At 37.6% G+C, this 85,314-nt stretch carries 18 protein-coding genes, 1 tRNA gene, 1 rRNA gene and 1 pseudogene (1 of these 21 running past the window's edge); 11 read left to right on the forward strand and 10 right to left on the reverse strand.

The annotated features are described in order from the left end of the window. The 8 genes and pseudogenes from ACHRV3_RS17735 to ACHRV3_RS17770 form a co-directional block, all read left to right on the forward strand. Positions 1–2,732: the 3' portion of a non-ribosomal peptide synthase/polyketide synthase gene (locus ACHRV3_RS17735; RefSeq protein WP_395442785.1), read on the forward strand. The gene continues 16,693 nt to the left of window position 1, outside the view; 2,732 of the gene's 19,425 nt are visible here — the last part of the coding sequence; its start codon lies beyond the left edge, outside the window; it ends in the stop codon at positions 2,730–2,732. A 272-nt stretch (positions 2,733–3,004) separates the two neighbouring features. After that, positions 3,005–3,224, forward strand: a pseudogene (locus tag ACHRV3_RS17740) (transposase); the annotation flags it as partial. 828 nt (positions 3,225–4,052) lie between these two features. Then, complete coding sequence (locus tag ACHRV3_RS17745; RefSeq protein ID WP_395436034.1) at positions 4,053–32,927, forward strand: non-ribosomal peptide synthase/polyketide synthase; 28,875 nt, start codon at positions 4,053–4,055, stop codon at positions 32,925–32,927. Between the two features lie 28 nt (positions 32,928–32,955). Beyond that, entirely contained in the window at positions 32,956–52,989 is a 20,034-nt protein-coding gene (locus tag ACHRV3_RS17750) for a non-ribosomal peptide synthase/polyketide synthase (protein ID WP_395436036.1), read from the forward strand. 275 nt (positions 52,990–53,264) lie between these two features. Further along, positions 53,265–54,878 (forward strand): MBL fold metallo-hydrolase, encoded by a 1,614-nt coding sequence (locus ACHRV3_RS17755; protein WP_395436037.1) that lies wholly within the window; start codon positions 53,265–53,267, stop codon positions 54,876–54,878. Between the two features lie 926 nt (positions 54,879–55,804). After that, positions 55,805–58,414 (forward strand): carboxypeptidase-like regulatory domain-containing protein, encoded by a 2,610-nt coding sequence (locus ACHRV3_RS17760; RefSeq protein ID WP_047778822.1) that lies wholly within the window; start codon positions 55,805–55,807, stop codon positions 58,412–58,414. 4 nt (positions 58,415–58,418) lie between these two features. Continuing rightward, positions 58,419–59,258, forward strand: coding sequence for a DUF4249 domain-containing protein (locus ACHRV3_RS17765; protein WP_395442786.1), 840 nt, complete (start codon positions 58,419–58,421; stop codon positions 59,256–59,258). A gap of 444 nt (positions 59,259–59,702) precedes the next feature. After that, positions 59,703–59,783, forward strand: a tRNA-Tyr gene (locus ACHRV3_RS17770). A gap of 759 nt (positions 59,784–60,542) precedes the next feature. On the opposite strand, the gene ACHRV3_RS17775 is transcribed toward ACHRV3_RS17770, so the two are convergent. The 9 genes from ACHRV3_RS17775 to ACHRV3_RS17815 form a co-directional block, all read right to left on the reverse strand. Beyond that, on the reverse strand, positions 60,543–61,433 hold the full coding sequence (locus ACHRV3_RS17775) for a Fic family protein (RefSeq protein WP_395436039.1): 891 nt from the start codon (positions 61,431–61,433) through the stop codon (positions 60,543–60,545). Between the two features lie 190 nt (positions 61,434–61,623). Further along, positions 61,624–62,172, reverse strand: a complete 549-nt coding sequence (locus ACHRV3_RS17780) for a hypothetical protein (RefSeq protein ID WP_395436040.1) — start codon at positions 62,170–62,172, stop codon at positions 61,624–61,626. Between the two features lie 8 nt (positions 62,173–62,180). Next, on the reverse strand, positions 62,181–63,434 hold the full coding sequence (locus ACHRV3_RS17785) for a condensation domain-containing protein (RefSeq protein ID WP_395436041.1): 1,254 nt from the start codon (positions 63,432–63,434) through the stop codon (positions 62,181–62,183). Further along, complete coding sequence (locus ACHRV3_RS17790; RefSeq protein WP_395436042.1) at positions 63,431–64,702, reverse strand: condensation domain-containing protein; 1,272 nt, start codon at positions 64,700–64,702, stop codon at positions 63,431–63,433. The genes ACHRV3_RS17785 and ACHRV3_RS17790 overlap by 4 nt, the downstream gene beginning before the upstream one ends. A 3-nt stretch (positions 64,703–64,705) precedes the next feature. Then, the gene (locus ACHRV3_RS17795; protein WP_395436043.1) at positions 64,706–67,111 is read right to left on the reverse strand and encodes a glycosyltransferase; all 2,406 of its coding nucleotides are present in this window, start codon (positions 67,109–67,111) and stop codon (positions 64,706–64,708) included. A 10-nt stretch (positions 67,112–67,121) separates the two neighbouring features. Beyond that, positions 67,122–67,886, reverse strand: coding sequence for an alpha/beta fold hydrolase (locus tag ACHRV3_RS17800; RefSeq protein ID WP_395436044.1), 765 nt, complete (start codon positions 67,884–67,886; stop codon positions 67,122–67,124). Continuing rightward, the gene (locus tag ACHRV3_RS17805) at positions 67,877–68,176 is read right to left on the reverse strand and encodes an acyl carrier protein (RefSeq protein ID WP_047779296.1); all 300 of its coding nucleotides are present in this window, start codon (positions 68,174–68,176) and stop codon (positions 67,877–67,879) included. Before ACHRV3_RS17805 ends, ACHRV3_RS17800 begins: the two co-directional genes overlap by 10 nt. Beyond that, positions 68,164–72,402, reverse strand: a complete 4,239-nt coding sequence (locus ACHRV3_RS17810) for a beta-ketoacyl synthase N-terminal-like domain-containing protein (protein WP_395436045.1) — start codon at positions 72,400–72,402, stop codon at positions 68,164–68,166. The genes ACHRV3_RS17805 and ACHRV3_RS17810 overlap by 13 nt, the downstream gene beginning before the upstream one ends. Positions 72,403–72,423: 21 nt before the next feature. After that, on the reverse strand, positions 72,424–79,389 hold the full coding sequence (locus ACHRV3_RS17815; RefSeq protein ID WP_395436046.1) for an SDR family NAD(P)-dependent oxidoreductase: 6,966 nt from the start codon (positions 79,387–79,389) through the stop codon (positions 72,424–72,426). A gap of 799 nt (positions 79,390–80,188) precedes the next feature. Between ACHRV3_RS17815 and ACHRV3_RS17820 the strand changes: the two genes are divergently transcribed. Both ACHRV3_RS17820 and ACHRV3_RS17825 read left to right on the forward strand, forming a co-directional pair. Beyond that, complete coding sequence (locus ACHRV3_RS17820; RefSeq protein ID WP_395436047.1) at positions 80,189–81,910, forward strand: flavin monoamine oxidase family protein; 1,722 nt, start codon at positions 80,189–80,191, stop codon at positions 81,908–81,910. A 1-nt stretch (position 81,911) separates the two neighbouring features. Then, a complete protein-coding gene (locus ACHRV3_RS17825; RefSeq protein ID WP_395436048.1) occupies positions 81,912–83,672 on the forward strand; it encodes an alpha-keto acid decarboxylase family protein in 1,761 nt (586 codons plus the stop codon). Positions 83,673–83,932: 260 nt separating this feature from the next. Here the strand turns inward: ACHRV3_RS17825 and ACHRV3_RS17830 are convergent, their stop codons facing one another. Then, positions 83,933–84,604, reverse strand: a complete 672-nt coding sequence (locus tag ACHRV3_RS17830; RefSeq protein WP_395436049.1) for a hypothetical protein — start codon at positions 84,602–84,604, stop codon at positions 83,933–83,935. A 606-nt stretch (positions 84,605–85,210) separates the two neighbouring features. Between ACHRV3_RS17830 and ACHRV3_RS17835 the strand changes: the two genes are divergently transcribed. Continuing rightward, positions 85,211–85,314, forward strand: a 16S ribosomal RNA gene (locus ACHRV3_RS17835); the annotation flags it as partial.

Consider the following 85,314-nt stretch of genomic DNA (forward strand, 5'->3'; position numbering starts at 1 on the left):
AATCAGGAAGTGCTACAGCAATAGCAACAGTTTTACCCGAACTTACTCTGCAATATTCCGATTATACAATTTGGCAAAGAAAATATCTCGAAGGAGCTGTTTTAGAATCCCAATTAACGTATTGGGAAGCGAAGTTACAGGGAGTGGCTACACTGGCATTGCCAACAGATTATGCTCGTCCTTCTGTGCAGAGTACAGCAGGATCAAATGTTTCTTTCGCTTTAAATAAAGAAATTAGTGAGTCGATAAATGCTTTAGCTCAGAGAGAAGGGGTTACCTTGTTTATGATGTTACTGTCTGCCTTTAAGGTTTTATTATCTCGCTATAGTGGACAGGATGATATTTGTGTGGGAACACCAATTGCAAACCGTACCCAGTCAGAATTAGAAGGTATGATTGGCTTTTTTGTCAATACTTTGGCCCTTCGCACGGATCTTGGAGATAATCCAAGTTTCAGTGAACTCCTGGAAAGAGTAAAAGAAACTACATTGGAGAGTTATGATCATCAGTTGGCTCCATTTGAGAAGGTGGTAGACCGTGTGGTTACGACCCGTGATAGGAGTATGAGTCCTGTGTTTCAGACGATGTTTGTGTTGCAAAATGCCCAGTCAGGTTTAGAGCAAACAACAAGAGGTTTGCAAAACGTTAGCCTTTCAGCTTATGATTTTGATGTTGTTACAGCCCAATTTGATTTAACATTGAATGTAGCTGAAAGCAATAATGGTATTGTTTTGAATCTGAATTATTGTACCGCTTTGTTTGATAAAGTGACAATTGAGCGTATGTTGCTGCATTACCAAGAATTGTTGACAGGTATTGTAAGTGATAGCAACCAGCCAATAAACACCCTGTCAATCTTGACTACAGGAGAACAGCACCAATTATTGGATGTTTTCAATAATACGGCTGTTGACTATCCAAAGGATAAGACATTAGTAACTTTATTTGAAGAACAGGTTAAAAATACTCCTGATGCCATTGCGGTGGTTTATGAAGGAGCCAAATTAAGTTATAAAGAATTAAATGAAAAGTCCAATCAATTAGGATCTTATTTAAGAGAACAAGGCGTTGAGCCGGATACTCTTGTGGGGATCTGTGTAGAGCGTGGTTTGGAGATGTTGGTTGGTATTTTAGGAATCTTAAAATCAGGAGGTGCTTATGTGCCGATTGATCCCGATTATCCACAGGATCGTATTGCCTATATGGTGGATGATGCAGGTATGAAAGTGGTACTAAGTAGCGCAGCTAGTCATAAAGTGTTGGAGGAATATACCGATCTTAATGTTGTACTCTTAGATACAGATTGGAATAAGATTTCAAACTATTCAATAGAAAACTTAAGTGTTGTAGTGGCACCGGATCATCTGGCTTATGTGATTTATACATCAGGAAGTACAGGTAATCCAAAAGGAGTTTTAATTACCCATAGTAATGTAGTTCGTTTGTTTAAAAACGAATCCTGTTTGTTTGATTTCGGAACTCATGATGTCTGGACGCTGTTTCATTCGTTTTGTTTTGATTTCTCGGTATGGGAAATGTATGGAGCCTTGCTTCATGGAGGCCGTTTGGTAGTGGTTCCAAAAGCAGTAACCAAAGACGCTATTTCGTTTAAAGAATTATTGATCAGTGAAGGAGTAACGGTTTTAAACCAGACTCCTGGATCTTTTTATGCACTTCAGGAAGCATTCTTATCAGAGAATTTTGATCATGCGATCAGATATGTGATTTTTGGAGGAGAGGCATTAAACCCTGTTTATTTACAAAATTGGAAAGCATTATATCCGTCTTGTAAAATGATAAACATGTATGGTATTACCGAGACTACGGTTCACGTTACCTATAAAGAACTTACAAGTTCAGACCTGTTAAGCTCGGTTAGTGCTATTGGTTCAGCAATTCCTACTTTAGGATGTTATATTTTAGATGCCAATCTAAATTTAGTACCGGTAGGGGTTATTGGAGAGTTATGTGTTGGAGGAGCAGGAGTTGCAAGAGGTTATTTAAACAGAGAAGAATTAACGCAAGAGAAGTTTATAGCAAATCCTTTTGTAGCAGGAGACCGCTTGTATAGATCAGGTGACTTAGGACGCTGGCTAGCTGACGGTAGTATAGAATATATTGGAAGAAGGGATAATCAGGTAAAGATCCGTGGTTATCGTATTGAATTGGGTGAGATCGAAAATGCTTTGTCCTTATTGGAATCAGTTACTCAATGTTGTGTATTGGCCAAAGAAGATGCATCAGGTAACAAACGCCTGGTTGCTTATGTAGTTTCAGAGAACAAACTAGATAAAACAGCTTTACAGAATCAATTAAAATTAAGTTTACCGGAATATATGGTTCCGATGATTTGGGTTGAACTGGATCAGATGCCTTTAACTTCTAATGGTAAACTGGACAAGAAAGCCTTACCGGATCCTGATAATTCACAGTTATCGAGTAAGGAGTATGTTGCGCCGCGTACCGATACAGAAAGACAGTTGGTGGAAATCTGGCAGAATTTACTAGGAGTAGAAAAAGTTGGAGTTTATGACAATTTCTTCGAATTGGGGGGGCATAGTTTATTGGTTACCCGTTTAGTATCTATCATACGTGACGAGTTGTCTATTGAAGTACCGATCCAAGAGATATTTAAATTTAGTACGGTAGATGAGTTATCTTCTTACTTACATTATAAGATAATTAACTTTAATGATTCTATAGATGAATTTAGTATGCATATTGAGCTATAATTTTAATACAGTTGGCTGCCGATCCGGATGTGCCAACTAAGAATCGATACTAAGGTTTGGATTTGATTGTAAAGCATGTATTTAAATTCAAAAATAGAAATAGCCTTCAAATTAGATTTTCAACAAAAAGCCAGCTCTCGAGCTGGCTTTTTCATTTTAAAATTGCACTATTATTTGGATTGTAGCCCAAAAGTTAAGTGGTTTTGAAAAACAATTATTAGGTAAGGATAAAAAATAAATTTATCTGTTGAATGAAATTATTTCAGAGTATAAAAAAACGAGCTTCTATTTTCGGAAAATCAAGAAAAAAAATTGAGACACTTTTTTCGCAATTGTAAGGGGCAATTTAAAATCGGAAATAACTATATCAGATTATTTAATGGTTTTAAAACAAGAATTTTAACAAAAAAAACCGCTTTAATTTTAGTTCAAAATATCAATAAACTCATATTTGAAAGATTAATTAATAATATCATAATTCTAATTAATTAATTTCATTTAATGAGGAATTTTTATCTTAATATATAGGATAATTTTGATAATATACTATCTTTAGGGCTGATTGCAAAATTATGTATTGGAGTAATTCTGGTTGCTCACGGCTATTTATATAAGGAAGAATTAACTTAAAAAGAAGTCTATAGTGAAACTTTTTTTTGAATGAAAAAACTTATAGGTCGGTTGATTAATATGCTGATTACTTGATGGTAAAGTAGGGTTTAAGGAGTGGGGTTTTTTGGTTTTCGTATGGTATTTTATGAGATCAAAAGCGCTTTATTCTTATTGAATTTTTGTGATTTAATACTGCCTTTTGGCTAGGGAGACGTAGCAGATATCAAGCGCTCGGTTGATTGTGATAGTTACAGAAAGTAAGTTAAAATAAAAGCTGATTTTCAGCAGGTTTAGAATGAAGTTTATTCGAGTATAGGGTTTCTATGATCTGGGTGGAACAAAGTAATATCCGATTAGCGTCTAATGTAAAAATTACGTAGGAAAGACTCGCCTGATTCTGATCGGTGAGCGCTATCTAATGAATATGTTGCTGCGTAAGAACAGCGTCAGTAATACAATTGATTGCCATTTGGCAGAGTATACTAAAAGGAGGGATTTAGGATAACTTCTTTGTGTTGGATGGTAATGATTTGCAAATGAATTGTTTGATGACTGATAATGTGTGCCGAATTAGAGAACTGTTTAAATTTAATTCGGTGGCTGAGTTATTGTCTTATTGACATTATAAGGCAATTAACGTCAATAGTTTTAAGGAAAGATATAGTATAAATAATAGTAAGGAATATTAGGTTATAATTTTAATAATATATGGAATTTTTAAGTTTTTTTCAAAGAATAAACAAAGAAGGCATAAAGTTGGTATTAAAAAATGGATCTTTAAGTATTAAGTCAAATACTGAAATCGGTCCGGAATTACTCCAGGAAATAAGAGCTAATAAAGAACAGATTATTGAGTACCTGGAAAAATATCAGAGTGAAAATATAACCAAAGAATTATTAGATAAATATCAAGATAACAAGATTGCAAAAAAAATACTGGAGAAAGTCACTCCCTATACAGGAGAGCGATTGGAGCGTATTCCAATGTCTTTCAGTCAGGAACGTTTGTGGTTTTTAGATCAGTTGCAAGGTAGTACAGAATATCATATCCCTACTGTTCTTCATTTGGAAGGAGCAGTAGATGGGGTGATTTTAGAACAAACATTACAAAGTATCGTTTCTCGTCATGAGGTACTTCGCACCATTCTTTTATCAGAGGAGGGTTTAGGATATCAGGAAATTATTAGTCCTGAGGATTGGAAACTGGATCAGGTAAAAATAACAGATGAATCTTTGTTGGCGAGCAGTTTGCAAGATTATCTGATGACTCCTTTTGATTTAGCAAAGGATTATAAATTAAGAAGCTGTCTGTATGATTTAGGAAATCAAAAGTACGTACTGGCTTGTGTGTTTCATCACATTGCCAGCGATGGTTGGTCGGAAGGTATTTTGATGAATGAGTTTCTGGAGTTTTACGATGCACTGAAGTCAGGTAGAACAGCCGTTTTACCGGAACTTGTTTTACAATATTCAGATTATGCAATCTGGCAAAGGAAATACCTCGAAGGAGCTGTTTTGGAATCTCAATTATCGTATTGGGAAGAGAAGCTTCAGGGAGTGGCTACGCTGGCATTACCAACAGATTATGCACGTCCTTCTGTGCAGAGTACAGCGGGATCAAATGTTTCTTTCACTTTAAATAAAGAAATTAGTGAGTCTTTAAATATTTTATGCCAAAAAGAAGGCGTTACCTTGTTTATGGTGATGCTGTCTGTTTTTAAGGTATTGTTGTCGCGTTATAGCGGGCAAGATGATATCTGTGTAGGAACGCCAATAGCAAACCGTACCCAATCTGAGTTAGAAGGAATGATTGGCTTTTTTGTCAATACGTTGGCCCTTCGCAGTGATTTGGGAGGCAATCCAAGTTTCAAAGAACTTTTAGCAGAAGTTAAAGCGACTACTTTGGACAGTTATGATCATCAGCTGGTTCCATTTGAGAAGATAGTAGAGCGTGTGGTTACGACCCGCGACAGGAGTATGAGTCCTTTATTTCAGGTGATGTTTGTGTTGCAAAATACACAGCTAAGTTCAGGAGAAACAGGAAAAGGTTTAGAAGACATTACTCTTTCAGGTTATAAGTTTGATACCGTTACTTCGAAGTCAGATTTAACACTGGATGTATCAGAAGGAAATAAGGGTATTGTATTGAGTATCAATTATTGTACAGCCTTATTTGATAAAGCGACGATGGATCGTATGTTGTTGCATTATCAACAGTTATTGGCAGGTATTGTGAATGATATCAACCAGTCAATAGATAGTCTTTTAATGCTTACTGCGAAGGAAGAAGATCAATTATTGAATGTTTTCAATAACACAGCTGTTGAGTATCCAAAGGATAAAACCATAGTTGCTTTATTTGAAGAACAGGTTAAAAATACTCCTGATGCCATTGCGGTGGTTTATGAAGGAGCCAAATTAAGTTATAAAGAATTAAATGAGAAGTCCAATCAATTAGGATCTTATTTAAGAGAACAAGGCGTTGAGCCAGACACTCTTGTGGGGATCTGCGTAGAGCGTGGTTTGGAGATGTTGGTTGGAATCTTGGGAATTTTAAAATCAGGAGGGGCTTATGTGCCAATCGATCCGGATTATCCAGAGGATCGTATTGCTTATATGGTGGGTGATGCCGGAATTAATTTAGTACTGAGCAGTGCAGCAAGCCATAAAGTACTGGAGGAATACGCAGCTATTAATGTTGTACTCTTAGATACAGATTGGAATAAAATTTCAAACTATTCAACAGAAAATTTAAGTGTTGTTGTAGCACCGAATCATCTGGCTTATGTGATTTATACTTCAGGAAGTACAGGTAATCCAAAAGGAGTTTTAATTACCCATAGTAATGTTGTTCGTTTGTTTAAAAACGAATCCTGTTTATTTGATTTCGGAACTCATGATGTCTGGACGCTGTTTCATTCGTTTTGTTTTGATTTCTCGGTATGGGAAATGTACGGAGCTTTGCTTCATGGAGGCCGTTTGGTAGTGGTTCCAAAAGCAGTAACCAAAGACGCTATTTCCTTTAAGGAATTATTGATCAGTGAAGGGGTAACGGTTTTAAACCAGACTCCGGGATCTTTTTATGCACTTCAGGAAGCATTCTTGTCAGAGAATTTTGATCATGCGATCAGATATGTGATTTTTGGAGGAGAGGCATTAAATCCTGTTTATTTACAAAATTGGAAAGCATTATATCCGTCTTGTAAAATGATAAACATGTATGGTATTACCGAGACTACGGTTCACGTTACCTATAAAGAGCTAACAAGTTCAGATATGTTAAGTTCGGTTAGTGCTATTGGTTCAGCGATTCCTACTTTAGGATGTTATATTTTAGATGTCAATCTAAATTTAGTACCGGTAGGCGTTATTGGAGAGTTATGTGTAGGAGGAGCAGGAGTTGCAAGAGGTTATTTAAACAGAGAAGAATTAACGCAAGAGAAGTTTATCACAAATCCTTTTGTAGCAGGAGACCGCTTGTATAGATCAGGAGATTTAGGACGCTGGCTAGCTGATGGTAGTATCGAATATATTGGAAGAAAGGATAATCAGGTAAAGATCCGTGGTTATCGTATTGAATTGGGAGAGATCGAAAATGCTTTGTCATTGTTAGAAACGGTTACCCAATGTTGTGTGTTGGCCAAAGAAGATGCATCAGGTAACAAACGTCTGGTTGCTTATGTAGTGGCAGAAGGCAAACTAGATAAAACAGCTTTACAGGATCAATTAAAGTTAAGTTTACCGGAATATATGGTTCCGATGATTTGGGTTGGACTGGATGAGCTGCCTTTAACTTCTAATGGTAAATTGGACAAGAAAGCGTTACCGAATCCGGATAGTTCAGATCTGTCTACCCAAGAGTATGTTGCGCCTCGCACAGAGATGGAACAACAATTGGCAGCTATTTGGCAAAACTTATTGGGAATAGAAAAAGTCGGAGTTTATGATAATTTCTTCGAATTGGGTGGCCATAGTTTACTGGCTGTTCAATTAATTTCTCGTTTACAGAAATTAGATTTTCATATTAGAGTAAAAGATATTTTTGCAGGACCAACGATAGCTTTAATGAGTGAGAAGTTATCTTCTTTATCATTAGTGTATCGTGTTCCGGCCAATGGTATAACAGTTGATAGCGATGTTATTACCCCAGCAATGGTTCCTTTGGCTGATTTGAGTCAAAGTGATCTGGATTTTATAATAGACACAGTAGCGGGAGGTGTTTCTAACATCGAGGATATCTATCCTTTATCGCCGTTACAGGAAGGAATTCATTTTCATCATCTGATGAGTGATTCTAAACAGGGAGACCCTTATGTTTTGCCTAATTTGCTTTCTTTTACAGATCAGAGTAAACGAGATTCTTTCATTGAGGCCTTACAATTTGTAGTGAACCGTCATGATGTTTTGCGTACGAGTATTTTAAGTTCAGGTTTACCAAAAGCCGTTCAGGTTGTTTTACGTGAAGCACCTTTATGGATTGAAAACTTAGAGTTGGATCGTTCTGAAGCAGTTTTACCCCAATTAGAGCTTCTGATAGCTTCAGGAGGTTATTGGATGGATGTTACAAAAGCACCATTATTGCAGTTGAAATCAGTTGAAGATGCTGAGAATGGTTGTTATTATTTGATTGTATACCAACACCACTTAATAATTGACCATATTGGTTTAGAGAAAATCATATCAGAGGTGATATCGTATTTATCGGGAAGAGGTGCCAGTTTAGGAGTTCCTGTTTTGTACCGTGATTTTATAGGTCATACTTTGCATGCCCAATCGGTAAATGATGGAGCATCTTATTTTAAGTCTTTATTTGGCGCAATCGAAGAACCAACCTATCCTTTTGAATTATCGAATGTTTTAGGAGATGGTAAGGGGATTGAAGAATCTCATATAGTGCTCTCCAATGATTTAAGTACTGAGTTGCGTAAATTATGTGTGTTGCACGCCATAAGTCCGGCAGTTTTGTTTCATGCCGCGTACGGATTGGTAGTGGCTAGGTGTAGTAATAAGGACTATGCTATTTTTGGTTCTTTGTTCTCGGGAAGGCTTCAAGGTTCTCTAGGAGCCGCAGATTCCTTAGGGTTGTTTATCAATACCTTACCGGTGATTCTGGAATTAAAAGGTAATGTAGTAGAATATGTGAATCAGGTGAAAGTTTTGTTACAGGATTTATTGTCCTATGAGCAAACGCCTTTATCACATATCCAGGATTGGAGTGGGATAGGAAATGATAAAGCCTTTTTTAGTGCTTTATTAAATTACCGTCATACAGGGCAGTCTCTATCAGAGGATGATGCAAATGAGTTTGATTCGGGGATAACGGTTCTTGGAAGTCAGGAACGCACCAATTATCCATTTACATTAAGTGTTGATGATTTTGGAGATGATTTTGGATTAACGTTTCAGATTGATGGAAATGTAGAAGCTAAGCGTATCCTTGTTTATATGGAAAATGCTTTGACGGAACTTTTAGGAGGTTTAAGTAACAAAGGATTAAATGTAACTACCTTAAATGTTTTATCGCAAGAGGAACAACATCAATTATTAGATGTTTTCAATAACACAACGGTTGAATATCCAAAAGATAAAACAATACTTGATTTGTTTGAAAAGCAGGTGCAAAAGTCTCCTGATGCTATAGCTGTACTTTTTGGCTCAGAAGAGTTAAGTTATAGACAGTTAGACGAGCGTTCAAACCAGATGGGACATTATCTTCGTGACCAGGGTGTGGTGGCAGACAGTCTTGTAGGGATCTGTGTAGATCGTAGTTTGGATATGTTTGTGGCTATCTTGGGTATTTTAAAATCAGGAGGGGCTTATGTGCCAATCGATCCTGAATATCCGCAAGACCGTATTGATTATATTATAGAGGACAGTGGCATATCCTTTTTTGTTACCCAAAAGGAGTATGAATTTCTAATTGCTGATAAAGTTGAGATTACAGGAGTTGCAATAGATTTATGTAAAGAGCATATACATCAGCAACCGATTACAGCTTTAAATATAACTTTAGATTCAGAACAAAAGGTATATTGTATTTACACCTCAGGTTCTACAGGTAGACCCAAAGGAGTTGCCATTAGCCACACCAGTTTATTAAACATAGCCTTAAGCTGGGAAGCATCGTATAAACTCGATCATACAACTTGTTTATTACAAATGGCCAGTTTTTCTTTTGATGTATTTTCAGGAGATTTATGCAGAAGTTTGTTATTTGGAGGTAAAATGATACTTTGCTCTTCAGATATTCGACTTGATCCGGCTCGATTGTATAGCTTGATTTCAGAAACCGGTGTTAATATATTGGAGGGTACTCCGGGATTAGTAATTCCATTAATGGATTATATCCATGATCAGAATTTAGATTATAGCTGGATGAAGCTTTTGATTTTAGGTTCTGATATCTGCAGCATGAATGATTTCAAAAGAGTGTATGTTAGATTTGGACATTCCATGAGAATCATTAATAGTTATGGTACTACAGAAACTACCATTGACAGTTCTTATTTTGAAGTTGATACCATTAATAATCTGGATGGTTTAGTTCATGTACCAATTGGTAAACCTTTGTGGAATAATAAGTTTTACGTATTAAATCAATCGAATACACTTTTACCTGTTGGTATAATTGGAGAGTTATGTATCGGAGGAACAGGCGTTGCTCTTGGCTATCTGAACCAAGAAGAGTTAAATAGAGAGAAATTTATCATAAATCCTTTCATAGAAGGAGAAAGAATATATAAAACGGGTGATTTGGCACGTTGGTTGCCTGATGGTAACCTTGAACTTATCGGTAGAAAAGACGACCAGGTTAAGATTCGTGGGTATCGTATTGAGCTTGGTGAGATTGAGAATGTATTATCATTATTAGAATCGGTTACCCAATGTTGTGTTTTGGCCAAGGAAGATGTTAGTGGTATCAAACGTTTGGTTGGTTATGTAGTGGTAGAAGGAAAACTCAATAAAGCTGATTTACAAGAACAATTAAAATCAAGTTTACCCGAGTATATGGTTCCGATGATCTGGGTTGAGCTGGATCACATGCCGCTGACTCCTAATGGCAAACTGGACAGGAAAGCCTTACCGGATCCGGATAATTCTGATTTGTCCAGTCAGGCCTATGTTGCGCCACGTACAGAAACGGAGGAGCAATTAGCAGTAATCTGGCAGAACTTATTGGGTATCGAAAAAATAGGTATTTATGATAATTTCTTTGAATTGGGAGGCCATAGTTTATTGGCTGTTCAGTTAATATCTCGTTTACAGAAGTTAGATTTTCATATTGGAGTAAAAGATGTTTTTTCGGGACCAACGATAGCTTTAATGAGTGAGAAGTTGTCTTCTTTCTCTTTAGCATATCGTGTTCCTGCTAATAACATTAAAGTTGGTAGTGAGACTATCACTCCGTCAATGGTTCCTTTGGTGGATTTGAGCCAGAGTGATCTGGATAAGATAATTGATACGGTAATGGGAGGTGTTTCCAATATTGAGGATATTTATCCTTTATCGCCATTACAGGAAGGGATTCATTTTCATCATTTGATGAGTGATTCTAAAGAGGGAGATCCATATGTTCTCCCAAGTTTACTTTCCTTTTCAGATCAAAGCAAACGGGATTCTTTCATTGAGGCGCTACAATTTGTAGTGAACCGTCATGATGTTTTACGTACCTGTGTTTTAAGTTCGGGGTTACCAAGAGCTGTTCAGGTTGTTTTACGCGAAGCTCCTTTATGGATTGAAGATTTAGAATTGGATCGCTCTGAAGCAGTTTTACCACAATTAGAGATTATGATAGCTCCGGGAGGTTGTTGGATGGATATTTCAAAAGCACCATTATTGCATTTGAAATCGGCAGTAGATGTTGAGAATGGCTGTTATTATTTGATTATATACGAACATCACTTAATAATGGACCATGTTAGTATGGAGAAAATTATATCAGAGGTGATATCGTATTTATCCGGAAAAGGTGCCAGTTTAGGAGTTCCTGCTTTGTATCGCGATTTTATAGGTCATACTTTGAATGCGCAAGCGGTTAATAATGGAGCATCTTACTTTAAGACTTTATTTGGAGCGATCGAAGAACCTACCTATCCTTTTGAATTATCTAATGTTTTAGGAGGTGGTAAGGGCATTGAAGAGTCTCATGTAGTACTCTCAAAAGATTTAAGTACAGAGTTGCGTAAATTGAGTGTGTTGCATGCGATAAGCCCGGCAGTCTTGTTCCATGCCGCTTATGGATTGGTAGTAGCCAAGTGTAGTAATAAGGACTATGCTGTCTTTGGATCCTTGTTTTCGGGAAGACTTCAGGGTTCTGTAGGAGCAGCAGATTCTCTAGGGTTGTTTATCAATACATTGCCGGTACTTTTAGAGTTAAAAGGGAATGTAGCAGAATATGTGAATCAGGTAAAAGTTTTGCTACAGGATTTACTATCATACGAGCAAACTCCTTTATCCCATATTCAGGATTGGAGTGGTATAAGCAATGATAAAGCCTTTTTCAGTGCTTTATTGAATTACCGTCACTCGGCACCTGCTTTAACAGAAGAGGAAGATGCAAGTGAATTTGATTTCGGTATAACGGTTCTGGGAGGTCAGGAACGCACCAATTATCCATTCACTTTAAGTGTAGACGATTTTGGAGATGATTTTGGATTAACAGCTCAGATTGATGGAAGTATAGAGGCTAAGCGTATTCTGGTTTATATGGAAAATGCTTTGACGGAACTTCTGGAAGGTCTAAAAAACGAAGAAGTAAATACAACGGCTTTACCTATTTTATCAGAAGAAGAGTCGCACCAGTTATTGGATATTTTCAATGATACAACGGTAGAATATCCAAAGGATAAAACGCTGATTGATTTATTTAAGGAGCAGGTTAAAAAGACTCCTGATGCTATTGCAGTGGTTTATGAGGGAGAAGAGTTGAGCTATAAGGGATTGGATAAGCGTTCTAATGCGTTGGCAAATTATCTGTTAGCTCATAATACGATCCATTCGGAGCATTTAGTTGGCGTTATTTTAGAACGCAGTGATTGGTTAATTGTTTCATTTCTGGCAATATTAAAAACGGGTGCTGCTTATGTCCCTATTGATGCTAATTATCCGGAAGAAAGAAAAGAATATATAAAAAACGATAGTGGTTGTAGTGTAATTATAGACAATTCATTTCTGAATTTATTTAAAGAAACGATTTCTGATTATTCAGATGTTCAGCCTGAGATTGCTATAAAGTCAAATGACTTGGCCTATGTTATTTACACTTCGGGAAGTACAGGGCAACCTAAAGGAGTCATGATTGAACATAGAAATTTAATTCATTTATGTTTTTGGCACCAAAGAGCGTATGCTGTTACAGCTCAAAGCAGGGGTACTTTATTTTCCGGAATTGGTTTTGATGCCAGTATTTGGGAAATATGTCCTTATTTAGTTTTTGGAGCGAGCTTGTATCCTATCCCGGATAAAATGCGCTATGATTTGGATCAACTTTCAATGTTTCTGATTGATCATTCGATTACACATAGTTATATACCAACTTCCCTGTGTGAAAGTTTTATAGAAGAAGAGATTTCGTTGCCAAACCTTGTTGTTTTAACAGGAGGAGATGTGCTGCATTTAAATAAATCGACTGATATTACTATTTATAATAATTATGGACCAACAGAGATTACTGTAGTTGCGACTAGTTATAAAGTAAAAAAGGATAGACCAATTAAAATTCCTATTGGTAAACCTGTAGACAATACCAAGGTATATATTATGGATGAAAGGCATCAGTCTTTACCCATTGGAGTAGTTGGAGAATTATGTATCGGAGGTTCAGGAGTTGCTAGAGGATATTTAAACCAAGTACAGTTAACTAAGGAAAAGTTTATAACAAATCCTTTTGTAGCAGGAGAAAGAATTTACAAAACTGGCGATTTAGCACGTTGGCTTGCCGATGGTAATATTGAATTTATCGGAAGAAAAGACGATCAGGTAAAGATTCGCGGTTATCGCATCGAGTTAGGTGAGATCGAAAATGCTTTATCGTCATTAGAAGCTGTCAGTCAGTGTTGTGTTTTAGCCAAAGAAGATGCAGGAGGTACCAAACGTTTGGTTGGTTATGTAGTGGTAGAAGGTGAGCTGAATAAGATTGATTTACAGGAGCAATTGAAATTAAGTTTACCGGAATATATGGTTCCGATGATCTGGATTGAACTGGATCATATGCCTTTGACTCCCAATGGCAAATTGGACAGGAAAGCCTTACCGGATCCCGACAGTTCAGATTTGTCCAGTCAGAGCTATGTTGCTCCACGTACAGAGATTGAGGAACAATTGGCAATCATCTGGCAGAATTTATTAGGTATAGAAAAAGTTGGAATTTATGATAATTTCTTTGAGTTGGGTGGTCATAGTTTATTGGCTGTTCAGTTAATCTCCCGTTTACAGAAGTTAGATTTTCATATTGGAGTTAAAGATATTTTTGCAGGTCCTACGATAGCATCGATGAGTGAGAAATTATCTTCTTTATCTTTAGCATATCGTGTTCCGGCCAATGGTATAGCTGTAGATAGTAGTTCTATTACTCCGTCAATGGTTCCTTTGGTAGATTTGAGCCAAAGTGATTTAGATAAGATAAGTGATACGGTAATGGGAGGTGTTGCTAACATAGAAGATATCTATCCTTTATCACCATTACAAGAAGGGATTCATTTCCATCATCTAATGGGTGATCCTAAACAAGGAGATCCTTATATCCTTCCTAATTTACTTTCTTTTTCAGATCAGGATAAACGAGATTCTTTTATTGAGGCATTACAATTTGTAGTGAACCGTCATGATGTTTTGCGTACCGGTATTTTGAGTTCAGGTTTACCGGTTGCAGTTCAAGTTGTTTTACGTGAAGCGCCTTTATGGATTGAACATTTAGAATTGGATCATTCAAAAGCAGTTTTACCACAATTAAAACTTCTGATAGCTCCGGGAGGGTATTGGATGGATGTTTCAAAAGCACCATTATTGCAGTTAAAATCAGCAGATGATGCTGAGAATGGCAGTTATTATTTGATTGTATACCAACACCACTTAATAATTGACCATGTTGGTATGGAGAAAATCATATCAGAAATTACGCTGTATTTATCGGGTAAAGGAGATAGTTTAGGAGTTCCTGTTTTGTACCGAGATTTTATAGGGCATACTTTGCATGCGCAATTGGTTAATAATGGAGCATCTTACTTTAAGTCTTTATTTGGAGTGATCGAAGAGCCTACTTATCCTTTTGAATTATCCAATGTCTTAGGAAATGGCAGGAGTATTGAAGAATCTCATGTAGTACTTTCCAAAGATTTAAATACAGAGTTGCGTAAATTATGTGTATTGCACGGCATAACCCCGGCCGTCTTGTTCCATGCCGCTTACGGATTGGTAGTGGCCAGGTGTAGTAATAAAGATTATGCAGTTTTCGGCTCGTTGTTCTCTGGAAGACTTCAAGGCTCTTTAGGAGCTGCAGATTCCTTAGGATTGTTTATCAATACGTTGCCGTTATTGTTGGATTTGAAAGGTGATGTAGTAGAATACGTGAATCAGGTCAAAGGACTGTTGCAGGATTTATTGTCCTATGAACAAACACCTTTATCGCATATTCAGGATTGGAGTGGTATTGGTAATGATAAAGCCTTTTTTAGTGCTTTATTAAATTATCGTCACTCGGCTCTGGCAGTAGCAGAGCAGGATGAGACTGTTGAATTTGATTCGGGCATCACTATTCTTGGTGGTCAGGAACGAACCAATTACCCATTTACCTTAAATGTAGATGATCTTGGAGATGGTTTTGAATTAACGGCTCAGATTGATGGAAGTATAGGGGCAACCCGTATTTTGGGATATATGGAAAATGCTTTGACGAAACTTTTAGAAGGTCTAAGCAAGGAAGGGGTAAGTATAAGTACCTTAAATGTTTTATCAAAAGAAGAAAGCTGCCAATTATTGGATGTTTTCAATAACACATTGGCTATTTATCCAAAAGATAAAACGTTGGTCGATTTATTTGAAGAGCAGGTTAAAAATACTCCTGATGCCATTGCGGTGGTTTATGAGGGAGCCAAATTAAGTTATAAAGAATTAAATGAGAAGTCCAATCAACTAGGATCTTATTTGAGAGCACAAGGCGTTGAGCCGGATACGCTTGTGGGTATCTGCATAGAGCGTAGTTTGGAGATGTTAATTGGAATCTTGGGAATCTTGAAATCAGGAGGGGCTTATGTGCCAATCGATTCAGATTATCCACAGGATCGAATTGCCTATATGTTAGATGATGCAGGTATGAAAGTGGTGCTAAGTAGCACAGCAAGTCATAAAGTGTTAGAGGAATATAGCGCTATTAATGTTGTATTGTTAGATACAGATTGGGATAAGATTTCGGGATATTCAACAGAAAATCTAAGTGTTGTAGTAGCACCGAATCATCTGGCTTATGTGATTTATACTTCAGGAAGTACAGGTAATCCAAAAGGGGTGATGAACGAGCATGGTGGTATTGTAAATCGATTGTTATGGACGCAATCCCATTATCAGTTAACGGCTGAAGACACCATTCTTCAAAAAACTTCCTTTAGTTTTGATGTTTCTGTTTGGGAATTATTATGGTCTGTTATCTGCGGTGCTAAATTGGTTTTTGCGAAACCGGAAGGCCATAAAGACGCTGTTTATTTAAAAGAACTCATTGAGCAAAATAATATCACTACGATCCATTTTGTTCCTTCAATGTTAAGCGTTTTCCTTAGTTCAATTGAATTAGGAGACTGTAGTTCATTACAGCGTGTTTTATGTAGCGGGGAAGCTTTACAACTGGATCATGTTAGTCTGTTTAGAGAGAAATTCCGTAATGTACGTTTAGATAATTTATACGGTCCTACCGAGGCAGCAATTGACGTTAGTTCTTGGGAAGTTCCTCTGGAAGGGGACTTGTCAGCCGTTTTAATTGGTAAACCGGTTGCCAATACCAGCTTGTATGTTTTAGATGAAGTACACGAACTTTTACCACTTGGTGTAACAGGTGAATTATGTATTGGAGGAATTCAGGTAGCCCGAGGTTATTGGAATAAAGAAGAATTAACACAAGAGAAATTTATAGCGAATCCTTTTATTGAAGGAGAAAGAATTTATAAAACGGGCGATTTAGCACGTTGGCTTGCTGACGGTAGTATAGAATATATTGGAAGAAAGGATAATCAGGTTAAGATCCGTGGTTTCCGTATCGAATTGGGTGAGATCGAGAATGCTTTGTCATTGTTGGAATCAGTTACACAATGTTGTGTATTAGCCAAAGAAGATGTATCAGGAAACAAACGTCTGGTTGGTTATGTAGTTTCAGAGAACAAACTTGATAAGGCTGATTTACAGGATCAATTGAAATTAAGTTTACCGGAATATATGGTTCCGATGATCTGGGTTGAACTGGATCAAATGCCATTGACTTCAAATGGTAAATTGGACAGAAAAGCATTACCGGATCCGGATAGTTCAGAATTATCTACACAGGAATATGTTGCTCCGCGAACAGAGATTGAGGAGCAATTAGCCGTTATTTGGCAGAATTTGTTAGGTATAGAAAAAGTCGGAGTTTATGATAACTTCTTCGAATTAGGAGGTCATAGTTTATTGGCTACCCGATTGGTATCGATGATTCGTAAAGAGCTGTCTATTGAAGTATCTATCAGAGAAGTCTTTGAACACACGACTATAGCAACTTTAAGTACTCATGTATCGGGGCAATCGGCAGGAATATTGCTGCCGGCTATTGTTGTTGAAGAACGTCCGGAACGTATTCCAATGTCTTTCAGTCAGGAACGTTTGTGGTTTATGGATCAGCTGCAGGGCAGTATAGAATATCATATTCCTATTGTACTGCGTCTGGAAGGAGCACTGGACGTCTCAATTTTAGAACAAACATTACAAAGTATAGTTTCTCGTCATGAGGTACTTCGCACAGTTCTTTTATCAGAGGATGGAGTAGGTTATCAAGAAATAATAGGCGCAGAAAACTGGATATTAGATCAGGTAAAAATAACAGAGCAAGGATTATTGGAAAGTAATCTGCAGCATTATTTAGTAAGTCCTTTTGATTTAGCAAAGGATTATAAGTTAAGAAGTTGTCTGTATGATTTAGGAAACCAACAGTATGTATTGGCTTGTGTGTTTCATCACATTGCCAGTGACGGTTGGTCAGAAGGTATTTTGGTGCGTGAGTTTACGGAGCTTTACAGTGCCTTGCAGTCAGGAAGAGCAACGGTTTTACCGGAACTTACTCTGCAATATTCAGATTATGCGATCTGGCAAAGAAAGTATCTCGAAGGAGCTGTTTTAGAATCCCAATTAGCGTATTGGGAAACGAAACTTCAGGGAGTGGCTACTTTATCTTTACCAACAGATTATGCTCGTCCAGCTGTGCAAAGTACAGCAGGATCGAATGTTTCTTTGGTCTTAAATAAAGAAATTAGCGAATCGTTAAATGTTTTATGTCAAAGAGAAGGTGTTACCTTGTTTATGTTGATGTTATCGGCATTTAAAGTAGTGTTGTCTCGCTATAGTAGTCAGGACGATATTTGTGTAGGAACACCAATAGCAAACCGTACCCAGTCAGAATTAGAAGGTATGATTGGCTTTTTTGTCAATACGCTAGCACTTCGCACGGATCTTGGAGGCAATCCAAGTTTCAGGGAATTCTTAGGAAGAGTAAAAGAGACAACTTTAGGTAGTTACGATCATCAGTTGGTTCCATTTGAGAAGATAGTGGATCGAGTGGTTACTACCCGTGATAGAAGTATGAGTCCTCTATTTCAGGTGATGTTTGAATTAGAAAACGCACAGGCAAGTTCAGGAGATTCAGAAAAAGGGTTGCAAGATATTACCCTTTCAGGTTACGCGTTTGACATTGTTACGGCTCAATTTGATTTAACATTAAATGTATCCGAAAGCAATAATGGTATTGTTTTGAATATGAATTATTGTACCGCTTTATTCGATAAAGCTACGATTGATCGTATGTTGTGGCATTATCAGGAGCTATTGGCAGGTATTGTGAATGATATCAATGAACCAATAGGTACTCTGTCAATGTTGACTACAGAGGAAGAGTACCAGTTATTAGATGTTTTTAATAATACGGCAGTAGACTATCCAAAGGACAAAACGATAGTTGCTTTATTTGAAGAACAGGTTAAAAATACTCCTGATGCCATTGCGGTGGTTTATGAGGGAGAAGAATTGACTTATAGAGAATTAAATGAGAAGTCGAATCAATTAGGTCATTATTTGCTAAAACAAGGTGTCCAAGCCGGGGATTTAGTCGGCATTTGTTTGGATCGTAGTTTGGAGATGCTGATAAGTGTTTTAGGGGTTATAAAATCAGGAGGCGCTTATGTGCCAATCGATCCTGAATATCCGCAAGACCGTATTGATTATATTATAGATGACAGTGGCATATCCTTTTTTGTTACCCAAAAGGAGTATGAATTTCTAATTGCTGATAAAGTTGAGATTACAGGAGTTGCAATAGATTTATGTAAAGAGCATATACATCAGCAACCGATCACAGCTTTAAATATAACTTTAGATTCAGAACAAAAGGTATATTGTATTTACACCTCAGGCTCTACAGGTAGACCCAAAGGAGTTGCCATTAGTCACACCAGTTTATTAAACATAGCCTTAAGCTGGGAAGCATCGTATAAACTCGATCATACAACTTGTTTATTACAAATGGCCAGTTTTTCTTTTGATGTATTTTCAGGAGATTTATGCAGAAGTTTGTTATTTGGAGGTAAAATGATACTTTGCTCTTCAGATATTCGACTTGATCCGGCTCGATTGTATAGCTTGATTTCAGAAACCGGTGTTACTATATTGGAGGGTACTCCGGGATTAGTAATTCCATTAATGGATTATATCCATGATCAGAATTTAGATTATAGCTGGATGAAGCTTTTGATTTTAGGTTCTGATATCTGCAGCATGAATGATTTCAAAAGAGTGTATGTTAGATTTGGACATTCCATGAGAATCATTAATAGTTATGGTACTACAGAAACTACCATTGACAGTTCTTATTTTGAAGTTGATACCATTAATAATCTGGATGGTTTAGTTCATGTACCAATTGGTAAACCTTTGTGGAATAATAAGTTTTACGTATTAAATCAATCGAATGTACTTTTACCTGTTGGTATAATTGGAGAGTTATGTATCGGAGGAACAGGCGTTGCCCTTGGCTATCTGAATAAAGAAGAGTTAAATAGAGAGAAATTTATCATAAATCCTTTCATAGAAGGAGAAAGAATATATAAAACGGGCGATTTGGCACGTTGGTTGCCTGATGGTAACCTTGAACTTATCGGTAGAAAAGACGACCAGGTTAAGATCCGTGGGTATCGTATCGAGCTGGGTGAGATTGAGAATGTATTATCATTATTAGAATCGGTTACCCAATGTTGTGTTTTGGCCAAGGAAGATGTTAGTGGTATCAAACGTTTGGTTGGTTATGTAGTGGTAGAAGGAAAACTCAATAAAGCTGATTTACAAGAACAATTAAAATCAAGTTTACCCGAGTATATGGTTCCGATGATCTGGGTTGAACTGGATCAGATGCCGCTGACTCCTAATGGCAAACTGGACAGGAAAGCCTTACCGGATCCGGATAATTCCGATTTGTCCAGTCAGGCCTATGTTGCGCCGCGTACAGAAACGGAGGAGCAATTAGCAGTAATCTGGCAGATCTTATTGGGTATAGAAAAAATAGGTATTTATGATAACTTCTTTGAGGTGGGAGGGCATAGTTTATTGGCTACCCGATTAGTGTCGATGATTCGTAAAGAATTGTCTATCGAAGTATCAATCAGAGAAGTATTTGAATACACTACTATAGCAGCTTTAGGGGCTCATGTATCGGTTCAGTCAGAGGGAGTATTGTTGCCTGCTATTGTTGTTGAAGAACGTCCGGAGCGAATTCCATTGTCTTTCAGTCAGGAACGTTTGTGGTTTTTGGATCAATTGCAAGGCAGTACAGAATATCATATGCCTACTGTACTTCGTCTGGAAGGAGCACTGGATATATCCATCTTAGAACAAACATTACAAACTATAGTTTCCCGTCATGAGGTACTTCGTACGATATTATTATCAGAAGATGGTGTAGGGTATCAGGAAGTTATAAGTACAGAAAACTGGACTTTGGACCAGGTAAAAATAGCAGACGAAGGATTATTGGAAAGTAATCTGCAGCATTATTTAGTAAGTCCTTTTGATTTAGCAAAAGATTATAAATTAAAAAGCTGTTTGTATGATTTAGGAAACCAACAGTATGTATTGGCTTGTGTGTTTCATCACATTGCCAGTGATGGTTGGTCGGAAGGTATTTTGGTCAATGAGTTCATGGAGCTTTACAGTGCGCTGAAATATGGCAGAACAGCTGTTTTACCGGAATTAACTTTACAATATTCAGATTATGCGATCTGGCAAAGAAAGTATCTCGAAGGAGCTGTCTTAGAATCCCAGTTATCCTATTGGGAAGAAAAACTGCAAGATGTAGTTACCTTAACCTTACCAACAGATTATCCGCGTCCTTCGATACAAAGCACAGCGGGATCAAATGTTTCGGCTGTCTTAAATAAAGAATGTAGTGAGTCATTAAATACGTTATGTCAGAGAGAGGGTGTTACCTTGTTTATGTTGCTGTTATCGGCATTTAAAGTATTGTTATCTCGTTACAGCGGGCAGGAGGATATTTGTGTGGGAACTCCAATTGCAAACCGTACCCAATCGGAATTAGAGGGAATGATTGGCTTTTTTGTCAATACGCTGGCGCTTCGCAGTGATCTTGGAGGTAATCCAAGTTTTAAGGAACTTTTAAAGCAAATAAAAGAGACTACATTGGACAGCTATGACCATCAGTTAGTTCCATTTGAGAAGGTTGTAGATCGCGTGGTTACTACCCGTGACAGAAGTATGAGTCCTTTATTTCAGGTGATGTTTGTATTACAAAATACACCGGAAGGTTCAGACGAACTGACTTTAGAGAATATCATGCTTTCGGGATATGAGTCTGATGCATTTAACTCAAAATTTGATTTAACGCTAAATATATCTGAAACTAGAAATAATATTATTTTAGATATAGAATATTGTAGTGCTTTGTTTGATAAGGCTACAATTGATCGTATGCTGTTGCATTATCAGGAGTTGTTGACAAGTATTGTGAAGGATGTCAATCAACCAATAGATGGGCTTTCTATGCTTACCGGAGGAGAAGAACATCAATTGTTGAATATTTTTAATGATACGGAATTAGCTTACCCTCAAGATAAAACGATAAGTGATTTGTTTAAAGATCAGGTTCTTAAAACACCGGATGCGACAGCATTGGTTTTTGGAGATCAGGTAATGACTTACAAAGAACTGGATGAGCGTTCCAACCAATTGGTTCATTATTTTGAATCGGTTGGAGTGATAAGAAACTCCCGAATAGGAGTCTTGTTTAACAGAAGTTTTGATATGATCATTAGCATATTAGGTATCCTGAAATCAGGAAGTACTTATGTTCCTTTAGATCCTACATTACCGGCTGAACGATTATCCTATATCTTGAAGGACTCGAGTGTCAATTTTCTGATTTACAGAGAAGAATCTTTATTATCAGGTCTGTCTTCAGAGTTTATTGTCTTCCTGGATATAGATAAATCGGTTAATTATAAAGCTTCTGAAATTTTACATAAAACAGAGCCTGCTTCAGTTGCTTATATTATGTATACTTCAGGAACAACGGGTAATCCGAAAGGAGTGATGGTAACACATCGTAATATTGTCAGTTTATGTACAAGTTGTGATTATATCTCATTAAATTCAGATACGGTATGGTTGTCAACAGGATCTATTTCTTTTGATGCTACTACTTTAGAATTTTTTGGAACCTTACTAAATGGAGGTCAATTAATATTAGCAGATACAAATGCATTGCTAAATGTCAGCAATCTAAAAGAACTTATTGTAAAAAATAAAGTTACCACTATGTGGATGACGGCCTCTTGGTTTCATCAAGTAGTAGAAGATGATGTAACTGTTTTTGAAAATTTGAGTGATTTAGCAGTTGGTGGTGATGTGGTTTTGTTTAATTATACCAATAAATTAAAAGAGCTTTATAGCGATTTAAATATAGTCAATGGGTATGGTCCTACAGAAAATACTACGTTTTCGACGACCTATGCGATTGATAAAGTTACTTATACCAATCTTCCTATTGGTAAGCCTATTAAAAATAGTCAGGCCTATATCGTAGATTCCAAATTGAATTTATTGCCAATCGGTGTTATTGGAGAATTATGTGTTGGAGGTTCAGGAATTGCACTTGGTTATTTAAATCAAGAAGAATTAACGCAAGAGAAGTTTATAGCAAATCCATTTATAGAAGGAGAAAGAATTTATAAAACGGGCGATTTAGCACGCTGGCTACCGGATGGAAATATTGAATATATTGGCAGAAAGGACAATCAAGTTAAGATTCGAGGCTATCGCATCGAGTTAGGTGAGATCGAGAATACATTGTCATCGTTAGCATCGGTTATTCAATGTTGTGTATTGGCTAAAGAAGATGCAGTAGGTACCAAACGCCTGGTGGGTTATGTAGTTTCAGAGAACAAACTCGATAAGACTGATTTACAGAATCAATTGAAATTAAGCTTACCGGAATATATGGTTCCGATGATCTGGGTTGAATTGGATCAAATGCCTTTAACTTCAAACGGTAAACTGGACAAAAAAGCATTACCGGATCCGGATAATTCGGATTTGTCTACAAAAGAATATGTTGCGCCTCGTACAGAGATTGAGGAACAATTAGCAGCCATCTGGAAGAACTTATTAGGTATAGAAAAAGTCGGAGTTTATGATAACTTCTTTGAGTTGGGAGGTCATAGTTTATTGGCTACCCGATTGGTATCGATGATTCGTAAAGAGCTGTCTATTGAATTATCTATCAGGGAAGTATTCGAATATACTACTATAGCAACTTTAGGAACTCATGTATCGGGACAATCGGCAGGAATATTACTGCCGGCTATTGTTGTGGAGGAGCGTCCGGAGCGCATTCCAATGTCTTTCAGTCAGGAACGTTTGTGGTTTTTGGATCAGTTAGAAGGAAGTATTGCGTATCATATCCCAATAGTGTTGCGTTTAGAAGGAGCAGTAGATGTATCAATTTTAGAAAAAACATTACAAAATATAGTATCACGTCATGAGGTATTGCGTACGATACTTTTATCAGAGGAGGGTGTAGGATACCAGCAAGTAATAGATGCAGAAGATTGGAAACTGGATCAGATAAAAGTAACAGAGCAAGGATTATTGGAAAGTAATCTGCAACATTATTTAGCAAGTCCTTTTGATTTAGCAAAGGATTATAAGTTAAAAAGTGGTCTCTATGATTTAGGAAACCAACAGTATGTATTGGCTTGTGTGTTTCATCACATTGCCAGCGATGGTTGGTCAAGTGGTATTTTGGTGAATGAGTTTATGGAGTTTTACAGCGCTTTTCAGTCAGGAAGGTCAGCTGTTTTACCGGAACTTGCTTTACAATATTCAGATTATGCGATCTGGCAAAGAAAGTATCTCGAAGGCGACGTATTAGAATCCCAATTATTGTATTGGGAAACGAAGCTTCAGGGAGTGGCTACTTTATCATTGCCAACAGATTATGCACGTCCTTCAATTCAAAGTACAGCAGGATCGGATGTTTTCTTAGTTTTGGATAAAGAAATCAGTGAGTCTTTAAAAGCATTATGCCAAAAAGAAGGCGTTACCTTGTTTATGGTAATGTTGTCAGCTTTTAAAGTGTTACTGGCGCGTTATAGCGGTCAAGACGATATTTGTGTAGGAACGCCAATAGCAAACCGTACCCAATCGGAATTAGAGGGCATGATTGGCTTTTTTGTCAATACCCTGGCGCTTCGCACTGATCTGGGAAGCAATCCAAGTTTCAGTGAGCTCTTAGGAAGAGTGAAGGAAACGACTTTGGAGAGTTATGACCATCAGTTAGTTCCATTTGAAAAGGTAGTAGACCGAGTGGTTACTACCCGTGACAGAAGCATGACACCTTTGTTTCAGGTAATGTTCGTATTACAGAACACACCCGAAGAAGCTACAGAAACAGTATTAGAGGATATTGAGATTTCAAACTATGAATTTGAGACTTTCGGTTCAAAATTTGATTTGACCTTTAATGTATCTGAAAATAGTAATGGTATCGCCTTGAATATGGGATACTGTATGGATTTATTTGATAAAGGTACAATTGACCGTATGTTGTTGCATTATCAGGAGCTGTTGGCAGATATTGTGAATGATATCAATCAGCCAATCGGTAGTCTGACGATGTTGACTGCAGATGAAAAGCACCAATTGTTAACTGTTTTCAATGACACAGCTCTTGCGTATCCAAAGGATAAGTCATTAGTTGATTTATTTGAAGAGCAGGTTAAAAAGACTCCGGATGCCATTGCTGTGGTTTATGAGGGAGCAGAATTAACTTATAAGGAATTAAATGAGAAGTCGAATCAATTAGGATCCTATTTAAGAGAACAAGGAGTTCAAGCTGATACCCTTGTGGGGATCTGTGTAGAGCGCAGACTGGAAATGCTTGTAGGTATCTTGGGAATTTTGAAATCTGGTGGGGCTTATGTTCCAATAGATCCTGATTATCCATCAGATCGTATTACTTATATGTTGCAAGATGCGGGTATGAATTTGGTGTTAAGCAGTATCGCAAGCCATAAAGTATTAGCAGAACATACCCATCTTAAGGTGGTACTGTTAGACAAGGATTGGGATGTGATCTCAGGATATTCTACAGAAGATTATAGTGGTCTAGTAGCGCCGAATCATTTGGCTTATGTAATTTACACTTCAGGAAGTACAGGAAGACCTAAAGGGGTAATGATTGAACATACAAATAGTATAAATCTGGTTACTTCTCAGGTTAACACATTTGCTATTGATTCAAGTGATGTTGTTTTGCAGTTTTCAAACTTTGCGTTTGATGCTTCTGTTGAACAAATTTTTATAACCTTATGTAGTGGTAGTAAATTGATCCTTGTAAATAAAGAAACGATTCTTGATACTGAAAATTTACTGAATTTTATTGATGTTCAAAAGATAACGCATTTTCATACTACTCCAAGTATGTTAAGTACTTTACCTGTGAGGACCGATTTAAAATCCTTGAGAAGAATAGTTGTTGGAGGGGAGATTTGTAATAAAGATTTAATGGAAGCCTGGAATGAAGGATATTCATTTTATAATAAATATGGCCCGACAGAAACGACCGTAACTTCTACCATCTCTTTTTATGATAAAGGTACTTGTAACGATAGAGAAATAAACATAGGAAGACCTATAGGTAATACTCAAATTTACATTTTAGATTCGCAGCTGAGTTTAGTACCGGTAGGCGTAGTTGGGGAGTTATGTATTGGCGGTTCAGGAGTATCCCGAGGTTATTTAAACCAGGAGGAACTAACCCAAGAGAAGTTTATAACAAATCCATTTATAGAAGGAGAAAGAATTTACAAGACAGGCGATTTAGCACGCTGGCTTGCGGATGGTAGTATTGAGTTTATCGGCAGGAAAGACAATCAGGTTAAGATTCGAGGTTATCGTATTGAGTTGGGTGAGGTTGAGACTACTTTGTCATTGTTAGAATCGGTGATTCAGTGTTGTGTTTTGGCCAAAGAAGATGCAAATGGTAACAAACGTCTGGTTGGTTATGTGGTTGTAGAAGGGGAGCTAAATAAAACAGATTTACAGGATCAATTAAAGGTAAGCTTACCCGAATATATGGTTCCGATGATCTGGGTCGAATTGGATCAGATGCCATTGACTTCAAATGGTAAACTGGACAGGAAAGCGTTACCGGATCCGGATAATTCAGATCTCTCTACACAGGAGTATGTTGCACCACGCACAGAGACAGAGGAACAATTAGCTGTTATCTGGCAGAATTTATTGGGAATAGAAAAAATAGGTGTTTACGATAACTTCTTTGAATTAGGAGGTCATAGTTTACTGGCGACCCGATTGGTGTCGATGATCCGTAAAGAATTGTCTATTGAGTTAGCTATCAGAGAAATATTTGAATATACTACTATAGCCGCATTAGGGGCTCATGTATCGGTTCAATCAGAAGGAGTCTTATTGCCGACTATTGTTGCGGAGGAGCGTCCGGCGAGAATTCCATTGTCTTTCAGTCAGGAACGTTTATGGTTTTTGGATCAATTGCAAGGAAGTACAGAATATCATATTCCTACTGTTCTTCGTTTGGAAGGCACAGTAGATGTTTCGATCCTGTCGCAAACCTTACAAAGTATAGTTTCGCGTCATGAGGTATTGCGCACAGTTCTTTTATCAGAGGACGGAGTAGGGTATCAGGCAATAATACCTGCAGAAAACTGGAAGCTGGAGCAGGTAAAAATAACAGATGTATCCTTATTTGAAAACAGTCTGCAGGACTATCTGATGTTGCCTTTTGATTTAGCAAAAGAATATAAGTTAAGAAGTTGTTTGTATGATTTAGGAAACCAGCAGTACGTACTGGCTTGTGTACTTCATCATATTGCCAGTGATGGTTGGTCAGGTGGTATTTTGGTGAATGAGTTTATGGAGCTTTACAGCGCTCTTCAATCCGGCAGAACTGCTGTTTTACCGGAACTTACTCTGCAATATTCAGATTATGCGATCTGGCAAAGAAAGTATCTCGAAGGAGCTGTTTTAGAAGCACAGTTATCGTATTGGCAAGAGAAGTTGCAAGGAGTGACTACCTTATCATTACCAACAGATTACGCTCGTCCTTCTGTACAGAGTATGGCAGGTTCAAGTATTTTCTTAGTCTTGGATAAAGAATTTAGCAATTCCTTAAATGCATTGTGTCAAAGAGAAGGTGTTACGTTGTTTATGGTAATGCTGTCTGCCTTTAAGGTATTGTTGTCGCGTTATAGCGGGCAAGATGATATCTGTGTAGGAACACCAATAGCAAACCGTACCCAAGCAGAGTTGGAAGGTATGATTGGCTTTTTTATAAATGTGTTGGCACTTCGCAGTGATCTTGGAGGTAATCCAAGTTTCAAGGAACTTTTAGAAAAAGTAAAAGAAACCACATTAGACGGTTATGACCATCAGTTGGTTCCATTTGAAAAAGTAGTGGATCAAATGATTACGAATCGTGATATGAGTACGAGCCCTTTATTTCAGGTGATGTTTATATTGCAAAATACACCTGAACTATATAAAGAGGAAAGTTTAGAATTACAAGATATTGTCCTCTCAGATTACGGGTTTGAAACTTCTAATTCGAAATTTGATTTAACATTACATATAACTGAAAGTAATAACGGTATTACTTTAGATATGGGGTATTGTACCGCTTTGTTTGATAAAGCTATAATTGATCGAATGCTGTTGCATTATAAAGAATTGCTGGTAAGTGTTGTCAAAGATATGAACCAACCAATAGAGAGTCTTTCTATGCTTGACCCAGAGGATAAGCAGCAGTTATTGACTGTTTTTAATGATACTGCATTTGCATACCCTCAGGATAAAACGATAGTGGATTTATTTAATGATCAGGTTCTTAAAACACCACAAGCGATAGCCTTGGTTTTTGAAGATCAGGTGATGACTTATAAAGAACTGGACGAGCGATCCAACCAATTGGTTCATTATTTTGAATCGATGGGAGTGATTAGTGATTCGCGAATAGGAATCTTGTTTAACAGAAGTTTTGATATGATCGTTAGTATATTAGGGATTCTAAAATCAGGATGTACTTATGTTCCTTTAGATCCTACCTTGCCTTCTAAACGATTATCGTATATAGTAGAGGATTCGAGCGTGAATTTTCTTCTTTACAGAGAAGACTCTTTATTATCAAGTTTATCAGTTTCAGATTTTATTTTCTTCTTAGATATAGCAGAATCTTCTGCTTATGAATCTTCAAAAGTGGTAAATGAAAGACATTCTGCTTCCGTAGCCTACGTGATGTATACGTCAGGAACAACAGGAGTACCAAAAGGAATTTCGATCAGTGACGAGAATGTAATTACTTTGATTAATGATCCATCGAGTGCGATCGCAGTTAATTGTTCAGATCGAGTACTTCAATGGTCTAATTATGCTTTTGACGGATCGACCTATGAGATTTTTGGCAGTCTTTTAAATGGAGCGAGTCTTTATTTAATAGATAAATCTGTGGCTTCAGATGCCGGGGCTTTATCTAAGGCTATAAACAGGAATGAATTAAGTGTTATTTTTATTACTACTGCCTTGTTTAATTCTTTGGCGGAATATGATTTATCCTTATTATCGAGTTTAAGATTGTTGTTATTTGGAGGTGAAAAAGTTTCAATAACTCCAGTGCGAAAAATGTTATCAGGATTAGGATTCGGAAAAATTCACCATGTCTATGGACCTACAGAGACAACCGTGTATGCTACTTGTTATGCTGTTTTTGAGATCTCAGATTCAGCAACAACGATTCCAATAGGTAAGCCTTTGACCAATACCAATTTGTATGTTTTAAATCCTTCATTAGATCTAGTACCAATTGGTGTTATTGGAGAGTTATGCATTGGGGGATCAGGTGTAGCCAGCGGTTATCTGAATCAGGAAGAATTAACGAAAGAGAACTTTATAGCGAATCCTTTTGTTGAAGGAGACAGAATGTATAAGACCGGTGATTTAGTACGTTGGTTAGCTGACGGAAATATAGAATATATCGGTAGAAAGGACAATCAGGTAAAGATTCGTGGATACCGCATCGAGTTGGGTGAGATTGAGAATGTATTGTCTTCATTTTCAGAAATTATCCAGTGTTGTGTTTTAGCCAGAGAGGATGAAGTTGGGAACAAACGTTTGATCGGTTATGTAGTTTCAGGCGATAAATTAAATACAACAGATTTACAGGAACGTTTAAGAGTAAGTCTTCCGGAGTATATGGTTCCGATGTTCTGGGTTGAGATGGATCAGTTGCCATTAACCTCTAATGGTAAATTGGACAAGAAAGCTTTACCGGATCCGGATAGTTCCGAGTTATCCAGTAAAGAGTTTGTGGCTCCGGGTACAGATACAGAAAAACAGTTGGCAGTTATCTGGCAGCAGTTGTTGGGAATAGAAAAAATAGGGATTCATGATAACTTCTTTGAGTTGGGTGGACATAGTTTATTGGCGACCCGATTAGTATCGATGATTCGTAAAGAGTTGACGATAGAAATTGAAATTGTGGACGTATTTGAACACACTACTATAGCAGCCTTAGGAGCTCATGTATCGGTTCAGTCAAAAGGAGTATTACTTCCTACTATTGTTTCAGAGCATCGTCCCGAACGAATTCCATTGTCTTTTAGTCAGGAACGTTTGTGGTTTTTGGATCAGTTGCAAGGTAGTACAGAGTATCATATTCCTACAGTGCTTCGTTTGGAAGGAGTGGTAGATGTATCAATTTTAGAGAAAACATTACACAGTATAGTGTCACGTCATGAGGTATTGCGTACGATTCTTTTATCCGAAGATGGTGTAGGGTATCAGCAAATAATATCCGCAGAAGACTGGACACTGGATCAGGTAAAAATAACAGAGGAGTCCTTATTAGCAAGCAGTATGCAAGATTATCTGATGAGTCCTTTTGATTTAGCAAAGGATTACAAGTTAAGAAGCTGTCTGTACGATTTAGGAAATCAGCAGTATGTACTGGCTTGTGTACTTCATCACATTGTTAGCGATGGCTGGTCAGGTGGTATCTTGATAAATGAGTTTATGGAGTTTTACAGCGCTCTTCAATCTGGAAGAACAGATGTTCTACCGGAGTTAACGTTACAATATTCCGATTATGCGATCTGGCAAAGAAAGTATCTCGAAGGAGCTGTTTTAGATGCACAGTTAGCGTATTGGGAAGCGAAGCTTCAAGGAGTGGCTACCTTATCTTTACCAACAGATTATCCTCGCCCTTCTGTGCAGAGTACGGCTGGTTCAACTATTTTCTTGGTCTTGGACAAAGAAATTAGAGAGTCTTTAAGAGCGTTATGTCAAAGAGAAGGGGTTACCATGTTTATGGTAATGTTAGCTGCCTTTAAAGTATTGTTGTCACGTTATAGTGGTCAGGACGATATTTGTGTGGGAACTCCAATTGCTAACCGTACTCAATCGGAGTTAGAAGGTATGATTGGCTTTTTTGTCAATACCCTGGCACTACGTAGTGATTTGGGTGGTAATCCGGATTTTAAAGAACTTTTATCCCGAGTAAAAGAAACGACATTGGGTAGTTATAATCATCAGCTGGCTCCATTTGAGAAAGTGGTAGACCGGGTAGTAACTACTCGTGACAGAAGTATGACACCTTTGTTTCAGGTAATGTTTGATTTTCATAATGATATTGAAAATACCAGTGAAGAAAGCCCAATAGTAGAAGATGTTATAATTTCCAGGTACGAGTATTCACAAATGACAGCTCAATTTGATTTGATGTTAAGTATCTCAGAAAGTGATTTTGATATTTCGGTAGGAATAAATTACTGCACCGCTTTATTTGACCAGACTACGATTGATCGTATGTTGTTGCATTATAAAGAGTTGTTGGTGAATATGTTGAATGATATCAGTCAGCCAATACATAGTTTGCCTATGTTGACTGCGGCGGAATCCCATCAGATAGCAGCTGTTTTCAACGATACGTTTGTAGAATATCCATTGGATCGGACGGTAGTTGATTTGTTTGAGCAGCAGGTGCAAAAAACGCCTGATGCTATCGCTGTAGTTTTTGGCTCAGAAGAGTTAAGTTACAAAGAGTTAGATAAGCGTTCTAATCAGCTGGGCCATTATCTTCGTGATCAGGGTGTGGTGGCAGATAGCCTGGTAGGTATCTGTGTAGATCGTAGTTTGAATATGCTTGTGGGGATCTTGGGTATTTTAAAATCAGGAGGAGCTTATGTGCCTGTTAAACCGGATTATCCTGCATCCCGTATTTCCTATATTGCTCAGGATACCGGTTGTTCTTTGGTTCTTACCGATGCATCAAGTAAAGAGGCTTTGTCTGCGATCTTAAGTGATAGTAAGATTATCGTTTTGGATGATTCCTCTTCGGTATATGCCAATTGCTCTGTAGAACCATTAGATATTTCGTATTCACCTGCTTCGTTGAGTTATGTTATTTATACCTCGGGAAGTACGGGAGCTCCCAAAGGAGCTATGATAGAGCATAGCGGGTTATTGAACCATCTTTTGATTATGATTGATGATTTGAATATGGACAGTACCAGCGTTGTTGCCTTTACAGCACCTTTTACTTTTGATATTTCGGTATGGCAATTATTAAGTGGTTTATTATGTGGAGGCCGTATTGCGATTTACAGTGAGTCCATGATCTTGGACACCAATGATTTTCAGAATGCTTTATGTTCTTATGGAGTTACGCATCTTCAGTTAGTTCCTTCGTATATATTGAATTTATTGGAAACAGGTTCAAGAAAAGGTTTGGAAGATTTACGTTATTTTCTGGTTACCGGAGAAGCGGCTACGATTTCATTATTGGAATCCTGGTTTGCGTCGTTTCCTTCTATTGCTGTAGTGAATGCTTATGGTCCTGCAGAAGCATCAGATGATGTCAGTCTTCATATTATGTACGAGGCTCCTTCGGGAGTTGTAGTTCCTATAGGTAAACCTGTAGCCAATATGCAGTTGTATGTTGTAGATGCTTATGATAATTTATGTCCGATTGGAGTTATTGGAGAGTTATGGGTTAGTGGTGTAGGAGTAGGACGAGGTTATCTGAACAGAGAAGAATTAACCCAAGAGAAGTTTATAGCGAATCCTTTTGCAGGAGGAGACAGAATTTATAAGACAGGTGATTTAGTACGTTGGCTTGCTGATGGAAGTCTTGAGTTTATCGGCAGGAAAGACAATCAGGTTAAGATTCGAGGCTATCGTATTGAGCTTGGTGAGATCGAGAATGCTTTGTCTTCTTTATCTGGAATTATCCAGTGTGGAGTATTGGCCAAAGAGGATGCAAGTGGTAACAAACGTTTGGTTGGTTATGTAGTGGTAGAAGGCAAACTGGATAAAGCAGATCTACAAGAGCAATTGAAATCAAGTTTACCCGAGTATATGGTTCCGATGATCTGGGTTGAGCTGGATCAGTTGCCGTTAACTCCTAATGGTAAATTGGACAGAAAAGCGTTACCGGATCCGGATAATTCAGATCTCTCTACACAGGAGTATGTTGCACCACGTACAGAGACAGAAGAACAGTTGGCTGTTATCTGGCAGAATTTATTGGGAATAGAAAAGGTAGGGATTTATGATAACTTCTTTGAATTAGGAGGTCATAGTTTACTGGCGACCCGATTGGTATCGATGATTCGTAAAGAATTGTACATTGAAGTATCGATTCGAGAAGTGTTTGAGTACACGACAATAGAAGGACAAGCATCACTTGTTGACCTTTTTGAATTGGATTTTGATGAAGATGAAGAGGATGAAGAAAGCTATAATGAAAGTATTACACTATAACAAAACTATTAAAATATAATTTTTAACCATGCAGGCAGAAATTTTAAGTATTCTAAAAGAGGCTCATAATAAGAAAATTAAAATTGGGATTGATAAAGGATCTTTGACAATAAAATCAGTTAATCCGATTGATCCTGATTTATTGCAAAAAATAAAAGAAAATAAGGAAGCAATAATTAAATATTTTGAGAAGCGTCAAAGTAAAAAACAAAGAAATGTTTTAGAAAAAATTGTTGCTTACGATCGAAACACTATAACACAAATTCCATTATCATTTGGCCAGGAACGTTTGTGGTTTTTGGACAAATTACAAGGCAGTGTAGAGTATCATATGCCTGTAATTTTGAGATTAAACGGGGATTTGGATTTTTCTTCTTTAGAGAATTCTTTTTATAAAATTATAAATCGTCACGAAGTATTACGCACGAATATTCGTTCTGAAAATGGAGTAGGATATCAAGAAGTAATGTCGCCTGAAAATTGGAAATTGGAACATAAGGTTGTAAATGAAAATTACAACCTGGAAGAAATTATTTCTTCTTTTATAAAACTTCCTTTTGATTTATCCAACGATTATAAGTTAAGAAGTTGTCTGTATGATTTAGGAAACCAGCAATATGTACTGGCTTGTGTGTTTCATCACATTGCCAGTGATGGTTGGTCAGAAGGTATTTTGATAAATGAATTTACGCAGCTTTACAGCGCATTGAAGTCAGGAAGAACTGCTGTTTTACCGGAGCTTCCTTTGCAATATTCAGATTATGCGGTCTGGCAAAGAAAATACCTGGCAGGAGCTGTTTTGGAGTCCCAGTTAGCGTATTGGGAAGCGAAGTTAAAAGGAGCAGCTACCTTATCCTTACCAATTGATTATGCACGTCCTTCTGTGCAAAGTACAGCAGGATCAAGCGTTTCCTTGGTTTTGAATAAAGAGCTTAGTGAGTCTTTAAAATTGCTGTGCCAAACAGAAGGTGTTACGCTTTTTATGTTGATGTTGTCTGTCTTTAAGGTATTGTTGTCGCGTTATAGTGGACAGGAAGATATTTGTATAGGAACGCCAATAGCAAACCGTACCCAATCAGAGTTAGAAGGGATGATTGGTTTTTTTGTCAATACTCTGGTACTTCGCAATGATTTGGGAGGTAATCCAAGTTTTAAAGATCTCTTAGAAAGAGTAAGGGAGACTACATTGGATAGTTACGACCACCAATTGGTTCCATTTGAAAAGGTCGTGGATCGAGTAGTTACTACCCGAGACAGGAGTATGACTCCTTTGTTTCAGGTGATGTTTATATTGCAGAATACTGCGGAAGAGTCGGCAGAAGAAGGAAATGGAAATGGACTGGAAGGGATAACATTCTCAGGTTATGATCTTGAGACTACTAATGCAAAAGTTGATTTAACATTGAGTGTATCTGAAAACAATAATGATATTGATCTGGATATCAATTATTGTACAGCCTTATTTGATAAAGTAACGATTGATCGCATGTTGCTGCATTACCAAGAATTGTTGACAGGTATTGTAAGTGATATCAATCAACCAATAAACACGCTGTCAATTTTGACTAAAGGGGAGGAACACCAATTATTGGATGTTTTCAATAATGCGGCAGTTGAGTATCCAAAAGATAAGACATTAGTTACCTTGTTTGAAGAACAGGTTAAAAATACTCCTGATGCCATTGCGGTGGTTTATGAAGGAGCCAAATTAAGCTATAAAGAATTAAATGAAAGGTCGAACCAATTAGGATCTTATTTAAGAGAACAAGGCGTTGCACCAGATACTCTTGTGGGGATCTGTGTAGAGCGTGGTTTGGAGATGTTGGTTGGAATCTTGGGAATCTTGAAATCAGGAGGGGCTTATGTGCCAATCGATCCGGATTATCCAGAGGATCGTATTGCTTATATGATAGGTGATGCCGGAATTAATTTAGTATTGAGTAGTGCAGCAAGTCATAAAGTACTGGAGGAATATACCGATCTTAATGTTGTACTCTTAGATACAGATTGGAATAAGATTTCAAATTATTCAACAGAAAACTTAAGTGCTGTTGTAGCACCGGATCATTTGGCTTATGTGATTTATACATCAGGAAGTACAGGTAATCCAAAAGGAGTTTTAATTACCCATAGTAATGTAGTTCGTTTGTTTAAAAATGAATCCTGTTTGTTTGATTTCGGAACTCATGATGTCTGGACGCTGTTTCATTCGTTTTGTTTTGATTTCTCGGTATGGGAAATGTACGGAGCCTTGCTTCATGGAGGCCGTTTGGTAGTGGTTCCAAAAGCAGTAACCAAAGACGCTATTTCCTTTAAGGAATTATTGATCACTGAAGGAGTCACGGTTTTAAACCAGACTCCGGGATCTTTTTATGCACTTCAGGAAGCATTCTTATCAGAGAGTTTTGATCATGCGATTAGATATGTGATTTTTGGAGGAGAGGCATTAAACCCTGTTTATTTACAAAATTGGAAAGCATTATATCCGTCTTGTAAAATGATTAACATGTATGGTATTACCGAGACTACGGTTCACGTTACCTATAAAGAACTTACAAGTTCAGATATGTTAAGTTCGGTTAGTGCTATTGGTTCAGCGATTCCTACTTTAGGATGTTATATTTTAGATGCCAATCTAAATTTAGTACCGGTAGGGGTTATTGGAGAGTTATGTGTAGGAGGAGCAGGAGTTGCAAGAGGATATTTAAACAGAGAAGAATTAACGCAAGAGAAATTTATAGTAAATCCTTTTGTAGCAGAAGACCGCTTGTATAGATCAGGAGACTTAGGACGCTGGCTAGCTGACGGTAGTATCGAATATATTGGAAGAAAGGATAATCAGGTTAAGATCCGTGGTTATCGTATTGAATTGGGTGAGATCGAGAATGCTTTGTCATTGTTAGAATCGGTTACCCAATGTTGTGTATTAGCCAAAGAAGATACAGCAGGTAATAAACGTTTGGTTGGTTATGTAGTTTTGGAAGGTTCATTGAACAAAGAGGTACTACAAGAACAATTAAAGTTAAGTTTACCCGAATATATGGTTCCGATGATTTGGGTTGAACTGGATCAGATGCCTTTAACTTCAAATGGAAAGCTGGACAAGAAAGCCTTACCGGATCCGGATAGTTCTGAGTTATCCAGTAAGGAATATGTTGCGCCGCGTACCGATACAGAAAGACAGTTGGTGGAAATCTGGCAGAATTTGTTGGGTATCGAAAAAGTGGGGATTTATGATAATTTCTTTGAAATAGGAGGAGATTCTATTATATCGATCCGATTGATATCAAAAATAAATGAAACATTTAAGCAACGTATTCAACTACGTGATCTCTTTAAATATAGTACTATTGAGCGTTTTTCAATTTCAGTATTAAATGATGATAGTTATGATGATAAGACAGAACAACTTTACCAAAGAATTGATGCTGAGTTAGTAACACTAGGTCAGTCTGTCAGAAGTTCTGTTGCGAATTCAGATCTGATAGAAGATATCTATCCTATGAGCGATGTTCAGCAAGGGATGATTATGGAATCATTAGTAGATCCAAGTTTAGGGGTTTTTCATGATCAGATGGTATTCCCTTTTATAGATGGCTCTTTCGATCCTATTAATTTTCATAAAGCAGTTGTATTATTAATTGAAAAGCACTCTATATTTCGTACCAGTTTTAATTTTTCAGATTATGAACAACCAGTTCAAATCGTATATAAGGATATTTCATTTGATATAGAAGAAATAGATTTAACGCTATTTAATAAACAAGAACAAGAAAGGAAAATTGAAGAATTTCTGGTTTCAGAAAGAACAGTTCCTTTTACTATTCAAGAAGGATCATTATATCGTTTTACTATTTTTACTATTGACGCCCAAACTAAGTTATTTGTATACCAGTTTCACCATGCTATCATGGATGGATGGAGTGTTGCTTCGTTCGTTACGGAACTGTATAAAACTTATTTTGAATTAAAAAAAGGAAATGATTCTATTGCTACTACAGCAATGGCTTGTAGTCAGCGTGATTTTATAATCAAAGAATTGATGGCTAAGCAAGATGTTGATGCTATTTCTTTTTGGAAGGAAGAATTGTCAGGATATAAATATTTAGATATTTTCTCAGAGGAAACAGAAATAACCGAATATTATACAGCACAATATGATCTTTCTTTTTTAAATGATCTAAAGCAACAATGTAAAGAGCATAATTTGACGCTTAAGAGTGTATTGTTTGGAGCCTACATCTATGCATTACAGCTCTTCACTCATGAAACAGAGTTGACCGTTGGTTTGGTTGCAAATAATCGTCCATCAATTAAAGATGGGGATAAAGTTTTAGGATGTTTTTTAAATACCGTACCAGTTCGCTATATTTTTGAATCAGGAGGAAGTTGGTTGTCCTATTTTAAAAATGTCGAAAAAAAGATGAATGAAATAAATCTCTATGGGCATCTGACCTTTTTTGAGATCAAACGTCTTACCGGATTAAACAGAGAGGATTCTTTTTTTGATGTATTGTTCAACTATATTGATTTTCATGTATATAATGATGTCATTTTAGAAAATTCTTCAACAGCTGTTTTACCTCATAATGATGATGCAGATAGTATGGAAGAGTTAAAAACGTCTTCTTTTGAGCGAACAAGCTCGAGCTTAAATTTAACAGTCAATTTAACCGGAGGTACAGAAATTGAGTTTCAGTATGTCTTGCATAAGAACTTAAAGTCAGGAGTATCATTAGAACGTTTTCATATTTACCTGGACAGTATTTTGAATTGTTTTAAGGACCAGCTGCAGACTAATGTAAACAAACACTTAATTCTGCCAAAAGAGGAATCTTACCAATTATTAGATGTTTTTAATACTACGACAGTAGAATATCCAAAGGACAAAACAATAGTTGCTTTATTTGAAGAGCAGGTTAAAAATACTCCTGCTGCTATTGCGGTGATTTATAAGGGAGAAGAGTTAAGTTATAAAGAATTAAATAAACGTTCTAATGCACTTGCTAATTATTTATTATCCACTAATAGTATCAATTCGCAGAGTTTAATTGGCGTTGTTTTAGAGCGCAGTGATTGGTTAATAGTATCATTTTTAGCGATATTAAAAACAGGAGCTGCCTATGTTCCTATTGACGTTAATTATCCGGAAGAAAGAAAAGAATATATAAAAAACGATAGTGGTTGTAGTATAATTATAGACAATTCATTCCTGAGTTTGTTTAAAGAAACTATTTCTGATTATTCAGATGTTCAGCCTGAGGTTGCTATAAAATCAGATGACTTGGCCTATGTTATTTACACTTCAGGAAGTACAGGGCAACCTAAAGGGGTAATGATTGAACATAAGAGTATTACCAATACCATTTTATCTCAAATTAAGGCTTTTTCTATTGGCAATAGTGATAGTTGTTTGCAATTTGCGAGCCCTTCATTTGATGCTTCCATTTGGGAAATTTGTATTTCGCTTTTGAGTGGTTCTCGTTTGTGTATTATAGAAGAAGAAGTAAAGTCAAATATTGAATTTTTTAGAAGTTTTATAGACAACAATAGTATCACCTTTACAACTTTGCCACCGGCATTTTTGCAATTGTTGTCCGTTGAAGACTTGAAAGGTATTAGAACTTTAGTTACTGCAGGGGAGTCGATACCTTTGGAATTAGCGAAGACATTTTCTAAGCACTATAATTACATCAATGCTTATGGTCCTACAGAAGCAAGTATCTGTTCTACAACTTTTAGAGGAGATATAAATAACCTTGTTTCTATTGGTAAGCCCATTGATAATACTACTGCTTACATTGTGGACGAAAGCAACCGACTTTTACCAATCGGTGTTATTGGAGAGTTATGTGTGGGTGGAGCTGGTGTAGCCCGTGGTTATTTGAATCAGGAAGAATTAACGAAAGAGAAGTTTATAGTAAGTCCTTTTATAGAAGGAGACCGAATGTATAAGACAGGCGATTTAGCACGCTGGCTACCGGATGGAAATATAGAATATGTTGGAAGGAAAGACGATCAGGTAAAGATTCGTGGTTATCGTATCGAGTTGGGTGAGATTGAAAATGCATTACTATCATTAGAAGCAGTAAGCCAATGTTGCGTTTTGGCTAAAGAAAATGCAGGAGGTACCAAACGTCTGGTTGGTTACGTAGTGCTGGAAGGTGAACTGGATAAAGTTGATTTACAAGAACAATTAAAATTAAGTCTGCCGGAGTATATGGTTCCAATGATCTGGGTTGAACTGGATTATATGCCGTTAACTTCAAATGGTAAACAGGATAAAAAGGCGTTACCGGATCCGGATAATTTGGATCTTTCTACGCAAGAGTATGTTGCACCACGTACAGATACAGAAAAACAGTTGGCTATAATCTGGCAACAGTTGTTGGGTATAGAAAAAGTAGGGATTTATGATAACTTCTTTGAGTTGGGTGGGCATAGTTTATTGGCGACCCGATTGGTATCGATGATTCGTAAAGAGCTGTCTATTGAGGTTTCTATCAGAGAAGTGTTTGAGTACACAAGTATAGCAGCTTTAGGAGCTCATGTATCGGTTCAGTCGAAAGGAGTATTACTGCCTACTATTGTTTCAGAGCATCGTCCCGAGCGAATTCCAATGTCCTTTAGTCAGGAACGTTTGTGGTTTTTGGATCAGTTGCAAGGTAGTACAGAATATCATATTCCTACAGTGCTTCGTTTGGAAGGAGTGGTAGATGTATCAATTTTAGAGAAAACATTGCACAGTATAGTGTCACGTCATGAGGTATTGCGTACGATTCTTTTATCCGAAGATGGTGTAGGGTATCAGCAAATAATACCTGCAGAAGACTGGACACTGGATCAGATAAAAGTAGCAGACGAATCACTCTTAGAGAGTAGTCTGCAGGATTATCTGATGAGTCCTTTTGATTTAGCAAAGGACTATAAGTTAAGAAGCTGTCTGTACGATTTAGGAAATCAGCAGTATGTATTGGCTTGTGTGTTTCATCACATTGCCAGTGATGGCTGGTCGGGTGGTATTTTGGTGAATGAGTTTATGGAGTTTTACAGTGCTCTTCAATCTGGAAGAACAGCTGTTTTACCGGAATTAACGTTACAATATTCCGATTATGCGATCTGGCAAAGAAAATATCTCGAAGGAGCTGTTCTAGAAGCACAGTTATCGTATTGGGAAGCGAAGCTTCAAGGAGTGGCTACCTTATCTTTACCAACAGATTATCCTCGCCCTTCTGTGCAGAGTATGGCAGGTTCAAGTGCTTTCTTGTTTTTGGACAAAGAAATCAGTGAGTCTTTAAAAGCGTTATGCCAAAGAGAAGGGGTTACCATGTTTATGGTAATGTTAGCTGCCTTTAAAGTATTGTTGTCACGTTATAGTGGTCAGGACGATATTTGCGTGGGTACTCCAATAGAGAATCGTACCCAATCGGAATTAGAAGGTATGATTGGCTTTTTTGTCAATACCCTGGCACTTCGCAGTGATTTGGGTGGTAATCCGGATTTTAAAGAACTTTTATCCCGAGTAAAAGAAACGACATTGGGTAGTTATGATCATCAGCTGGCTCCATTTGAGAAAGTGGTAGACCGGGTAGTAACTACTCGTGACAGAAGTATGACACCTTTGTTTCAGGTAATGTTTGATTTTCACAACAGTGTTGAAAACGCTAAAGAAGGAACCTCAAGAATAGAAGATCTTGTAATTTCCGGACATGAATATTCAGATACTACAGCTCAATTTGATTTGATGTTGAGTATCACAGAAAGTGATTTTGATATTTCGGTAGGAATAAATTATTGCACCGCTTTATTTGACCAGACTACGATTGATCGTATGTTGTTGCATTATAAAGAGTTGTTGGTAAATATGTTGAGTGATATCAGTCAGCCAATACATAGTTTGCCTATGTTGACTGCGGCGGAATCCCATCAGATAGCAGCTGTTTTCAACGATACGTTTGTAGAATATCCATTGGATCAGACGGTAGTTGATTTGTTTGAGCAGCAGGTGCAAAAAACGCCTGATGCTATCGCTGTAGTTTTTGGCTCGGAAGAGTTAAGTTACAAAGAGTTAGATAAGCGTTCTAATCAGCTGGGCCATTATCTTCGTGATCAGGGTGTGGTGGCAGATAGCCTGGTAGGTATCTGTGTAGATCGTAGTTTGAATATGCTTGTTGGGATCTTGGGTATTTTAAAATCAGGAGGTGCTTATGTGCCTGTTAAACCGGATTATCCGGCATCCCGTATTTCCTATATTGCTCAGGATACCGGTTGTTCTTTGGTTCTTACCGATGCATCAAGTAGAGAGGCTTTGTCTGCGATTTTAAGTGATAGTAAGATTATCGTTTTGGATGATTCCTCTTCGGTATATGCCAATTGCTCTGTAGAACCATTAGGTATTTCGTATTCACCTGCTTCGTTGAGTTATGTTATTTATACCTCGGGAAGTACGGGAGCTCCCAAAGGAGCTATGATAGAGCATAGTGGGCTATTGAACCATCTTTTGATTATGATTGATGATTTGAATATGGACAGTACCAGCGTTGTTGCCTTTACAGCGCCTTTTACTTTTGATATTTCGGTATGGCAATTATTAAGTGGTTTATTATGTGGAGGTCGTATTGCGATTTACAGTGAGTCCATGATCTTGGACACCAATGATTTTCAGAATGCTTTATGTTCTTATGGGGTTACCCATCTTCAGTTAGTTCCTTCTTACATATTGAATTTATTGGAAACAGGTTCAAGAAAAGGTTTGGAAGATTTACGTTATTTTCTGGTTACAGGAGAAGCGGCTACGATTTCATTATTGGAATCCTGGTTTGCGTCGTTTCCTTCTATTGCTGTAGTGAATGCTTATGGTCCTGCAGAAGCATCAGATGATGTCAGTCTTCATATTATGTACGAGGCTCCTTCTGGAGTTGTAGTTCCTATAGGTAAGCCTGTAGCCAATATGCAGTTGTATGTTGTAGATGCGTATGATAATTTATGTCCGATTGGAGTTGTTGGAGAGTTATGGGTTAGTGGTGTAGGAGTAGGACGAGGTTATTTAAACAGAGAAGAATTAACTCAAGAGAAGTTTATAGCGAATCCTTTTGCAGGAGGAGACAGAATTTATAAGACAGGCGATTTAGTACGTTGGCTTGCTGATGGAAGCCTTGAGTTTATCGGCAGGAAAGACAATCAGGTTAAGATTCGAGGCTATCGTATTGAGCTTGGTGAGATCGAGAATGCTTTGTCTTCTTTATCTGGAATTATTCAGTGTGGAGTATTGGCCAAAGAGGATGCAAGTGGTAACAAACGTTTGGTTGGTTATGTGGTGGTAGAAGGCAAACTGGATAAAGCAGATCTACAAGAACAATTGAAATCAAGTTTACCCGAGTATATGGTTCCGATGATCTGGGTTGAGTTGGATCAGTTGCCGTTAACTCCTAACGGTAAATTGGACAGAAAAGCGTTACCGGATCCGGATAATTCAGATCTTTCTACACAGGAGTATGTTGCACCACGCACAGAGACAGAGGAACAGTTGGCTGTTATCTGGCAGAATTTATTGGGAATAGAAAAGGTAGGGATTTATGATAACTTCTTTGAATTAGGAGGTCATAGTTTACTGGCGACCCGATTGGTATCGATGATTCGTAAAGAATTGTCTATTGAAGTATCGATTCGAGAAGTTTTTGAGTACACTAGCATAGCCGCATTAGGAGCGCATGTATCGGTTCAATCTACAGGAGTCTTATTGCCGACTATTGTTGTGGAGGAGCGTCCGGCGCGAATTCCATTGTCTTTCAGTCAGGAACGTTTGTGGTTTTTGGATCAGTTAGAAGGAAGTGTTGCCTATCATATTCCTATAGTTCTTCGTTTGGAAGGAGCAGTGGATGCGTCGATTTTAGGACAAACCTTGCAAAGTATAGTTTCGCGTCATGAGGTATTGCGTACGATTCTTTTATCCGAAGATGGGGTAGGCTATCAGGAAATAATAGGTGCAGAAAATTGGAAGCTTGATCAGATAAAAATAGAAGATCCAGCACTGTTAGAGAGTAGTCTGCAGGATTATCTGATGTTACCTTTTGATTTAGCAAAAGAATATAAGTTAAGAAGTTGTCTGTACGATTTAGGAAACCAGCAGTATGTATTGGCTTGTGTGTTTCATCATATTGCCAGTGATGATTGGTCAGAAGGGATTTTAGTAAATGAGTTTATGGAGCTTTACAGTGCTCTTCAATCTGGAAGAACTGCTGTTTTACCGGAACTTACTCTGCAATATTCAGATTATGCGATCTGGCAAAGAAAGTATCTCGAAGGAGCTGTTTTAGAAGCACAGTTATCGTATTGGGAAGAGAAGTTGCAAGGACTGCCTACTTTATCATTGCCAACAGATTATGCTCGTCCTTCTGTGCAAAGTACAGCAGGTTCGAGGGCTTCTTTAGTTTTAGATAAAGAACTAAGTGAGTCTTTAAATGCATTGTGTCAAAGAGAAGGTGTTACCTTGTTTATGGTAATGCTGTCTGCCTTTAAGGTATTGTTGTCGCGTTATAGCGGGCAAGATGATATCTGTGTTGGTACTTCTATTGCTAACCGTACCCAAGCAGAGTTGGAAGGCATGATTGGCTTTTTTGTAAATGTGTTGGCACTTCGCAGTGATCTTGGAGGTAATCCAAGTTTCAAGGAACTTTTAGAAAGAGTAAAAGAAACTACATTAGGAGGATATGACCATCAGTTGGTTCCATTTGAGAAGATCGTAGATCGAATGATTATTAATCGTGACAGGAGTATGAGTCCATTATTCCAGGTGTTATTTGTATTGCATAATGCACCGGAAGAGTTGGGAGAAACAGGAAAAGGTTTAGAAAATGTTACCCTTTCAGGTTATGAATTTGATGCGGTTACTTCGAAGTCAGATTTAACATTGAACGCGTCGGAAGAGGATTCAATGATTCTGTTAACTATAGAATATTGTACTGCTTTGTTTGATAAAGCTACAATTGATCGTATGCTGTTGCATTATAAAGAATTGTTGGGAAGTATTGTCAATGATATGAACCAACCAATAGAGAGTCTTTCTATGCTTGACCAGGAGGATAAGCAGCAATTATTGACTGTTTTTAATGATACTGCATTTGCATACCCTCAGGATAAAACGATAGTGGATTTATTTAATGATCAGGTTCTTAAAACACCACAAGCAATAGCCTTGGTTTTTGAAGATCAGGTGATGACTTATAAAGAACTGGACGAGCGATCCAACCAATTGGTTCATTATTTTGAATCGATGGGAGTGATTAGTGATTCGCGAATAGGAATTTTGTTTAACAGAAGTTTTGATATGATCGTTAGTATATTAGGGATTCTAAAATCAGGATGTACTTATATTCCTTTAGATCCTACCTTACCTTCTAAACGATTATCGCATATAGTAGAAGATTCAAGCGTGAATTTTCTTCTTTACAGAGAAGACTCTTTATTATCAAGTTTATCCGTTTCAGATTTTATTTTCTTCTTAGATATAGCAGAATCTTCTGCTTATGAATCTTCAAAAGTGGTAAATGAAAGACATCCTGCTTCCGTAGCCTATGTCATGTATACGTCAGGAACTACAGGTAACCCAAAAGGAGTGATGATAACAGATGATAATATTGTTAGTTTATGTAAAAGCTGTGATTATATCTCATTGAATTCAGATACGGTATGGTTGTCAACAGGATCTATTTCTTTTGATGCTACGACCATAGAATTTTTCGGTACTTTATTAAATGGAGGACAATTAATATTAGCAGATACAAATACATTATTGAGTGTCGTAAATTTAAAAGAACTTATTATAAAACATAAAGTTACTACTATGTGGATGACAGCCTCTTGGTTTCATCAAGTAGTAGAAGATGATGTAGCTGTTTTTGAAAATTTAATTGATTTAGTAGTTGGAGGTGATGTAGTTTTGTTTAATTATACCAATAAATTAAAAGAACTTTATCCACAGCTGCATATTGTCAATGGTTATGGTCCTACAGAAAATACTACTTTTTCTACTACCTATAGTATTGATGAAGTTACTCATAGAAACATTCCGATCGGTAAACCTATTAGAAATAGTCAGGCTTATATCTTAGGTTCCAAATTGAATCTATTGCCAATTGGTGTTATCGGAGAGTTATGTGTGGGTGGATCAGGTCTGGCCAAGGGGTATTTGAATCAGGAAGAATTAACCCAAGAGAAGTTTATAGCGAATCCTTTTATAGAAGGAGACCGAATTTATAAGACAGGCGATTTAGCGCGCTGGCTAGCTGATGGAAATATAGAATATATTGGAAGAAAAGACGATCAGATAAAGATTCGTGGTTATCGAATTGAGCTTGGAGAGATCGAGACTGCGCTTTCTTCGGTATCAGGAATTATCCAGTGTTGTGTTTTAGCCAGAGAGGATGAAGGAGGCAATAAACGTTTGATCGGTTATGTAGTTTCAGAAGGTAAATTAAATACAACAGATTTACAGGAACGCTTAAGAGTAAGCCTTCCGGAGTATATGGTTCCGATGTTTTGGGTTGAGATGGATCAGTTGCCATTAACCTCTAATGGTAAATTGGACAAGAAAGCTTTACCGGATCCGGATAGTTCTGAGTTATCCAGTAAAGAGTTTGTGGCTCCGGGTACAGATACAGAAAAACAGTTGGCAGTTATCTGGCAGCAGTTGTTGGGAATAGAAAAAATAGGGATTCATGATAACTTCTTTGAGTTGGGTGGACATAGTTTATTGGCGACCCGATTAGTATCGATGATTCGTAAAGAGTTGACGATAGAAATTGAAATTGTAGACGTATTTGAACACACTACTATAGCAGCTTTAGGAGCTCATGTATCGGTTCAGTCAAAAGGAGTATTACTGCCTACTATTGTTTCAGAGCATCGTCCCGAGCGAATTCCATTGTCTTTTAGTCAGGAACGTTTGTGGTTTTTGGATCAGTTGCAAGGTAGTACAGAGTATCATATTCCTACAGTGCTTCGTTTGGAAGGAGTGGTAGATGTATCGATTTTAGAGAAAACATTACACAGTATAGTGTCACGCCATGAGGTATTGCGTACGATTCTTTTATCCGAAGATGGTGTAGGATATCAGCAAGTAATAGCTGCAGAAGACTGGACATTGGATCAGGTAAAAATAGAAGATAAAACACTCTTAGAGAGTAGTCTGCAGGATTATTTGATGAGTCCTTTTGATTTAGCAAAGGATTATAAGTTAAGAAGCTGTCTGTATGATTTAGGAAATCAGCAGTATGTACTGGCTTGTGTACTTCATCACATTGTTAGTGATGGCTGGTCGGGTGGTATCTTGATAAATGAGTTTATGGAGTTTTACAGTGCTCTTCAATCTGGCAGAACAGCTGTTTTACCGGAGTTAACGTTACAATATTCCGATTATGCGATCTGGCAAAGAAAGTATCTCGAAGGAGCTGTTTTAGATGCGCAGTTAGCGTATTGGGAAGCGAAGCTTCAAGGAGTGGCTACTTTATCTTTACCAACAGATTATCCTCGCCCTGCTGTGCAGAGTATGGCAGGTTCAAGTGCTTTCTTGTTTTTGGACAAAGAAATCAGTGAGTCTTTAAGAGCGTTATGCCAAAGAGAAGGGGTTACCATGTTTATGGTAATGTTAGCTGCCTTTAAAGTATTGTTGTCACGTTATAGTGGTCAGGACGATATTTGTGTGGGAACTCCAATTGCTAACCGAACCCAATCGGAGTTAGAAGGTATGATTGGCTTTTTTGTCAATACTTTGGTTCTTCGTAGTGATTTGGGTGGTAATCCGGATTTTAAAGAACTTTTATCCCGAGTAAAAGAGACGACATTGGGTAGTTATGATCATCAGCTGGCTCCATTTGAGAAAGTGGTAGACCGGGTAGTAACTACTCGTGACAGAAGTATGACACCTTTGTTTCAGGTAATGTTTGACTTTCATAATGAGATTGAAAATTCGAAAGAAGAAAGTCCAAGTTTGGAAAATCTTATAATTTCCGAACATGAATATTCTGATGCTACATCTCTATTTGATTTGATGTTGAGTATCACAGAAAATGATTTTGATATTTCGGTAGGAATAAATTACTGCACTGCTTTATTTGACCAGACTACGATTGATCGTATGTTGTTGCATTATAAAGAGTTGTTGGTAAATATGTTGAGTGATATCAGTCAACCAATACATAGTTTGCCTATGTTGACTGCGGCGGAATCCCATCAGATAGCAGCTGTTTTCAACGATACGTTTGTAGAATATCCATTGGATCAGACGGTAGTTGATTTGTTTGAGCAGCAGGTGCAAAAAACGCCTGATGCTATCGCTGTAGTTTTTGGCTCGGAAGAGTTAAGTTACAAAGAGTTGGATAAGCGTTCTAATCAGCTGGGCCATTATCTTCGTGATCAGGGTGTGGTGGCAGATAGTCTGGTAGGTATCTGTGTAGATCGTAGTTTGAATATGCTTGTGGGGATCTTGGGTATTTTAAAATCAGGAGGTGCTTATGTGCCTGTTAAACCGGATTATCCGGCATCCCGTATTTCTTATATTGCTCAGGATACCGGTTGTTCTTTGGTTCTTACCGATGCATCAAGTAGAGAGGCTTTGTCTGCGATTTTAAGTGATAGTAAGATTATCGTTTTGGATGATTCCTCTTCGGTATATGCCAATTGCTCTGTAGAACCATTAGGTATTTCGTATTCACCTGCTTCGTTGAGTTATGTTATTTATACCTCGGGAAGTACGGGAGCTCCCAAAGGAGCTATGATAGAGCATAGCGGGTTATTGAACCATCTTTTGATTATGATTGATGATTTGAATATGGACAGTACCAGCGTTGTTGCCTTTACAGCGCCTTTTACTTTTGATATTTCGGTATGGCAATTATTAAGTGGTTTATTATGTGGAGGTCGTATTGCGATTTACAGTGAGTCCATGATCTTGGACACCAATGATTTTCAGAATGCTTTATGTTCTTATGGAGTTACGCATCTTCAGTTAGTTCCTTCTTACATATTGAACTTATTGGAAACAGGCTCAAGAAAAGGTTTGGAAGATTTACGTTATTTTCTGGTTACCGGAGAAGCGGCTACGATTTCATTATTAGAATCCTGGTTTGCGTCGTTTCCTTCTATTGCTGTAGTGAATGCTTATGGTCCTGCAGAAGCATCAGATGATGTCAGTCTTCATATTATGTACGAGGCTCCTTCTGGAGTTGTAGTTCCTATAGGTAAGCCTGTAGCCAATATGCAGTTGTATGTTGTAGATGCGTATGATAATTTATGTCCGATTGGAGTTGTTGGAGAGTTATGGGTTAGTGGTGTAGGAGTAGGACGAGGTTATTTAAACAGAGAAGAATTAACCCAAGAGAAGTTTATAGCGAATCCTTTTGCAGGAGGAGACAGAATTTATAAGACAGGCGATTTAGTGCGTTGGCTTGCTGACGGAAGCCTTGAGTTTATCGGCAGGAAAGACAATCAGGTTAAGATTCGAGGGTATCGTATTGAGCTTGGTGAGATCGAGAATGCTTTGTCTTCTTTATCTGGAATTATCCAGTGTGGAGTATTGGCCAAAGAGGATGCAAGTGGTAACAAACGTTTGGTTGGTTATGTGGTGGTAGAAGGCAAACTGGATAAAGCAGATTTACAGGAACAATTGAAATCAAGTTTACCCGAGTATATGGTTCCGATGATCTGGGTTGAGTTGGATCAGTTGCCGTTAACTCCTAATGGTAAATTGGATAGAAAAGCGTTACCGGATCCGGATAATTCAGATCTCTCTACACAGGAGTATGTTGCACCACGCACAGAGACAGAGGAACAGTTGGCTGTTATCTGGCAGAATTTATTGGGAATAGAAAAAGTAGGGATTTATGATAACTTCTTTGAATTAGGAGGTCATAGTTTACTGGCGACCCGATTGGTATCGATGATTCGTAAAGAATTGTCTATTGAGGTTTCTATCAGAGAAGTTTTTGAGTACACTAGTATAGCCGCATTAGGGGCACATGTATCGGTTCAATCTACAGGAATATTATTACCGACTATTGTTGTGGAGGAGCGTCCGGCGCGAATTCCATTGTCTTTCAGTCAGGAACGTTTGTGGTTTTTGGACCAATTGCAAGGCAGTACAGAATACCATATCCCGATCGTCTTCCGTTTGGAAGGAGCAGTGGATGTGTCGATTTTAGGACAAACCTTGCAAAGTATAGTTTCGCGTCATGAGGTATTGCGTACGATTCTTTTATCCGAAGATGGGGTAGGCTATCAGGCAATAATAGGTGCAGAAAACTGGAAGCTTGATCAGAAAAAAATAGAAGATCCAGTATTGTTAGAGAGTAGTCTACAGGATTACCTGATAGTACCTTTTGATTTAGCAAAAGAATATAAGTTAAGAAGTTGTTTGTATGATTTAGGAAATCAGCAGTATGTATTGGCTTGTGTGTTTCATCATATTGCCAGTGATGCTTGGTCAGAAGGGATTTTAGTAAATGAGTTTATGGAGTTTTACAGTGCTCTCCAATCCGGCAGAACAGCTGTTTTACCGGAACTTACTCTGCAATATTCAGATTATGCGATCTGGCAAAGAAAGTATCTCGAAGGAGCTGTTTTAGAAGCACAGTTATCGTATTGGGAAGAGAAGTTGCAAGGACTGCCTACTTTATCATTGCCAACAGATTATACTCGTCCTTCTGTGCAGAGTACAGCAGGTTTGAGGGCTTCTTTAGTTTTGGATAATGAACTTAATGAGGCGTTAAATGCATTGTGTCAAAGAGAAGGTGTTACGTTGTTTATGGTAATGTTGTCTGCCTTTAAGGTATTGTTGTCGCGTTATAGCGGGCAAGATGATATCTGTGTTGGTACTTCTATTGCTAATCGAACCCAAGCGGAGTTAGAAGGCATGATTGGCTTTTTTGTAAATGTGTTGGCACTTCGCAGTGATCTTGGAGGTAATCCAAGTTTCAAGGAACTTTTAGAAAGAGTAAAAGAAACTACATTAGGAGCATATGACCATCAGTCGGTTCCATTTGAGAAGGTTGTAGATCGAGTGGTTACTACCCGAGACAGAAGTATGACACCATTGTTTCAGGTGGCGTTCGTATTGCAAAATACTCCACAAGGGTCGGAAGAATCAGAAGAAGGGAATGGCCTGGAAGGTATTACTCTTTCAGATTATGAATTTGATACCGTTACATCACAGTTTGATTTAACACTGAATGTATCGGAAGAGAGTAATGGTACTGCATTGGATGTAATGTATTGTACCGCCTTATTTGATAAGACCACGATTGATCGAATGCTGTTGCATTATAGAGAATTGCTGGTAAGTATTGTCAATGATGTGAACCAACCAATAGAGAGTCTTTCTATGCTTGACCCAGAGGATAAGCAGCAATTATTGACTGTTTTTAATGATACTGCATTTGCATACCCTCAGGATAAAACGATAGTGGATTTATTTAATGATCAGGTTCTTAAAACACCACAAGCAATAGCCTTGGTTTTTGAAGATCAGGTGATGACTTATAAAGAACTGGACGAGCGATCCAACCAATTGGTTCATTATTTTGAATCGATGGGAGTGATTAGTGATTCGCGAATAGGAATCTTGTTTAACAGAAGTTTTGATATGATCGTTAGTATATTAGGGATTCTAAAATCAGGATGTACTTATGTTCCTTTAGATCCTACCTTACCTTCTAAACGATTATCGCATATAGTAGAGGATTCGAGCGTGAATTTTCTTCTTTACAGAGAAGACTCTTTATTATCAAGTTTATCAGTTTCAGATTTTATTTTCTTCTTAGATATAGCAGAATCTTCTGCTTACGAATCTTCAAAAGTGGTAAATGAAAGACATCCTGCTTCCGTAGCCTACGTCATGTATACGTCAGGAACTACAGGTAACCCAAAAGGAGTGATGATAACAGATGATAATATTGTTAGTTTATGTAAAAGCTGTGATTATATCTCATTGAATTCAGATACGGTATGGTTGTCAACAGGATCTATTTCTTTTGATGCTACGACCATAGAATTTTTCGGTACTTTATTAAATGGAGGACAATTAATATTAGCAGATACAAATACATTATTGAGTGTCGTAAATTTAAAAGAACTTATTATAAAACATAAAGTTACTACTATGTGGATGACAGCCTCTTGGTTTCATCAAGTAGTAGAAGATGATGTAGCTGTTTTTGAAAATTTAATTGATTTAATAGTTGGAGGTGATGTAGTTTTGTTTAATTATACCAATAAATTAAAAGAACTTTATCCACAGCTGCATATTGTCAATGGTTATGGTCCTACAGAAAATACTACCTTTTCTACCACCTACAGTATTGATGAAGTTACTCATAGAAACATTCCGATCGGTAAACCTATTAGAAATAGCCAGGCCTATATTTTAGATTCCAAATTGAATCTATTGCCAATTGGTGTTATCGGAGAGTTATGTGTGGGTGGATCAGGTCTGGCCAAGGGGTATTTGAATCAGGAAGAATTAACCCAAGAGAAGTTTATAGCGAATCCTTTTATAGAAGGAGACCGAATTTATAAGACAGGCGATTTAGCGCGCTGGCTCCCGGATGGAAATATAGAATACATCGGTAGAAAGGACAATCAGGTAAAGATTCGTGGTTATCGAATTGAGCTTGGTGAGATTGAAAATGTATTGTCTTCATTTTCAGAAATTATCCAGTGTTGTGTTTTAGTCAGAGAGGATGAAGTTGGGAACAAACGTTTGATCGGTTATGTAGTTTCAGAAGGTAAATTAAATACAACAGATTTACAGGAACGCTTAAGAGTAAGTCTTCCGGAATATATGGTTCCGATGTTCTGGGTTGAGATGGATCAGTTGCCATTAACCTCTAATGGTAAATTGGACAAGAAAGCTTTACCGGATCCGGATAGTTCCGAGTTATCCAGTAAAGAGTTTGTAGCTCCGGGTACAGACCTGGAAAAACAGTTGGCAGTTATCTGGCAGCAGTTGTTGGGAATAGAAAAAATAGGGATTCATGATAACTTCTTTGAGTTGGGTGGACATAGTTTATTAGCAATAAAACTAGTTGCAAAAATTAATGAAGTATTGGATTCGAATACAAATATTATGACCATATTTGAATATCCAACGATATCTAATTTTGTAGAGAATATAGATTCAATGCAGTCTGCTAAGGAAAATATCTTAATACCTTTACAAAAGAAAGGTAGTAATAAAGCGATATATTTGGCTCCACCGGGAGGTGGAACAGTTAACTGTTATATTGAACTAGTCAAATTACTGGGAGATGAGCAACCGGTATATGCATTTCAATCCCCGGGATTAAATGGAAAATCTCCAGTTTCAGAATCTATTGAAGAAATGGCTTCTAAGTTTATAGAAGAAATGCAAAAAATAGATCAATATGGACCATATCGACTTGGTGGATATTCCCTTGGCGGAATATTGGCTTATGAAATGGCGGTACAACTGCAAGATAAGGGATTTGATGTTGAAGAATTATTGATTTTGGATAGTTCTTTTATGGGATTTGACGTTGATAGAAGTGAAAATAAGGAACGAGATGATTCGTATCGCAGTTCATTAAAAATACTTATTCAAGCCATGTTCGGAGATGAATTTAATTGGTCTGATTTAGTGCTTGAAAACAAAACAGCAGAAGAACAAATCGAGGCTGTGAGTAAAGTGTTAAGTGACTCCAAACTAAAAATTAATGAGGATGAAGTAAGAGGCCATTTAGAAGTTATTTTCCGAAACGAAAATTACATTTATATAGCCAAAAACAAGCCAAAATTAAAGGTGCCAATTATTCTGTTCAGAGCAATGTATACTGAAATAGAAAGTGAAATTGAGAATAAAATAATAACGGTTGAAAATGATCTCGAAGAATTTGATTACGGATGGCAAGAGTATACTACTGAACAGGTAATAGTACATAATATTCCTTCTACCCACATCACGTTATTAGACAACACTTATATCAAAGAAATTTCAGATATTTTAATAAGTTTAAATGAGCTCACGTCAGAAATACAACAAATAAATAATTAAGTAAAATGCAAAAACAAAAAAATAAAACATAAATAAAGAGATACTAATTTTTTTAGGGATGATGAACAAACTTTCTCTGACACATGAAGGAGAGAGTGTATACGAAATGTAGAAAAGTTGAATTTTAGGGGTCAAATAAAGTTTTTGACCCAATAAAAGATTTCCCGAGTTATCCATACTTCATTCCTAAAAAGCATTAGTGTCAACAGTTATCGTAAGTAATAAAAAAGAAAAAAGCTTTCTATTTAAGCTTAATATTAAACTATTTGAAAAAAATGAATAATCAGAAATTGTTTCTAAAGCCAAATGTAGTAATTGAACCATTGTTTGATAATTGGTATGCATGGAGTCACTTGATTTCTCCTGCCACCAGTGCAATGAATATAACAGGTCGAAATTTAAAAATTATGAACTCCTATATTCAGGCACCTTCAGCTCATGCTGCGGCAGTTAAAAACCCTAAAATGTTAGGAGGTCCTTTTATTGATTATGGTGGAAAAAGGGTTGACGAAATCCAGAAATTAAAAGAAGAAACTTTAGAGAAACAAAAAGATATGATTGCTTTTAGTGAAGCGATCAAGACTCTTGACACTCTTTTGAAAAACAAAGCAAAAGGGTATTCTTTAGATCCATTGTATGATGAAATTCCTGAAATACTTAAAGGATATGTAGAACTTTATTATGATCTGAACAATCAAGCTTCTTTTCGATTTTTTGAACCACTTTTGTATCATAGCAAATTTTACAATCCAGCTTCACAAAGTATATTATTGTGGTTAACAGAAAATGATGAGCGTCCTTTTGTTTTAAGTACACCGCGTTTAGCAGATAACGAAAAAATTCATTTGAATATTCCATTTAGCCACAAAGGTCTGGATGCGTTGAGCAAAATGAAGAAAAATCCGGGCGATTTTGATTCTATAAAAGAATTATTAGGAATTAGTGAAGAGCAAGCGCCTCTCTTTGAGTCCTTTTTTACTACTGAGGCTCCAAAAGAGTACAATAACTATGAAGGAGACAAAGTTAGAATGAGATATTTCGGTCATGCTTGTATTCTCGTGGAAACAAAAGAGGTCAGTATAATGTTAGACCCCGTAATCAGTTATTATGGATACCCTCAGGAAGTAGAGCGATACTCCGATATGGATTTGCCGGATAGTATTGATTACGTTTTGATTACACACAATCACCAGGACCATATTTTATTCGAAACTTTAATTCCTTTACGTCACAAGATTAAGAATATTGTAGTGCCCAGAGCATCTAATGGTGCTTTACAAGATCCAAGTATAAAATTGATGTTAAATGCTATTGGTTTTGACAATGTGATCGAAATCGATGAGATGGAAGCAATCAAATTTAGTGATTGTGTAATAACCGGTGTGCCTTTTGTTGGAGAACATTCGGATTTAAACATACAGGCAAAAATTTGCCATCATGTAAGTGTTGGAGATTTTAAAATGCTTTTTGTTGCAGATTCCTGTAATATTGAGTCCAGATTATATCAGCACGTTCAAGCAGTTTTAGGAGATATTGATGTTCTTTTTCTGGGAATGGAGTGTGATGGTGCCCCTTTATCATGGCTTTATGGTCCGTTGTTAACAGAGAGTTTACCTAGAGATAAAGATATATCACGCAGATTGGCCGGTTCTAATTTTGAAAAAGGTAAAGGACTTATTAATGCTTTTAATGCAAAAGAAGTATATGTTTATGCCATGGGACAAGAACCTTGGTTGGAATTCATTAGTAGTATAAAATATACCGATGAATCCAATCCGATTGTACAGTCTAATATCCTTATTGAATACTGTAGAGAAAGAAACATTATTTCTGAAAGACTTTTTGGAGAAAAAGAAATTTTTTATAATTACTCAGATGTACTGGTATAATTAAAAGTAGAGATCTTGCATGTCATATTTTACAGCATTAAAATAGTAGCACGAAAGATATTCGCTTGTCTTCTGATATAGTATAGATTGAAATCTATTTAAGGGATTAATACCGATGTTTTTAGTTTAAGAATCTAAAAATTGACTAAATAAAAAAGCTGCTTCTGATGCATTTCAGAATGCAGCTTTTTATTGTTATAGTTCTTCGATGCAGTACCTTTTTTTTACTGTATTCTCAGATCAAGGATTCGGTGGTGTAATTGTATAATGCCATCATACAATCGGAAATATTTGATGCGTTTTTGTTTTTTAAAAGGCATTTCCCAATATTATTTTCAATAAAAAAAAGCATTCAAGTTGATTTTTCCCAGGCCGAATGACATCTTTAGAGGCATAAATGGGAATCTTTGAGAAAAGAAAATAAGATTTTTACATTTTTATAAATCGGTCATCAGTTTCATATTAAAAACGTCACAATCTGTAAGGTGTTGCTTGTTAGTTAGTTATTTATTCTTAAGGCTTTTCTTAAAATAAAATTACGACTTGTATTTTGGTTTGTAAGTAAAATTATAAAAAAAACAATGTTTTTGATTAGGAACTTTCCTATTTCCGTTTGTTATACTTAAAACAAAAGCATGTCGAAGAAAAGAGTTGCCGCATTTTTAACAAGAAAGAATTTGATAGACAAAAACTTCGATTTTGCATTTGGTTAAAACTTATTTCAATACCGTATTGCAACAAATAAAGTACAGTGTGAATAAGTAAAAAGAAGGTTAAAACGATAATAATAGTAGAAATGTCTAACTTAAAACTTGTAATAAATGGATCATTAAAATAGATTGCTTTTCAATAGAAGAGAAAGAATGTACTTATGTCAAGGGTAGTATAAAACTATCTAATTTAATAATATTTTAAATATAAAATTCATGAAGCATATCATTTTAGCATGCTTTTCTTTATTCAGTTTACGTATGTTTTCCCAAAATGTAACTGTAGCCGTAGATAGTAAGATAACCCTCAAAGAATTATTTAAACAAATTGAAAATCAGACAGATTTAAATTTTTCAGTTGCAGATCAAATTGATACAAATCAAAAATATTTTACAAAAGAAGATATTTATAAAGATACACCAATAAATGAGCTTGTTGTTGCGCTAAACAAGAGCTCTTCTATTGAATTTTCAATTGCAGGGAATTCTATTTTAGTAAAACAAAAAACTTTAAATACAACTAAAAAAAGTAAGTTAAGTGGACAGGTTCTCGACGAGAGTAATCAACCTGTAATAGGTGCTAATGTTTTTATAAAAGAGCTAGCAAGAGGTGTTGTGACTGATGCAAATGGAATGTTTTCTATAGAATTGGAAAAGGGGAGTTATACGGTTCGGATTCGTTCTATGGGTTTTAAAAATATAGAAGAACTGGTTACAATTTCGGATGATATGACAATGAATTTTGTTATGAAAGATGATAGCCAACAATTGGAACAGGTAATCATAATCGGTACGAAAGCAGTTGATATCAAGAACCCTCAAATGAGTGTCAATAAGCTTAATATGGAAGAGATAAAGAGGATTCCGGTTGTTATGGGCGAGGCAGATCCTTTAAAGGCGATCTTGACATTACCGGGAGTTACTAACGGAGGAGAAGCTTCATCAGGATTTAATGTTCGCGGTGGTGCTGCCGATCAGAATTTAATTCTTTTGGATGGTGCTCCGGTATACAATGATTCTCATTTGTTTGGTTTTTTCTCTGTTTTTAATGCAGATATTGTTAGTGGATTGGATTTATATAAGGGAGGTATTCCTTCTAAATTTGGTGGTCGTGTTTCTTCTGTTCTTGATGTGAGCCAACAAACTGGAAATTTTGAAGAATACAAGATAAATGGAGGTATTGGTACGGCATCCAGTAGGTTATTAGTGCAAGGCCCTGTAAAAAAAGACAAAGGTTCCTTTATTATAGCAGGACGTGCTTCGTATGCTCATTTATTTTTGAAAGTGACAGATATTAAGAGTACTGCTATGTTCTATGATCTTAATGCAAAGTTTAACTATCGATTGAGCGCCAATAACACGCTTGCTTTCTCGGGATATTTAGGGAACGATACATTTGAAATAAGCAAACGATTTACCAATTCATATGGGAATACAATGGGTATCTTAAATTGGACCCATAAATTTTCTGATAAATTAGATACAAAGCTAGGCGTCTTTTATAGTGACTATAAATTTAGTCTAGGAATTGAAATGGAAGATTTTGAATGGAAAAGTGCTATTAAGAGTTATGGACTTAAATACAATTGGAATCATTCTCTATCAGAAAAGTTTAAACTCAACTATGGAATTGATGGTTTGTATTATAATTTTAATCCGGGTGTTTTAGAACCTACAACTTCGGATTCTCAGGTTAATTACAGACAACTTGACAAAAAGTTTGCGTTGGAAACTTCTGCATATATTGATTTTGAACATCAGATTACTAAGAAACTTAACCTTCGCTACGGATTGCGTTATAGTATGTTTTATCGTTTAGGTGCAGAAGAGATCAGCACCTATGAAAATGATATGGCCGTAGTATATAATCCAATTTATGATATTTATGAACAAGGTACTCCAACAGGAACAGTTTCATACGGAAGTGGAGAAGTGATAAGTAGTTTTAATAATTTTGAACCACGTTTTGCATTATCCTACGCTTTTAACGAAAACACTTCAGTAAAAGCAAGTTACAACAGGATGGCACAATATGTTCATATATTATCCAATTATCAGTCCCTATCACCAATGAATGTTTGGACACCTAGCGGACCATTTACCAAACCTCAACTATTAGATCAATATGCGGTAGGGTATTTTAAAAATTTTAAGGATAATGATTATTCTTTTGAAGGAGAGTTATTCTATAAGAATGTTCAAAATCGTATGGATTATATTGATGACGCAAGTATATTAGGAAATAATAATATCGAAAGAGTTATTCTGAATGGTAAAGCCAGATCTTATGGTGCTGAATTATTATTTAGAAAAAACACCGGTAGATTTACGGGATGGGTTTCTTATACGTTGTCCAAAACAGAACAAAAAACTCCGGGTAGAACTGCCGATGAGCCTGGTATCGCAAACGGGAATTGGTATTTATCAGGATATGACAAACTGCATAATTTAAATATTGTGACAAGTTATGCACTAAGTCCGAAGTGGTCTTTTAATACCAACTTTGCATTACAGTCCGGCCAGCCTGTGACGTATTCGAATGGTTACTATGAATTTGGAGGTCGTAATATACCAAATTATGGAGTGAGAAATGCAAACAGACTACCGGTTTATCATCACTTGGATATAGCGGCAACTTATACGCCAAAGCCGGATAAAAAGAAGGGATGGCAAAGTTATTGGGTATTTAGCATTTATAATGTTTACGGTAGAAAAAATGCTGCTTCAATGACGTTTACAACAAACGATGATACAGGAGATAATGAAACAAGAAAGTTATCCATTTATGGGTTTGTACCTGGTATTTCTTATAATTTTAAATTTTAATAGCATGCAGAGATTAAAAAAATATATGTTAAAAAGTAAAGGATTGACTTTGTTTAGTCTTCTTTTTGTTTTGTTCTTTACATCTTGTGAAGAGGTCGTACACCTGGATTTGGATACTGGAGAACCTAAAATAGTTATAGATGCCGAGATACAATGGAAGAAAGGAACAAGTGGCAATAATCAGGTAATAAAGATCAGTAAAATGGCTCCTTATTACAGTACAACTACACCAAAAGTTTCCGGAGCGCAAGTAAGGGTTGAAAACACTAATGGAGATGTTTTTACTTTTACGGAGTCTGCACCGGGTTCCTATGTATGTACTAATTTTGTTCCCGTTATTAATATGGAGTATACTTTGTATGTAACAGTAGAGGGACAAAGTTTTACGGCAGTTGAAAAGTTAACTTCTGTAACTCCAATTAATAGGGTTGAACAGACGCTAATGCCGGATATAACAGGACCGGATTTAATTGTGCTGACCTATTATTTTAATGATCCGGTCGATCAGGAGAATTATTATCTGGTAGATTACACAGGAGACTTTCTGCGTTATCCTGAATACACTTTAATTGATGATGAATCAACAAATGGAAATGTTATGAATACCAGTTTCGCAGATGCGGATATGAAGCCCGGGAAAACAGTTGCGATTGTACATCGTGGTATTTCTAAAAAGTTTTACAATTATATGAATCTAATATTGAGAGCGTCAGGCGGAAATGCCTCTTCTACGCCACCAAGTAACATTAGAGGAAATATTGTGAATAGTAATGATGCTAAAAATTTCGCATTAGGATATTTCAGACTTTGTGAATCCGATACGATTTCTTATTTAGTAGAATAAAAGGTTTTAATTATTGAGGTTGGTTTTTAATTACATCTGGTATATAAAATAATTTATACCAGATGTTTTTTTATAGTTTAAGTAGCGTTTTTTTCAGAAACAAGAAGTTACGGGTGTGTCTTTCGCCTGAACTGTCTTCTTGTAATGTCGAAAATAGGTTAACCAATATTTATCCATACTTTTGCTTTCACAGAGCTTTTGGACTTGATATCTTGATTTTTTTTAAAAAAAACTGCCTTTCTTAGAATAAAGTTTCTCACCAGTAAGAGTTCAGTCCTTAGTGTTAAAACAGTTATTTTCAGAATGTTCAACATCTTAGAAAATCATTTTTCAAAAAACGCACAAAAGATTCCTGTAAGAGCAGAGGATTTTTATTTGCAAACATGAAAAACATTGCTATATTTGCAACCGCTTATCACAACAAAGCGTAACAAAACAAGCTTCGGGGAGATACTCAAGCGGCCAACGAGGGCAGACTGTAAATCTGCTGTGTGAACTTCGCAGGTTCGAATCCTGCTCTCCCCACAAAAAAGTCCTAATTTTCATTAGGGCTTTTTTTTGTTCTTTCTTTTTATAGTAATTCCAATATTTCTACTACTGCTTTTCAAAGTTTTGACAGAACCTGGATCAAGTCCGAAAGTTGTGGGGAAGTAAAAATCTCGCAGAGTCGCAAAATCGCAAAGTTTTAATGAAAAAACAGAAAAAAGTTTGAGACTCTATACTATTTTTAGAAATCCAAAGCGAGAAAGTAGAAAACAGAAAGGTGGAGCTTAAAAACAGGAAAAAACTTAGCGGCTTGGCGTCTTTGCGAGATCGTCAAAGCGAGAAGTTAGAAAATTAGGTACTTAAAAAGCTCTGGCCAAAAAGTATATGATCTGCTACTTCTAACAAAAGAAATTTCTAAAAATTATTTCACAACTTTTTAACTTGATTAGAAATTACAGAAGTACAAGATATTTGTTCCTCCACAACAATATGTCTTGATCCCAGAATCTGCCATGCAAATGCTCGTGATAAGAAATCTGAAAGTGATGTCTTTTTTGATCACACATAGGATACTAGAAAATTTAAAGTACATAACTGAATTAATGCAATCCTGCTAAAATTTAATGTTCAGTGATCCAAAATATTTTATAAAAGGATCATTAAATTTAAAACAGAGCTAAATACCCTAAATACCAAAGCTGACAGGTTTTTGAAACCTGTCAGCTTTAATTCACAAAAGCAAAGAAAATAATCTTTTTACTTCTCGACAACTTTAGGGTTTAACTCATTTTTTAGTCTTTACTTGAATTCTATCTCGAAATAATTGAGAATTGCTTTATAACTATCCTGTGCAGTAAGACAGGTATCGAGCAGATATTCTTTCACATTATTCCATTCCTGAAGCCCTCTGTAATAAAAAAGTTTAAGCTGTTCATCTATTATAAATGGAACTATATTGTTTGCGAGACATTCTTTAAAAATAATTAACCGTCCTACACGACCATTGCCATCTTGAAAGGGATGTATGATTTCAAATTTATGATGAAAATCGATGATGTCTTCGATGGTTTTACTTTTAATGTTATGGTAAGTTATGAGAAGTTTTTTCATTTCTTCAGAAACTTGACGGGGATGGCAAGTCTGATTCCCCCCAACTTCGTTAGGTAGTTTTTTGTATTCACCAACGTTAAACCAATCTTTGCCGCTATCGGAGGTACCGGACTTTAATAAAAAATGTAGTTCTTTAATGATTGATTCAGTAAGTTTTGCATTCGCTTTTTCGATAATAAAGTCGATGCAGCGAAAGTGATTGGAAGTTTCGATAATGTCATCTACGTTTACGCTTTCTTTGGAAATACCAATGGTATTAGTTTCAAAAATGTATCTCGTTTGGTCGTGAGTAAGTCTGCTACCTTCAATTTTATTTGAATTATAGGTTAAATCAATCTGCGTACGGTGATAGATACCACCTTTCAGTTTCATTTCCTTTTGTTCTTTCAGGCTGTTCAGTAAAATATTCTTGCTTATTTTTTTATTTCCTTTTTGCGGAATTACAGCATCTTCAGGAATACTCCAGGTTTTACCTGTTAAGAAAGCTCCTTTCAATTTCCCTGAAGCACAATAGTTGCGAATAGTCCTTTCGGATAGCTCCAGCTTTTTTGCAAATTCTACTACTGAAAGATATTTCATGTTTTTTTAAATTCCGTTATCGGCAAAGATATGACAAAATTTTATGTAAAAATATTCAATTTTTTGCCGATATCGGAAATGTGAAATAAAAAATACGTATCGCCAACACTCCAAGATGGTGTGTTTTAGAGTTTTTTGAAAGAATAAAAGGCAACTCCACATCTTTCAACACAGAATACCTACACCGATATTAAACTCCCCGATAAGAATCATCAACTTCTATCTGCACCTTTGGCAGAGGTTCGTGTAAGTGCTTTTTTAACCTATATATCGGCAGATAAGTAAACAATATCGAAAGTAGACCTGCAAGGACCGCATCCAGAAGGGCCATAAGAGTAGGATCCAATTTATGGTTGACAGTTAGGCTCTGCTGCGCAAGGAGTAATACAGCTAATACCAGTAAACCGGTTACGATGCCGTGTAACAGACATAATTTTGTTATAAATCTGTTTTTATTCAGGGTATGGTCTATCGCCACTTCAATTGATTCTTTTTCGGCAGCAACAATAACGCGGTTAATGATATCCATCGTCAGGATTACGGGTAAAAATATAGCCATTGGCAATGTTAAACGGGCTAAGCTTTGGGGACCGGCAAAAAAATGAGTATACCCCAATTCTTGAAAACTGGCATAAGCAACAATAAAATTGAAACATACGTTGGGAATGATATAGTAAATCGCGCGCTTTCTTAGAAAACGTTTGAGGGATGTTTTTTTGGGCTTGGCTGCTGTTGTCATAAGTAATTTTATAAAGAGGAAGTCAGTAAAGCTATGGCCTTGTCTCTAATTTTTAAGGCTTCTTCTTTAGGTAAGAAATCCTGATTGGACATCAATGTAAAGTCCATTTGATCCCGATAGGTAGAGGTAACTAAAGTATTTGAATTTAACCAAGGAAATGCTACCGTTGGGCTAATGATATCTTCCAGAGTGAAATTTTTATAAGTATTCGGGATCTGAAGACTCCCCATATTGGAAAGCGTCAGATCGTGTCCACCTCGGCTTGATTTTAACAGTCCAATCATTCGATTGACCAGAGGATGCATTTGTTCCCCCATCCACAGCAGTTCCCGGGCGTCCATTTTTTCTATTTTTTGAGTAAGATCCTGTTTGATATGTTTGGCTTGGTCCAGTATCTTAGAGGTATTCTTTTTTAATGATAATTCTACTGTTGGGGCAAAGGCAAACAAGTGGTCTTTTTTAATTTCAGGAATAAAATGGCGGATATCAATTGGACTAATTACTTTTTTTTTCGCCGCTTTACCTTGTGCGTCTTGAAAAGCTTGCATAAACGCGGTACAAAGAAGGGCATGTACGGAAATACCACTGTCTTTACATTTCTGTTTTATAAAAGCAGAGTTGGTTGGATCTACTTTCCAATGAATGGCATAATTTTTCCCGAGATTTCTTTTTTTATTTTTGCGTTGCAGCAAAAAGAAGGATTTTGCCAAAAGTAGATAAAGTTTTGCTTTGCGTGTTTTTTTTTGAATATCAAACTGTGGCGACAAAAAATGGTTTACCGATTGGAAGAGTTGATAAGGTTCCAAATCAAGAGTCGGATCATCTATTAAAGCAAGTAATTCCTGCATCAAAGTGACCATACCGGTTCCATCGCAGATGCAATGCGGCAATACCCATAACAATTCAGATAATTCCTGTCCTTTGACCCATACCAATTGGCCCAGAGGAGAGCTTTCATCATTAAACTGCCGATACCATTCCTGTTCGGATTCCGCTAACCAATCGGTATCTGTTTGACGTTGCACTATACGAAGCGGAATTGGTTTCATATTTTTCTTGATGACAAAAACAGGATGTTGCTTATCCTGTAAATCAATTGCTGCACGGAGCAACGGATGTTTGTTTTGGATTTTTGCCAAAGCAATTTGGAGGTGTTCTTTTTGAATCTCACCTTTGATTTTTGCCGTAAACACACAATTTAAAGGGGTGTTGGCATCAATAAACATGATTCGTTCTACTAATAAGAGTTTTCGTTTGATCATGAGGCTGCTTGATAATTTAATCGGCGTTTAATGGAATCAATTAGTTCATCACGAATGGCTAAGGCTTCGTGATAAGGCAAATAACCTTCACTTCCCACAAACGAGAAGTCCATAACACCTTGATAAGTGGAGGTGACCATCGTCGTTGTATTGCCTAGTGGCCCAAGGACGGATGGACTAAAAATAGTTTCTAACGTAAAGGATTGGTATTGATGTGGTATCTGAATACGCCCCAAATTGGAAAACATACAATCATTAGACGACTTGCCTCGTTTGAGAAGCTTTGTAAAGCTGTTTAACGCATTATGAGCAGATTCCATAACCATCATGGTGATATAGGGATTAAGTTTGGCTGTTTTGCGATCTACATAATCCTGCATTAACCGTAAATTGTCTAAGAAATCGAGTTTGGGATTAGAGGATAGGACAATCATCAAACCGAAGGCGAAAATATGATCTTCTTTTACCTGAGGAGCAAAGCGCCTGATATCTACCGGACAAGAAACTTTATTAAAAGCTTTGTCTCCGCGTACGTTTTTAAAGATGTCCAGTACGGTCGCACTTAAAAAAGTATTGACCGTGATTTCTAGTGATTTGCAGTGGGAAATAAGCTGTTGACTCGTAGTTTGGTCTAATTTCCAATGAATCAGATAGTCTGTTTGTCGATCAATTGCTTTTTTGCTCACGGGAATACATTTGATCGTTAAGGTTGCTAGTCGACCAATCATTTTTGCCTTAAACCTTTGTCTGTTATTTTTTAAAATAGGTGCAGGAACAACGTCCTGAATACCTAAAATAGGATTTTCCATGCCTATATCTGCTGTCGGATCATCCAATACTTTTAAAAATTCATAAATTAAAGTGATCGCTGAGCCACCATCACACAAGCAATGATGGAATACAAGCAACATATCTGAGCTATCGTTTCCTTTGATCCACACCAAGCGGATCAAAGGTTTGTTTTTGTAATCAAAGAGTGTATGCCATTCTTGCATAGATTCTTGTTGCCAGTCCTCTTCGCTTTTTCGATCCACAATACGGATCGGAATTGGACTCGTTTGTTCAGGCACTTCAAACCAAGGGACATTCTTCTCGTCAATATGGATGTTTGCCCGTAACCAAGGATGTTTTTTTTGAAGTCTGCCTAATGCATACTGAATATCTTTTTCCTCAAATACACCGCGCAGGCGAAAAGGAATCACGGCATGGAACGGTTCTTTTCCTTCACCCAATAACATGCGCTCTCCAAATAATAATCTTCTTTTCATTTTTTATATTGAAGTTAATACCGAACGTTCTTGTTTTACAAAATCTTCCAATAAGGCAACTGCCTGTTCATTACCGCCTGCTGTTAGGAAAGCTGCCTGAACTTCTTTGGCTGCATTTCTGTATTTAGGGTTTTCCAAGAGCTCAAAGACGGTCTCCCTCAAGGCTTCTATTCGAAGTCGTTTGTATCGGATACTGATTCCACAGCCAGCCTGTTCAATTAACTTGGCTGTATGGAAGTGATCGTAAGCGATTGGTGTAATCAACATGGGAAGGCCATTGGTAAAGGTGTCGTTTACGGTATTGAAACCACCGTGACAAATCACCATATCCATATGCGGCATCAATGTGGCTTGTGGGACAAAACCATTTACAATAAAATTAGCGGGCCATTCGTCAAATATGTCGGGGGGTGTTGCTGCAATAATAGTGACAGGTTGGTCTGCAAATGCTTCAATGAGTTTACCGAAAAAAGCTTTGCGAATATCCACTAATAAAGTACCCAAAGACACAAATATTTTTGGCGTCGTGCTGGCTGCCAGTCGTTCCCAGTCAAAAGGACTATTATTGGGACGGCCTTTTACCGGACCTACAAATTTCATGTGTGAAGGTACGGTTTCAAAACCTGCAAAGGCTTGTGAGGTGAACACCAGGTTTAATTGATGCGAATGTATAAAAATACCTTCTTCAACAATACCAACCTCTTTTTGTAGGTCTTTGATGAGGTTTTGCTGCCATTCAAATATTTTGGGAGCACTTTTCTCTGTGTCGCCCATGACATCTGGTGGCACGGGGGTTGTCGTCACAGAGGGGATGCGATGTTTGTGTGCGAATAAAGCTCCGCCAAAGGTGATGCAATCATTGATAATCACATCAGGTTGCCAGTGGCTGACTAGTGTTTCTAATCCCGGCATCATCATTTTAGCAAAGGGAACATAGGTTTCTTCCAGTGCTAATTTCATGACTTCCGGTCCCGAACAAGAAGGCCCATCATCTTGGCGTTTTAAGATCTGCTGAAGCTCCTGCTGAAAGGGTATAAGGTCTTTTTCGGGATAGATATAGGTTCCTCCTGTGGGAATATGTTCATCTGCCAGTGGTGTAATGCCAAACCATTTGACTTCATGACCACGAGCAAGTAAACTGGCACCCAAACTTAATGTCGGACTGATATGTCCAAAAAAGGGTGGAACAACAATGAGAAATTTAGCCGCAGATTCGACAGAGGATTGCGCAGGAGCTATGGCACGTTCAAGTAGATTTGCTGCGGTCTTCGTTCCGCCTGCCTCTATAAAAGATTGACGTACTTTGAGGGCGGCTTCACGATATTGCGGCTGATTCAAGATAGTATCAACAGCGTTTCTTAGGTGATTTGCTTTAAATCGGTTAAAATTGAGACGTTCACCTGCACCGGTACGTACGACACGTCCTGCAACATGTGATTGATCGTATGCAATTGGAATAACAACGAGTGGCAGACCATGTGAAAGGGTTTCAGAGACCGTATTGTGTCCACCATGGCACACGACAGCATCTAAATGGGGTAGCAAATCCAATTGTGGGACTTGAGAATAGACCATAAAATTTTCAGGCCACTGATCAAATAGATTGGAATCTGAAACAACTACAACCGTTAAATCTTCGTCCTGAAAGGCATCGATTACCTTTTGAAAAAAGGCTTTCTTATGTTCGTGGTCAAATGTAGTACCTATGCTGACTAAAATTTTTTTCCTTGGACTACTTTTCAGCTGCTCCCAATCGAAAGCACACGATAGACGGCGTTCTGTTAGTACCGGACCTGTAAATTGATAGTTGGAGGTGAGCTCCATTTCTCCAAAGAAATACGGAGAAGTTAATACTAAAGTAAGCAAATCAGAACAAGCCAACGATTGGTTTTCTTGGACACCGAGTTCTTTTTGTAAAGCCATGATCTGCTTGACTTCCCATTCATGCACTTTCGGTAGCTCACTGATAATCTTGATGGCTGCCGGGGCTGTTACGGAGGTCGCATAAGGTCGATTCATTTTTTTTGCCGCAATTGCCGCGGCAAATAATTGATGATCCCCGATTACTAAATCCGGTTCATAGGCTTCCAACAGCTTAACGATTCCTTTATAACAATGTCTGTTTAAAGGGATCAAAACTTCTTCATATAAAAACTTGATACTATCAATGCCGTAAACGACTTTCTTTGAGATGATATCCAGATAGTGTTCGCTCTCTCTTTTTTCTTCGTCAGTCTGATCGTATTGGATAAGCAATAGTTGCCCGCCTGAAGGAAGTTTGGAGTTTAAGTTTTGGTCCAAACTGATCCAGGCTACTTGATGTCCTCTTTCCAAGAGTTCGGCACCAATGCTCAATGTTGGATTTACGTGACCTGTTAATGGGGGAACAACAAATACAAATTTAGCCATGGTTGTGTAATTAATGGTTAGTTAAAAATTGAACAATAGTTTCTGCGATCTGAATGGGCTCCTGAATGGGAATATTGTGATCTCCATCGATGAGTTTTAGCTCGGTTGTACCGATTTGAGATTGCAACCATTCTCCTGTCGGTTTGCAATTGGAAGCCGATCCATAGAGTAACAGAGTTGGTATGTGTAATTCGGAAATAGGATCGTGATGTAGAAAATGTTTTTCTTTAACCATATCTGCTTTGATGCTCGTCTGGTTAAATAAAAACTCGTATAACCGATGGTTTTTTTCCAACTGTCTTTTTCCCATTTGCATTTTTGTGGTGTCCGTAAAATTGGCTACGTAATGTTCGAGAAATTCCTTGCTATAGGCTTCGATAATATTTCGCGCTTCTTCATCTTTCGGATCCGGTGCTTCGATGATAACCAATTGACCTAAACGTTTAGGGGCTATCAAAGCCGTTTTGAGTGCAATAAGCCCCCCAAAACTATAGCCAACTAGGTGTGCTTTTTTGATTTGGAGGTAATCCATCATGGCGATTAAATCGGATGACATATTTTCTAAATCATATCCTTCTAATGTGCGCTCACTTCTGCCATGACTCTTTAGATCATATAGTACCACATGAAAGTGTTGCGCCAAAATGGGAGCAATATTAAAATAATAAATAGCAAGATTACTAAACATACCGTGGATCAGTACCACGGTATCTTCAGCCTCTTTATTGAGTTCTTGTATGTGAACTTTTTTATTGTTAACTGTAATTATTGGCATTCGTAGATGTAATTGATGATCTGATTCAGATCAAGATTGATCAGTTCATCAAGATCCATAGAAGACAGCCATCCGGTGAAATCAATTTGATCGCCAAAGTGTGCTTTGATTTTTTCTGAAAAGGAAACAATCTCGATACTGTCCATTTCCAGATCTTTAGTGAACGAACTTTCCGGACTGATATCCATCTCTTCTACAAATTCTTCACCGATAATTTCTGTAATAAAACCCTTTAACAGGTTGAATAACTCCTCATGATTCATTTTTAATGTCGTGTTTAAAGTGTCCATCCGATAATGTAATTTAGGTGTTTGATTGTTTTGATTTCTATTTGATCGATCCATAGATGATCTCCTTGTATGCGTGTTACTTCATATCTTTTTGGGTTTCCTTTTAGCCCCGTTCCCAATAATTTTCCATAAGCTTCTTTTGCTACCCAAAATCGGGTGGTCCATTCGGCTTGATCTCGTTCTTTTAATAATGCTGATTCGACATCGGTGAATACCAATTGATAAAATTCAGGGCTGCGTTCGGCAATGATTTCCATATCGATGCCAACAGGTTTATCTTGCCGTGCAATGGCTACTGCATCTTTTCCTTTATGCGCCAATGAGATCTGGATCTGTTCTGTGGCATTACCTCTGAGATAAGGTTTGCCTGCGTTATCAGAATAAATTTCAAAGGTTATAGGATAATTGGGTTGATTTTTCTGTTCACTCAATAAATGGCGTACGGCATCTTTTACCGCTACACGACTTACCATCCAATTCTTTCTGCGGTTGGGCAGGAGTTCCTGATAGTATTGTTTTTCCCTTTGATTGAAATAACGTTTCAGTATAAAATCCCAAGAAGATACACGGGAATAGGCCTGATGAAAGAAAAAGACCTGTGGGGCAATTTCTTCTGACAGACGGTTATGGAGTGGCGACATGGAAACATTCCATAAAGCTTCGTCAATTTCTAATCTCCGGTTTTGCCATCCTTTTATGGAACACCAAACTTTTCCGTTTCTTTGAAGTACAAGGTCAGCGATTGCAAATTCATCGTTTAATTCAGTTAATACGCAGGTACATTCAAATTCACCATCCTGATCGTGCATATCTTCGAAGTATTCAATTTGTTTGATTTTTACAGGGAAAGCAATGCGGTCTTTGGTTAAGGTAAGCTGTAACCATAATCCAAATAATTGTCCTGCATTGTCTAATAAGGAACCCTTACCACCATTGCCTTTTATTTGTCCGATAATACCTTTCTCTCCAACAGCTGATATAGCGGTAATACCTTGATAGGCTTCACCATGAAACATATGCTTTTCATAGATTTCCAAAGGAGTTCGCCCGATAGGTAATAGTTTACCGATGGATAGGTCAAAAGTAGGTGGTTCAGGATGCGATGATGCTAAAAATACTTCTGCATTGGCAAAATTCTCGATATCCAAATAGGCGTGATTGGTGGAACGCCAAACACCTTTTATTCTTTTTTCAAAAGGTTTGGCAACATTCATCCATTGAAATACACTGACATGCATGATCTTGTGAATTTTTGTTTCCGGTCGCTCCGCCTGTGCTGCTTCCGCCAGTAATTCGAAGATCATGGTCATCGGAATCACAGGTTCCATATCTGCCACATCCGACCAACCTTTGGGTTGTCGCAAAAGACTGTGGTCAATAAGATAAGGATGTGTCGCCAAATTGACTTGCAATGTTTTTGAAAAAGGATCGTTAATCACTTGTTTTTTCGTTAAGACAGGTGCGGAAATAACAGTTGGTGTACGATTTTGAAAGACGTCCAATACTTCTTCTTGCATTCGGATCATATCGGCAATATTATCTTGAAAGGCCTGAACTAATGGCTGATTTACTTTTGGTATTGTTTTAGTAAAAACCTCCTTTGGACGTACGGTATCGATAGCTTTTCGCAAGTTTTTTATTGCTTCAAGATCACGGATAATCGGAGATCCTAATTGTAATTTTATACCCTTTTTCGGTAGTGTTTTTCTGTGATTTTGAATGTCTAAAAAATCGAGTGACAGAACTTTGCCTTCTACAAATAATGCAGCTACTACCCGTTGCAACTGGGCAAGAGCTGTTCGGGTGGCTACACTTGAGGCAAGTGTACTGAATGCTTTCCCTTTTAATGTATCATCAATAAAACCGATTAATCCTCCTGTACCTACCTGGATAAAAAAACGGACTCCTTCGTCATAAAGCTTTTCCGTCAGTTCTCGGAATCTTACCGGTTGTACAAGATGTTCAGCACTTAGTTTACGGATAGACTGCTGATCTGCCGGATAAGGTAGGAGTGTAGTAGCAGACCACAGCGGGATTTTTGTTTTTTGAAATTGAACTTTTTCCATTCCAGCTAAGATCAAAGGCAATTTATCTGCTACAAAAGGAGAATGAAAGCCGGATTGAAAGGGTAAAATCTGGTGAAATATCTGTTTTGATTTTAATATAGGTGTCAATTGTTGGAGTGCAACAAGAGTACCGCACAGGATTACCTGATGTGGACAATTATCATTTGAAACATAAAGGTTAGGAATTTGTTCAATCAATGGTGTTATATCGGCAAGACCCGCTCCAATGGCAATGAATTTGGAGTCTTTTAGTTCAAATGTTTTTGGATCAAGGACATCGATCAGATCCTTAACTGAACTTGCTTCGGCCAAGTCTGAAGCATATCCCGCCAACCATTCGCCCATACTATGTCCAGCATTCATATCCGGATAGATTTCCAGTTTTTTTAAAGCACTGTCTAGTATAGCACAATTATTAAAAATGCCTAATGCGTCGTTTAGCAGTCCTTCGCCCCCAGTTTCTATGGGTGCTGTCAGTCCAAAATACCGACTGATTGTTGTGACTTCGCCTTTTTCTAAACCATCCAGTCCCGGAAATACAAAGGCCAGTTTGCCACCAGTCTGTAAAAGGGGAGTGGAGGTGTACCATATATCTTGTTTATTGCGCCAAGCATTATTTTTAGACACAATTTTGATTGCTTTTTGGATACGCTCGGGTGTTGGATCAAAGAGTGCAATACGATAATCGCCATCTCCTAAAGAAGTATCGTTATCTTGAAGTGCAGAAAGCAATGCTTCACGTGTGGATCTGGCAAGTAACAATACGGCGCCTTTTTTGGGTACATGATAGCCTTCGAGGACTACGTGGGCGTTGATACCCCCAAATCCAAATGCATTTACTGCTGCGATTTTTGGTAAACCTGTTTGTGACCAGTTTTTAGCTTCTTGTACCGGAGTAAATCGGGTGAGTTGTAAGGAAGCAGTTGGGTTTTCACAATATAATGTAGGGGGCAATGTGTCGTGATACAAGGCCAGACAGGTTTTGATTAAACCCGCCATTCCCGCAGCAGGCATGGCATGGCCTATATTGGATTTGACAGATCCAATACCGGCACGTGCGGCTGTTGCTGCTTTGCCGAAAAATTGAGCCAGAGTTTGTAGTTCTGTTTTATCTCCTAAAGGGGTTCCCGTACCATGAGCTTCCAGGTAACCGATTTGTTCTTTATCTAAATCGGCATGTGCCCACGCTTGTTCTAATGCTTTTAATTGACCTTTTACCGAAGGGCTCATAACACTTGTTCCATTGCCATCACTGCTTACGCCTACGCCTTTAATGACGGCATAAATTTTATCATGATCGCGTACCGCATCTTCCAAGCGCTTCAAGATAACGAAACCACAACCTTCTCCAATGAGCAGTCCGTCCGCATCTTCGCTAAAGGGTTTGATTTGTTGCTGACGCGATAATGCACCCAATTGGCTAAAGATGCTCCAAAAGGCAGCATTTTGACCGGTGTGAACGCCTCCTGCAATCATCATATCACTGCGGCCACATTGCAATTCTTGTACAGCACGGTCTACGGCTATAAGAGCGCTTGCACATGCCGCATCAACGGTAAAAGCAACACCTCCAAGATTGAATCGGTTGGAGACTAACGAGGCAACAAGGTTGGGGATTAGCCCCATAGCAGTATCTGCAGAAAACCGTCCTTTACGTTCCTGAAAGGCCTGTTTTACTTTTTCAACGTCTGCTGGAGATACCTCCGGCAATAGTTCTTGTAAAAGGGAGAAGATCTGTTCACCTGTACGTACAATTTCAATGGCACGTGTAGCTCCGGGTCCTGTGTAGTTTCCTTTTCCGATGATAATTCCCGTTCGTTCCAATGAAACTTTTTTTTGGAATATACCTGCATCTTCTAATGCTTTTTGAACAAGATCAAGTGTTAACAGATGGTCGGGTTCAGTGCCTTCAACAGCAAGCGGTAAAATACCAAATGCTGTAGGGTCGAATTCATAATCCGGAATAAACCCGCCACGATTACAATAAAAGCGGTCCATAGCTTCTTTGCTATCGCTAAAGTGGATAGGATCGATGCGTTCTGCGGGGGCTACTTCTGTGGAGTCGACTTTATTGATGATATTCTGCCAGAACGCCTCGGCGTCTTTTGCTCCGGGAAACAGGCAAGATAAACCTATAATTGCAATATCTGTTTTTTTCATAGTAGACGAATACAGCGGCTTTTACCAATTTTTACCTGACATGATTAATACTTGACTTTCTGTTCCATATTTGATTTCGTTAAGAAATAGCTCTTTTCCTTCCTCTAATGGTATCAACGAAATTCCGCGACGTTCGTACTCATTTTCTAATGATGAGGTAACCATTCCGGCTCCTTTCCATGGTCCCCAGTTGATCGAGATTACTTTTCCTTTCAACCTTTTGTTTAAGGCATTGGCATAATCATCCAACACACTGTTTGCTGCTGCATAATCGGTCTGTCCTCTGTTACCATAGACCGAAGCGATGCTTGAAAACAGGACTACGAATTGACAATCGGAACGCAATTGTTCGGCCAGTACGCGTAAGGGTTTTACTTTTGTATCAAAAACACGTTCAAATGAACTGGTTGTTTTCTGTTTGAAAAGTTTGTCTTCCAAAAGACCTGCGCCGTGAATGACACCGTCCAATTGTCCATATTGTTCATAAATATGATGGAGTAGTTGTGTCAATCCTTCTTCATCACAAAGGTCTAAGGAGTGATATGCTACTTTATTTCCCAATTGTTCCATATGGTGAATGGTACTCAGGATTTGATTGTTTTTGAAAATACGAGAGGTCTCTTTTTCAATTTGGGGTGGCGTAGTGAAAGTACCGCTCTTGATGAGGTAGCTTCTGATTTCTTCTCTCGACTTCATTAACTCTACTTCTTTTGAATCGGCGATAACTTCTCTCGGGTCTATTGATCTGCCGACAAGAATGTAGGTACAAGGATAAGCTGCTGACATATGTTTGACCAGTTCAGAAGTAATACCTTGCCCGCCTCCGAGGACTAAAACAACAGATTTTTGATCCAGTTGGACATGTGCTTGGTCAAGAGCTGTTAACATAGGCGAAGGTATCATGTCGACTTTATGTCGTTGATTGTCTTTGTAAATGACTTCAACTGATTGGTCTGTTGTCAGAATCTCGCTTAATGCAATTGCTGCTATTTGATCCGTTTCCTGTGCCGTATTGAGACTGATCAACCTGAAGTTAATTTGTTCAAACTCACGGGCTAAACTTTTGAATAAGCCGGGATAACCTTGATAATGACGCAGTGCACGGAGGTCTTTTAATTCTTCAACATGTGCGGGGATATCTGAGATCAAATAAATCCATTGCGCTTTTTCAAGATCCATTTTTTTAATTAAACCAACGTGGTCGATGATACTATGTTTGACAGTAGCGGAGCCTATATCGGAAATAATTAGTCCATCAAAAATGCTCAAATCTTCTTCAACATGAACCAATTGCACAATGGCACCATGTTGTTCCAGTATCGTTTTAATTGCGGCTGTTTGAGTTCCATTGTCCGGAGCTATTGCAAATAACTTTCCTTTCAGTATTTCAGTATTCTGTCCTTCGGGAATAGCAGTCGGTATTAAATCAAATCGCAGGCGTGTTACTAAACTTTGTACGGGCTCAATTGTGCTCATTTCACTTATCCAGATTGCCAAACCATTTAGCGTTTTTATGGCTGCTAATTTTTCCATAAGATCATCAGCTTGCTCCTGGTCAGCTCCAAATCCGATTTTGACTTTTAGATCGCCGATTATTTCCATTCGTTTAATAGAATCGATACTTAAATCGGCTTCCAGATCCAGATCCAGTCCTAACATTTCTTTTGGATAGCCGGTTTTTTCACTCACGATATCTAAAATGATAATTTGTAATTCTGCAAGTGTACAGGTAGTTTTATCTGCTGGTATAGGTGATGCATTTGATAATTCAATTTTTGTTGTGGTTGAATCAGCAGCCCCAGTGTATTCAGTAAGCCAGGTTAGAAGTCCATTTAAAGTCTTTATTGCTGACAGTTGTTCCATGACGGTATCTTCATTTTCATGAGCAACGGTAAATATGCCTAGTTCACTGCGGAGTGTTCCGATGATTTCAATTCTTTTAATAGAATCGATACTGAGATCCGCTTCCAGATCCATTTCCATTCCTAACATTTCTTGTGGATAACCTGTTTTCTCACACACTACAGTTAACAACAAGGATTTGATATCTGTTGCTGGTGTTTGTACGGTTACTTTAGAGATCGGTTTATCGTTGGTAATTAGCGTAGATACTAATGGATCAGCTGGTCTAATTTCTACTGCTGCAGCGTAAACGGGAACGGGACTTATTTGTCCCTGCTGTCCTAAGAAGGAAAGCATGACATCTCGTTGTGCTTGGATCAACATCTTCATGCTGTTTAAATATTCCTGTAGTATGTGCTCTACGGCAGGTTGTGTTTCAGGTGTTTGGATGATCGTAGCATTTGTCATTGGAATGGGAGTTACTATTGGCAATGCACCATGAGCAGGTAATGTACCTGTTGTCGGATGAGCGGCTTGTCCATTTACGCGCCAAATCGTTGGACTTTTCTGGTAAAGGTTAGGTTGATCGATCTGGATTAAAGTCGCGTGTCTGTCTTCAAAAAGTTTATTTAAATTAAAGGTGCGACCCGTTCCAAGGTATTGCGCAAGCATACAAAGGAGATGGGTGAGACTGTTGCGGTTGTTATCGTCGACATGTAGTGTCAGCTCCTCTTGGTTTAAGCAAGCTTTTGTTAATCCGGACAATACTTTTCCGGGACCTACTTCAATAAATATCCTCGCTCCATCGGCATACATCGCTTGGATTTCGTCGGCAAAATGTACAGGTTTCACCAAGTGATCGGTCAATTGTACTTTGATATCAGAAGCCAAATTTGGGTATAAGGTCGCTGTGGTGTTGGACCAAACTGGAATTTGCATTTCCTGAAAAGGAACTTCTTTCAAGACATTGGCATACAAATCTTTCGATTTACTTACCAAAGGACTGTGAAAGGCACAGGCGACCTCTAGTTTTTTGTATGAAATACGTTCGTTTTTAAGTAACACTATAAATTTGTCGATGGCTGCAGTGCTTCCGGCAACAACGCATTGAGTTGGGGAATTATAATTGACAGGATAGCAATCTTGATGTTGGTCAAGAATCGTTTTCAAGCGATCTGCATCGATGTTTAGGGCTACCATAGTTCCGGGATCACCATCTTGAATAGCATCTAAAATAGATTGTGCCCGTTTGCTACTGAGTTCAACCAACTGTTGCTCGTCAAATACACCGGCAAAACATAATGCCGGTAACTCTCCATAACTATGTCCTGCCAACATATCAGGTATAATGCCAAATGACTGTAGCAATTGCGCTAAGGCAAGATCTACAATACCTAAAAGAGGTTGCGCCAGACGTGTATCTTTAATAGTTTCTTTTTGGGTTTTTAATATTGCGGTATCAAATGTAGCGGAAGGAAAGACCACTTTTTCTAAATCCGGATATTGTGCGATAATTTTGCGCAAGGATGGAAATAGTACGAATAGCTCTCGTGCCATATGAAGGTGTTGGCTGCCTTGACCAGGGAACAGAAATGCAGTTTTACCGGCTCGTTTGTTGACAATAAAGATATCTTTACTTTCAATGCCCGTTAACAAGAGTTCTATTTTCATGACCAAATCTTCGGCCGTATCTGCCACAATGCTCAGTTGAATTGGTTTTTCGGAACCGGCGACTAAGCTGTAGGCAATGTCTTTTAAGGTTAGGCCATCATTGATTTCCAATAAAGTTTTTACCTGTACTAATTGAATTTTGGCTTGATCATAATCGTCACCACGGAAGACAAATAGTTCGGATGGCCAAGATTGTAGAATGGCGGCTTCTTCTTTTTGAGGATGATTTTCGATTACCATATGAAAATTGGTACCACCAAAGCCAAAGGCACTGATACCTGCATACCGTTTTTTTTCGGACCACAATCCTGTTGCTGCATGAAATGCAAAAGGGCTTGTATCTGCATTGAAGTAGGCATTGGGCTGTTGGAGATGAAGAGTAGGAGGTTTTACGCCATGAAATACTGCCATAGCGGCTTTGATAAGTCCAGCTAAACCGGCAGCACATTTGGTGTGCCCAATTTGAGTTTTTACAGATCCCAGATGTGTCTGAGCCGGTAAAGCTCCCGACCTGCTAAATAAATTGGTGAGCGCAGTAAGTTCTGTTTTATCTCCGACTATTGTTCCGGTACCATGAGCTTCGACTAGACCAACAGCTGCTGCACTGATACCTGCTTGATCATAGGCACGTTCTAATGCGCGTACCTGACCAATTTTTCGTGGTGCTGTGAGACCAAGGGCTTTACCGTCACTGGATCCTCCAACACCTTTAATAACGGAATAAATACGGTCACCATCACGTACGGCATCTTCATATCGTTTTAAAACCAAAATGGCTACCCCTTCGCCAAGAGCAATACCGTCGGCAGCACTGTCAAATGTTGCGCAACGTCCTTTGCGGGAGAGGGCATGTGTGCTGGAAAACATCAAATAATCGTTGATACCGTTATGTAAATCGACTCCTCCGGAAAGTACCATATCCGATTTGCCCAATATCAGTTCTTGACATGCTAAATCAATGGCAGCCAGTGAGGAGGCACATGCAGCATCTACGGTAAAATTTCTTCCACCCAGATCCAAACGGTTTGTGATTCTTCCGGCAATAACATTGGCTAATATACCCGGGAACGAATCTTCGGTGGTGTGCGGGAATGCTTTTTCTACTTCTTCATGAAGTTCTCCAAAAACTTGTTTATAATAACCTCTGAAACTGTAGCTGTTGGCAAGATCATTTCCTCCTTCAGCGCCAATTATAACCGATATATTTTCTCTGTTGATTTGTTTTTCACCATAACCGGCATCTTCCATGGCACGTTTGGCAACAAGTAAGGTTAAAAGCTGTGTGGGCTCTATCGCTGCAAGTGATTGTGGTGGAATACCAAATTCTATAGGATCAAAATCTATTTTAGGAATAAAACCACCCCATTTTGAATGGGATACATCTGAACCATTGGAATCAGGCTGATAATAGATCTCTTTATTCCATCGCTCGTCCGGTACTTCGGTGACACAGTCTTTTCCAAGAATGATATTACGCCAGTATTCTGCTAAATTTTTGGCACCCGGAAATACGCATTCCATGCCTATAATAGCGACGTCCAACGCTTTTTCGGTTGATGAAGGTTCTTGTGGTAATGCTGCCTGTTTAATATATTTTTGATTATCGATCGCAACATCATGGTGCAGTGATTCCAATGTAATCACTTGGTTGTGCATGGTGGCTACTTGTCCGATCATATACATGCCCAAATCGAGCTGTTGGTTTTGAGGTATAGTAACGAGTGCTTCACCTTGACGGTCAATACCTTTTGCTGCAATCCTGAGACGCCCTACATTCAGTTTTTCAAGCTGTTCCCAAATTTGCTTTTTGTCCATTCCAGTGGCTTGGAGTTTTTTCTTTTCCTCCTCAAAATGTAAGGCGAATGCCGTATTTAAGCAACGTGTTTCGTGACCTGGTGCGGTTTCCAGCAAAACGGTATCTTTGGCTTGCATCGCTTGTTGCTGGAACTCTTGCTGAATGGCACCTGTACGCACAGCTTCCTGTGTATACAAATAGGCTGTTCCCATCAATACACCGACCTTTACACCTCGGGCAGCGAGTGGGGCGGCCATGATCGATACAAAGGCTGTGGAGAAAGCATTATGAATTCCACCGGCAAAAAATACACTTATATTTTCCGGATGATCTTCTTTTAGGATGCGTTCGATTTGTTTTTCCCAAAGTACGGTGCTGGAGAGTGGGCCAACATGTCCACCACATTCCCGACCTTCAAACACGAAATTTTTGGCACCTTCTTTTAGGAAAATATCCAATAATGCAGGGGATGGGACATGTAAAAAGGTTGTGATACCGGCTTTTTCAAATACTTTAGCTTGTGCAGGTCTCCCTCCCGCGATCAGTACGACTGGAGGTTTGACTTCAAGGATATAAGCAGTCTGTTCTTCTCGTAATTCCTGTGGTGCAAAACCTAATATACCTACACCCCAAGTTTTATCGCCGGCAAGTTTTTGAGTTTCTACGACTAGTGCTCTTGCTTGTTCGCCTTTGAGCAAGGAAAGCGCGATAAAAGGCAAAGCTCCCGTTTCTGCTACAGCATTGGCAAATGCCGGAACATCACTCACGCGGGTCATGGGCCCTTGTGCAATAGGGTAGCGCAGGCCAAGTTGTTTTGCTAATGGATTGTTCTGGTCAATAATTGGAGTTGCTTTTGCTTGCTTCAGATGGCCATACATGGCTTCTTTAAATCCAAAAATCAATTTTTTTAGCGTTTTGAAATTTTCATGCAGCTCCGTTGCTAAAGCAATATCTTGTCCCATAGGAATGTAACTCTTGTTGAGGTCAAGGTCATTAAAATATTGCTCTAACTCTTCGATAGAAACATTTTCAGATAAAACAGGGGAATTGGGTCTAACCAATACGCGATGATGGGCGATGATCTTGGTTTCTGTCCCATTTAATTTTGAACATAGATTTTTAAGGTCTTGTGGAATGGTACTTTCCGGATATAGTGCCAATTGACTGTCTAATACAATACCTTTTGCTCCAAGTGCTGTTGCCGCAGCGGCCGTATGAAGGCCTATTCCTCCTTGTATCCATACCGGTATGGTGTTGATTTCTTGTATGATACGTTGAAATAAAACAAAGGTAGATTCATAACCAACTAATCCTGCAGCTTCATTTCCTTTCACAATAATTCCAATAGCTCCCAGTTGTTCAGCCTCTCTTGCTTGCTCAAGATTACTTACCTGATAAATCCGTGATACATTAGGATAGGTGTTTATTGCGATCCCAAAGGGAAGGATAACTAGACTTACCTGTTCGGACAGTTGAAGTGATGTTAGCTTGTCATTTGTGAGATAGATACCGTAGGAAGGTATACTGATGCGGTCAAGTTGATTTAATGCTTCTTGAGCGATTGTTAGATCATTTCCTAAACTTAATACGGGGAATGCTCCGGCCTGATGTAGTGTAGACATCAAATTGACGTCAGGCTTTTCAAAAGGTGTTATTCCTATAATGGTTAAATTTTTCATTCGTTGATGATATTTAATTTATATATGGGGATAATAAAATTATAATTAAGACCTTAGGAGTAATATTCGCTAGTGAGGCATAGTAGAGTAAAAGTAGTTAATTTCTGCTAAATTTGTAAGAGACAATGTTAATTTTATGGTTATTTTTTTACATAAATGAAGAATAGCGGATTGTCATTAGTCTGGCGCTCAGAAATTAATTTATTTTTCAGGACTTTTTAGGGATGTTTTTGATTTTTTCGTACTGTCATCTACCGCATTTTTTTCTTTTTGGTAACATTCAGATCTTCATTAGTAATGACTTGGTAACTTTGGACAGGTAAAGGAATTTTGATGAGATGTTACCTTTTAATGAATTGGTTCTCGGTGGAGATCTGGGGGTTGTAGGCAGGCTTTAATTGCTCGTTTTTAATGTGTTTTTGTTTGATTCTCAGGAACGTGGTAGCAGGATCAGTTTTGCTGTAAGAGTTTCTATTGGCTTCATAACATTTAAGTTAAGGCATAATGTTTTTTGTTAATCAAAGAATAAATACTATTATTTAGAATTCTTTAACCTCTTAGAGCTATGAGTAGTTGACCGCTTTCTGTTTTAGTATCAATTAAAGTATCACCTCCACTTTTGAATACTTATTCTAAATGTCTAAAATACTTTTTTAAATCAGAGAGATAAAAAAATTGGCTTTCTATCTCTTAAAAACAGGTAGAACTACGCACGATAATCAAAGTTTTAGTGAGTTTATTTGTTGTTAATAAAGATTTTATTCACATAGTATAAATCAAACAACTAAACTCCCTGATCATGGAAAACTACTTACATGGCTTACTCGATGAAGAAAAAGACCCAATTATTAAGCAATATTTAAAATATATAGACGAAGGAATTCCGCATACAGATAAGTCAAAAGACGTATTAATCATTGGTGCCGGAATGGCCGGAATGGTAGCTGCAGCTATGTTAAAGGAAGCGGGCCATAATGTAACGATAGTCGAATCTAATACCCGTGTTGGTGGAAGGATTAAGACTTTCCGAAATTCTACGGACAAAAAATACTTTGAAGACGATACCGTTTATGGCGAAGCCGGTGCAATGCGCATCCCGACTATACATAACATGGTACTCAGATACATCGAAAAACTCGGACTCAAAACAGAGCCTTTTTATTATCTGTCTGTCGATAAGGCTCAGGCAATTGCACATCAGGCAGATCCTGCCAAACCGGAACCGGATGTTACAAGAAACTCTCTTTTCTATATTAACCGAAAACGTGTTGTTCAAAATGAATATATTCCAAAGGATAAGAAGAAAATTGTCGATGTAAATGAATTGCTCGACTTTAATTTGGGTAGTAGCGAAAACATGCGTGCCGACCAGTTAATGGCAAATCTTATCAATCCGCTTAAAGATTTTATTGCAGAAGATCCGATGAAAAACTGGCCGTTGCTGATCGAGCGTTACGGAGAATATTCGATGCGTCGTTTCTTGAAAGAACATTCCATGTACTCAGAAAATGCTATCGAAATGATTGGTGTCATTCAAAACCTGGAATCCAGAATGGCTTACGATTTTATCCAGAGTTTTATAGAGCAGAATATTATTAAAGATTCTACGCAATTTATGGAAATCGTAGGAGGATGTGACATGCTGCCTAATGCTTTTTTTAAAGCCCATAAACTCGAAGAAAACACCTATTTCGATTGCAGGATGACAAAAATGATGCTTGTCAATGAAAAGGTAAAAATAGAAGTAAACATAGAGGTGAAGCGCGACTCCCAGTTTTATGAAGATGCAGGGTACAAAGCATTAGAAACATCTGTTAGTGATATGGAATTTGATGAAGTAATTGTGACTATACCTTTTTCGGCACTAAGGCACGTTTATGTAACACCACAATTCGAGCAAGAAAAACGAAAAGCAATCCGGGAACTGCATTATGATTCTGCTACTAAAATATTGCTTGAATTTCGTGAAAAATGGTGGCAGGAAGCACCGTATAATATCGTTGGGGGTGGTACAATTACTGATTTTTCCAACCGTTTTACGTATTATCCGAGTAATGATTTAGGAAGTAAAGGGCATGGTGTAGTACTGGCTTCTTATTGCTGGTCAGACGAAGCGAGCCGCTGGGATTCTATGGATGATGATGACAGGTATTTCTATGCACTTAAAAATCTTGCCATTATGCACTCCGATGATAAGAAAGAACAGCAACGCATTATCGACCTTGCTGTAATCACTTCAAGCATCAAAAACCGCAAAGGGGAAACCGGAAAATTAATTGGTGCCGCAACACAAAGTTGGATGCGTGATCCTTATGCTTATGGCGAAGCAGCAATCTTTAACCCGGGTCAGCTGCAGTTATTACAGCGCCATATCATTTCGACCGATTGGCAAGGAAAAGCACATTTCGCTGGAGAACATACTTCGCTGAAACATGCCTGGATAGAAGGTGCTATCGAGTCCGGAATCCGTACTGCGCTGGAAGTTAACGAAAATACAGGTAATCTCAATAACCCGATTTAAGATGTCAGAGAAAAAAATATCAGTTGCAAAATACCTGCAAATACGCCTTGAACAATTAGGCCTTACCCACTTATTTGGTATTGCGGGCAATTATACCGCACCGTTTTTAAATACGATCCTTGAGGACAAAAACGCGAAAATTAAAATTGTTAATGATACAAATGAAATAAATGCCGGACACTGTACCGATGCTTATGCAAGACAAAACGGTTTTGCGGCAGTAGCAGTAACTTATGGAGTGGGAGCATTTACATTGTTGAATTCCGTTGCGGGTTCTTATGTAGAGCACTGCCCTGTGCTTGTCATTAATGGGGCTCCAACCAACAAAGACCAACAGCGAAGCCTCGTTCAGGGCATGCTGGCATCACATATGACAGGTGATATGTACAGTAACATCAATGTGTTCCGAAATGTTACCGTTGCGGCAGAACAAATCACAGGTTCATCAGATGCTCCTTATAAAATTGATGCAGTGCTGAATGCCTGTATTTTATATGGAAGGCCAGTTTATCTTGAGGTTTTTGAAGATGCATGGCGAATGGAATGCAATCCGCCTGTAGCTCCATTGGTAGAAAGAGAGACATCAAAATGTCAAACAAGCGCACGCAAGGCAGCTCAAAGAGTCGCTGCGATGGCTCGTGGAAAAGAAATCATTTTCTGGGGCGGAATTGAAATCCAGCGCTACGGTATTCAAAAAGAATTCCTGGATCTGATTGAAACTACCAATACGGAATTTGTAACTTCCATACTCGGGAAATCAATCGTATCCGAAAACCATCCTAAGTTCAAAGGTGTTTTTAATGGCAAAGCATCTCCAAAAGATGTTAAGGAACAATTCGAAAAAGCCCAGTTAAAAATAGGCCTTGGTGTATGGACCACCGGTAAAAATCTGGGTGGTTTTGATGTTTGGAAAGACGATACTGTACTTGCCAATCACAGCGGTGTCAGGATAGGTCCTTCTTATGTAGCGAATGTATCGCTAAGGGATTTTATGATATTCCTGAAAGAAGAACTTACCAAAGTTACCTTTAGTGCCTACGAAATGTATGAAACAAATTACCTGCCTGAATCATTTTTTGTAGCTGATGATGAGATAACGGAAAAAGAGAAACCAGCCCTTACCTACGATACTTTTTTCCAACGTATCAATAGCTTTATAAATGGTAGTCATATAGTAGTTGCCGATGCCGGTTTTCCTTTATTGGGCGCCCAAGGCATTCGTATTGCAGAACCTAATGGATTTGTGGCGCAGGCATCATGGCTTTCTATCGGCTATTCGGTACCTGCTGCAACCGGAATAAAATGTGCAAGACCTGATAAAAGACCGGTAGTATTTGTTGGAGATGGTGCTTTTCAAGAAACCTGCCAGGCAATATCAACACAGAATAAATTGAAACATGATACTATTGTTTTTGTGTTAGATAATGGTATTTATGGTATTGAACAAATGCTTGTGAACCCAAATCCTTTCCGTGGCGCTGACAAAGTAGAATATAGTATCCCCGATTTAAACAGCGTTTATGATTACAATGAAATGCACCGTTGGAAATATGCCAAGCTTGTTGATGTATTTGGGGGCAAAGGTTTTGAAGTTAGCAGTCTCGACGAACTCGAAGAAGTTTTGCAACAACTTGATACGATTAAGGAAAATACAATTATACATGTGAACATTCCAAAGACATCCATTCCGGAAGCGATTGCTTACAAAACAGAAGAGCCGGGTGAGGATGAATTTTTAGATAAAGACTGGAATTTATGTTAAGTTAAAAATCAGAGACTTTGTTGTATCTGTGTGTAACTTGTTGTCTTTATAACTTAAAAAAATAGCAAGTGAATACCAAGGGATATTGATATTTTACAAGAGTAACTTTTGTATCTGATTCGTAATTCTGTCTTTATTATTTTGAAAAGAACAAAAAAAAGTCCTAATGAAAATTAGGACTTTTTTTATGGAGAGAGCAGGATTCGAACTAAGATGTTCAAGAATCTATTTTTAGATTAATTGGATATAAAATCTTTTGTTTATGTAGGATTATTACCAAAAAGATGTTCGTGCAATTTGTTTTTATCTATGAGAACATTTTTTTTGAGAGGCGTCATAATGAAAATATATGCTTCATTTTCAATTTGATAAAGTAATATATTGGCATTCATATACTTTAATCCATAATATTCTATTTGACTATATATTACCTTTGCGTCCTGATTGTTAATTTTGATAACAAATTTATTGAAATTCAAGTCAAAGCTTTTTATAGTGTCATTATTTATCTGGTAATTGATCTCTTTATCTGAAGAAAAATCAATTCTATTAATTTGATAGTTATCTTTAAATACTTCTGGACTCAAATTAACTTCGTATAATCCTTCGTTTATAGTTGAAAAATAACCAGGTGTAGGATAATTAGTTGATTGCTGATTATTAAAAGTAAAATTCTTAGAAACATTTTTAAGTTTTATTACCATTAATGAATACTTTGATTCAATTTCATATTGTGAAATAATTGAGTCATTCTTTAATGTATAGGTACCAATACGAACATGGTCTTTTTTAAAAGGTAATAAATTTTTTATTTTGATGCTTTTGGTTGGAACAAAATTCATTTTGGTCATTAAATTCATTTCTTTTTCTACCAGATTTTTTTTGCAACCTAAAAAAATGAGAAGCAATAATAGGACACAGATAATCTTCATGTTAAATTTATTTAAAGCGAAGTTATTTGATTTCTTGTAATTAAAATGCATAATTATAAATAATTACTGTTCCATCTTCTGTTGTTTCTTCTCTAGCTAAAAAAGGTATCGTTTCTGGTTGAAAAAATGCCAGCATGATTTGAGGTATGAGTAAAGCAACTTCATTACTTTGCAGAGCGCGCATTAGTATCTATATATTGTATGAGGTTTTGAAAATTTTCATTAAAGCTTGATAGATGTTGTAAATTATGTAAAAATAGAGTTCGTAGAATCAATGTTTTTGCTGAAATAGCATAAAAGAAAGAATAATCTTAAAATTACCTGAAGGTTTTTTTAGTGTAAACTTTATGTTATCAGATTGTTATGGAAAACTTTGAGAAAAAGAGTAAAAAAAGAGGGTTGAAAGTATTGTAAATGTGAATTAAAGATGTAGTTTTGCACCCGCTTTGCAACACAAGCGAAAATAAAAAGAAACACACGTTCGTAGACATATTGAATTGACAGCCGTTTTAACAGAGATGTTAAAACAAAAGAATAAGAGTAATGGAATCGAGAGATTCGAAAAGAAACACTAGAGAAAGCGTCGCAATATAATATAAAAAATATACGATGAAGAGTTTGATCCTGGCTCAGGATGAACGCTAGCGGCAGGCTTAACACATGCAAGTCGAGGGGTAGAGTTCTTCGGAGCTTGAGACCGGCGCACGGGT

It is taken from the genome of Flavobacterium sp. FlaQc-49, from assembly GCF_044005985.1.
GTDB classification, from domain to species: domain Bacteria; phylum Bacteroidota; class Bacteroidia; order Flavobacteriales; family Flavobacteriaceae; genus Flavobacterium; species Flavobacterium cupriresistens.

Excerpts from the sequence above, each read along its gene's own strand:
- ACHRV3_RS17745 (WP_395436034.1), top strand. The coding sequence starts at position 4,053 with ATGGAATTTTTAAGTTTTTTTCAAAGAATAAACAAAGAAGGCATAAAG.
- ACHRV3_RS17750 (WP_395436036.1), top strand. The coding sequence starts at position 32,956 with ATGCAGGCAGAAATTTTAAGTATTCTAAAAGAGGCTCATAATAAGAAA.
- ACHRV3_RS17755 (WP_395436037.1), top strand. The coding sequence starts at position 53,265 with ATGAATAATCAGAAATTGTTTCTAAAGCCAAATGTAGTAATTGAACCA.
- ACHRV3_RS17760 (WP_047778822.1), top strand. The coding sequence starts at position 55,805 with ATGAAGCATATCATTTTAGCATGCTTTTCTTTATTCAGTTTACGTATG.
- ACHRV3_RS17765 (WP_395442786.1), top strand. The coding sequence starts at position 58,419 with ATGCAGAGATTAAAAAAATATATGTTAAAAAGTAAAGGATTGACTTTG.
- ACHRV3_RS17775 (WP_395436039.1), bottom strand. The coding sequence starts at position 61,433 with ATGAAATATCTTTCAGTAGTAGAATTTGCAAAAAAGCTGGAGCTATCC.
- ACHRV3_RS17780 (WP_395436040.1), bottom strand. The coding sequence starts at position 62,172 with ATGACAACAGCAGCCAAGCCCAAAAAAACATCCCTCAAACGTTTTCTA.
- ACHRV3_RS17785 (WP_395436041.1), bottom strand. The coding sequence starts at position 63,434 with ATGATCAAACGAAAACTCTTATTAGTAGAACGAATCATGTTTATTGAT.
- ACHRV3_RS17790 (WP_395436042.1), bottom strand. The coding sequence starts at position 64,702 with ATGAAAAGAAGATTATTATTTGGAGAGCGCATGTTATTGGGTGAAGGA.
- ACHRV3_RS17795 (WP_395436043.1), bottom strand. The coding sequence starts at position 67,111 with ATGGCTAAATTTGTATTTGTTGTTCCCCCATTAACAGGTCACGTAAAT.
- ACHRV3_RS17800 (WP_395436044.1), bottom strand. The coding sequence starts at position 67,886 with ATGCCAATAATTACAGTTAACAATAAAAAAGTTCACATACAAGAACTC.
- ACHRV3_RS17805 (WP_047779296.1), bottom strand. The coding sequence starts at position 68,176 with ATGGACACTTTAAACACGACATTAAAAATGAATCATGAGGAGTTATTC.
- ACHRV3_RS17810 (WP_395436045.1), bottom strand. The coding sequence starts at position 72,402 with ATGAAAAAAACAGATATTGCAATTATAGGTTTATCTTGCCTGTTTCCC.
- ACHRV3_RS17815 (WP_395436046.1), bottom strand. The coding sequence starts at position 79,389 with ATGAAAAATTTAACCATTATAGGAATAACACCTTTTGAAAAGCCTGAC.
- ACHRV3_RS17820 (WP_395436047.1), top strand. The coding sequence starts at position 80,189 with ATGGAAAACTACTTACATGGCTTACTCGATGAAGAAAAAGACCCAATT.
- ACHRV3_RS17825 (WP_395436048.1), top strand. The coding sequence starts at position 81,912 with ATGTCAGAGAAAAAAATATCAGTTGCAAAATACCTGCAAATACGCCTT.
- ACHRV3_RS17830 (WP_395436049.1), bottom strand. The coding sequence starts at position 84,604 with ATGAAGATTATCTGTGTCCTATTATTGCTTCTCATTTTTTTAGGTTGC.